At 63.4% G+C, this 113,752-nt stretch carries 105 protein-coding genes and 3 pseudogenes (2 of these 108 running past the window's edge); 51 read left to right on the top strand and 57 right to left on the bottom strand.

The features are described 5' to 3' along the window. From ASE60_RS18525 to ASE60_RS18465, 14 genes and pseudogenes are all read right to left on the bottom strand, one after another. Positions 1-490, bottom strand: the 5' portion of a protein-coding gene (locus tag ASE60_RS18525; RefSeq protein ID WP_057251994.1) for a phosphatase PAP2 family protein. Its footprint begins 200 nt before the window's first position; the window shows 490 of its 690 coding nt (coding positions 1-490); it begins with the start codon at positions 488-490; the stop codon falls past the left edge of the window. A gap of 194 nt (positions 491-684) precedes the next feature. After that, positions 685-915, bottom strand: a complete 231-nt coding sequence (locus ASE60_RS35745; protein ID WP_280137717.1) for an isocitrate/isopropylmalate family dehydrogenase — start codon at positions 913-915, stop codon at positions 685-687. Positions 916-918: 3 nt separating this feature from the next. Next, a pseudogene (gene leuB, locus ASE60_RS18520) lies at positions 919-1,698 on the bottom strand (3-isopropylmalate dehydrogenase); the annotation flags it as partial. Next, positions 1,697-2,329: pseudogene (locus tag ASE60_RS33905) on the bottom strand (isocitrate/isopropylmalate family dehydrogenase); the annotation flags it as partial. The pseudogenes leuB and ASE60_RS33905, both read right to left, overlap by 2 nt. A 76-nt stretch (positions 2,330-2,405) precedes the next feature. Then, a complete protein-coding gene (locus tag ASE60_RS18510; protein ID WP_057251992.1) occupies positions 2,406-2,633 on the bottom strand; it encodes a hypothetical protein in 228 nt (75 codons plus the stop codon). Beyond that, positions 2,630-4,021 carry an amidase gene (locus tag ASE60_RS18505; protein ID WP_057251991.1) on the bottom strand — a complete coding sequence of 464 codons (1,392 nt, stop codon included), beginning with the start codon at positions 4,019-4,021 and terminating at the stop codon, positions 2,630-2,632. The genes ASE60_RS18510 and ASE60_RS18505 overlap by 4 nt, the downstream gene beginning before the upstream one ends. 93 nt (positions 4,022-4,114) lie before the next feature. After that, on the bottom strand, positions 4,115-5,089 hold the full coding sequence (locus ASE60_RS18500; RefSeq protein WP_057251990.1) for an oligopeptide/dipeptide ABC transporter ATP-binding protein: 975 nt from the start codon (positions 5,087-5,089) through the stop codon (positions 4,115-4,117). Further along, positions 5,086-6,102, bottom strand: coding sequence for an ABC transporter ATP-binding protein (locus ASE60_RS18495; protein ID WP_057251989.1), 1,017 nt, complete (start codon positions 6,100-6,102; stop codon positions 5,086-5,088). Before ASE60_RS18495 ends, ASE60_RS18500 begins: the two co-directional genes overlap by 4 nt. Next, positions 6,099-6,959, bottom strand: a complete 861-nt coding sequence (locus tag ASE60_RS18490) for an ABC transporter permease (protein WP_057251988.1) — start codon at positions 6,957-6,959, stop codon at positions 6,099-6,101. The genes ASE60_RS18495 and ASE60_RS18490 overlap by 4 nt, the downstream gene beginning before the upstream one ends. Next, a complete protein-coding gene (locus tag ASE60_RS18485; RefSeq protein ID WP_057251987.1) occupies positions 6,959-7,909 on the bottom strand; it encodes an ABC transporter permease in 951 nt (316 codons plus the stop codon). The genes ASE60_RS18490 and ASE60_RS18485 overlap by 1 nt, the downstream gene beginning before the upstream one ends. Positions 7,910-8,007: 98 nt before the next feature. Continuing rightward, positions 8,008-9,483: an ABC transporter substrate-binding protein gene (locus ASE60_RS18480; protein WP_057251986.1), complete on the bottom strand. Its 1,476-nt coding sequence runs from the start codon at positions 9,481-9,483 to the stop codon at positions 8,008-8,010. Between the two features lie 56 nt (positions 9,484-9,539). Beyond that, positions 9,540-10,286: an SDR family oxidoreductase gene (locus ASE60_RS18475; protein WP_057251985.1), complete on the bottom strand. Its 747-nt coding sequence runs from the start codon at positions 10,284-10,286 to the stop codon at positions 9,540-9,542. Between the two features lie 85 nt (positions 10,287-10,371). Continuing rightward, entirely contained in the window at positions 10,372-11,811 is a 1,440-nt protein-coding gene (locus ASE60_RS18470; protein WP_113479262.1) for an aldehyde dehydrogenase family protein, read from the bottom strand. A 1-nt stretch (position 11,812) separates the two neighbouring features. Further along, positions 11,813-12,496, bottom strand: a complete 684-nt coding sequence (locus tag ASE60_RS18465; RefSeq protein ID WP_057251983.1) for a GntR family transcriptional regulator — start codon at positions 12,494-12,496, stop codon at positions 11,813-11,815. A gap of 175 nt (positions 12,497-12,671) precedes the next feature. Between ASE60_RS18465 and ASE60_RS18460 the strand changes: the two genes are divergently transcribed. The 4 genes from ASE60_RS18460 to ASE60_RS18450 all read left to right on the top strand — a co-directional run bounded on the left by ASE60_RS18460 (position 12,672) and on the right by ASE60_RS18450 (position 14,967). Continuing rightward, positions 12,672-13,355 carry an autotransporter outer membrane beta-barrel domain-containing protein gene (locus ASE60_RS18460; protein ID WP_309140378.1) on the top strand — a complete coding sequence of 228 codons (684 nt, stop codon included), beginning with the start codon at positions 12,672-12,674 and terminating at the stop codon, positions 13,353-13,355. 20 nt (positions 13,356-13,375) lie between these two features. Further along, on the top strand, positions 13,376-13,537 hold the full coding sequence (locus tag ASE60_RS35740) for an autotransporter outer membrane beta-barrel domain-containing protein (protein ID WP_244495656.1): 162 nt from the start codon (positions 13,376-13,378) through the stop codon (positions 13,535-13,537). A gap of 147 nt (positions 13,538-13,684) precedes the next feature. Further along, positions 13,685-14,443, top strand: a complete 759-nt coding sequence (locus tag ASE60_RS18455; protein ID WP_113132932.1) for a DUF599 family protein — start codon at positions 13,685-13,687, stop codon at positions 14,441-14,443. A gap of 143 nt (positions 14,444-14,586) precedes the next feature. Further along, the gene (locus ASE60_RS18450; RefSeq protein ID WP_057251981.1) at positions 14,587-14,967 is read left to right on the top strand and encodes a DUF427 domain-containing protein; all 381 of its coding nucleotides are present in this window, start codon (positions 14,587-14,589) and stop codon (positions 14,965-14,967) included. A 112-nt stretch (positions 14,968-15,079) separates the two neighbouring features. Here the strand turns inward: ASE60_RS18450 and ASE60_RS18445 are convergent, their stop codons facing one another. Next, positions 15,080-15,991: a LysR family transcriptional regulator gene (locus ASE60_RS18445; protein WP_057251980.1), complete on the bottom strand. Its 912-nt coding sequence runs from the start codon at positions 15,989-15,991 to the stop codon at positions 15,080-15,082. A 91-nt stretch (positions 15,992-16,082) separates the two neighbouring features. Between ASE60_RS18445 and ASE60_RS18440 the strand changes: the two genes are divergently transcribed. Next, on the top strand, positions 16,083-17,042 hold the full coding sequence (locus tag ASE60_RS18440; protein ID WP_057251979.1) for an MBL fold metallo-hydrolase: 960 nt from the start codon (positions 16,083-16,085) through the stop codon (positions 17,040-17,042). Here the strand turns inward: ASE60_RS18440 and ASE60_RS18435 are convergent. Continuing rightward, on the bottom strand, positions 17,030-17,401 hold the full coding sequence (locus ASE60_RS18435; RefSeq protein WP_057251978.1) for a hypothetical protein: 372 nt from the start codon (positions 17,399-17,401) through the stop codon (positions 17,030-17,032). The genes ASE60_RS18440 and ASE60_RS18435 overlap by 13 nt on opposite strands. Before the next feature lie 179 nt (positions 17,402-17,580). Then, positions 17,581-18,150 (bottom strand): XRE family transcriptional regulator, encoded by a 570-nt coding sequence (locus ASE60_RS18430; protein ID WP_057251977.1) that lies wholly within the window; start codon positions 18,148-18,150, stop codon positions 17,581-17,583. Between the two features lie 186 nt (positions 18,151-18,336). Between ASE60_RS18430 and ASE60_RS18425 the strand changes: the two genes are divergently transcribed. Continuing rightward, a complete protein-coding gene (locus tag ASE60_RS18425; RefSeq protein ID WP_057251976.1) occupies positions 18,337-19,470 on the top strand; it encodes an aminotransferase in 1,134 nt (377 codons plus the stop codon). A 20-nt stretch (positions 19,471-19,490) separates the two neighbouring features. Here ASE60_RS18425 and ASE60_RS18420 read toward each other — a convergent pair whose 3' ends face one another. After that, complete coding sequence (locus ASE60_RS18420; protein ID WP_057251975.1) at positions 19,491-20,216, bottom strand: glutathione S-transferase; 726 nt, start codon at positions 20,214-20,216, stop codon at positions 19,491-19,493. Positions 20,217-20,374: 158 nt separating this feature from the next. Between ASE60_RS18420 and ASE60_RS18415 the strand changes: the two genes are divergently transcribed. The 6 genes from ASE60_RS18415 to ASE60_RS18390 all read left to right on the top strand — a co-directional run bounded on the left by ASE60_RS18415 (position 20,375) and on the right by ASE60_RS18390 (position 26,133). Further along, positions 20,375-21,376 carry a LacI family DNA-binding transcriptional regulator gene (locus ASE60_RS18415; RefSeq protein ID WP_057252120.1) on the top strand — a complete coding sequence of 334 codons (1,002 nt, stop codon included), beginning with the start codon at positions 20,375-20,377 and terminating at the stop codon, positions 21,374-21,376. Positions 21,377-21,526: 150 nt separating this feature from the next. Continuing rightward, the gene (locus tag ASE60_RS18410) at positions 21,527-22,561 is read left to right on the top strand and encodes a sterol desaturase family protein (RefSeq protein WP_057251974.1); all 1,035 of its coding nucleotides are present in this window, start codon (positions 21,527-21,529) and stop codon (positions 22,559-22,561) included. An 8-nt stretch (positions 22,562-22,569) separates the two neighbouring features. After that, positions 22,570-22,881 (top strand): MocE family 2Fe-2S type ferredoxin, encoded by a 312-nt coding sequence (locus ASE60_RS18405; RefSeq protein ID WP_057252119.1) that lies wholly within the window; start codon positions 22,570-22,572, stop codon positions 22,879-22,881. A gap of 100 nt (positions 22,882-22,981) precedes the next feature. Then, complete coding sequence (locus ASE60_RS18400) at positions 22,982-23,926, top strand: substrate-binding domain-containing protein (RefSeq protein WP_057251973.1); 945 nt, start codon at positions 22,982-22,984, stop codon at positions 23,924-23,926. A gap of 120 nt (positions 23,927-24,046) precedes the next feature. Continuing rightward, positions 24,047-25,252: an FAD-dependent oxidoreductase gene (locus ASE60_RS18395; RefSeq protein WP_057251972.1), complete on the top strand. Its 1,206-nt coding sequence runs from the start codon at positions 24,047-24,049 to the stop codon at positions 25,250-25,252. Beyond that, positions 25,252-26,133, top strand: coding sequence for a sugar phosphate isomerase/epimerase (locus ASE60_RS18390; RefSeq protein ID WP_113511394.1), 882 nt, complete (start codon positions 25,252-25,254; stop codon positions 26,131-26,133). The genes ASE60_RS18395 and ASE60_RS18390 overlap by 1 nt, the downstream gene beginning before the upstream one ends. Here the strand turns inward: ASE60_RS18390 and ASE60_RS18385 are convergent. Beyond that, positions 26,126-27,067, bottom strand: a complete 942-nt coding sequence (locus ASE60_RS18385) for a LysR family transcriptional regulator (RefSeq protein ID WP_057251970.1) — start codon at positions 27,065-27,067, stop codon at positions 26,126-26,128. The genes ASE60_RS18390 and ASE60_RS18385 overlap by 8 nt on opposite strands. 150 nt (positions 27,068-27,217) lie before the next feature. Between ASE60_RS18385 and ASE60_RS18380 the strand changes: the two genes are divergently transcribed. The 9 genes from ASE60_RS18380 to pcaD all read left to right on the top strand — a co-directional run bounded on the left by ASE60_RS18380 (position 27,218) and on the right by pcaD (position 35,818). Further along, on the top strand, positions 27,218-28,399 hold the full coding sequence (locus ASE60_RS18380) for a muconate/chloromuconate family cycloisomerase (RefSeq protein WP_057251969.1): 1,182 nt from the start codon (positions 27,218-27,220) through the stop codon (positions 28,397-28,399). Positions 28,400-28,409: 10 nt separating this feature from the next. Continuing rightward, the gene (gene catC / locus ASE60_RS18375; protein WP_057251968.1) at positions 28,410-28,700 is read left to right on the top strand and encodes a muconolactone Delta-isomerase; all 291 of its coding nucleotides are present in this window, start codon (positions 28,410-28,412) and stop codon (positions 28,698-28,700) included. A gap of 73 nt (positions 28,701-28,773) precedes the next feature. Beyond that, positions 28,774-29,712, top strand: a complete 939-nt coding sequence (catA, locus tag ASE60_RS18370) for a catechol 1,2-dioxygenase (protein WP_057251967.1) — start codon at positions 28,774-28,776, stop codon at positions 29,710-29,712. A gap of 96 nt (positions 29,713-29,808) precedes the next feature. Continuing rightward, complete coding sequence (locus ASE60_RS18365) at positions 29,809-31,167, top strand: Rieske 2Fe-2S domain-containing protein (RefSeq protein WP_057251966.1); 1,359 nt, start codon at positions 29,809-29,811, stop codon at positions 31,165-31,167. Next, complete coding sequence (gene benB, locus ASE60_RS18360; protein ID WP_057251965.1) at positions 31,164-31,652, top strand: benzoate 1,2-dioxygenase small subunit; 489 nt, start codon at positions 31,164-31,166, stop codon at positions 31,650-31,652. The genes ASE60_RS18365 and benB overlap by 4 nt, the downstream gene beginning before the upstream one ends. Before the next feature lie 39 nt (positions 31,653-31,691). Beyond that, entirely contained in the window at positions 31,692-32,714 is a 1,023-nt protein-coding gene (benC, locus tag ASE60_RS18355) for a benzoate 1,2-dioxygenase electron transfer component BenC (RefSeq protein ID WP_057251964.1), read from the top strand. Continuing rightward, positions 32,711-33,499, top strand: a complete 789-nt coding sequence (gene benD, locus ASE60_RS18350) for a benzoate diol dehydrogenase BenD (protein ID WP_057251963.1) — start codon at positions 32,711-32,713, stop codon at positions 33,497-33,499. Before benC ends, benD begins: the two co-directional genes overlap by 4 nt. Positions 33,500-33,538: 39 nt before the next feature. Further along, positions 33,539-34,873: an MFS transporter gene (locus ASE60_RS18345; RefSeq protein WP_082615914.1), complete on the top strand. Its 1,335-nt coding sequence runs from the start codon at positions 33,539-33,541 to the stop codon at positions 34,871-34,873. A 159-nt stretch (positions 34,874-35,032) separates the two neighbouring features. Beyond that, on the top strand, positions 35,033-35,818 hold the full coding sequence (gene pcaD / locus ASE60_RS18340) for a 3-oxoadipate enol-lactonase (RefSeq protein ID WP_057252118.1): 786 nt from the start codon (positions 35,033-35,035) through the stop codon (positions 35,816-35,818). 42 nt (positions 35,819-35,860) lie between these two features. Here pcaD and ASE60_RS18335 read toward each other — a convergent pair whose 3' ends face one another. Together ASE60_RS18335 and ASE60_RS18330 are read right to left on the bottom strand one after the other, a co-directional pair. Further along, a complete protein-coding gene (locus tag ASE60_RS18335) occupies positions 35,861-36,265 on the bottom strand; it encodes a cupin domain-containing protein (protein WP_057251961.1) in 405 nt (134 codons plus the stop codon). Positions 36,266-36,517: 252 nt separating this feature from the next. Further along, complete coding sequence (locus tag ASE60_RS18330; protein ID WP_057251960.1) at positions 36,518-37,576, bottom strand: alpha/beta fold hydrolase; 1,059 nt, start codon at positions 37,574-37,576, stop codon at positions 36,518-36,520. A 156-nt stretch (positions 37,577-37,732) separates the two neighbouring features. Here ASE60_RS18330 and ASE60_RS18325 point away from each other — a divergent pair, with 156 nt between their 5' ends. Then, complete coding sequence (locus ASE60_RS18325; RefSeq protein WP_309140374.1) at positions 37,733-38,782, top strand: AraC family transcriptional regulator; 1,050 nt, start codon at positions 37,733-37,735, stop codon at positions 38,780-38,782. Positions 38,783-38,855: 73 nt separating this feature from the next. Here ASE60_RS18325 and ASE60_RS18320 read toward each other — a convergent pair. The 3 genes and pseudogenes from ASE60_RS18320 to ASE60_RS18310 form a co-directional block, all read right to left on the bottom strand. After that, positions 38,856-40,007 (bottom strand): annotated as a pseudogene (locus tag ASE60_RS18320) (Do family serine endopeptidase); the annotation flags it as partial. Between the two features lie 197 nt (positions 40,008-40,204). Beyond that, positions 40,205-40,651, bottom strand: coding sequence for a hypothetical protein (locus ASE60_RS18315; RefSeq protein ID WP_057251958.1), 447 nt, complete (start codon positions 40,649-40,651; stop codon positions 40,205-40,207). A 298-nt stretch (positions 40,652-40,949) separates the two neighbouring features. Then, entirely contained in the window at positions 40,950-42,095 is a 1,146-nt protein-coding gene (locus ASE60_RS18310; protein ID WP_244495655.1) for a citrate synthase, read from the bottom strand. A 60-nt stretch (positions 42,096-42,155) separates the two neighbouring features. On the opposite strand from ASE60_RS18310, the gene ASE60_RS18305 reads away from it, so the two are divergent. Then, entirely contained in the window at positions 42,156-43,247 is a 1,092-nt protein-coding gene (locus ASE60_RS18305) for a citrate synthase/methylcitrate synthase (RefSeq protein ID WP_057252115.1), read from the top strand. A gap of 121 nt (positions 43,248-43,368) precedes the next feature. Then, entirely contained in the window at positions 43,369-43,623 is a 255-nt protein-coding gene (locus tag ASE60_RS18300) for a cupin domain-containing protein (protein WP_057251957.1), read from the top strand. A gap of 94 nt (positions 43,624-43,717) precedes the next feature. Here the strand turns inward: ASE60_RS18300 and minE are convergent, their stop codons facing one another. The 3 genes from minE to minC form a co-directional block, all read right to left on the bottom strand. Continuing rightward, the gene (minE, locus tag ASE60_RS18295; protein ID WP_057251956.1) at positions 43,718-43,978 is read right to left on the bottom strand and encodes a cell division topological specificity factor MinE; all 261 of its coding nucleotides are present in this window, start codon (positions 43,976-43,978) and stop codon (positions 43,718-43,720) included. Beyond that, positions 43,975-44,790, bottom strand: a complete 816-nt coding sequence (minD, locus tag ASE60_RS18290; protein WP_057251955.1) for a septum site-determining protein MinD — start codon at positions 44,788-44,790, stop codon at positions 43,975-43,977. Before minD ends, minE begins: the two co-directional genes overlap by 4 nt. A gap of 114 nt (positions 44,791-44,904) precedes the next feature. Continuing rightward, positions 44,905-45,651 (bottom strand): septum site-determining protein MinC, encoded by a 747-nt coding sequence (gene minC, locus ASE60_RS18285; protein ID WP_057251954.1) that lies wholly within the window; start codon positions 45,649-45,651, stop codon positions 44,905-44,907. A 329-nt stretch (positions 45,652-45,980) separates the two neighbouring features. Here minC and ASE60_RS18280 point away from each other — a divergent pair, with 329 nt between their 5' ends. The 4 genes from ASE60_RS18280 (at position 45,981) to ASE60_RS18260 (ending at position 50,213) form a co-directional block, all read left to right on the top strand. Then, positions 45,981-46,166: a hypothetical protein gene (locus ASE60_RS18280; RefSeq protein WP_057252114.1), complete on the top strand. Its 186-nt coding sequence runs from the start codon at positions 45,981-45,983 to the stop codon at positions 46,164-46,166. Positions 46,167-46,854: 688 nt separating this feature from the next. Next, positions 46,855-47,259 (top strand): DUF1236 domain-containing protein, encoded by a 405-nt coding sequence (locus tag ASE60_RS18270; protein WP_057252113.1) that lies wholly within the window; start codon positions 46,855-46,857, stop codon positions 47,257-47,259. 199 nt (positions 47,260-47,458) lie between these two features. After that, positions 47,459-47,848 (top strand): cupin domain-containing protein, encoded by a 390-nt coding sequence (locus ASE60_RS18265; protein WP_057251952.1) that lies wholly within the window; start codon positions 47,459-47,461, stop codon positions 47,846-47,848. Between the two features lie 310 nt (positions 47,849-48,158). After that, positions 48,159-50,213: a calcium-binding protein gene (locus tag ASE60_RS18260; protein WP_057251951.1), complete on the top strand. Its 2,055-nt coding sequence runs from the start codon at positions 48,159-48,161 to the stop codon at positions 50,211-50,213. Between the two features lie 15 nt (positions 50,214-50,228). On the opposite strand, the gene ASE60_RS18255 is transcribed toward ASE60_RS18260, so the two are convergent. From ASE60_RS18255 to ASE60_RS18245, 3 genes are read right to left on the bottom strand one after another with little or no spacing between them, the layout of a single operon-like run. Further along, positions 50,229-50,951: an ABC transporter ATP-binding protein gene (locus tag ASE60_RS18255; protein ID WP_057251950.1), complete on the bottom strand. Its 723-nt coding sequence runs from the start codon at positions 50,949-50,951 to the stop codon at positions 50,229-50,231. Beyond that, positions 50,948-52,189 carry an ABC transporter permease gene (locus ASE60_RS18250; RefSeq protein ID WP_057251949.1) on the bottom strand — a complete coding sequence of 414 codons (1,242 nt, stop codon included), beginning with the start codon at positions 52,187-52,189 and terminating at the stop codon, positions 50,948-50,950. The genes ASE60_RS18255 and ASE60_RS18250 overlap by 4 nt, the downstream gene beginning before the upstream one ends. 7 nt (positions 52,190-52,196) lie before the next feature. After that, on the bottom strand, positions 52,197-53,207 hold the full coding sequence (locus tag ASE60_RS18245) for an efflux RND transporter periplasmic adaptor subunit (protein ID WP_057251948.1): 1,011 nt from the start codon (positions 53,205-53,207) through the stop codon (positions 52,197-52,199). Between the two features lie 144 nt (positions 53,208-53,351). Between ASE60_RS18245 and ASE60_RS18240 the strand changes: the two genes are divergently transcribed. After that, on the top strand, positions 53,352-54,038 hold the full coding sequence (locus ASE60_RS18240) for a TetR/AcrR family transcriptional regulator (protein ID WP_057251947.1): 687 nt from the start codon (positions 53,352-53,354) through the stop codon (positions 54,036-54,038). 30 nt (positions 54,039-54,068) lie between these two features. Here the strand turns inward: ASE60_RS18240 and ASE60_RS18235 are convergent, their stop codons facing one another. After that, positions 54,069-54,893: an IclR family transcriptional regulator gene (locus ASE60_RS18235; protein ID WP_057251946.1), complete on the bottom strand. Its 825-nt coding sequence runs from the start codon at positions 54,891-54,893 to the stop codon at positions 54,069-54,071. Positions 54,894-55,228: 335 nt separating this feature from the next. Between ASE60_RS18235 and ASE60_RS18230 the strand changes: the two genes are divergently transcribed. Genes ASE60_RS18230 through ASE60_RS18200 form a run of 7 tightly spaced genes read left to right on the top strand, consistent with a single transcriptional unit; the run spans position 55,229 to position 61,887 of the window. Next, the gene (locus tag ASE60_RS18230; RefSeq protein ID WP_057251945.1) at positions 55,229-56,287 is read left to right on the top strand and encodes an ABC transporter ATP-binding protein; all 1,059 of its coding nucleotides are present in this window, start codon (positions 55,229-55,231) and stop codon (positions 56,285-56,287) included. Further along, positions 56,287-57,159: an ABC transporter permease gene (locus ASE60_RS18225; protein ID WP_057251944.1), complete on the top strand. Its 873-nt coding sequence runs from the start codon at positions 56,287-56,289 to the stop codon at positions 57,157-57,159. Before ASE60_RS18230 ends, ASE60_RS18225 begins: the two co-directional genes overlap by 1 nt. Positions 57,160-57,163: 4 nt before the next feature. After that, complete coding sequence (locus ASE60_RS18220; RefSeq protein ID WP_057251943.1) at positions 57,164-57,958, top strand: ABC transporter permease; 795 nt, start codon at positions 57,164-57,166, stop codon at positions 57,956-57,958. Between the two features lie 6 nt (positions 57,959-57,964). Further along, positions 57,965-58,279, top strand: coding sequence for a (2Fe-2S)-binding protein (locus tag ASE60_RS18215; protein WP_057251942.1), 315 nt, complete (start codon positions 57,965-57,967; stop codon positions 58,277-58,279). Next, positions 58,272-59,675, top strand: a complete 1,404-nt coding sequence (locus ASE60_RS18210; RefSeq protein ID WP_057251941.1) for an FAD/NAD(P)-binding oxidoreductase — start codon at positions 58,272-58,274, stop codon at positions 59,673-59,675. Before ASE60_RS18215 ends, ASE60_RS18210 begins: the two co-directional genes overlap by 8 nt. Further along, a complete protein-coding gene (locus ASE60_RS18205) occupies positions 59,672-60,814 on the top strand; it encodes an FAD-dependent oxidoreductase (protein WP_057251940.1) in 1,143 nt (380 codons plus the stop codon). The genes ASE60_RS18210 and ASE60_RS18205 overlap by 4 nt, the downstream gene beginning before the upstream one ends. Positions 60,815-60,831: 17 nt before the next feature. Then, the gene (locus tag ASE60_RS18200) at positions 60,832-61,887 is read left to right on the top strand and encodes an ABC transporter substrate-binding protein (RefSeq protein WP_057251939.1); all 1,056 of its coding nucleotides are present in this window, start codon (positions 60,832-60,834) and stop codon (positions 61,885-61,887) included. 81 nt (positions 61,888-61,968) lie between these two features. On the opposite strand, the gene ASE60_RS18195 is transcribed toward ASE60_RS18200, so the two are convergent. Further along, positions 61,969-63,705, bottom strand: coding sequence for a penicillin-binding protein 2 (locus ASE60_RS18195; protein ID WP_082615913.1), 1,737 nt, complete (start codon positions 63,703-63,705; stop codon positions 61,969-61,971). Between the two features lies 1 nt (position 63,706). Next, a complete protein-coding gene (locus tag ASE60_RS18190; RefSeq protein WP_057251938.1) occupies positions 63,707-66,160 on the bottom strand; it encodes a penicillin-binding protein 1A in 2,454 nt (817 codons plus the stop codon). 411 nt (positions 66,161-66,571) lie between these two features. Here ASE60_RS18190 and ASE60_RS18185 point away from each other — a divergent pair, with 411 nt between their 5' ends. Beyond that, entirely contained in the window at positions 66,572-67,495 is a 924-nt protein-coding gene (locus tag ASE60_RS18185; protein WP_057251937.1) for a LysR family transcriptional regulator, read from the top strand. 191 nt (positions 67,496-67,686) lie between these two features. On the opposite strand, the gene ASE60_RS18180 is transcribed toward ASE60_RS18185, so the two are convergent. From ASE60_RS18180 to ASE60_RS18125, 12 genes are all read right to left on the bottom strand, one after another. Continuing rightward, positions 67,687-69,231, bottom strand: a complete 1,545-nt coding sequence (locus ASE60_RS18180) for a SpoVR family protein (RefSeq protein WP_057251936.1) — start codon at positions 69,229-69,231, stop codon at positions 67,687-67,689. A gap of 12 nt (positions 69,232-69,243) precedes the next feature. After that, positions 69,244-70,563: a YeaH/YhbH family protein gene (locus ASE60_RS18175; RefSeq protein ID WP_057251935.1), complete on the bottom strand. Its 1,320-nt coding sequence runs from the start codon at positions 70,561-70,563 to the stop codon at positions 69,244-69,246. 25 nt (positions 70,564-70,588) lie between these two features. Beyond that, positions 70,589-72,538, bottom strand: a complete 1,950-nt coding sequence (locus tag ASE60_RS18170) for a PrkA family serine protein kinase (RefSeq protein ID WP_034798403.1) — start codon at positions 72,536-72,538, stop codon at positions 70,589-70,591. Between the two features lie 269 nt (positions 72,539-72,807). Then, on the bottom strand, positions 72,808-73,719 hold the full coding sequence (locus ASE60_RS18165; RefSeq protein WP_057251934.1) for a CocE/NonD family hydrolase: 912 nt from the start codon (positions 73,717-73,719) through the stop codon (positions 72,808-72,810). Positions 73,720-73,728: 9 nt separating this feature from the next. Next, positions 73,729-74,487 (bottom strand): 2-dehydro-3-deoxy-D-gluconate 5-dehydrogenase KduD, encoded by a 759-nt coding sequence (gene kduD / locus ASE60_RS18160; RefSeq protein WP_057251933.1) that lies wholly within the window; start codon positions 74,485-74,487, stop codon positions 73,729-73,731. Further along, the gene (ugpC, locus tag ASE60_RS18155) at positions 74,471-75,556 is read right to left on the bottom strand and encodes a sn-glycerol-3-phosphate ABC transporter ATP-binding protein UgpC (protein WP_057251932.1); all 1,086 of its coding nucleotides are present in this window, start codon (positions 75,554-75,556) and stop codon (positions 74,471-74,473) included. Before ugpC ends, kduD begins: the two co-directional genes overlap by 17 nt. A 10-nt stretch (positions 75,557-75,566) precedes the next feature. Next, the gene (locus tag ASE60_RS18150; RefSeq protein WP_057251931.1) at positions 75,567-76,619 is read right to left on the bottom strand and encodes a carbohydrate ABC transporter permease; all 1,053 of its coding nucleotides are present in this window, start codon (positions 76,617-76,619) and stop codon (positions 75,567-75,569) included. Beyond that, the gene (locus ASE60_RS18145; RefSeq protein WP_057251930.1) at positions 76,616-77,644 is read right to left on the bottom strand and encodes a sugar ABC transporter permease; all 1,029 of its coding nucleotides are present in this window, start codon (positions 77,642-77,644) and stop codon (positions 76,616-76,618) included. The genes ASE60_RS18150 and ASE60_RS18145 overlap by 4 nt, the downstream gene beginning before the upstream one ends. Positions 77,645-77,841: 197 nt before the next feature. Beyond that, positions 77,842-79,110 carry an ABC transporter substrate-binding protein gene (locus ASE60_RS18140; protein ID WP_057251929.1) on the bottom strand — a complete coding sequence of 423 codons (1,269 nt, stop codon included), beginning with the start codon at positions 79,108-79,110 and terminating at the stop codon, positions 77,842-77,844. An 89-nt stretch (positions 79,111-79,199) separates the two neighbouring features. Further along, positions 79,200-81,686, bottom strand: a complete 2,487-nt coding sequence (locus tag ASE60_RS18135) for a hypothetical protein (protein WP_057251928.1) — start codon at positions 81,684-81,686, stop codon at positions 79,200-79,202. Next, positions 81,683-82,519, bottom strand: coding sequence for a 5-dehydro-4-deoxy-D-glucuronate isomerase (gene kduI / locus ASE60_RS18130; RefSeq protein WP_057251927.1), 837 nt, complete (start codon positions 82,517-82,519; stop codon positions 81,683-81,685). Before kduI ends, ASE60_RS18135 begins: the two co-directional genes overlap by 4 nt. Continuing rightward, a complete protein-coding gene (locus ASE60_RS18125) occupies positions 82,516-83,616 on the bottom strand; it encodes a glycoside hydrolase family 88 protein (RefSeq protein ID WP_057251926.1) in 1,101 nt (366 codons plus the stop codon). Before ASE60_RS18125 ends, kduI begins: the two co-directional genes overlap by 4 nt. Before the next feature lie 117 nt (positions 83,617-83,733). Between ASE60_RS18125 and ASE60_RS18120 the strand changes: the two genes are divergently transcribed. Further along, positions 83,734-84,786: a LacI family DNA-binding transcriptional regulator gene (locus ASE60_RS18120; protein WP_057251925.1), complete on the top strand. Its 1,053-nt coding sequence runs from the start codon at positions 83,734-83,736 to the stop codon at positions 84,784-84,786. 16 nt (positions 84,787-84,802) lie between these two features. On the opposite strand, the gene ASE60_RS18115 is transcribed toward ASE60_RS18120, so the two are convergent. The 8 genes from ASE60_RS18115 to ASE60_RS18080 all read right to left on the bottom strand — a co-directional run bounded on the left by ASE60_RS18115 (position 84,803) and on the right by ASE60_RS18080 (position 93,436). After that, positions 84,803-86,494 carry an aconitase X gene (locus ASE60_RS18115; RefSeq protein WP_057251924.1) on the bottom strand — a complete coding sequence of 564 codons (1,692 nt, stop codon included), beginning with the start codon at positions 86,492-86,494 and terminating at the stop codon, positions 84,803-84,805. Continuing rightward, a complete protein-coding gene (locus tag ASE60_RS18110; RefSeq protein WP_057251923.1) occupies positions 86,491-87,492 on the bottom strand; it encodes a 4-hydroxyproline epimerase in 1,002 nt (333 codons plus the stop codon). Before ASE60_RS18110 ends, ASE60_RS18115 begins: the two co-directional genes overlap by 4 nt. 13 nt (positions 87,493-87,505) lie before the next feature. Then, on the bottom strand, positions 87,506-88,753 hold the full coding sequence (locus tag ASE60_RS18105; RefSeq protein ID WP_057251922.1) for an FAD-binding oxidoreductase: 1,248 nt from the start codon (positions 88,751-88,753) through the stop codon (positions 87,506-87,508). Between the two features lie 7 nt (positions 88,754-88,760). Next, positions 88,761-89,483, bottom strand: a complete 723-nt coding sequence (locus ASE60_RS18100; protein WP_034798411.1) for an amino acid ABC transporter ATP-binding protein — start codon at positions 89,481-89,483, stop codon at positions 88,761-88,763. Further along, positions 89,476-90,126: an amino acid ABC transporter permease gene (locus ASE60_RS18095; RefSeq protein WP_034798414.1), complete on the bottom strand. Its 651-nt coding sequence runs from the start codon at positions 90,124-90,126 to the stop codon at positions 89,476-89,478. Before ASE60_RS18095 ends, ASE60_RS18100 begins: the two co-directional genes overlap by 8 nt. Positions 90,127-90,139: 13 nt before the next feature. Then, positions 90,140-90,805: an amino acid ABC transporter permease gene (locus tag ASE60_RS18090; RefSeq protein WP_057251921.1), complete on the bottom strand. Its 666-nt coding sequence runs from the start codon at positions 90,803-90,805 to the stop codon at positions 90,140-90,142. A 71-nt stretch (positions 90,806-90,876) separates the two neighbouring features. Then, entirely contained in the window at positions 90,877-91,683 is an 807-nt protein-coding gene (locus ASE60_RS18085; RefSeq protein WP_057251920.1) for a transporter substrate-binding domain-containing protein, read from the bottom strand. A gap of 235 nt (positions 91,684-91,918) precedes the next feature. After that, a complete protein-coding gene (locus ASE60_RS18080) occupies positions 91,919-93,436 on the bottom strand; it encodes an aldehyde dehydrogenase (NADP(+)) (protein WP_057251919.1) in 1,518 nt (505 codons plus the stop codon). A gap of 155 nt (positions 93,437-93,591) precedes the next feature. Here ASE60_RS18080 and ASE60_RS18075 point away from each other — a divergent pair, with 155 nt between their 5' ends. Further along, positions 93,592-94,629 carry an Ldh family oxidoreductase gene (locus ASE60_RS18075; RefSeq protein ID WP_057251918.1) on the top strand — a complete coding sequence of 346 codons (1,038 nt, stop codon included), beginning with the start codon at positions 93,592-93,594 and terminating at the stop codon, positions 94,627-94,629. A 109-nt stretch (positions 94,630-94,738) separates the two neighbouring features. Here the strand turns inward: ASE60_RS18075 and ASE60_RS18070 are convergent, their stop codons facing one another. Both ASE60_RS18070 and ASE60_RS18065 read right to left on the bottom strand, forming a co-directional pair. Then, positions 94,739-95,701 (bottom strand): dihydrodipicolinate synthase family protein, encoded by a 963-nt coding sequence (locus tag ASE60_RS18070; protein ID WP_057251917.1) that lies wholly within the window; start codon positions 95,699-95,701, stop codon positions 94,739-94,741. A 113-nt stretch (positions 95,702-95,814) separates the two neighbouring features. Further along, positions 95,815-96,525, bottom strand: a complete 711-nt coding sequence (locus tag ASE60_RS18065; protein ID WP_057252112.1) for a GntR family transcriptional regulator — start codon at positions 96,523-96,525, stop codon at positions 95,815-95,817. A gap of 335 nt (positions 96,526-96,860) precedes the next feature. Between ASE60_RS18065 and ASE60_RS33900 the strand changes: the two genes are divergently transcribed. From ASE60_RS33900 to ASE60_RS18040, 6 genes are all read left to right on the top strand, one after another. Next, entirely contained in the window at positions 96,861-97,007 is a 147-nt protein-coding gene (locus tag ASE60_RS33900; RefSeq protein ID WP_064817045.1) for a DUF1127 domain-containing protein, read from the top strand. Between the two features lie 203 nt (positions 97,008-97,210). Further along, entirely contained in the window at positions 97,211-97,726 is a 516-nt protein-coding gene (locus tag ASE60_RS18060; protein ID WP_057251916.1) for an EVE domain-containing protein, read from the top strand. Between the two features lie 123 nt (positions 97,727-97,849). Continuing rightward, on the top strand, positions 97,850-98,731 hold the full coding sequence (locus tag ASE60_RS18055; protein WP_244495654.1) for an AraC family transcriptional regulator: 882 nt from the start codon (positions 97,850-97,852) through the stop codon (positions 98,729-98,731). 147 nt (positions 98,732-98,878) lie between these two features. Further along, on the top strand, positions 98,879-99,487 hold the full coding sequence (locus ASE60_RS18050; protein ID WP_057251914.1) for a 2Fe-2S iron-sulfur cluster-binding protein: 609 nt from the start codon (positions 98,879-98,881) through the stop codon (positions 99,485-99,487). Positions 99,488-99,489: 2 nt separating this feature from the next. Next, complete coding sequence (locus ASE60_RS18045) at positions 99,490-100,467, top strand: xanthine dehydrogenase family protein subunit M (RefSeq protein ID WP_057251913.1); 978 nt, start codon at positions 99,490-99,492, stop codon at positions 100,465-100,467. Continuing rightward, entirely contained in the window at positions 100,464-102,683 is a 2,220-nt protein-coding gene (locus tag ASE60_RS18040; RefSeq protein ID WP_057251912.1) for a xanthine dehydrogenase family protein molybdopterin-binding subunit, read from the top strand. Before ASE60_RS18045 ends, ASE60_RS18040 begins: the two co-directional genes overlap by 4 nt. Before the next feature lie 64 nt (positions 102,684-102,747). Here the strand turns inward: ASE60_RS18040 and ASE60_RS18035 are convergent, their stop codons facing one another. After that, positions 102,748-103,683 (bottom strand): AraC family transcriptional regulator, encoded by a 936-nt coding sequence (locus ASE60_RS18035; RefSeq protein ID WP_057251911.1) that lies wholly within the window; start codon positions 103,681-103,683, stop codon positions 102,748-102,750. Between the two features lie 190 nt (positions 103,684-103,873). Here ASE60_RS18035 and ASE60_RS18030 point away from each other — a divergent pair, with 190 nt between their 5' ends. The 6 genes from ASE60_RS18030 (at position 103,874) to ASE60_RS18005 (ending at position 112,826) form a co-directional block, all read left to right on the top strand. Then, positions 103,874-105,340: an alpha-glucosidase/alpha-galactosidase gene (locus tag ASE60_RS18030; RefSeq protein WP_057251910.1), complete on the top strand. Its 1,467-nt coding sequence runs from the start codon at positions 103,874-103,876 to the stop codon at positions 105,338-105,340. Between the two features lie 113 nt (positions 105,341-105,453). Beyond that, entirely contained in the window at positions 105,454-107,538 is a 2,085-nt protein-coding gene (locus tag ASE60_RS18025) for an ABC transporter substrate-binding protein (protein ID WP_057251909.1), read from the top strand. Positions 107,539-107,608: 70 nt separating this feature from the next. Next, positions 107,609-108,619 carry an ABC transporter permease gene (locus ASE60_RS18020; RefSeq protein WP_057251908.1) on the top strand — a complete coding sequence of 337 codons (1,011 nt, stop codon included), beginning with the start codon at positions 107,609-107,611 and terminating at the stop codon, positions 108,617-108,619. Next, positions 108,616-109,743, top strand: a complete 1,128-nt coding sequence (locus ASE60_RS18015) for an ABC transporter permease (RefSeq protein WP_057251907.1) — start codon at positions 108,616-108,618, stop codon at positions 109,741-109,743. Before ASE60_RS18020 ends, ASE60_RS18015 begins: the two co-directional genes overlap by 4 nt. A 12-nt stretch (positions 109,744-109,755) precedes the next feature. Continuing rightward, positions 109,756-111,429 (top strand): ABC transporter ATP-binding protein, encoded by a 1,674-nt coding sequence (locus ASE60_RS18010; RefSeq protein ID WP_057251906.1) that lies wholly within the window; start codon positions 109,756-109,758, stop codon positions 111,427-111,429. 23 nt (positions 111,430-111,452) lie between these two features. Beyond that, positions 111,453-112,826 carry an alpha-glucosidase/alpha-galactosidase gene (locus tag ASE60_RS18005; protein ID WP_057251905.1) on the top strand — a complete coding sequence of 458 codons (1,374 nt, stop codon included), beginning with the start codon at positions 111,453-111,455 and terminating at the stop codon, positions 112,824-112,826. A gap of 167 nt (positions 112,827-112,993) precedes the next feature. Here ASE60_RS18005 and ASE60_RS18000 read toward each other — a convergent pair whose 3' ends face one another. Continuing rightward, on the bottom strand, positions 112,994-113,752 hold the 3' portion of the coding sequence (locus tag ASE60_RS18000; RefSeq protein WP_057251904.1) for a HAMP domain-containing sensor histidine kinase. 612 nt of this gene lie beyond the right edge of the window; only the last 759 of its 1,371 coding nucleotides appear in the window; its start codon lies beyond the right edge, outside the window — the gene reads right to left on this strand; the stop codon is at positions 112,994-112,996.

The following is a 113,752-nucleotide window of genomic DNA, read 5'->3' as shown; positions in this document are numbered from 1 at the left end:
GTGGCCTCAGCTTCGGCATCAGCATGGCGAAGACACCGAAGAAGGCGCCGGCCGCGGTCGAATGGCCGGAGGGGAAACTTTCGTACAGACCGCTGTTGGCAAACGGCGTCAGGCTGTAGGCGCCGAGCTCGGTGAAGAGTTCCGGCCGGGCCCGGCCGACGATAATTTTCAGTGTGTGGACCAGCGCGCTGGCTGTGCCGATCGTCAGGAGGAAATAGGCCGCAAGATCGCGGGCGGCACTTGCCCTGCGCTGAAGCGGCCCCTGGTTTGCCGCGCGACGCAGGATGAACGTCGCTGCCAGGAGCCCAGCTGAAAGGTAGATCATCCAGGCGAACGTCCCGAAGTCCGTGATCATCCGATTGAAATCGACGATGCTTTCCGGCAGCGCCTGCGCGCTTTGCGACAGATATGGATCCAATGGAATGAGTGCGAGCACGAGGACGAAAGTAGTCAGTGCAATCCATCCGGTGGTCGCAAGTGGTCCGTTCATGAATCTCCGTCCTGCCGCCGCGTCGCATGTCTGCGCCGCGTTCGTTCTTCTCATGGCGTCTAGTTCCCCGATGTGTCGGTTCTTTCGGCAAATTCAAGGCCGTGCGACGCAAAACACCTCCGGATGCGCTCCGGAGGTGTCTGTTCTTGCCTGCAGGTCGGCGTCAGATCACGCCGACTGGAATCGTTGGTGGCTCAGGCCGACAGYGCCTTGAACGCGGCGAGGATGGCGTCGCCCATTTCSGTCGTGCCGACCTTCTTCGCACCCTCGGCCATGATGTCGCCGGTGCGGATGCCCTGGTCGAGCACGGCGGCGATCGCCTTCTCCAGATTGTCGGCTTCCCTCACCAGGTTGAAGGAATAACGCAGGCACATGGCAAAGGAGGCGATCATCGCGATCGGGTTGGCGATGCCCTTGCCGGCAATGGTCGTGCCGACCTTCTTCGCACCCTCGGCCATGATGTCGCCGGTGCGGATGCCCTGGTCGAGCACGGCGGCGATCGCCTTCTCCAGATTGTCGGCTTCCGTCACCAGGTTGAAGGAATAACGCAGGCACATGGCAAAGGAGGCGATCATCGCGATCGGGTTGGCGATGCCCTTGCCGGCAATGTCGGGGGCCGAGCCATGCACCGGCTCGTAGAGCGCCTTGCGCTTGCCGGTCACCGCATCCGGGGCACCGAGCGAGGCCGACGGCAGCATGCCGAGCGAGCCGGTCAGCATSGCSGCSACGTCCGACAGCATGTCGCCGAACAGGTTGTCGGTGACGATGACGTCGAACTGCTTGGGCTGGCGCACCAGCTGCATGCCGCCGGCATCGGCCAGCATGTGCTCGAGCTGAACGTCAGAATATTTCGCCTTGTGCGTCTCGGTCACCACCTGGTTCCACAAGACGCCCGACTTCATGACGTTGCGCTTTTCCATCGAGCAGACGCGGTTGGACCGCGTGCGGGCCAGTTCGAAGGCGACGCCGGCGATGCGTTCGATCTCGTAGGTGTCGTAGACCTGGGTGTCGATGCCGCGCTTCTGGCCGTTGCCGAGATCGATGATCTCCTTCGGCTCGCCGAAATAGACGCCGCCGGTCAGTTCGCGCACGATCAGGATGTCGAGACCTTCGACCAGCTCGGGCTTCAGCGACGAGGCGGCGGCCAGTGCCGGATAGCAGATCGCCGGGCGCAGGTTGGCGAACAGTTCGAGATCCTTGCGCAGCCTTGTGCGTCTCGGTCACCACCTGGTTCCACAAGACGCCCGACTTCATGACGTTGCGCTTTTCCATCGAGCAGACGCGGTTGGACCGCGTGCGGGCCAGYTCGAAGGCGACGCCGGCGATGCGCTCGATCTCGTAGGTGTCGTAGACCTGGGTGTCGATGCCGCGCTTCTGGCCGTTGCCGAGATCGATGATCTSCTTCGGCTCGCCGAAATAGACGCCGCCGGTCAGTTCGCGCACGATCAGGATGTCGAGACCTTCGACCAGCTCGGGCTTCAGCGACGAGGCGGCGGCCAGTGCCGGATAGCAGATCGCCGGGCGCAGGTTGGCGAACAGTTCGAGATCCTTGCGCAGGCGCAGCAGGCCGGCTTCCGGACGCACCTCGTAGGGCACCGCATCCCACTTCGGGCCACCGACGGCGCCAAACAGCACCGCATCGGCGGCCAGCGCCTTCTTCATGTCCGCTTCCGAGATCGCCTGGCCATGGGCATCATAGGCCGAACCGCCGACCAGGCCCTCGTCGGTGACGAAACCGGCTCCAAGCTCGGCATTCATGTAGGCGATGATTTTGCGGACTTCCGCCATGGCTTCCGGGCCGATGCCGTCGCCGGGAAGGATGAAAAGTTTGCGGGCCATTTTCGGCACTCCTGTGTTTAGTCAGATGTCGAGCGGCAGGGCCGCGTTAATGATGAGGATGCGGGCGAGGTCCGGGCTAAGTCGCCGGTTTCGTGCCTTCGATCTGTCCGATGCGCTCGCGCAGCGTGTTCGTTACGGCGTGCGAGGCCGAGGACACGGCGATTTCGAGGTTAGCCTTGCCGCCGTCCACCTCGACTGCAAGCTTCGAAACGCTGACGCCAAGCCGGCGAACGATATCGAGTAGCCGGGAGACGATGTTTTCCAGATCGCCGCTTTCGACGGTGTAACGCATGGTGTCGGTCATGCTGCCACCTTCGGCCAGGGACGCTGCTCAGGACGTATGGTTTCGTAAGCACGGGCAAGGCGCAGCACGCCGATATCGTCGAAGGACTGGCCGATGATCTGCAGCCCGATCGGCAGGCCGCCAGCGGTATAGCCACAGTTGATCGAGATCGCCGGGTGTCCACCCATGTTGACCGCGACGGTGAAGGCGATGTGTTCGAATGGTTTCTGTGGGTCGTTGACCGGCGAGGCCCATTCGGCTGGATAGGATGCTGTCGGCGCGGTCGGCGACAGGATGAAATCGAAGCCGGTGAGTGCGGCGTGCAGCGCATTGCGCATGGCCTCGATCTGGGCGAAGCCGGTATAGACCTCGCGGCCCGAGAAACTCTCCGCCGTTTTGATCCAGTCGAAGATGTAGGGCAGGATTTGCGCCTGTTTTTCCGGCGAAAGGCGTGACACGTCTTCCCAGCCGCGTGCGCGCCAGAAGCGGTCGAGACCGTCGATCATCTCGCGGGTGAGGAACGGGCCGACCGGTTCGATGATTGCACCGGCATCGGCGAAAAGCTTGGCCGCTCGGCTGACGGCCTGTTGCGTTTCTTCGCTGACCGATTGGCCAAAGCCGGCGTCAAGCCAGAGACCGATCTTCAGGCCCTTCACGTCACGATCGAGATCCAACCAGGGGATATCGGCATAGGGCAGGGCCATCGTGTCGCGGGCATCCGGCTTCGACAGCACCGACATGTAGAGCGCGGTATCGGCGACCGTTCGGGTCATCGGCCCGGCGACACGGCCGATGAAAGGCGGATTGATCGGGACGCGGCCCGCCGAAGGCTTCAGCCCGACGACGCCGCACCAGCCGGCCGGCAGCCGGACCGAGCCGCCGATGTCCGTGCCGATGTGAAGGGGACCATAGCCGGCGGCGGCTGCCGCGCCGGCGCCGGCGCTCGATCCGCCCGGATTGGCCGAAAGGTCCCACGGATTGCGGGCAAGCTTGTGAAAGCTGGAAAGTCCTGAAGAAAGCATGCCGTAGTCGGGCATGGTCGTCTTGGCAAGAAGAATGCCGCCCGCTTCGCGGGTGCGGGCGGCCGGCGGCGCGTCAGCGGCGGCTGGAGTGAGCGACACGGCGGCGCAACCGAGCGGCACGGCCGTTCCCTTCGTCGCGATATTCTCCTTGATCGTCACCGGCACGCCATCGATCGCGCCGAGCGGTTCACCCTTCGCCCAGCGTTCTTCCGATGCCTTTGCTGCTTTGCGCGCTTCGGCTGGGTCATAGGCCCAGAGCGCATTCAGCTTCGGTTCCGAGGCGTCGATGCGGGTGATGACAGCCTCGGTGACCTCGACGGGAGAGAGCTTTTTCGAGCGGTATGCCTCGACAAGGGAGACGGCGGAGAAATCGGCGAGTTCGGACATGGCGTATATTCCTGCGATATGCGCAGTTCCGTGGAACTGCAGAGCTTGGGGCTCTAGAGCGCCGTGCGTTCATATGAACGCACAAAGGACGCTCTAGGCAAAATGACAGCGGGCGGACCAGGCCGGCGTTACCGGCTTGGCCACGGGCGTGCGGGTCAGGCAGATCTCCTGCCTCATGGGACAGACGGCGGCATAGGCGCAGCCGGCTGCGGTCGTTGCGGTATGGACGGGCGTCTGCGGGGGGCCGTCGGACCGCACGCCCTTGCGCCGCCCGGAGAAGGGTTTCGGCACGGCGGCGACCAGCGCCTGGGTATAGGGATGGCGCGGGTTGTCGAAGACTTCGTTCGTCGGCCCTTCCTCGACGATCCGGCCGAGATGCATGACGGCGACCCGGTCGGTGATGGCGCGGACCACGCCGAGATCATGGCTGATGAACAGGTAGGAAAGGCCGAGCTTTTCCTGCAGGTCCATCATCAGGTTCAGCACCTGCGCCTGGATCGACACGTCAAGCGCCGAAACCGGCTCGTCGGCGACGATCAACGCCGGCCGCGTGATCAGCGCGCGGGCAATGGCGATGCGCTGGCGCTGGCCGCCGGAGAATTCGTGCGGGTATTTGTCGGCCGATGCGAGCGGCAGCCCAACCGCCTCCAGCACCTCGGCGATGCGCCGGTTGCGCTCGGCGGTGCCGGTCCCGCGTTCCAGCGAGACGATCGGCTCGGAAATGATCGTGCGGACCGTATGGCGCGGATCGAGCGAGCCGTAGGGATCCTGGAAGATCGCCTGGAATCCCTTGCGTGCCTCGCGCAAGCCCGCCCGGTCGAGCGCGTAGATGTTCGTGCCGGCGATATTGACCTCGCCCGATTGCGGTCGCTCCAGTCCCATCACCGAGCGCACCAGCGTCGATTTGCCGGAGCCGCTTTCGCCGACGATGCCAAGGCTCTGGCCGGCGGCGAGTTCGATGCTGACGCCATGGAGCACGCGCAGGCGGCTGTGTTTCGAGAAGATCGACGGGCGTGGCAGATCGTATTCGCGCACCAGATCGGTGGTCTTGAGAATGGTCTCGCTCACGGTGCCACCATCCTTTCGCGGGGATGAAAGCAGGCCGCGCGATGCTGCACATTTCCATCGGTATTGATCAGGTCCAGCGTCGGGATCGCGCGGCGGCAATCCGGCTGCGCGAAGGAACAGCGCTCGGCGAAGGAACAGTAGGCTGGCCGGCCAAAGGGATCAGGCACGATGCCGGGGATGGCGTTCAGCCGCGGCCGCCCTTCGCCCGCGCGACGTGGCGCGAGTGCTGCGCCATGCGGCGAGGCGGCAAAGAGGCCGCGGGCATAGGGATGCGCCATGCGGGCGAAGACGTCGTCCGTACGCCCGGTCTCGATGATGCGGCCTGCATACATGACGGCGATGCGGTCGGTCATTTCGGAGACGACGCCGAGATCGTGGGTGATCAGCATCAGCGCGGTGCCGGTGTCTTCGATGAGTTCGTCGAGCAGGTCGAGGATCTGCGCCTGCACCGTCACGTCGAGCGCGGTCGTCGGCTCGTCGGCAATCAAAAGGTCCGGCTCGCAGGCAATCGCCATGGCGATCATCACGCGCTGCCTCTGGCCGCCCGAGAGCTGGTGCGGGTAGAGATCCAGATCGAAGCGCGGCGCAGGCAGGCCGACCCGGTCGAGAAGCGCGCGCGCCTTCGTTTCGGCATCGGCTTTGGGTTCGCCGAGATGCAGCCGCCGTCCCTCTGCGATTTGTGCGCCGATCGACTTCACCGGGTTCAGCGCCGTCATCGGCTCCTGAAAAATCATCGCGACGCGTCGGCCGCGATAGCCGCAATACTCGGCCTCGGCCAAGCCAGCGAGATTGCGGCCGTCGAACAAAAGCTCGCCGCGCACCCGCATGCGCTGCGGCAACAGGCCCATCACGGCGAGTGCGGTCATCGACTTGCCGCTGCCGGATTCGCCGACGATGCCGAGGCGCTCGCCGCGGTTGAGTTCGAGATCGATGTCGCAGACGATATCGACCTGGCTCTTGCCCGCCGAGAGTTCGACCGACATGCCGGCCATGTGAAGCAAGGGTTTCGTCATCGTTGCCGCCTCACGCGCGGGTCGAGAATGTCGCGCAGACCGTCGCCAAGCAGGTTGAGGCCGAGCACCGCGAAAGTGATCGCCAGGCCCGGGAAGATTGCAAGCCACGGCGCCTGGTAGATGAAGGTCTGGGCGTCGTTCAGCATCTTGCCCCAGCTCGGCATCGGCGGTTGCGTGCCGAGGCCGACATAGGAAAGCCCGGCCTCGGCGACGATCGCCAACGCGAACTGGATCGTCACCTGCACCAGCAGCACGTGGTTGATGTTGGGCAGAATGTGCAAAAGCGTGATCGCCACGTCGCCGCGGCCGGCGCAGCGCGCCGCCTGCACATATTCGCGCTTCCACAGGCCCATCGAGGCACCGCGGGTGACGCGGGCAAAGACGGGGATGTTGAAGATGCCGATCGCGATCATCGCGTTGGTTGCGCCAGGCCCAAAGATGGCGGTGATGATCACGGCAGTCAGAAGCGCGGGGAAGGCGAAAGCAAGGTCGCTCATGCGCATGACCAGACCATCGACCCAGCCGCCACGTGCGGCAGCCCAGGCGCCGAGTGGCACACCGATGCCGGCGCCGACCAAGACGGCGACGATCGAAACTGAGATCGAATTGCGGGCGCCGACCATGATCATCGACAGGATGTCGCGACCGAAATTGTCGGTGCCGAACCAATGGGCAAGGCTCGGTCCCTGCAGCTTGTCGCGGAAGTTCATCGCGGTCGGCGAATAGGGCGTCCAGGCAAAGGAGACGAGCGCCATGGCCACGAGGATCAGGGTGACGGTGGCACCGATCGTCAGGCTGCGGCTGCCGATGAGCTTGGAGATCACGCCGGGTTCAGAAGTGGCTGCGGACGTGGACATCAGTGGCCTCCCCGCGAAAGCCGCGGATCCAGATAGCCGTAGACCAGATCGACGAGGAAATTGATGGTGATGACGGAGGCCGCAAGCAGCGTCACCAGCGTCTGCACCGTCACGAGATCGCGCTGGGCGATCGCCTGGAAGACGAGGCGGCCGACGCCCGGCAGGTTGAAGACGTTTTCGATGATGATCGTGCCGGCGAGCAGAAAGGAAAACTGCAGGCCGATGATGGTGACGACCGGGATCAGCGCGTTTGGCACCGCGTGTTTCCATAGGGCGCCCGAACGGCTCAGCCCCTTGGCGCGCGCCGTGCGGATGAAATCCTCGCCGAGCGTTTCGATGACCGCGGAGCGGGTCACGCGTGCGAGAATGGCGGCAAGCGGCAGGCCGAGCGCGAAGGCCGGAAGGATCAGTGAATGCAAGCCGTTCCAGAAACCGCCTTCCCAGCCGGCAAAACCTGAAGCCGGGAACCAGGCGAGCTTCAGCGCGAAGAGCAGGATGAAGAGCAGCGCCAGCCAGAAATTCGGGATCGCGACGCCGACCTGGGCGATGCCCATGACGACGGTGTCGCCGGTCTTGCCGCGATTGGCGGCGGCATAGACGCCGATGGCGATGGCGACGACGACGGAGATCGCCATGGAGAGCAGGGCCAGCGGCAGCGTCACGAGGATGCGGGGCCCGAGCAGTTCGCGGATCGGCACCGAATAGGTGAGGCTCGTGCCGAAATCGCCGACGACGAAACCGCCGATCCAGTGGAGGTAGCGGATCCAGATCGGCTGATCGAGGCCGAGCTGCCGGTGCAGCGCCGCGATCGCGTCGGCGTCGGCATTCATGCCGAGCATCAGCACGGCGGGGTCGCCGGGCAGCACCTGCATCAGCAGAAAGACGATGACTGAAGCGGCAAGCGTCGTCAGAATGAGCGACACGAGGCGACCGCCGATAAAGGAAATCACATCAACCTCCCGGAAAGAGCGAGCGTTGACCGGCGCCGGGTGTGCCGGTCAACGCGTGATCTGCCTCCGCCCCTCGTCAAAGGGGCGGATGCCAATCCTCAGTTTTCCCAATAGGTCTGGGTCTGGTCGTCGGCCGGAACCGGCATGTTCTTCCAGAGACCCTTCACCTTCTTGTTCCAGACGCCGATCTTCGGCAACGCGTAGAGGAAGACGTTCGGCTCGTCGGCCGCCAGCTTGCGCTGGAGCTGGCCTGCGAGGTCCAGCTGCTCGGCTTCGGTCGAAGCGAGCGTGAAGGACTTGTAGAGCGCCTTGTACTCGGGGTTCTGGTAGTTGAAGTAGTACTTGTCGCGCGCATAGATATCGAGGTCGCGGGCCTCGGCATGGGCGATGATCGTCGCGTCGAAGTCCGAGTTCTTGAACACCTGGTCGAGCCACTGCGCGAATTCGATCGGCACGAGGTTCACCTTGACGCCGACTTCGCTCAGCATCGCCGCGATGATCTCGCCGCCACGCCGGGCATAGGCCGGCGGCGGCAGCATGATGGTGATCTCAAGGCCTTGGACTCCCGCTTCTTGCAACAGCTGCTGCGCCTTGCCGGGGTCATAGGGGTAGGTTTCGTTGAGATCGACATAGCCGGGTTCGACAGGCGAATAGTGCGAACCGATCGTCGTTCCGAAGCCCGAATAGGTGCCCTCGACCAGTGCCCTGCGGTCGATCGCGTGGGCAAGCGCCTGGCGGACCCGCACGTCGTCGAAGGGTTTGCGCGCATTGTTGAGCGCGAGCACCACCTTGCCCGATGTGCTGCCGACCTCGACCTGCAGGTTCGGATCGCTCTGGAACTGGCTGACCAGTTCTGCGGCCTGGAACATCGGGAAGGCATCGACATTGCCGGCGAGAACGGCGGCAGCGGCAGCCGAGGGATCGCTGATGAACTTGAAGGTCACTTCGCTGAGCTTGGCCGGTTCACCCCAATAGTCGGCGTTCTTTTCGAGCACCACCTTGTCGCCCTTCGCCCACTCCTTGAATTTGAACGGGCCGGTGCCGACAGGCTTGGTCTTGTTGTCCGCCGCCGCCGCCGGCGCGATCATGACCGCATCGCCCCAGGCCATGTTGAAGAGGAAATTGGAGGCCGGGCGCTTCAGCGTCACGACCGCCGTCGCCGGGTCCGGGCATTCGGTCTTTTCGATCGGCTCGAACAGGCCTTTCTGCGCGTTGGTCGAATCGGCCCCGACCGCGCGTTCATAGGAGAACTTGACGACCGAGCAGTCGAACGGCGTGCCGTCGTGGAACTTGACGCCCTGGCGAAGCTTGAAGCTGTAGGTCTTCTGGTCGTCGGAGACCGTCCAGCTCTCGGCGAGCAGCGGCTTGACGCTGCCATCCTCGACAACACGCACGAGACCTTCGAAAAGGTTGCCGTAGGTGATGTAGCGGATCGGTGCGGCGGCACCGGCGGTCGGGTCGAGGCCCGGCGGCTCCAGCACCTGGCCGACGGTGATCGTATCCTTGGCCATCGCCGTCGTCAGCGACGCGGCGATGAAGCATGAGGCAAGTGCCCATTTCGTCAAATTCAGCATAGTTCCCCCGCTTTGCGGTTTCGTTGTTTATGGTCCCAGTAGTCAGATCGAAGCAATCAGATCGATCGGCCGCCGTCGACGTCGAGCGCGACGCCAGTGATCATCGATGCCTGCGGCGAGGCGACGAAGGCGGCGGCTTCGGCGAGATCCTCGGGCTTCAACAGGCGCCCGAGCGGAATGGAGTCGCGGAACTTCTTGCGGATTTCCTCGGTGTCCTCGCCCATGAAGGTCGAAAGCAGCGGCGTTTCGCCGGCGACCGGATTGAGCGCGACGACGCGGATGTTGAACGGCGCGAGCTCGATCGCCAGCGCCTTGGTGGCGGAGACCACCCAGCCCTTGGTCGCATTGTACCAGGCAAGGTTCGGCCGCGGCCGGTTGGCGCCGGTCGACGCGATGTTGACGATCACGCCCGACTTGTTTTCCTTCATGTGCGGCAGCAGCGCCCGCGTCATCAGGTAGACGCCGCGCACGTTGACGCCGAGGATCCGGTCGAACTCATCCGGCTCGACCAGTTCGGCGTTCTGCGGCTTGTGGCCGATGCCGGCATTGTTGATCAGGATATCGACGCGTCCGAATTTCTCGAGGCCTGCAGCAACGGCTGCCTCGACATCCGCTTGTTTGGCAATATCAGCGACCACGGCAAAGGCATTGCCGCCGAGTTCGTTCGCCACGCGCTTGGCGCCCTTGGCATCGCGATCGACGACGATGACCTTGGCGCCGCCTTCGATGAAGCGCTTCGCAATGCCCTCACCGAAGCCGGAGCCCGCGCCGGTGATAAGAGCGACTTTACCTTCCAGTGACATTTTGTTGTTCCTCCCGAGGGGACTTAGATCAAGGGTTAGAGCGGGATGCGGGCGGAAAACCGCGCACACTTTTCCTCATCCGGCTCTAGCCGTGGTAGACAGAAATGGTTTTCATGCTGGCAAACCCGTAGAGGGCCTCAAAGCCCTTCTCGCGGCCATGGCCGGATTTCTTGACGCCGCCGAAAGGCAGCTCGACGCCACCGCCGGCGCCGTAATTGTTGATGAAGACCTGGCCGGCGTGAACGGCACGCGCCATCCGCAACTGCCTACCGCCGTCATTGGTCCAGACGCCGCAGACGAGGCCATAGGCGGTGCCGTTGGCGAGCCGGATGGCTTCGTCCTCGCCGTCGAACGGCATGATCACCTGCACCGGGCCGAAGATTTCTTCCTGTACCGTGCGATGGTCGTGCGGCACGTCGCGCAAAAGCGTCGGCGCGACATAGGCGCCCTCGGTGGGCGCATCGGCAACGATCTCGCCGTGCGCCGCCACTTTCAGGCCATCCTTTGCGGCATCGGCGAGGAAGCCTTCGATGATGGCCTTTTGCCGCTGCGAGACGACCGGGCCGACGGAGAGATCGGCGCCCGCCGGGCCGACCTTCAGCGCGCGGTACCGTTCGCTCATGCGCGCGACAACCTCCTCGTAGACGGCTCGTTCCACGAGGATGCGCGAGGAGGCCGAGCAGGTCTGGCCGGCATTCTGGATGCCGGCGTTCACCAGGAAGGGAACGGCGCGATCGAGGTCCGCATCGGCGAAGACGATCTGGGCCGACTTGCCGCCGAGTTCCAGCGTCACCGGCACCGCGTTCTTCGCGGCTGCCGCCTGCACCATTTCGCCTGTCCGGACCGAACCGGTAAAGGAGATGTGGTTGACGTCAGGATGTTCGGAAAGCGCGGCGCCTGCCTCCGAGCCGAAACCGGTGACGATGTTGAGCGCGCCCGACGGCAAGCCTTCTTCTTCGGCGATGCGGGCAAATTCGAGGATCGTCAGGCACGCCTCTTCGGCCGGCTTGACCACGGCCGCGTTGCCCATGGCAAGTGCTGCACCGAGGCTGCGGCCGAGGATCTGCATCGGGTAGTTCCAGGGAATGATGTGGCCCGTCACCCCATGCGGCTCATAGACCGTCAGAACGGTGAAACCGTTCTGATACGGGATGGTATCGCCGTGCACCTTGTCGGCGGCGCCGCCGTAGAATTCAAGGTAACGGGCAAGCGCCACGACGTCGGCGCGCGCCTGCGTCACGGGTTTGCCGACATCGCGCGCCTCGAGCTCGGTCAGAAGATCGATGTTGCGCAGCACTGCAGCCGATATCCGGGTCAATACCCGGCCGCGCTCGGTCGGCGTCATCCGACCCCAGTCACCGGAGAGAGCCGCGCGCGCGGAGCGCACTGCGAGGTCGATGTCGTCCCGGGTCCCCCGGGCGATGCGCGCGAACTCCTGGCCGTTTGAGGGATCCCGGACAGTGATGAATTCGCCGCCCGCTGCGTCCTGCCAGTTGTTCGAGATGAAATTGCCGTAGGTCTTCACGTCATGCCTCTTTGTCAGTCTCGCGCGCCTCAAGGAGCGCTTTCAATCTCGTTGCCGTCGCGTTGATATGGGCGCGTGCCAGCTTCTCGGCCTCGTCGAGGTTTCGTGCCGCGATCGCCTCGACGATCAGCCCGTGCTCGGCGACCGCGGTGCTCGCGCGTTCGCTGGACAGCGAAAAGGCGGGCGCAAAGACCTGCGAGGTCATACGCAGAAGCGGTCCGAGCGGTGCGAGCGATGTGTTGCGCGAGGCGGCGACGATCGCCTCGTGAAAGATCACGTTGGACTGGGTGTAGGCGGCGGGATCCCAGTTCTCGACAGTCTTGCGCTGGCGCTCCACCTGCTTTGCCAGATCCTTGATCTCGGCGGTGGTGGCGCGCTCGGCGGCGTTGCGGGCAGCCACGCCGTCCATCGCTTCGCGCACGGCATAGGCGTCCAGAAGCTTCGGCAGGTCTGCGGTTGCGACCCTGACACCGCTGCCCGGCTTGTTGACCACCAGCCCGTCGCGCTCGAGCACCCGCAAGGCTTCGCGCAGCGGCGTACGGCTGATTCCGAATTCGGCGGCGATCCGCTCCTGGCGCAGCGTCGCGCCCGGCGCATAGACGCCGGCATAGATGCGTTCGCGAAGTGCCTGAGCTACTTCGTCAAGAAGGCGCGATTGGCTTCGCCATTCGAAGGATTGGTTCATCGATCCCTCCCAAGATCGAGGCAAATTGTATCCAGGATACAGAAGATGTCAATCGGCGGCCCGCGCGAGTTCCGCTCTGTGCAAGTACTTCCGCTCTCCCGCACGCCCGACTGGCCGCCGGCCGGGTCCTAGCCGTCAAAGCGATCGCAAGACGAGGTGACCGTTTGCCGAATATCTGGCGCTTTCGACCCTTGGCACCTTCCATGAACGGCGTGGCGAACAATCGCTGCTCGACAGGGTGGGCACCCTGACGGCAAGCTGGGGCCATGTCTTCGGCCAAAAGACGGAACTGGACTGGAAGGGAACTGTCGATCCCAGCTTCGACGGCAATATCCTAGGCTTTCAGATCGGCCAGGATCTCTTCGGTTGGGAGTCGGCGCAAGGCCATCACGACCGCGTCGGCGTATTCTTCAGCCACGCGCGTGCCGATGGCGACATCGCCGGGCAGGCGGTCGGCTGGAACAATCTGCATGTCGGCGAGATCGACGTCAGGGCAAACAGCTTTGGTGGCTACTGGACCCATATCGGTCCCGGCGGCTGGTATCTCGACGCAATTCTGATGGGCAGCTGGTTTGACGGCGACGCCCGGTCGGTCGGCGGCAGCGGTGTCGAGGTCGATGGTACCGGCATCACGGCCTCGCTCGAAGGCGGTTATCCGATCGCACTCGGGGAAAACTGGACGCTGGAGCCGCAGGCGCAGATCATCTGGCAGCATCTGACGCTTGACGATCAGCGCGATGCGTTCTCGACCGTCAAGTTCGACAGCGACGACGCGGTGACCGGACGGTTGAGCTTCCGCCTGCAAGGCGAAGTGATTGCCGAGACGTCTGGCACAGTTTCGACGCTGATCAGCGCCTGACCTTCGGCGCGGACCCGATCGTGACAGAGGGGGGCGGAACGGCGCTGGAACTTGGCGGCGGTCTTGTCGCAAAGCTGTCGGAGACCACAAGCCTCTATGTGAAGGCTGACTACACCACCAATCTCGGTGGGGAAAAGATCGACGTGCTCGAAGGTAATATCGGCCTGGGGGTGAAATGGTAACCAGCCCTCGATCGGTGTGACCCAGCACATCCGCCGCCCTCAAACTTAGACCAGTGCGGATGGTTCGATCGCGCCACCGCTCGCGAGCGCGTTGACGTGCCCTTCCTACCTGTTTCAATTAGCAGCGGGTATGGTGGGAGGCTGGCCGTGCAGATACTGGATTGGATTGCGATTATCCTGTTCCTCGTAACCTGGGTGGGATTGGAGCCGATGATGGCGCTTGGCTGGCCGCGCCGGACAGACAGCCTGATGCTCGACATGGTGCGTATCAGGCGGGCCTGGATGCGCGAGGTCCTGACACGGGATACCAATTTCATCGGCGATGCCGCCATCCTCGGTCACACGATCAACTCAGCCTCGTTTTTCGGTTCGGCCAATCTCATCGTCATCGTCGCCATGAGCAGTGCGCTTTTCATCCAGCCGACGGCAGGTCTTCAGGCGGGGATCATTTCGATGTTCGCGCCGATCGAACCGCTGTGGCTATTCCAGTGCAAGGTGCTGCTCGTCATGGCGACATTGCTGCGGGGGCTTTCCGAATTCATCTGGGCGGTCCGGCAGATCAACTACTGCCTTGCGGCGATCGGAGCCAGTCCGTCGCGGGACGAAGCCCGAGACATCGCCGCATGGACCCACGCCTTGTCGCTGATGATCAATCCGGCACTTCGCTCATTCAGCCAGGGCGTTCGCTCCTACTACTTCACCGTTGCCGCGGCCCTCTGGTTCTTGGGCCCGATTGCGTTTCTCGTCGCCATCATCGGCTCGGTGGGACTTCTCGTCTGGAGACACAGCTGGTCGGATACGGCAAAGGGCGTGATGGAGGTGCGCAAGCTGCTGGATGAGAGCAATCCGCCTGCCGCCGAGGCAGAGCCTGCCGCAGCGATCAGTTCGCCGGTGGCGAATATCTGAAGACGAACCGCGGCGCCCGCGGAAAAAGCCGCCCTGTTCGCCCGTCCTTGGTCAGGCGTCGCAGGCGCTTTTGGCGTGAGCGGTTGGAATTCGACAGTAAGTCTACCATCTAGACATCAGCAACGTTTCAGAGGCGGTCGCTCATGTCAGACAAACCGATCAAGATTCCCGGCCCCGATCATCCGATCACAGTCGAGAGAAATCCGGCGCGTGTCGTCGTCACCCTCGGTGGGCGCGTTATCGCCGACACCCGCGATGCGCTGACTTTGCGCGAGGCATCCTACCCGGCGGTGCAGTACATTCCGCGCAAGGATGCCGACATGTCGTTGCTGGCGCGCACGGATCATTCGTCCCACTGCCCATACAAGGGCGATGCTTCCTATTTCAGCATCCCATCCGGCGGAGAGCGGTCGAGGAACGCCGTCTGGACCTATGAAAGCCCGCATGCGGCGGTGGCCGCCATCAAAGATCGGTTGGCATTCTATCCCGACAAGGTGGATTCGATCGAAGAGATCCAGCCCTAAAGCGCGTCGCGATCTTTCAGATTCGCTCCTTGCGCTTTAAGTTCTTGATATTTCGCATGTCGTTGTCGCAAAATCGCAGCGCACTTTTGCGCGACAGGCTTTGGCCGCGAGGTCACTCGCTCCGGACCCGGAACGTTTCGCGCACCGCCCTCAGGAATTCTGCCACTTTCGGCAGATCACCCAGCTGCTGATGGTAGAGATAGTAGAGGTGTGTGGCTGGTCCGGACCATTCGGCAAGGACCGGAACGAGCCGCCCGGTGGTGACACCATCGGCGGCGAGCGCGTCGCTCAGCATACCGATGCCGAGACCCTCGGCGATCAGGCGCTCTCCGATCGCCGGATCGTCGACGACGATCGAGGGTGGGCGCTCAAGCGTGAAATGCCGGTTGCCGTCGGAGAGCACCCAGTGGGCCAGCTCCCGCCGCATGCGGGTCCGGTGCGCCACCAGCGCGACATGCATCAGGTCCTCGGGTGACGAGAGGGATAACCCGTCGCAGTAGGCCGGGGCGGCATAGAGCCGCTGTTCGATTGTTCCGATCTTTCGGTAGATCATCTCGCTGTCGACCGGCTCGCCCATTCTCAGCGCCACATCGACGCTTTCTCCGATCAGATCGACATTGTTGTGTGCCGTCTGCAGATCGACCTGAACCTCCGGGCAAAGCTCCGCATAGCGCTTCAGGATCGGCGGCAGGAAGGTGCGGGCAAAGGCGACGGATGTGGCGACCCGCAGTCGCCCGCGGGCGGCGCCATCGGCGGGCCGGAAACCCGCAATGCCGCGATCGATGAGCTCTACGGCCCCGCCGATCGACTCGAGCAGGTGCTTGCCCGCCTCGGTCAGGGAGACCCGGCGCGTGGAGCGCAGCAGCAGCGCGACGCCAAGCGCGGTTTCAAGCTCAGCCAAGCGCCGGCTAACCGTGCTTGGCGGAAGGTGCAGGCGAAGTGCTGCGGCTGAGAAACTCTCGGTGCGGGCGACCTCGAGGAAGATCCTGAGGTTATTGAGATCGGGAGACTGGGGGGATTTCATGCGTTTCCGGAACAATCACTTCCATGATCGCAGGATAATCGACGGAGAGTTGAATTGATAGCTTCGTCGCATCCAATCGAAGGAGCCGATCATGACCACTCGCAGACAAGCCCTTGGCCTTCTCGCCGCCACGGCCCTGTTGCCGCTCGCACCGCGGTTTGCCTTTTCCGCCGCGCCGTTCTCGACCGTCGCCAATGCCGGTTACTACCGCTTTCGTTTCGGAAAGTTTGAAGTCACCGCGCTTTCGGACGGCACGCTGGCACTGCCCATGGCGAAGATCTATCAGAACGAGCCCGAGGGCGAACTGCAGCGCAGGCTCGACGAGGCCTTCCTCGGCAAGGAGCCGCATTTGTCGATCAACGCCTATCTGGTAAACGACGGCGAGCGCCTGGCGCTGATCGATGCGGGGTCGGGCACATTACTCGGCGCCGCTGCCGGCAAGCTCATCCGCCATCTCACGGCCTCCGGCTACCGGCCCGACCAGGTCGACGCCGTTGTTTTGACCCACGTGCATGCCGATCACTCCGGCGGCCTTACCGTCGACGGCAAGCCCCAGTTTCCGAATGCCGAAATCCATCTCGCCGACCGCGAGTATCGTTACTGGATCGAGCGCGAGGGCGTGACGACGATGACGGAGGCGCAGAAGACCGACTTCCAGCGCGCCCATGACGCTGTGGCTCCCTATATCGCCGCCGGAAAAGTAAAGCGTTTCGCCGACAATGCGGACGTGTTGCCGAACCTCGGATCGATCCTGCGAGCGGGGCATACGCCCGGACATTCCTCGATCGTGCTCCAAGCCGATGACGGCCAGCGTCTGGTCTTCTGGGGTGACGTGATCCATGGCGACCACGTCCAGTTCGACGCTCCCGACGTCTTCGTCAGCTTCGACGTCGATGGAACAGCGGCGGCCGCGACCCGTGCGGTGGCACTGGCAGATGCAGCCGATGGCCGCTACCTCGTCGCCGGCGCTCACCTGCCGTTCCCCGGTGTCGGCCACGTGGCCCAGGACGAGACGCTCTATCGCTTCATCCCCTGGAACTACGTCGAATAGCGAGGGTTTCGAAGCCGGATCACTTGTAGGCGTAGGCGTCGATGGTTTCTCTGCGCCCGCGCAGACGCACGCCGTTGTGGCGCACCCACCTGTCTGATCCGGCTTCGTCGATCTTTCCTGCCGCGAAGGCTTCCGCCGAAACGACGATCGATGCGCCGAGGTGGCGGGATTCGGCCTGCAGCCGCTGGCCGACCCCAGCGCCCGACGATGATCGAGAGCGCCAGCATCAAGGCGGCGATCGCCAGCGAGAAGGCGAGCCGCGCATTGGCGGCGAAGCGTTCGGCCTCACGCTCGGTATCGAACAGGACACGGCCGTCCTGGCTCATCCAGCCGTCCGGTGGTTCGACTTTCAGAAGCATGCAGATCCCCGTCGCTCACTCGCCGAGTGCCGGGCATCCTTCCATTCGGGTCTGCGCGTATCAAGCGCGCGCCGGACCGAGCTTCCGCGATTGGTGAGCCGGTGCCTTCACGTTGTCGTGTGGAGCGGTGTCCAGGCTCTTGCCCGCCGGGCTGTGTCTGTTAGGCGGCTACCGGTGAGTTAGGAAATGACGTTGCGGACGAACCGCACGACTTCGCCACCGTCATTGATGTAGGCATAGGCCTGGGCGGAGCTATAGACCGCGAAGGTACCGCTGGCGTATCGCTTGCGCACGCCAGCGACCTCAAGCGTCAAGGTGCCTTCCGTTACGAACAGCATTTCGTGCCACCCTTGCGGGTCGGGCTCGGCGTCATAGCGCTCGCCTGGGGCGAGCGACCAGAGCCACATCTGGGCTTCGGACGTAGCAGGGGCAGAAGCGAGCAGCCGCGCTTCGCTCTCTGCCTGTTGGCCGCGCCAGGTCACAGCGTCGATGTTGTCGCGGGATTGGCGAGACGGGTCCCTGACGAGATCGACGAAGCCGACATTCATCGCAGCCGCCAGCTTGTCGAGGCTGGAGAGGCTGATGTTGGCGTCAGCGCCTTCGACTGCGACGATCATGCGGCGGCTGATGCCGGAGGCTTTGGCGAGTGCCGTCTGGCTCAGTCCCGCCGCCATGCGGATGCGCCGGAGATTGTCCGCGACATGGGTCAGCACGTCGGATCGATCTTGACTGTGCAATATATTGCTCATATCGTTCTTCTATACGGATCGACCATCAACGGCCAGCCATTTCTGGTGCCTCCGACCGCGACGGAGGCCACATGCGCAGCTGTGCCAACAGGAAGGGCTTCATGTCACAGCAAGCGACAATTCTCAACGTCGCCGACAGGTCCGGCTTACTCGCAGCCATAGCCCAACATTCGAAAGGTCACTGACATGAAAATCCGCGACTTCGGCGTCGAAATCTGGATGAACCGCTACGAGAACCATTGCGAATGGAATCTCGCCGAGACCTGCGTTGAATCGCTGACCGTGGCGGAATTGTTGGAAATGGCGGGCAAGACGGACACGATCCTTGCCGAACTGCTGCCGCTGAAGCTGACCTATGGCGCCATCGAGGGTTCCGAACGGCTGCGCGGGCAGATCGCAAGCCTCTATGCGAAACAGGCGATCGAAAACGTCGTCACCACGCATGGTGCGATCGGCGCCAATGCACTGGTGCATGAGACTCTCGTCGAACCGGGCGACCGGGTGATTTCGGTGCTGCCGACCTACCAGCAGCACTATTCGATCCCGGAAAGCTATGGCGCCGATACGCAGATCCTGAAACTGACGGAGGAGACCGGTTTCCTGCCTGATCTCGAGCAGTTGCAGCGGCTCGCTATCCCCGGCACGAAGCTGATCGCCATCAACAATCCGAACAACCCGACCGGCGCGCTGATGGATTGCGGCTACCTCGAAAAGATCGTCGGTATCGCGCGCGGCTGCGGCGCATGGATCCTCTGCGACGAGGTTTATCGCGGCACGGATCAAGAGGGCGACGGTTTGACGGCATCGATCGCAGACCTCTACGAAAAGGGCGTCAGCACCGGCGGCATGTCGAAGACGTTTTCTCTCGCCGGCCTGCGGCTCGGCTGGATCGTCGCGCCACCCGAACTGATCCATGCCGTTTCGATCCACCGCGATTACAACACGATCAGCGTCGGCATGCTGGACGATCACTTCGCGGCAATGGCGCTGGAAAACCGCCACAAGATCTTGGCGCGCAGCCGGAGCATTACCCGCACCAACCTCGCGGTGCTGTCGGACTGGGTCGACAGCGAACCGCGGATCTCCTGGGTCAAGCCGCATTCGGGCACCACGGCACTACTGAAATACGATCTGCCGATGACCTCCGAAGCATTCTGCCTCGGATTGTTAGAGCGCACCGGGGTGATGCTGACGCCTGGCAGCGCAATGGATATGGAGGGCTATCTCAGGATCGGCTACGCCAACAGCGAAAGCATTCTTCGCGAGGGTCTGCAGCGCCTGTCCGGGTTTCTTCGCGAGCAACAGTCTGCCGCCGCGTAAGGAGCAGGCGGGATTGTCCTTCAGGGCTCGATATCCAGCTCAGGGTAGCGGCGGAAGATACCGTTCTCGTTGAAAGCCAGGCGTCGCGGCGACGCGAGATAGGCGGCGATGTTCGGCCTCGCTTTCACCGAAGCGTGCAGCTTCAAAAGCTCGGAGTATTGCCGCTCGTAATGGCGCATCGCCTTCGGGAAGGCATAGCGAAGCCCTTCGATCACCTGGAATAGCGAGAGATCGATATAGGTTGCGCCGTCGCCGACGGCGTGGCCGCTGCCATCGGGGTTTTGTTCAAGCACCCGTTCGAAGTAGCCGAGAAACTTGGGGAGGCGGTTGGTGACGAATTCGATCGCCCGGTCCTTCGCCTCCACCTTCTGCTCCTCGTAGTATTTCGAGGTTGCGATCGGGTGGTGGGTGTCGTGCACCTCGGCAATGAAGTCGGTGATGGTGAGTTGCAGACCGTTGGCGAACCAGCGCAGCGCCTCCTCCTTGGGCGCGAGCCCGAGCCTCGGGCCGAGGTAAAAAAGGATGTTGGCCACATGCGAAATGATCTGGTCGCCATCCCTCAAGAACGGAGGCGCAAAAGGGATGCGTGGCTCGGCAGTGTTTTCCATCAGCTTCATCATTTCGCCAGTGCCGCGGCCCCGTTCGCGCGTAACGTCGACGTAATCGGCGCCTGCGTCTTCGAGCGCAAGGCGCACGAATTCGCCCCGGCCCTGAATGCCGTCCCAGTAGTACAACTCATAGGTCATGGAAGCCCTCTGCCGATCTCGAATACCCGGTTGATATAGGCCATCGGCGGTTTAGGGCGAGGGCAACACAGCAATTGCAAGGCGCGCTCTGTCGAACTGGCCGCGACACATGCTATGGCGCTGTGGAGACGCATCTGAAATCCGGCGAGGATGCCAGGGTGAGCAAGCCGAACTATCGCGACATTGCAGAGTTGGCGGGTGTCGGAACGGCCACGGTCGAGCGGGTGCTCAACGGACGTGGCGGCGTTCGCCCCGAACTGGTCGAGAGGGTGGTTGTTGCGGCGCGCACGCTGAACTATCCGCGCACGCTGCCCGACACCCATCGCGGTCTTTTGCGCATCGACGTGCTGATGGTCCGCCCCGAAACGACCTTCTATCGCCGGCTCTCCAAAGCGTTCGAAAGGATCGCGGAGACGCTCGATCCGCTTGTCGTGGTGCAACGCAGCTTCACCGAGGAGATGAAGCCGGACGAGATTGCCAGGCGGATTCTTGCGACCGAGGTCCCGCGCGCTGGCCTGATCCTTGCCGTGCCCAACAGTCCGCTGATCAGCGCCGCGGTCGAGACCGTCGTTTCGCGCGGGGTGCCGGTAATCCATGTCGTTACACGGGCGTCCGAGAAGCAGGGCGAATTCGTCGGCATCGACAACTACGCGGCCGGACGAACGGCGGCACTCTTCATCGCCCGCATGGCGCGCAGGAGCGGCCCTGTTGTTGCCCTCTGCCACCCGATCTATCAGGTCCATCGCGATCGCCTCAGCGGCTTTTCAGACTATTTCCAGGAGCATCCGGGCGAGCGCCGGTTCGAGTGGCTGGGCTTCACCCGCGACGAGGAGCACTACGGCGCCGAAGCGCTGCGATCGGCGCTCGAGATGTATCCAGAAATGGCCGGGCTCTACAATGCCGGCGGCGCGAACGCCGCTCTGATCGATGTTCTTCGCCGGCATCCGCGCGGCATGGAGATTTTCTTCGTAGGCCATGAGTTGACCGATTATACGCGCAAGGCTCTCGGCGACGGCATCATGGACGTCGTGCTCGATCAGGCGCCCGAGGCGCAGGCCCGCCGCGCCCTTGACCTTGTGCTGCGCCGGATCGGCCTTTCAGAGCTGGAACCGGACAAGGCGCCTATTCGCTTCATCACCATCACCGCCGAGAGCCTTTGATCTGATTTGATCAAACAAGGCTTCGCCGTTCAGAACGCCTCCTGCTAGATTTTTATCAAGAAGGAGAGCGCGGTCCCGAGCGAACCGGAAGGCGCTCTCCTTCATCGGAATTTGTGCGGAACGCCCGCGATCCGCCGGGAGGAGAGCGTTATGGACGACTTGAAGTATGGAACGCGCAACAAGCGAGGCGACTGGGCACCGAACCAGCCGATCGAAACGGCGCCGCTGTTTGCCTTTCCGCCCAAACTGCTGGCGCTCCTGAAGTGGCTGCCGCACTATTTCTTTCCGTGGAACGCGATCTTCGCCGCTTCGGCCGTCGCCTACTGGGCCTGGGTAATCCCGCCGATCGAGACGATGCAGACTTTGAGCATCGGCTGGATCGCATGGCTCTACGTTGTGAACGCGGTCTGCGTCTTCCTCTTCTACGGCGCCTTCGAACTGCACCTCTACGTGCTGAAACGGCAGGAAAACCGCTTCAAGTACAATGGCAAATTCCCGGCCGAGCAGAAGAGCAAGGCTTTCTGGTTCGAGAGCCAGAACCTCGACAACATCCTGCGCACCTTTCTCTCAGGCGTGACGATCTGGACCGCCGTCGAGGTCGCCATGCTCTGGGCCTATGCCAATGGCTATGCGCCTTGGCTGAGCTTCGCGGAAAATCCCTGGACGCTCGCTTTCGTCGCGCTCGTCGTGCCTGTGATCCACGAGTTCCACTTCTTCTGCGTCCACCGGCTCATCCACACGCCGCTGCTCTACAAGTGGGTGCATTCGGTCCACCACAATTCGGTGAACCCGTCGCCATGGTCCTCGCTGTCGATGCATCCGGTCGAGCACCTGCTCTATTTCGGCACCGCCTTCTACCACCTGGTGCTGCCGTCGAACCCGATCCTGATGCTCTACCAACTTCACTATGCGGGCTTCGGCGCCATTCCCGGCCATGTCGGCTTCGACAAGGTCGAGGTCGGCGAAGAGACACTCGTCGATAGCCACGCCTATGCGCATTACCTGCACCACAAGTATTTCGAGGTGAATTATGGCGACGCCCTGATCCCGCTCGATCGCTGGTTCGGCACCTGGCACGACGGCTCCAAAGAAGGCGAGGCGCGGATGCAGGAGCGCTACCGCAAGCGCAAGGAAAAACTCGCAGCCCGCAAGGCGCGCAACACGATCGGGGAGGCAGCAGAATGAGCAACGTGATCACCTGGGTACCAGCCTGCAAACTGGATGACATCGAGCAGGAAGGGGCGATCCGCTTCGACCACGCCGGCCGCACCTACGCGGTCTACCGCGGGCCGGATGACAGCGTCTATTGCACCGCCGGTCTCTGCACCCATGAGGCGATCCATCTCGCCGATGGGCTGGTCATGGACTTCGAAGTGGAATGTCCCAAGCATTCCGGCGCCTTCGACTACCGCACCGGCGAAGCCCTTAGGCTTCCCGCCTGCGAGAACCTGAAGACCTATCCCGCCGAAATCGTCGACGGCGAGGTTCGGGTGGCCCTCGATTAGGGCCCGCGCTTACCGCGCGCTCGAACCACTCGAGCATTGATCGGGTCCGTGGGACCCCCGGAATGCACTCGGGTGATCCGGCACCCATTGGGAGGAAATCATGAAATCCATGTACCTGGCGGCTGCTCTTGCCGCCTTGATGGGAAGTGCTGCCTCGGCGGAGACGATCGGTGTCTCGATGCAGAGCTTCGACAACAACTTCCAGACGCTCCTGCGTGAAGGCATCAGCGCCAGAGCATCGGAAACCGGAGGCGTCAATGTCCAGATTGAGGACGCCCAGACCGACGTCTCCAAGCAGCTCAACCAGGTAAACAACTTCATCGCGTCGGGCGTCGACGCGATCATCACCACGCTCGCCGACACCTCCGCCGCTCCAGGGATAAGCGAGGCGGCAGAGAAGGCAGGCATCCCGCTCGTCTATCTCAACCTCCAGCCGGACAATGTCGCCCAGTTGCCGGTAAAGCAGGCCTATGTCGGAAGCCGGGAAACGGACTCCGGCAAGCTGGGCGCCGAGGCCGCCTGTTCGCTGCTCAAGGAAAAGGGCAAGGCCGGTAACGCGCAGGTCTATATCCTGATGGGCGATCTCGCCCACCAGGCCTCGCGGGACCGCACCTTGTCGTTCAAGGAGACGCTGGCTGCCGGCGACTGCAAGGGCGCCACCATCGCCGACGAGCAGTCCGCCGCTTGGACGCGCACCAACGCGATGGACCTTACCACCAACTGGATCACGGCCGGGCGCCCGATCGACGTGGTTTTTGCCAACAACGACGAAATGGCGATCGGCGCCATACAGGCGCTCAAAGCCGCCGGCGTGTCGATGGACGACGTGATCGTCGTCGGCATCGATGCGACGCAGGATGGTCTCGCCGCTATGGCCGCGGGCGATCTCGATGCGACGGTGTTCCAGAATGCCAAGGGCCAGTCGGCGAGCGCGCTCGATGCTGCCGTCGCGCTGGCGCGCGGCACGGCCGTCGAACGCGAAGTGATGGTTCCCTTCGAGCTCGTCACGCCCAAGAACATGGCCGACTACGCGACTCGCAACTGATCCTCCCGGCCGGCGCATTTCTCCTGCCTGCGCCGGCCACCTTTCCTGAGCGGGATGAGGAACAGTGCGTGCGGTTTTCCGCCCGCATCCCGCTCCAACTTATGATCTTTGGAGCAAGCCATGAATGGCATCGTCATCATCGGCGCCGGGGAATCCGGCACCCGCGCGGCCTTTGCGCTGCGTGAATCGGGCTTTACCGGCAGCGTCACGCTGGTCGGCACGGAACCGCATCTGCCCTATGAGCGCCCGCCACTGTCGAAGCCGCTCAACGGCGCGGTGCAGATGAAGCCGATCTGCGGCGCCGAGGCGCTCCAGGCTGCCGGCATCGACTACCTCCAGGGCGTATCGGCCCTGAGCCTCGATCCGGATACCCGGTCTGTCGCTTTCAGCGACGGGCGGACGCTTACATACGACAAGCTGCTGCTTGCGACCGGCGCTCGCCCGAGGCGGCTGACATGCCCTGGGGCTGAGCGCGCGCTCGACTTTCGCACCTATGCGGATGCGGCGACAATCTTCTCCAGCGCCGACCCGGGAAAAAGTATCTCCATCATCGGTGGTGGTCTGATCGGCATGGAGCTCGCGGCCGTTCTGCGCGGCAAAGGCATAACCGTCAGCGTTATCGAGATGGCGGCTAAGCCGCTCGGACGCGCGGTTCCACCGCGCTTTGCCGCCAAGCTCCATGCGCGGCATCAGGATGAAGGCGTTGCGTTTCATCTCGGTCAGGGGATGGCCGCGATCACCGACGATGCCGTTCTCCTCGCCGATGGCAGCGCGGTGCCTGCCGATATCGTCGTCGCGGCGATCGGCGTTCTGCCAGATGTGGCGCTCGCCGAGGCGGCGGGCCTTGCCACCGGAAACGGCGTCCTGACGGACAGTTTTCTTCGCACCAGTGACCCGAACATCTTTGCGGCCGGTGACTGCGCCGCGGTGGCGCAGCCGGGCGGCGGGTACATTCGCTTCGAGAGCTGGCGCAATGCGCGCAGCCAGGCGGAGACCGCGGCCCGCAACATGGTCGGCGGAAAGGAAGCTTTTGGCGCAATCCCCTGGTTCTGGACCGACCAGTACGATCTCGGTCTGCAGGTCGCGGGCCTGCCGCAGCCGGAGCATCAGAGCGTGATCCGCCAACTCGACGGCGGCGAGCTGGAGTTCTACCTGGACGATGGGCGCCTCCTTGCCGCGGCGGGCCTCGGTTCCTGCAATAGCGTCGCCAGGGACATCAAGCTCGCCGAGATGCTGATTGCCGCCGGTATCAATCCAGACCCCGCAGCGCTTGCTGATCCCGGCGTGAACCTGAAGGCGCTTCTGAAGAACGCGCGGGCGGCCTGATGCAGAAGTTGCTTGTCTTTCAGTCGCTCTGGGCGATGGAGCGCCGGCATGCGGACGGCTGCGAACGCGGTCTCGAGGAAAACATCGCTGTTATCGTCGAGGCCGGGTTCGACGGCATCAGCGCGCATTACACCAACCGTGATGACGTCGTCCGCCTCAACGAAGTGATCCGCGGCACCGGATTGAAGATCGAGGGAGTCTGTTTTCCCCGGAGCGTCGAGGACCTGCGCCCGACCCTGGAACTGGCGAGCGAATTTCCTGTCAGCCACATCGACCTGCAGGCGGACGTCCGCCCGCGCCGGGTGGAAGATTGCCTGCCGCTTCTGGACGGATGGATGCGGCTCGCCGAAAGGGCGGGTGTCCCCGTCTATGTCGAAACCCATCGCCACCGGATCACCAGCGACCTCTTGTTCACGCTGGACCTGCTGGACCGGCGCCCCGATTTGCCGCTGCTCGCCGATCTCTCGCACTATCTGGTCGGCCGCGAGTTTGCCTTTCCGGTCGAAGAGGAAAGCCACGCCCAGGTCCGGCGCATCCTCCACAACGCCCAGGCCTTCCACGGCCGCGTCGGCTCGTGCCAGCAGATCCAGATCGAGATGTCCTTTCCGCAGCATCGCCCCTGGGTCGATCTCTTCCGCGACTGGTGGGCCTACGGCTTTCGCCACTGGCGATCCCGTGCCGCCGACGATGCCGAACTGGTCATGACCTGCGAGCTCGGCCCCAGACCCTATGCGATCACCGACAGGGACGGCCACGACACGACGGACCGGTGGGCGGAGGCGCTTTTGCTTCGGCAGTTGGTGCTGGATGTGTGGGCTGAGAGCGCAGACCCTTCGGGCAACCGAACGCATGGCGCGTGCGTGCCGGACCCCGTCATTTAACGAAGGAGGGCCGGAATGGCAGATTGTGCTCGAGGCCAAGCCAAGGCGGGTTTTCCGCATACATCTCTTCGATCAACTGCTTGATCAGCTCAATGTGGCGTGAATTGTCGCCGACCCGGTGATTGAGGATGACAGGAGAGGTCGCGCGTTCCCCCTCGATCATGCGGTAGTGGACGTCTGACCGCACCTGACGCGCCGAGGAGGGGACGATGCACAGACCGGCTTCCGAGGCGACGAGGCCAAGGGCACTCTGGATCTCCCGCACTTCATGCACCTCGGCAGGGCGCACATCGTGGGCATGAAGCAGGCTCAGCACATGGTCGGCATAGCTCGGCCGCGGCTCCTTCGGATAGACGATCAGCTTCTGGCCGGCGAGCGCATTCAAGGGCAAGGGCGACGTGTCTTCGGCTAGCGGCGTGCCCTCGGGTATCGCCACGGCGAGGCGCTCTTCGCGCATGAGGATGCCGACGACATTGGGATCGCTGTGGTGAAGCCGGCCGAAGCCGACATCGATTCGGCCCTCCTTGAGCGCGGCGATCTGCTGCACCGACACCATCTCCAATAGCCGGATATCGAGTTCCGGCGCATTCTGCCTCAGCTTGCGCACGAGTGTCGGCAGCCCGCCATAGAGCGTGGAGGCGACGAAGCCGATGGACAGGACGCGGTTCTGGTTGAGACCGACGCGGCGCGTGGCCTCAACCATCTGCTCGACTCTCCCCAAAATCTGCAGCGACTGCTCGTAGAACAACCGGCCCGCCTCCGTCAGCCGGACCGGACGGCTCGCGCGGATGATCAGCGGCACGCCCAGCTCTTCCTCCAGAAGCTGGATCTGCCGGCTCAAGGGTGGCTGGGCGATATGCAGCTGCTCGGCGGCGCGGGTGAAGTTGCGCTCACGGGCGACGGCGACGAAGTAGCGAAGCTGGCGCAGATCCATATTCAGGCCCTCATTTTCCTACCATTGCGGTATGTTGCAGTGCGGTAACCGCATGAATCTGCGAAATCTCTATCGCACTATACCATGAAGGTATCATAGAGAACCTATTTGGTGTTGGACGCCACCCAGTGCGCGGCGCACAGTCACGCCATGAACACGACCCTTGCACCCATCTCTCCGACTGCAGCCTTCGTCTCCGTCGTCGAACGGGTCGAAACGATACTGGTCGATCTGCCGACGATCCGGCCGCACAAGCTCTCAGTCGCGACCATGACCGGCCAAACGTTGATGCTGGTGAAGGTCCATTGCAGCGACGGCACCGTCGGGATCGGCGAAGGCACGACGATCGGCGGTCTCGCCTATGGTGGCGAGAGCCCCGAAAGCATGAAGCTGGCGATCGATACCTATTTCGCGCCTGTCATGATCGGCGAGGACGTGACCCGCGTGAAGGCGCTAATGGCGCGCATCGGCAAAGCGGTGAAGGAAAACCGTTTCGCCAAGAGCGCGGTCGAAACGGCGCTGCTCGACGCCCACGGCAAGCGTCTCGGCCTGTCGGTCGGCGAACTCCTGGGCGGAGCGCTGCGCAAGCGGCTGCCGGTCGCCTGGACGCTCGCTTCCGGTGACACCGCCATGGACATTGCCGAGGCCGAAAAGATGCTCGACCTTCGCCGCCACCGGATCTTCAAGCTGAAGATCGGCGCGAAGCCGTTGAAGGACGATATCGCCCATGTGGCGGCGATCAAGCAGGCGCTGGGCGACCGCGGTGCGGTGCGCGTCGACGTCAACATGGCCTGGAGCGAATTCGAGGCGTCCTACGGCATGGCGGCGCTCGCCGATGCCGGTTGCGAACTGGTAGAACAGCCTGTCGCGTCGACGGCAGCGCTCAACCGACTGGTCCGCCGCTTCCCGGTGGCGCTGATGGCGGACGAGTCCCTTACCGGGCCTGAATCGGCCTTCGAGATTGCCAAGACCAAGGGCGCTGACGTCTTCGCGGTCAAGATCGAGCAGAGCGGCGGGTTGTTCAATGCGCAGCGCGTGGCGGCGATCGCCGATACCGCCGGCATCGAGCTCTACGGTGGCACGATGCTCGAAGGCGCTGTCGGCACGGTGGCCTCCGCCCATGTGTTTTCGACCTTTGCCAATCTGCAGTGGGGCACCGAGCTTTTCGGTCCGCTGCTCCTGACGGAGGAAATCCTGGCAACGCCCCTCGACTACAGCGACTTCGAACTGACGGTGCCGGATGGGCCGGGTTTGGGCGTCGAACTCGACGAAGACCGGTTGAAGTTCTTTGCGCGCGAAGGGCTGCGCAAGACCATCAGTGTTGCGAAGTGAGGATCGGCTGATGCTGTTTCACGTCAGAATGGATGTTCGCATTCCCCATGACCTGCCCGCTGAAGAGGCGGCCCAGATTCTCGCGCGAGAGAAGGCCTATTCACAGGCGCTGCAGCAGAGCGGCAAGTGGCGGCATATCTGGCGGATCGCCGGCCAGTACGCCAACTACAGCGTCTTTGACGTCACGGACAATGCCGAGCTGCACGAGATCCTCTCGGGTCTGCCGCTGTTCAAATTCATGGACATCGAGGTGACGCCGCTGCTTCGGCATCCGTCGTCAGTCCGGGAGGATGACACCTGAGATTTCGTTCGGCCGCCGCCGGGAGGTTGGCAGGCGGCACCCGCTTTCAAACTATCCAAGTGGAGGATTTATCATGAGCGTGAAGATTTTCGACAAGCCGGAGACGCAAGGTTTCCTGAAGGTTCTGAGCGGCCTCGACAAGGACGGCGGCAGCCCGCGCGTCAAAGAGATCGTGCACCGGCTGATGTCGGACCTGTTCAAGGCGATCGACGATCTCGACATCACCCCGGACGAATACTGGACCGGCATTGCCTGGCTAAACGAAATCGGTGCTGCCGGCCAGGCCGGCCTGATCTCGCCCGGCCTCGGCCTCGACCACTTCCTCGACGAACGTCTCGACGCTATCGACGAGGAGCTCGGCATCAAGAATCCGACACCGCGCACCATCGAAGGGCCGCTTTATGTCGCCGGCGCACCGGCATCGGAAGGCTTCGCCCGTCTTGATGACGGCCGGGACACCAACGGTCACCCGCTGATCATGCACGGCACCGTCTATGATTCCGCCGGCCAACCGCTGAAAGGTGCGACGGTCGAAGTCTGGCACTGTGATACCCGCGGCTTCTATTCGCATTTCGACCCGACCGGTGTGCAGGCGCCGTTCAATATGCGCCGCACGATCGTCACCGACGCCAAGGGCCGTTACAAGTTTCAGAGCATTGTGCCGCACGGCTACGGCGTGCCGCCGGGCAGCCCGACCGAACAGCTGCTTTCGGCGCTCGGGCGTCACGGCCAGCGCCCGGCGCATATTCACTTCTTCATCAGCGCCGACGGTCATCGCAAGCTGACGACCCAGATCAACATAGCCGGCGATCCGTTGGTCAACGACGACTTCGCCTATGCGACCCGCGACGGCCTGGTGCCCGATGTTACCGAGCGGACCGACGAGGCAAGCATCAAGGCGAACGGTCTCTCCGGCCCCTTCGCCGAGATCGAATTCGACATTCATCTCACCTCATTGGTGAATGGCGTCGACAACCAGATCAACGAGCAGCGCAGGCGCGCCGCCGCCTGATCATTGTTGCGGCGGCCGACTGAGCCGCCGCCCCCACACCGACATTGTTGCAATAGCCGAACCGAGCACGGATCAGCCGTTTGCGGGAGAAGAACCATGTCTGCAGTTATCGACAAAACCCAGGCCCTCGACGATCTGCTCGCCACCGCAGTCGAGGACGATCATGAGACCGGGATGTTCCGGTGCCGCCGCGATATCTTCACCAACGAAGACCTCTTCGAGCTGGAGATGAAGCACATCTTCGAGAGCAATTGGGTCTACCTCGCCCACGAGAGCCAGATCCCCGAGAACAACGACTATTACACCACCTATATCGGCCGCCAGCCTGTCGTCGTCACCCGCGACAAATCAGGCGAACTGCACGCGGTCATCAATGCCTGCGCCCATCGCGGCGCGATGCTCTGCCGGCGCAAGCATGGCAACAAGGGCAGCTTCACCTGTCCTTTCCACGGCTGGACTTTTTCCAACACCGGCAAACTCCTGAAGGTGAAGGACGAGAAGACCACGCAATATCCGCCGCAATTTGCGAAAGATGGCTCGCACGACCTGAAGCGCGTCGCTCGTTTCGAGAGCTATCGCGGCTTCCTCTTCGGTAGCCTGAATCCTGATGTCTCGTCGCTCGAGGATTATCTCGGCGAGACCAAGGTCATCATCGACCAGATTGTCGACCAGGCGCCCGACGGGCTCGAAGTGCTGCGCGGCAATTCCTCCTACATCTACGATGGGAACTGGAAGCTGCAGATGGAAAACGGTTGCGACGGCTATCACGTCAGCTCCGTGCACTGGAACTATGCCGCGACCATGGGCCGCCGCCACGAGGAGGGCACCAAGGCGGTCGACGCGAGCAGCTGGAGCCGCTCGATTGCCGGCGTCTACGGCTTCGACAACGGCCATATTCTGCTCTGGACCAACACCATGAACCCCGAGGTCCGGCCGGTCTTCCACGCCCGTGAGGAGATCAAGGCGCGCGTCGGCGAAGTGAAGGCGGATCTCATCGTCAACCAGACGCGTAACCTCTGCCTCTATCCGAACGTGTTCCTGATGGACCAGTTCAGCACGCAGATCCGCGTCACCCGTCCAATCAGCGTCGACAAGACCGAGATCAGCATCTTCTGTTTCGCGCCGAAGGGCGAAAGTGCTGAAGACCGGACTCTGCGCATCCGCCAATACGAGGATTTCTTCAACGTCTCGGGCATGGGCACTGCCGACGATCTCGAAGAATTCCGCGCCTGCCAGCAGGGCTATGCCGGCATCACCGCGCTCTGGAACGACCTGTCACGCGGGGCGCCGCTCTGGATTGACGGTCCGGACGACAATGCCAAGCGCATGGGCCTCGAACCGTTGCTCTCGGGCGAGCGCAGCGAAGACGAAGGCCTGTTCGTCCGCCAGCACGAATATTGGGCGAAGGTGATGCGCGCAGCACTTGCCTCCGAGACGAAGGGAGCGGTCGCATGAGGATCTCCTACGACACCGCCTGCGCCTTCCTCTACCGCGAAGCGCGCCTGCTCGACGACCGCGAATGGGACGAATGGCTGACCTGCTATGCGCCCGACGTCACCTACTGGATGCCGGCCTGGGACGATGACGATCAGCTGACCGAAGATCCGCAGTCTGAGATCTCGCTGATCTTCTATCCGAGCCGCGACGGCCTGGAGGATCGCGTCTTCCGCATCAAGACCGAACGCTCGGGCGCCTCCACGCCAGAGCCGCGCACCAGCCACAACGTCACCAATGTCGAGTTGCTGGCCGACCGTGGCGAGGAAGTGGATGTCCGCTACAACTTCCACACGCTCAACCACCGCTACAAGGTCACCGACCACTTCTTCGGCACCATGTTTGTGACGTTGCGCAAAAGCGGCGAAGAGCTCGTGATTTCACAAAAGAAGATCGTGCTGAAGAACGACTACATCCGCCAGGTCATCGACGTTTACCACATCTGATGACCGCCGCCTGACGACAAGGGATTGGGAGGAGCAACCATGGCCAGCTACAGGATCGCTTTGAATTTCGAGGATGGCGTCACCCGTTTCGTCGAATGTAGGGACGACGAGAAGGTGCTCGACGCCGCCTTCCGCAACAAGATCAACCTGCCGATGGACTGTTCCGACGGTGTCTGCGGCACCTGCAAGTGCCGCGCCGAAAGCGGTGCCTATGACCTCGGCGACGACTTCATCGACGATGCGCTGACATCGGACGAGGCTGAAAGCGGTCTGGTGCTGACCTGCCAGATGAAGCCGTCGAGCGATTGTGTCATCGCGGTGCCGACGACCTCGGCCGCCTGCAAGACCGGGCAGCAGAAGTTCGCGGCAACGGTTGCGCGGGTCACCCCGCACAATGATGCGGCGATCGTGCTGGAGCTGGACGTGGACGCAGCACCCGCCTTTCTGCCGGGGCAATACGTCAATATCGATGTGCCCGGCAGCGGCCAGAGTCGCTCCTATTCCTTCTCCTCGGCTCCGGGTGAACAGCGTCTCGGCTTCCTGATCAAGAAGATCCCCGGCGGCCTGATGAGCAGCTGGCTGGAGCGCGCGGAAATCGGGACGAAACTCGAGCTGACAGGGCCGCTCGGCAGCTTCTATCTGAGAGAAGTCCAACGCCCCCTGCTGCTGCTAGCCGGCGGCACCGGTCTTGCGCCATTCCTGTCGATGCTCGAAGTGCTGGCCCAGGCCAACGCGCAGCAGAAGATCCACCTGATCTACGGCGTCACCCGAGACCTGGATCTCGTGCTTGTCGATGAGATCGAGGCCCATGCCAAACGGCTTGCCAATTTCACCTGCAGCACAGTCGTGGCAGACGCTGCCTCCAGCCATCCGCGCAAGGGCTGGGTCACCCAGCACATGCCGGAAGAGCTGCTCAATGGCGGCGACGTCGACGTCTATCTCTGCGGTCCGCCGCCGATGGTCGACGCCGTGCGCAAGCACCTCGACGACACCGGTATCGTGCCCAACAGTTTCCACTACGAGAAGTTCACGCCGAACGTCTTGGCGAAGGAGGCGGCATGAGCGCGGCCCGTTTTGAAGGGCGCTTTGCCGGCAAGGTGCTCGTGGTCACAGGTGCCGCTCAGGGCATCGGCCGCGCTGTGGCGCTGCGTGCTGCGGCTGAAGGCGGCAAGGTGCTGTTCGTCGACCGCGCCGACTTCGTCACAGAGGTGGCGGCGGAGGCCGGGGGCGATCGGGCGGCAGCCTACAACACCGATCTCGAGACCCACGAGGGCGCCGCTGCGGCGATGTGCTTTGCCGCCGAACGCTTCGGCGGCATCGACATCCTGATCAACAATGTCGGCGGGGCGATCCGCATGCGGCCCTTCGCCGAATTCGAACCATCGCAGATCGATGCGGAAATCCGCCGCTCGCTGATGCCGACGCTCTATTGCTGTCATGCCGTCTTGCCGCATCTCTTTGCGCGCGGCGCCGGCACCATCGTCAACGTGTCCTCGAATGCGACGCGCGGCATTCAGCGCGTGCCCTATTCCGCGGCGAAAGGCGGTGTCAACGCCATCACCCAGTCGCTGGCGATGGAACTTGCCGAGCGCAACATCCGCGTCGTCGCGACCGCGCCGGGTGGGACGGAGGCGCCGCCACGCCGTGTCCCGCGCAATGCCGCGGGCGACAGCGACGCCGAGAGGGCCTGGATGGGCGACGTCGTCGCCCAGGTAAAGCAGTCGAGCTTCATGAAGCGCTACGGCAGCATCGAAGAGCAGGCGGCACCCATTCTGTTCCTGGCCTCCGACGAGGCCTCCTACATCACCGGCAGCGTGCTGCCGGTCGCCGGCGGCGATCTCGGCTGACGGCTCTCTATCTGAAACGCGCAACGACCTGGGGAGGAGATGATGCGCTCTATCGATGTGAATGAGGCAATAGACGGGAGCCCCCTTGGGGGCTTCCAGTGGATGGTGGTTGCGCTCTCAGCGCTGCTGCTGATTGTCGACGGTTATGACGTCTTCGTCGCCGGCACCGTGCTGCCGACGCTGATCGCCGAATGGGGACTGAGCAAGCCGCAGGCCGGCGCGCTGCAGGCCTGGGCACTGTTCGGCATGATGTTCGGGGCGCTGATCTTCGGCCCGCTCGCCGACCGGATCGGCCGTAAGAAGGGCATCGCCATCAGCTTCGTGCTGTTCACGGTCTCGACCTTGCTGACGGGGCTTGCCGGTTCGCCCGAACAGTTCAAGATCTTCCGGTTTTTCGCCGGTCTCGGCTGCGGCGGCTTGATGCCGAATGCCGTGGCACTGATGAACGAATACGCGCCGAAGCGTCTGCGCGGCACCCTGGTGGCGCTGATGTTCTCCGGCTATTCGGTCGGCGGCATGGTGGCGGCCGGCCTCGGCATCGGCCTCATCCCATCCTATGGCTGGAAGCCGATGTTCTTTATCGCCGCGGTGCCGTTGCTTCTGTTGCCGGTGGTCCTCTGGAAGCTGCCGGAATCGCTCGGTTTCCTCATCCGTCAGGGCAAGCAGGACGAAGCGAAGCGGATCTATCAGAAGATCGATCCCGGCGTGCGTATCGGTGCGGCCGACAGGCTGGTCTTCGCCGAAACGAAGGGCGCCTCGGCGTCGGTCCTGGAACTCTTCCGCCATCAGCGCACCCTGCGCACGATCATGCTGTGGGTCGCGTTCTTCTGCTGCCTGCTGCTCGTCTACCTGCTGTCGTCCTGGCTGCCGAAGGTGCTGCAGGAAGCCGGCTATGCGGAGAAGGCAAGCCTGCTCAGCCTCTTCTCGCTGAATTTCGGTGGTATGGTCGGCGCCATTGCCGGCGGCTGGCTCGGCGACCGGTTCGGCCTGCCGAAGGTGGTGGTCGGATTCTTCGTCGCGGCAGCCCTGTCGATCGCGCTGATCGGCTTCAATCCGCCGGCGACCCTCCTGTTCCTCATGGTGTTCGTCGCCGGCGCCACCACGATCGGCACGCAGATCCTGCTCTATGCCAGCGTGGCGCAGCTCTATAACCTCTCGGTCCGCTCTACCGGATTGGGCTGGGCCTCGGGCGTCGGTCGCATCGGCGCCATCGTCGGCCCGACGCTTGGCGGCGTGCTCCTGGCGCAGGAGTTTCCGCTGCAGCAGAACTTCGCGATCTTCGCCATCCCGGCTGCGATCTCGGCGCTCGCCATGCTGGTCTTTGCGATCAGCAACGCCCGCCGCGACGAGGTCGTGCAACTGGCGACGGCTTAACGAACGGCGATGGCGGCCGGACCATGAAGGCATCCGGCCGCCATCCCTTTGCGCGTGCGAGACTCGTGCCGCAGCGCGTATGCCTATGAGGCGCAGCGTCGCGCCAACAACCATGAAGCCGCCTTCGCTGGCGGCTTCCCTGATTGGAGTGCCGGTTTCATGGCCTATCTCGACCTACCCAGCCATCGGCTTCATTACCGCATCGACGGCGACCTAAGCGGCAACGCACCCTGGCTGCTCTTCTGCAATTCTCTCGGCACCGATCTCACCATGTGGGATGCCCAGATCGGGGAGCTTTCGCCGCATTTCCGCGTGCTGCGCTACGATCGCAAGGGCCATGGTCGTTCCTCGGCGCCGCCACCGCCCTATACGCTCGCTGATCTCGGCCATGACGTGCTGGCTCTTCTGGATGCGCTGGAGATCGAACGGACGCATTTCTGCGGCCTGTCGATCGGCGGCCTGACCGGGCAATGGCTCGGCGTGCACGCCGGCAAGCGCCTGGACAGGATCGTGCTCTGCGCGACGGCGGCGCGCATCGGCACGCCCGAGGGCTGGGCCGCGCGCATCGACAGCGTCAGGGCGGACGGCCTTGCGGCTTTGACCGCTTCCACAGCCGAACGCTGGTTCAGCCCGGAATTCGCAGCCAGCCATCGTGAAGCCGTCGGTCGCGTCCTCGAGAGCTTCGGCACCACCGCGACCGATGGCTATATCGGCGGCTGCACAGCGCTGGCGGGTGCGGATTTGCGAGAAGAAATCGTCAAGATCGCCAATCCCGTGCTCGCCATTTCCGGCGACGGGGATCCGGTTTGTCCGCCATCCGACCTCGAAAACATCGCCGCCCGCGTGCAGCAGGGGCGGCATCTGTCATTGCCCGGTCGCCATATCGTCAACATCGAGTCCGCGCCGGCATTCAACGCGGCGCTGCTCGAATTCCTTCACGCTTGAAGGCGGATTCACCAGCAGCGCCGCGCAGCCCATCAACGTGCCTCACTTGACTGGAACCACGAGCGGCGCGTCCTTGGTGACGATGTAGGTCGCGAGTTCCGACGCCTTGGCGGTGCCGACGTTCTTGGCCACATGGGCAACGCCAGCCGGAATGAACAGCGCCTGGCCTGCCTGAAGCGTCACCGGTGCCCGGTCCTCGAGTTGGTATTCCAGCGAACCCTCAAGCACATAGGCGATTTCTTCGCCGGGATGGGAATGCTTGATCGAGGTGGTTCCCGGGTCGATATCGACGCGGACCTGCACAGCCTCGTGTCCGGGCACGCTGATCTCGTTCTTGATCAGGTCCGTGCGCTGAATGCCCTGCATCTGCTGAGCCTCAGCCATGCGAAGCGTCGTTACGCTGCCGGCGATCAGCAGGGCGGCGGCAATGAGGCGGTGCGTTTTCATGGGGTTCTCCGTCATAGCGTTGATCGAGTGGGCGTCGTTGGAAGCATCCTGATTTCAACGGAGGTGTGTATTGGCGGTGTGTCGGCCGGGCGCGCTTTTTGTAAGCCAATGTATTTCGCGGTTGGTCTCGATGAATCCACTTGCGGTGTCGAGGTACCGTTTCTGGAAGAAGGGACGGCAAAGCGCGGTCCTGCTTGGCCGGGCGGCGATCCTGGGTGCGCATCGCCGCCAGCCTCGCGATCTCGCCAATCGCTATTCGCCAAGGCTCTGCTGCAAGGCTTCGCGCGCCAGCTTGATGATATCGGCATGGATGTCGGCGCGGGGGCGCTCGGTCGGCTCGCAGATGGGGTCGACTTCGCCGAAGGATTTCAGCGCTTCGGCGGCGCCGTCCTTGCATTCCGGCAGGAAGCTGAAGTGGTCGGCCCCGGCAACTGCGGCATAGGAGCCCTTTGGCGTCAGTGCCGCCAAAGGTTTGGAGGCGACGGCCAGGGGGATGGTCTCGGCGCTGCCGAGGTTGATGAAGTGCATCGGTATCTCGATCTTCTTCAGGCTTTTTTCGCTATAGGCCTGGGCGAGACCCGGATCGACCAGTACTGCCGCTTTGATGCGCCGGTCGAGATTCGATTGTTCGAAGCGGGCTTTGTCGATGGTGCGAAGATCGAGCTTCTCGACTGCGACCGGCGTGTCGTCGACATAGCCCTTGCCGCCGGAAAACCAGGCGCAATCCCATTTCCTGTAGCTGTCGCAATAGCGGACATAGGCATCGAGATCGGCGCGGGCGCCTGACATCTCCATGGCGGTCGAGCCTCCGAGGGAAAAACCGAGGACTGCGATCCGGTCGGCGTCGATAGCCTTGTTCCATTCACCGGTGCCGGTGAGCTTGTCGATGACGGCGGAAAGATCGGCCGTGCGCTCCCAGAGCTTCGGCGTGTTGGCGGGCGTCGAATCGCCGCTGGTCGTGCCGGGATGGTTGGGGCCGGCGACGATGAAGCCGGCCTCTGCGAGCGCGGTCGCCAGCCAGCTCATCGCTTGAACGCGGCCTCCGGAGCCGTGCGAAACGACGACCAGGGGGAACGGCCCCGGGAGGGAAGGAGCGTTTCGTGCGGCCTCTGTTCCCTTAAAGATCCGGTTGTCACCGACAAGGGTGGTTTCGCCGCCGGCCGCGGCCGGATACCAGACGGTAACAGAGAGATCTCGTCCCCGTTCGGAAGCCGGAACGCTGATTTCGCGCACGCCGACATCATTGGCATGCGAGGGGGTGGCAACGGCCAGGATGAAGACGGCGGCGGGCAAGAACTGGAAGAGGCGCATGGGCATCTCGCTTTGTTGAAAAAGACGGACGATCGTCGCTGGCGCCACGCCTCCCCGCGTCCTTGATCGCGATTCAGGTCGTCCCGAATCGCGATCTGAGCCATGACTTGCCAGGTTATCTGCCCGCCAAAGGACTCGCTCTTGATCTTTCTGCCGTTGCCGTTCGTCGTCGCCTTGCTATTGCTGATCCTGCTGGTTGTCATGCTGCGCGGCGACGAGTCCGCGAAGCGCAATCGGGCTTTTCTCGCCTTGGTGGCGCTCTGTGCCCTCCAGTCGGTGGTCGTCGGCCTCCGCTGGGGCTACGACGTTGCGGCCTTGCGATTTGCTCTGCCGGTGCTCGCAAGCTGTGTTCCGCCGCTGGTGCTCGCGAGTTTCCACAGCCTGATCCGCAGCGAGGAGCGAAACGTTCCGGGCGCTAGCTGGATTCACGCGATGCCGGCCATCGGCATCCTCATGCTCGTGCAGCTCGCGCCGAGTTACATCGACTTCGCCCTGATCGTCGAATATGTCGGATATGCGCTGGCGCTGTTGAACCTTGCCCGCACCGGCACGGATGCATTGGACGAAGCACGTTTCGAAGGCGCCGTTGCGGCGCACCGCGCTTTGGTCATTGCCGCGGTCTCGCTCTGTGTCTCGGCCCTTTTCGATCTTGTGATCATTCTGGACTTTGAATGGACCAAGGGGGCGAATATCGGCCTCATCGTCAGCAACGGGAATATGCTGGGATTGCTCTTCATCGGGCTGACCGCCATGGTCGCGGACCGTGCGCGCGCGCTTCCGGTAGCCAGCACGGTCATCGATGAAGATCCAGTTTCAGTGCCGCAGGACCGGGAGATCCTGGACCGGGTCGATCAACTACTGGTCAGCCAGAAACTGGCCCGCGACGAAAACTTGACGCTGTCGCGCCTGGCACGGCGCGCGGGCCTTCCAGCCCGGCAGATATCGACCGCCGTCAATCGGCTGGCCGGCAAGAACGTCTCGCAGTACATCAACGATTTTCGAATTGCCGAAGCCTGCCGTCTGCTGCGTGAGACCGACATGTCGGTGACCTCGGCGATGCTCGAATCCGGTTTTCAGACGAAGTCGAATTTCAATCGCGAATTCCGGCGGGTAACATCGTTCAGTCCCGGATCCTGGAGGGAGCAAAACCGGGAAGAAAAGCCTGGCCAAGAGGGCGGGGCGATCAACGCCAGAGGCTATCGCTGACAATTGCGCCCGGCCGCCGTGCGGCCGGACAGGTACGCCTCGCGGCGGCCGATAGCTACTGTTGATCCCCCGTGTTGCGGCCGACGGTGATCGAGAGATCCCTGGTCTTGCCGGTCCGCCAGACGCTCAAGCTCTTCGAGGTGCCGGGCGAGAGGTCGGCGACCATGCGCGAGAGATCGCGTGGCGACTTGATCGGGCTGCCGCCGAGGGCGGTGACGATGTCGCCAGCCTTGAGGCCTGCCCTGGCGGCGGGTGTTCCATCATTGACGCCGGCGATGAGCGCGCCTTCTGCCTGACGGAGGCCGATCGCATCGGCGATGTCAGCGGTCACCGGTTGAATTTCGACGCCGATGAAGCCGTGCTGGATCGAGCCGTCCTTCATCAACTCGGCGACGACTTTCTGCGCCTGATCCGAGGGAATGGCGAAACCGACGCCGACACTGCCGCCGTTCGGCGAATAGATGGCGGTGTTGATGCCGACCACCCGACCCGCAGCATCGACCAGCGGTCCGCCGGAATTGCCGCGATTGATTGGCGCGTCGATCTGGATGAAGTCGTCATAGGGACCGCTGTGCAGATCGCGTCCACGTGCCGAGACGATGCCGGCGGTCACCGTCGTGCCGATGCCGAACGGGTTGCCGATCGCAAGCACCTGGTCGCCGACCCGCAAGGTGTCGGAATCGCCCCAGGCAACGGTGGCAAGCGGCTTTGCGGGCTTGATCTTCAGTACGGCGAGATCGTTCTTCGGGTCGGCACCGACAAGCTTGGCGGGCACTTGCGTGCCGTCGTCAAGGGTCACCGTGATGCTCGACGCCTTGTCGATGACGTGGTTGTTGGTGACGATGTAGCCATCCGCGGCCACGACGAAGCCGGAGCCGAGCGCTTCGGCCCGTTGCGCGGGGCGCTGTTGCGGGGCCCGGTCCGGCAGCGGAATGCCCTGGTCGCGGAAGAACTGGCGGAACTGCTCGTCGAAGGGCGAGTTTTCGCCGAGTTGCGAGGTTTCGTCGTTACCAGCGTTGTCGGCCTTGATTACGGTGGTAATCGTGACCGCCGACACGATCGGAGCGAAGGAGGCGCCGGAGGCAAGCGGCACCGCAACGGCCGGGCCGGTTCCGGCGGCCGCAGCCGCGTCATGGCCAGCAAAGGCTGCCATGGACAAAGGCGCGACGATGACGGCTGCGCCGAGGAGCGCGGCAGCACGGTGCCTCATGAGAATGTTTGACATGATCTTGTTCCTTTCGCTGCCAGGTCGCCGAGAGATCTCAGGCGTGCGCCCGTTCGGAGGCGAACACGGCTCATTGCTTCGGTCAGCTTCGTGTAAGGGGGCTTGTGTTGGTTGCCGAGGGACCGGGCTCAGGGAGCGAGCCCGGCGCCGTCGGTGGCGCCCACCCGGAAGCCGGGTGGGCCGCATCTGCCTGTCGATCACGCCATCCGGGCGATATCCCGGTCGAGGTGGCGAACTTCGTTCTGCAACCGCGCATAGGATTGCGTGGGCAGCATGCCGTTGTGGGCGGCGGCGGTCTTGACCGCCTGGGCGCGCACTGCACCGTCCTCGCGTTCAAGCTTCCTGTAGTTTGCCGCAGTCAGCGTGCCCTGTTCGCGGTCGGCATTGATCCGGTGGTTGTCGACCCGGAGTTCATGCAGGACGCGGTCTAGGCGCGACGATGCCATGTGAACCGGTGCGCGGTAGACCTGCATGGCCGGGGCCGTCATGTCATCCTGGGTGAAAATGCCCTGGTAGTAATCGCCCGTGTAGGCGCCCTTGTCACTGTCGCGACCGAAGTCGTGGTGATCGGCCGCAAAGGCACCGCCGGCGAAAACGACGAGGGCGAGGGTTGCGATGGTGGTGGTCTTGAGGGGCGAGCGCATATCTGCATCTCCTTCAACGCGGGAAGCGGGAGGAGCTTCCCTGCGAGGCCGTCTCCTATTGTCGCGTCGCGGCCGAAGCGGTCGCCGGCAATATTCAGCCTCGGTTCGAAGGTAATACTCCGATGCGGGTTAGTCATGTTAATATAATGTAATATTTCTCTGACTTTTCTTCGAAGTTCAAATTATTAATTTTATGTAATAAACGCTGTCCGCGCTTTCTCCTGGAAACTATTCTACTCGCCCATGCCTCGGAAAGGGGTTTGCGGGCCCCGTGTTTGCGTGAGCGTCGGAGAAATAGCTAGGAGCCGGCGTAGTGCGCCCGAGGGCGGATAAGTTCGCCGCTCTCGACCTGTTCCATCGCATGAGCAAGCCAGCCGACGGTGCGCGCAAGCGCGAAAATGACGAGCGGCGCATCGTCAGGCAGCGCGTAGGCTGCTGCGAGGGCGGCCAGCGAAAAGTCGAGATTGGCGGGTTCGCCGAGCAACTCCTCGCCGGCTTCGGCTAAGGTGGTGTAGAGCGCCGGCACCTCGAAGCTTGCCATGATCGCCTTGGCGCGCGGATCGCCATCGGGATAGAGCCGGTGGCCAAAGGCCCTGACCACGCCCTCGGAGGAAAGCATTCCCCGGATCGCTTCGCGCACGCCGCTCGCCGCCGCCTGTTCGGCCAGCCGCGTGACGCTGAGCCAGGCGCCGCCGTGTCGAGGCCCGGTGAGAGTGGCAAGCCCCGATAGCGTGGCGGCGGAAAGCGCCGCGCCGGAGGAAGCTGTGACCCGGGCCGCGAAGGCCGAAACGTTGAGCTCGTGCTCCGCGGTCAGCACCAGGCATTTGCGGATCGGCTCCGCCGCCTCCGGCCGTCCCCAGCCCAGCGCCAGCCGCCGGTGCAGCGGCATTTGCTCTGGCGATGGCGCCATCTCCGTCGCGACGCTTGCAAGCACGTCGGCGGCTTCAGCCTTCAATATCGCCGGGCGGCGGCCGAGCGCCGGCAGGTCGCTTTCGATCCGTGCAGCCAGGCGCGCGAACGTTGCCGCCAGGCGCGATTGGCTGCCGCCATGATCGCCGGCGGGAACGGTCACTGGCTCGGATGCTTGCCAAAGCAGCGCCGCGACCTGCTCCAGCGTCGCGTCGCCGGAGAGTTCGACCGCATCGCGGCCGCGATAGAATAGCCGTCCGCCGGCAATATTGGAGATCGTCGTCTGCAGAACCGGCTCACCCCAGCGGATCGCTTCGGCGGCGACGACCGCCGCCTGCCGCCGCCCGGCATGGCGTTCGGCCAGCCGATGCACGTCGTCGGCCTGATAGAGGCTGCGGCGCGGGTCGGAAGGGTCGGGTTTGGCGCGAATGCGCCCGCGGCTGACATTGGCATAGAGCGTCTGCCGCTTGCTGCCGAGCCGGGCGAGTGCCTCTTCGGCGGTGATCCAGAGCGTCTTCATGTTGATCGATTGCATCAAGATTGACGTCAATAGATCTAGGCCGGATCATCCAAGGCGTAAAGGAGAAACTTGATGATGAAGAACGGACTTGAAGACGTCGTCGCCGCCGAAACGCAGCTCTCCCATGTCAACGGTGAGGCCGGCGAATTGATCATCCGCGGCGTCTCGCTCGATCATCTGGTCGGGCACGCGCGCTATGAAGATGTCGTCGCCCTGTTGTTCGGCGGACTGCTGGGGCCCACGCCGGATCGGGCCGAGCTTGCGAAGCGCCTCGGGCAAAAGCGGGTGGAGGTCTTCGCTCACGTCCCCGCCATCGACGATGTGTTGCTGGAACTGCCGCCAGTCGACATCATGCGTGCGTTGATCGCCCGGCTTCCGGATGGAGACGATCTCGATACGGCACTGCGCTTGCTGGCCGCCCCGGCGGTCTTCCTGCCGGCGGCGTTGCGCCTGAAGAAGGGTGAAACCCCGGTCGCGCCGACGCCGGCGCTTTCCCACTCCGCCGATATTCTCGCAATGCTTGGTGCAAGCGTGCCGAGCAAGGAAGGAGTGGCGGCGCTCGATGCCTATCTGGTGACGATTTCGGATCACGGTCTCAACGCTTCGACCTTCGCGTCGCGTGTGGTCGCGTCCACCAAAGCCGGCCTCACATCTTCGGTTCTTGCTGCGATCAGCGCGCTCAAGGGGCCGCTTCATGGCGGTGCGCCGGGACCGGTGCTCGACATGCTGGATGCGATCGGGACGCCGGAGAACGCGCGAGTCTGGCTCTCGGAGGCGCTCGACCACGGCGAACGGCTGATGGGTTTTGGCCATCGCGTCTATCGCGTCCGCGATCCCCGCGCCGACGCGCTGAAAGGCGCACTGAAGCAGCTGAGCGCCGCCGACCCGGCAAACCGCGATCGGATTCAACTGGCCGAAGCGGTCGAGCAATCGGCGCTTGCCATCCTGAAGGTGCGCAAACCGGACCGTCCGCTCGACGTCAATGTGGAGTTCTACACGGCGCTTCTGCTCGACGCTTTGAAGTTCCCGCGGGAAGCCTTCACCGGCGTGTTCGCGATCGGCCGAACCGTCGGCTGGATCGCCCACGCACGCGAACAGGCGTTGGAAGGCCGCCTTATCCGGCCGCGTTCGCTCTATGTCGGGCCGCTGCCGCAGCAGGCGGCCTGAGCGCCGGCACTCCATTGTGAGGTCTATGCCACCCGCGTATTTCGCAGGTGCTTTTGAAAGAACATCTTCAGGTCGCGGAAGTCGTTGAAGCCGAGGACGGTCGCAAAGCGAGCGACCGTCGTTGGCGAACGAACAGGCGAGCGCGATCGAACGGGCGCTGCCGAAAGCGACGAGGTCCGGCTTTGCCAGTGCTATCAGATGCCTCTACGTCGTCTCGGGCACATTGAACATCCATGTGCCGGAAGCGGAAGGCCAGGTCTGGTTCGAGCTCAATCCGCGCGACGGCTTCTACATTCCGGCGGGCTTCGATCACCAGTACTACAACATGTCGGAAGACAAGGCGGAGTTCGTTTTCGGCGTGGCGCCGGACTTCTGACCTTCCACGAAAAAGCCGGACAACATCTGTCGATATTGTCCGGCTAAAGGTATCCGGAGACGCTTTGACGTCATCTGGAACGAATGGGCGACCGTCAGGCCGCCTTCTTCGCGTCAAAGGGGATCTCGATATCGACCGCGAGCGTCGAAACCTGCGCGCCGCGTTCCATCGTCACCTTGACCTTTTCGTCGTCGATCTGCATGTGCTTGGAGATCGCCTTCAGAATTTCGTCGCGCAGCTTGGTGACGAGATCCGAATCGCCTGCGGATGCGCGCTCATGCGCCAGCAGGACCTGCAGCCGTTCGCGGGCGGCCGGTGCTGACTGGGAGCGGGAGAAGAAACCGAACAGATTCATGCCGCCTTCCTTCCGAAAATCTTGCCGAGGAAGCTGCGCTTTTCACCGGGAATGGTGATTGGCAGGGTTTCGCCCTTCAGCCGGCGCGCTGCGTCGAAATAGGCCAGCGCCGGCGCTGAGCGGTTGTCTGCCAGCGTGACCGGCGAGCCGACGTTGGATGCACGAAGCACGTCTGCGCTCTCCGGGATGATGCCCATCAGCGGGATCGACAGGATTTCGAGCACGTCGTCGACCTTCAGCATGTCGCCGCGCTCGGCGCGAAGCGGGTCGTAGCGGGTGAGCAGCAGGTGCTTTTCCATCCGCTCGCCGTTTTCGGCCTTCAACGTCTTGGAATCGAGCAGGCCGATGATGCGGTCGGAATCGCGCACCGAGGAGACTTCCGGATTGGTCACGACGATGGCGATATCGGCGTGGCGCATGGCGAGCGTCGCGCCGCGTTCGATGCCGGCAGGGCTGTCGCAGATCACCCAGTCGAAGGCGTTCTGCAGGGCGGCGATGACCTTCTCGACCCCTTCCGGCGTCAGATTGTCCTTGTCGCGGGTCTGCGAGGCCGGCAGCAGGTAAAGCGTTTCGACCCGCTTGTCGCGGATCAGCGCCTGCGAAAGCTTGGCCTCGCCCTGGATCACATTGACCAGGTCATAGACCACGCGCCGTTCCGCGCCCATGACGAGATCGAGATTGCGCAGACCGACATCGAAGTCGACGACCACGACCTTGTCGCCGTTCTGCGCAAGCGCAGCACCCAATGCGGCGCTGGACGTCGTCTTGCCGACGCCGCCTTTGCCCGATGTAACTACGACTACCTTGCCCATTCATCTCTCCAAGTATTTAAACTACGCCTTCGCCTTACGTCACGATGGTTCTGGATCGACCCAGAACCCTAAGCGGGATGCGAGCGGTGTCCGCCCGGCCATCCCCATCCCGCTCTAGCCGAGCGTTCCCGCCTTGAGCGCTTCGCCGTCGAGCCAGATTTGAACGGACTTGCCGCGCAGATGCTGCTCCATGTCGTCGGCGGTCTTGTAAAAGCCGTCGATCGCAATCAGTTCCGCTTCGAGCTTGCGGCAGAAAATCCGTGCCGAAACATTGCCGGTGGTGCCGGCCATCGCCCGGCCGCGCAGCGCGCCGTAGATGTGGATCGACCCGCCGGCGACGACTTCGGCGCCAGAAGCGACCGAGCCGATGATCGTCACGTCGCCTTCCGGGAAGAACAGCGACTGTCCGGAGCGCACCGGCTGGGTCACGACGATCGAGGGTGTTGCCTTGGCGGCAAGCGGCTCGGCCGTGATGACGGCTTCCGTTTCTGCTCCTGGCACCTCGGCCTTTTCTGCCTGCTCCGCCATCTTCGCTTCGTAGTCGGCTGCCGGGCGCCCGTCGTTCATCGCCGGCGGCAGATCGGCGCCGAGCAGCGACTGTCGCGCGCCTTCGATGCCCATGATTCGGACATTGCGTTTGCCGAGCTGATCGACGAGCTCGCGCAGTTGCGAGCGATCGATTTCGAGGCCATTGACGTCGAGCACGACGGGCCGCCGGAGGAAGAAACCGGCGGAGCGGGAAGCCAGATCGTCGAGCCGAGTGAGCCAATCCTCGAGGGGCAGCTCGGGGGTCAGCGCTAGCGCAAGGAAGGAGCGCCCCTTGAGGCGGATCGGCCGGGATTCGGTTAACACATCGTTCATCTTGGTAAATTTTCCGTTGCCTCGGTGTATCGAAGAAATGGTTAACAAATGGTTAATTCAGCAGTGCGAAGGTTAATGAGGCGGGTCCCGCGGCGGGCCTTCCGGCACTGAAAAACAAGGTAAATTGGTCGTCGGAACAAACCGATCTTTTGGCCATTGTCGCCTTGGCGATGGCGGATTTGACCGTCTGCTGCCCGCTGACGAGAGGGTGATTCATCGATCCCTTTGCATGCGATTCGCCCGGCCTCGCGAAGGGAGTTGACATTGGAGTGCTAAAATAAGAACATAACGTGAACAAATGGAGGTTTCCCATGAGCCGGACAGAAACCATGACCCATACGGAAGAAGTGATCGAACGCGCCATGGCTGCCGTTGCAGCCGCCCGGAAGAAGCGGGAACGCGAAGCCGAGTGGCGGAAGCGGACCTTCGGACGCATCGACATGACGCCGCCCCTGCCGCGGCTGAAGCGCGGCGGCGTGCAGCTTTCGCTGCGGCTCGACGGTTCGGCACGGTGATAGACATAACGACTACGCGGGACCGGTGGGCCGATACCTGGGCGCCTAGCGTAGCTCCAACGGGGGCAATCCGCCCGAAAGCCGCCGATGCCCGCGTGCGGTGATGAGCGGATCGAGACGAAGCTTCGAGAGGACTGACCATGAGGCATCGTCGAAGCATCGACCTGATGCCGCGCGAAAATGCTGCCGACTACGGCTCGACCCTGGAGCTGCTACCGGAATGGTATGTGCTCGTGGCGAAGTGCGGGAAGTGCCGGCATCAAGGGCGAATTGACCGTCGGGTGATAGCCAGCACCTACGGATGGGGCATCCACCTCAATTCCATCGGCCGAACACTCAAATGCTCGCGCTGCGGAAACAGGGAGGGGAACAAACTGCTCCTTGGCAAGTTGCCCCGCGACTAGCGCGGCAGATCGTGTGCCGTGTGGCAGAAACCCGCTGCTCACGGGTCAGTCGGCGGTTTCAAAATGGAACCATGCGAACCGGGCGTTTCTATAGAATATGGTCGCGATTATAAAGTATCTAATTGCTCTTTGTCGGAATATGTAAGGCATCGTCCGTGCTTGTTTTGATTGTGCAGGCGACTGTTAACGGAAGTTATCAAGCGTGATCCGAAAACAAGAAGGTAATATTGGAACAATTTATTATCCCTTTCGTTGAGTTTGTGATCGAACGAAAGGATGAGATCATGAAGAAGCTTGTAATCACGGCGGCTGTTGCTGCTCTACTGGCAGGCTCCGCCTTTGCTCAGGACGCCAACAAGCAAGCCGGTACGGCTGCAGGCATGGCCGGTGGTGCGGCAGCGGGTGCTGTCGTCGGCGGCCCGATCGGTGCCGGCGTCGGCGCCGTTGTGGGTGGCGCGCTCGGTGCAGCGCTGACGCCTCCGCCGCCGGAAGTGGTCACCTATGTCGAGCAGCAGCCGGCTCCACCGTCTGTCGTCATTCAGGAACGGATCGTGGTCGGTAAGCCCATCCCGTCGGCTGTCGTCCTGACGCCGATTCCGCAAAACCCGCGTTACGCCTATGCGGTCGTCAACGACCAGCGGGTGATCGTGGAACCGCAGTCGAGAACGGTGGTCCGGGTCATCAACTGACCGAGCCCAATAGTCTCTCCTCTGGGGCGGCGCTCAAGCGCCGCCTTTTTGTTGTTTCCCGTCCGGCTGTCGTCGCAGCCGCGCTCGCTTCTCTGAAAGCGGATGGATCTATGATCAGCAACACCGCACCATCGTACCGATGCAGCAGTGCTGCTAAACTCGCAGCGACAAACGCCATGATCGACTAGTGGAGGCCGGCATGGAAGTGATCGTGCATGAGAACTGGCCCGTTGAGCTATGGCGCCCCGGCGTCGAAACGCGGATGGTGATCTCCGCGGTGAGCGGCGCCTCGCAATTGTGCCTGTTCGAGCAATGGGTGGCGCCCGGCGCGGGCGCTCCGACGCATCATCATCCCGTTGAGGAAATCCTGACGGTGATCGCCGGCAAGGCCGAGATGTGGATCGAAGAGGAGCGCATCATCGTCTTGCCCGGCCGGTCTCTTATCGTGCCGCCGCTCCGCCGCCATGGCTTCACCAATATCGGCAGCGAGACGCTCCAGCTTCAAGCCATCCTTGCGGCAGCAAGCTTCGAGGCCCGGTTCGACGGTTCGGTCGAAAGCGTCAGACGCTGGTGCGGCGAGGTCGACTAGGCCGCCGGCTCCCTGGACCTAAAAGATCCCTCCTGCACCCGATGACGTCCCGGTGCATCCGTTTGCCCGGCTTCGTCTTCCGGGTATAGTTTAAAAGCCCCTCAGCACAATTTCCGACCGCAGCTTTTTCCAGATCTCGTCAAACTCGGCGAATGCCTCGGGATATCTAATATATATTTCAAATTAAATTGCCTATATTCGGAAAGTTTATTCGATATTGCTTTGCGCCATCCCTGTAATACATTCCATAATCGGGATGTATATTCGAGTCTTTGAACATATTCTTAAGTCGATCGAAGAGGATAGCGATATGGCGAAGATCGTAGGCTCGTCTGCGGGCGACGTTTTGAAGGGCACCGAGGAAAGCGACCGCATCTGGGGCCTCTTCGGCTTCGATACGATCGATGGCGGCGGCGGTGACGATTTTGTCGACGGCGGGGCGCATGACGACATGTTGACGAGTTCGAGCGGCTACGACCGGATCGACGGCGGCGACGGCAGTGACCAGATCGTTCTCACCGGGACCGGCGGTGCCGTTACCGGCGGCAGGGGTTTTGACGGTCTCGTCGTCGACTTCTCGCAAAGCGCCGAGCGGATGGTCTTCAACGGTGCCGGCGGCCATGGCTATGTCGGGGATCCGAGCGCTGTCAGCCGGCATGTCTTCTTCCACGATATCGAGTGGCTGCGCCTTCTTGCCGGCAGCGGCGACGACCGGATCACGGGGACCGCCGCGGCCGACCGGATCTCGACCGGAGCCGGCATCGACGTCGTCAATGCGGGCGCGGGAAATGACGTCATCACCAATACGGGCGGACACGACCGTCTCGATGGCGGCGATGGAAACGACCGCTTCGTTCTCGTCGGGGCGGGCAGCACCATTCTTGGTGGTGCCGGAGACGATACGCTGGTCGTCGATCTTTCGGGATCGACTGCTCCGGTCGTGTTCAACCTGGCGAATGGTCACGGCATTATCGGAGACGGGACGCAGACGGAGCGGCACCTCTTCGTCCAGCATCAGGATGTCGAGCGGGTTGTGCTGATGACGGGACGCGGAAGCGACCGTGTTACGGGTAGCGCCCTTGACGACGTCATCGAGACTGCCGGCGGCAACGATGTCGTCGAAGCCGGCGCGGGCGACGACAGGATCACCGACGGGCTCGGTGCCAACCGTCTTTTTGGCGGCGACGGCAGTGATGGGATCATCTCCACATTCTACTCCGCCGAGATCGACGGCGGTGCGGGCCAGGACTGGCTCTATATCAGCGAGATGGAGCGCACGAGCGATCTGACTATCGATTTCGCTGCTGGCAAGGCTTCAACCGGCACAGTGCTGCGCGGATTTGAGGAAGTGAGTCTCGCGCTCGGCAGCGGCAACGACCGGGTCAGCGCGGGTGATCTCAACTCTCTCGGGGTCGATGCCGGTGCCGGAAACGACCATCTCGAAGGCGGCGCCGGGCGTGACCGGTTCGATGGCGAGGACGGAAACGACTATATCGATGCGGGCGCCGGAGACGACATGATCGAGACGGGCGCTGGCGACGACGTGGCTTTTGGCGGGGACGGCCGGGATACGCTCGCCAATGATGGCGGCAGCGACGTGCTCGACGGCGGCGCTGGCGATGATTGGCTGCAGGACACCTTTCCCGGCAGCGGCACGCTTGGCGTCGCGTCTATCCTGCGCGGCGGTGCGGGTAACGACACGATCAATGCCCGTTACCTCGGTGAGGCCGATGGCGGCGACGGGCGGGATCTGTTGTACCTCAACTATGGCGGCTTGCCTGAAGCGACGGTTTTCGATGCGGCGCGCGGCATAACGCATACCGGACTGACCTTCGCCAATGTCGAATATTTCAACGTCACGTCCGGGCGCTACGACGACGTGCTGCGCGGCGCCGAAGACAACGACACCTTCTATTCGTCGAGCGGCAACGATATCCTCGACGGGCGCGGCGGAGATGACACGCTGAGCGGCGCCTCGGAAAACGACCAGCTCTTCGGCGGTGAAGGTGCGGATATCCTCGACGGCGGTTCGCAAAATGACCTCTTGAGCGGCGGCAATGGCACCGATCGGCTGACGGGTGGCAGCGGCGCCGACACGTTTCTCTGGTCGTCGGAAACCTCCGGCGAGGCCGGTCTCGATCGCGTCCTTGATTTCAACGGCAGGCTGGGCGATCGGATCGCCTTTTCCGAGGACGCCCAGGACGCCACCGGCATTCACAGCTATGCCGATTTTCTCGCTGCCGCGCACGATACGGCCGACGGCGTGTTCGTCGCCTTCAACGGTTCCGATGCCGAGGGCATTCTGATCGAGGACGTCTCGCTTTCGGTTCTCACGGAAAGCGATGTCGTCTTCGGCCTCGGTTGAGGTTTTCGCGGGGCGTCAGGTTTGCGGCGACTCGTTTTCGCCTGAGACCGCGGCCCTGTCCGCCTCCGTGGTCAGGCGCCCATCGATCAACTGAAGGCGCCGGTCCATGCGCGAGGCCATGTCGAGGTCGTGGGTGACTGCGACCACCGTCTTTCCCCGCTCGCGCACCAGCGTTTCCAGGATCCTGAAGACCTGTTCGGAGCTCTGGCTGTCGAGGCTGCCGGTCGGCTCGTCCGCAAGGATCAGCGGCGGATCGTTGGCCAGTGCGCGGGCCACGGCCACGCGCTGGCGCTGGCCGCCCGAAAGCTGGTCTGGCCGTTTGTCGATATGATCGGCAAGGCCGAGTGCTGCAAGCAGATCGCTCGCCCTTTGGCGCATCTCGTTCCGGCCAAGGCGACCGAGCCTGCGCATGGGGATCTCGACATTCTCGCGGGCAGTGAATTCCGGCAGCAGGAAATGGAACTGGAAGACGAAGCCGATGTTGGCAAGCCGCGTGGCGGCCCTTTCGTCCTCGTCCATCCGGGCCGTGTCGCGGCCGCGGATGCTGAGCGTGCCGCCGGTCGGCCGGTCGAGCAGGCCGAGCAGGTAGAGGAGCGATGACTTGCCCGAGCCTGAAGGGCCGGTGACTGCGACGAACTCCTGCTCTCCGATAACAAGAGAGATGTCCTTCACCAGGGTGACCGGCACCGTCTCCCTGAGGATGCGCGTCAGATCCCTTGTTTCGATCAGCGTGCTCATGTCGCGCCCCTGATGATGTCGACGGGATTGGCGCGGGCCGCCCGCCTTGCCGGCAGATAGCCGGCGACGGCGGCCGATCCGAGCGCGAAGGCGGCGGCGATCAGATAGTGCAGCATGCTCCAGGCGATCGGTAGCCGGGTCATCTCCTGGCCGGTCGCGGATATCTCGAAGCGGACGAGCGAGAGCGCGTAGACCATCGCGAAGCCGAGCGTCCAGCCGAGCAGCGTGCCGGCTGTGGCAATCGCCACACCTTCGATCACGAACAGGATGCGCATGTCTGCCTCGGTGAAGCCGAGCGACTTCATGATGGCGATGTCGCGCGCCTTTTCGTGCGTGATCGTCGAGATGATGTTGAAGATACCGAAGCCTGCGACCAGCATGATCGCCGCAACGACCGTGTACATGATGACGTTGCGCACGACGAGCGCCTCGAGGATCGACTCGTTCGCATCCTGCCAGGCGACCGCCTTGTAGCCGAGTTCCGCCTCGATGCGGCGCGCCACCGTGGGCGCCGCGTTCGGATCGTCGAGCTTGATGTTGATCTCGTTGATCGCGTTCGGCCGGGCCGAGAGGATCTGCGCGTTCTTCTGCAGCACATAGGCTTCGCCCTCGTCGCGCGCCGTCGTGCCAGTGTGGAAGAGACCGACGATCTTGAAGCGGCGGCTGAGCCCCTCCGAAGAGACGGCGGTGAGCGTATCGCCGAGCTTGGCGCCGAGCCGGGAGGCCATGGTATCGCCGACCACCACATTGTTGCCACCGGCGGCAAGTGCGGCGAAGCTGCCGGCCTTGAAGTCTCCGATGATCGGCGAGACGCCGGGTTCCGCCTGCGGATCGATGCCGATGACGGCAGCACCGACCTCCTGGCCGGAATAGCGAATGACGCCTTGTGCCTTGAGGGTGGCGGCAAAGCGGCCCGGGATCCAGCCATCGAGCCAGGAGAGTGCTGCGGTGGGGTTGATGATGCCGCGCCGATCGTCGCGTGGCCTGAGGCCGGAAATGGCCGCTGCGTCGAACAGGTCTTCTGCCGGTTGCCGCCGCGCCGTCCGCTGCTCGTCGGTCACCTGGACATGCGGCATGGTGTCGACGAGCTGGCGGACGAAATCGTCCTGGCCGCCCTGCATCAAAGCCGCCATGGCGATGGAGAACCCAACGCCGACCGCAACGCCCAGCATCGCGACGATCGTCTGCCGGCCGCGGCCGGAGATGTGGGTCAGTGCAAGGTCGAGGATGAGGCGCATGGCGAGCTCATGTTCCTGGCACAGGCGTGACCTTGACGCGCGTGCCATCGGCAAGGTCGGTCGGGAAGGGGGAGACGACGCGCGCGCCATCTTCCAGACCGGAGAGAACCTCGACGCCGTCGGCGCCACGTATGCCCGTTTTCAATTCGCGGATCCTGGCATGATTGCCGTCGATCACCGCAGCCTTTGTCCCCTCAAGCGCCACGGTCGGGAGGATCAAGGCACCATGCGACACCCGCACGACGATGTTGACGTCGGTCGACATGCCGATCCGAAGCGGCGTGCCGTCGGGCAGGCGGAAGCGGACGCGATAGGTCTTCGTCACCGGGTCGCCCTTGGGGGTGATGCTGTCGACCGTCGCCTCGAGTTTCTGGTTGGGGAAGGCATCCGATCGCAACAACGCGCGCTGACCGACTTCGACGCGCGGAATATCCTCTTCGTTGACGTCGGCCGTGACGATCAGCGGTTTCGGTTCCCCGACCCAGAAGAGTACCGTGCCGAGATCCGCGACTTCGCCGATCTCGCCGTCCTGCCGGAGCACCTGGCCGGCGCTCGGCGCGCGCAGCACATAGGTCGCGAGCCGCGCCTGACGGCCGGCGACAAGCGCCTCGAGCTGGCCGAGTTCGCTGCGTGCCCGGTCGACTTCCTGTTCGCTGATCGTGCTGCGTTCGGAGAGCGCCAATTTGCGCCGGTACTCCTCCTGCGCCAGCGTCAGCCGTGCCTGGAGTTCGCCGAGTGCTGCCCGTGCCTCGGTGTCGTCGAGGCGGGCGAGCACATCGCCCTTGGCGACACGTTCACCTTCGCAATTGCATTGTTCGACGATCCGTTCGGCAACCGTCGGTGTGACTTTCGCCCAGGTGCGCGGTTCCACGACGCCATCCGCATAGATGATCTCCGCCGCGTCGCCGCGCTTTGGCGCAATGATGGACACGGGAACCGGGCGAAACAGATACCAGGAAACCGCCGCGCCGATGGCGACGATAATCGCCCCTCCGATTGCAAAACGAGCCAGCTGCACGAGACGCTCCTTGAATGCTTCCAGTCCGTTCTGTATAAATAGACCGACGGTCGGTTTGTTTCAAGGATGCGTGTTACCCTTGCCATCCGGAGCGTCGTGGACCGCGCTGTGAACCCGTGCTAAGCCGCTGTTCTGGGAGTGCTTATGGTCAGAACGAAAAAATCGCCGGAAGTCCGATCGAACGAGCTGATCGATTGTGCCGAGCGGCTGTTCTTCCAGCACGGCTACGAGAACACAACGGTCAACGACGTCATCCGTGAGGCGAACGTCTCGAAGGGCGCCTTCTATCACTACTTCGTCTCCAAGGAGGCGCTGCTGGAGGCCGTCGCGACCCGGATGGCGCGGCGAAACCTAGAGGAACTCCAGCCGCTCGTCGAAGACCCGTCGCTCGACGCCGTCGGGCAGTTGAACGCGCTTTTCGCCGGCTCGCGGCGGACGAAGATCGACATGGCGCCGCAGTTGAAGAACACCTTCAACGCGCTTTTCAAGCCCGAAAACGTTGCTCTCTATCACCGCATTGATGAGGCCCTGCTGGCGGTGAGCATACCCCTGGTCGCCGAGATGCTGCGGCGCGGGCATGAGGAGGGGACGCTCGATGCGCCCGATCCGGAAGCCGCAGCCTTGATGCTGCTGCAACTGCGCGTGAGCGTCGCAAAGGTGATGTACAAGGCGCTGCAACGTTACGAGGCCGGCGATCTCGATGGCGCCGCGGCGATGCTCGATGGCTGGATGCGAACCTACGGCACCGCGATCGAGCGCTTCCTGAAGCTTCCGGATGGCTCGATCGAGGTGACCGAGCCGGGCTTCGCCCGCGCCTTCCTGGAGGCGTGAGCTGTCGCTGCGCTGCGACGTGTGCGTCTCTCAGCTCTTCTGCGCGGCACGCAAGGCGGAGGCCGGATAGCGCAGTGTCGGGTCGAAGGGGTTGAGCTTGCTGCTGATGGCGTGCGCCTCGGCCTTCAAGAGATCGGTGATGGTGCCGCTTCGCGTTTCCGTCAGGCGCGATGCCAGCGTGCCGATGCTTAAGGAAGCAACTGCGATGCCGTTGCGGTCGAGCACCGGCACGCCGAGACCGGCCATGCCCTCGATCATCTCGAAGTTCATCTGCGCGGCACCGATCCGCCTGACCTCCTCGATCTTGATGCGCAGGTCCACCTCGTCGATCGCGGCCCGGTCCATGATGCGCGGCATGTTGAACTTGATGATCGCTTCCCGCTCCTCCTCCGGCAGGTGGGCGAGAATGGCGATGCTGCCTTGGCCGATGCCGAGCGGCACCTTGCCGCCGATGTCGCCGGTAAAGGAGCGGATCGGGAAAGGGCCTTCGACCCGGTCGAGGCAGATCGCGTCGAAATTGCTGCGCACCAGCAGGAAGACGGTGTCGTTGAAGGTGGCCGAGAGCCTGAGAAGCGATGGGCGGGCGATGTCGAGAATGCCTTCGCGCCTTCGCGCCTGCGACGCGATCGAGAAGAACTCCAACGACAGACGATAGGATTTTCCTTCCGGCATCTGCTCGACGAGCCCTTCGGCGATCAGGCTCTTCAGCAGCCGGTGCGCCGACGGCTGGGTGAGATTCAGCCTGCGCGCGAGATCGATCACCCGCACACCCTCCGTCGCGTTCTCCGCGAGATCTTTCAGGATGTGGATCGCCTTGGAAAGGCTGGAGCTTCCTGCATTCTCTGATTCCGACATACGCGCAAATCTTTCAAAATTCACATGATGGGATTCCGTATATCGGATTTTTCTAACAAAATATTCCGAAATAGAAAATTGCATTTGTGTTTTTCGTCAATTTCCTGGAGTTAATTCACAAGCCTTTCCTAAGGGATGGATGCGCCACAACGTGGATAGCCGGGAGGCTATCCCGATCGCGAAATCGCGCCTTTGTCGTCGCGGTTGCGTCCGGCGGAAATCGCATCGCCTGAGATGAGGTTTGATGGTTGACGACGTGTCGTCGCCGCCGGGATCGCCGACAAGAAAAACGGGGCAGGCGATCCCTGGGGGCAGCGACCCACGGGAGAGTGAGCATGAGTTTCCTGAACCTCGAGAAGGTCTCCAAGTTCTATGGATCGGTTGCGGCCGTTCACGATTTCGATCTGGCGGTCGAAAAGGGCGAGTTCATCTCGCTGCTCGGCCCGTCCGGTTGCGGCAAGACGACGACCCTGCAGATGATCACCGGGCTCGTGCGGCCCTCCGCCGGCACCATCACCATGGGCGGGCGCGACATCACCCACCTGCCGCCGCCGCAGCGCGAACTCGGCGTCGTTTTCCAGAGCTACGCGCTTTTCCCGCACATGACCGTCGCCCAGAACGTCTCCTTCGGCTTGGAGATGCGCAAGGTCGCAAAGGCGGACCGCGACAAACGCATCAAGGAAATCCTTGCGCTCGTTCACCTCTCGGCCCTTGCCGATCGCTACCCGCGTGAGATGTCCGGCGGTCAGCGCCAGCGTGTCGCGATCGCCCGTGCGCTCGTCATCAATCCGCCGGTGCTCTTGCTCGACGAGCCGCTTTCGAACCTCGACGCGCAGCTTCGCGAAGAGATGCAGTTCGAACTGCGCCGCATCCAGCAGACCGTCGGCATCACCACGATCATGGTGACCCATGACCAGGCGGAAGCGTTGTCGATCAGCGACCGCGTCGTGGTCATGGAAAAGGGGCGCATCACCCAGGTCGACACGCCCTATGAACTCTACGAGCATCCGCGCAACGACTTCATCTCGTCCTTCGTCGGCAAGTCCAATTTTCTCCGCGCGACCGCGGCCTTCAACGGCAAGGGCGCGTCGATCAGCATCGACAACACGCCGATCCGCTTCAACACCGATCGCCGTGAACCGGACGGCAAGGTCTCGGTCTTCATCCGTCCGGAAAAGCTGCGGCTGACGGAACCGACTGAAGGCCAGATCCAGGGCAAGGTGACGATGCGCTATTTCATGGGCAGCCAATGGCTGGTCAGCGCCGAGACCCCCGCAGGCGTTCTTGCCGTTGCGGTTCCCAATCTCGGCGCGCCGCCGCCGATGGAAGGTGAAACCGTTGGGCTCGCCTGGCAGAACGCCGATTGTCGTGTGCTGGCCGGAGCGGCGAACTGATGAGCGCCGCGACTTCCGCCATCAAGCCGCGCCTGCTCGCGCCGCTGGCGCTCTCAGGGCCGACGACCTTGTTCTTCATTGGGCTCGTCCTCTTGCCGCTGCTGCTGACCGTCATTCTCTCGTTCAACAGCTACGACTATACCGCCGGCATAAAGAGCGACTTCACCTTCGCCAATTACCTGACGGTGCTGCAGGACGAGTATTATCTTTCGACCTTCTGGCGCACGCTGCGGCTGGCGCTGTTGACAACCGTCATCACCGTGCTGATCGGCGTGCCGGAGGCCTATGTTCTCTCGAACATGCGCAAGCCCTGGCGGTCGATATTCCTCCTGGTGATCATCGGTCCGCTGCTCGTTTCCGTGGTGGTGCGCACCTTCGGCTGGAGCATGCTGCTCGGCAAGAACGGCTTCGTGAACAGCGCACTCGCCATCGTCGGCCTCGACCCGGTCCAGCTTCTCTACACCGAGACGGCGATCGTCATCGGCCTCGTGCACATCATGCTGCCGTTCATGGTGATCCCGGTCTGGACGGTTCTGCAGAAACTCGACCCGACGGTCGAGGCGGCAGCGCTCACCCTCGGCGCCTCGCGCTTCACCGCCCTTCGCCGCATCGTCTTCCCGCAGGCGGCACTCGGCATCCTCTCGGGCAGCCTGATCGTCTTTGCGCTGTCGGCAAGTTCCTTTGCCATCCCGGGCCTGCTTGGCGGCCGGCGGCTGAAAATGGCGGCGACGCTCGTCTACGACGAGTTCCTGATCGAGCTCAACTGGCCGCTCGGCGCGACCATCGCGATCATCGTCCTCGTCGCCAATCTCGTGATCATGCTTGCCTATAACCGCCTCATCGAGCGGCAGGCGAAGCGCAAGCTGGGTTGAAGCCATGCAGAGAAACGGACCCATTGCTCTTGTTTTCCACAGCCTCGTCGTCGTCTTCATGCTGGCGCCGATGGTGGTCGTCTGCCTGGTCGCCTTTACGCCGGAGAACACGCTGACGATGCCCTGGAACGGGCTTTCGCTGCGCTGGTTCGAGGCGGTCTTCCATCACGCCGATTTCATGTCGTCCTTCGGCAACAGCGTCCGGCTGGCGCTGCTTTCGGCGACCATCTCCACCGTGTTTGCAGTGCCGGCGGCGCTGGCAATCACCCGCTACGAGTTCCGCGGCCGCGAGGCGCTGAACGCGCTGTTCCTGTCGCCGCTGATCATCCCGCACCTGGTTCTCGGCGTTGCCTTCCTGCGTCTCTTCTCGCTGATGGGCATGGGCGGATCCTTCGGCTGGCTGGTCGCTACCCATGCGATCGTCGTCACCCCCTATACGTTGCGGCTGATCCTCGCGTCGCTGACCAGCATGGACCGCAATGCCGAGAATGCGGCGCGCACGCTGGGTGCCGCCGAATGGACGGTGTTTCGCCGGATCACCATGCCGCTCATGCTGCCGGGCATCAGCGGCGGCTGGCTGCTGGCCTTCATCAACAGCTTCGATGAACTGACCATGTCGATCTTCGTGACATCGCCGTCGACGGTCACCTTGCCGGTGCGCATGTACATGTATGCCAGCGAATCCATCGACCCGATGATGGCGGCGGTTTCGACGCTGATGATCGCGCTTGCCACCGTCACCATGATCATTCTCGATCGCCTGTTCGGTCTCGACCGGCTGCTGGTGGGCAAGGGCTGAGATCCGATGTCGATGCATGCACAATTCCGGCGGCGCTACCGCCTGGACGAGACACCTGTGCCCTTCACGCTGAATGGCGTGCTCGAAACCGGTCGCCGCGGCGACACGGTGCTGACGGCGATCCTCTCCGTCAGTGGCCGTCTGCGTCAGAGCGAATTCACCGGCGAGGACCGGGCCGGTTTCTGCCTGATCGGCGCCTGCCAGGATTGCTACGTGATGTTGGCGAATGGCAGCCGCGTCAGGGCCTGCAGCACGGCGCTGCTGCCGGGCATGGCCTTCATCACCGATCTCGACGCCATGGCGGGGGCCGCTCATGAGTGAGCCGTTGCAGCCGGTTATCGTCGGTGCAGGCCCCGCTGGCATTCGTGCTGCCGAGCGCCTCGTCCGCGCCGGCCTCAGGCCGATCGTGCTCGACGAAGGCCAGCGCGCCGGCGGGCAGATCTATCGCCGCCCGCTGATCGAGGACGGACGATCCTACCGGAGCCGCTATGGTTCGGAAGCCGGCAAAGCACAAAGGCTGCATGAGACCTTCGAGGCGCTGCTGCCCGAAATTGACTACCAGCCCGAAACGCTCGTCTGGAATATCTCCGCCCCCAAGCGCGGCAATCAGCTCGATATTCTTTCATCAGGCGTTCATAGGCAGATCGGCTTTTCGCAACTGATCCTTTGCACCGGCGCGACCGATCGCGTGCTGCCGTTCCCAGGGTGGACGACGCCAGGTGTCTATACGCTTGGCGCCTCGCAGACAGTGCTGAAGGCGCAAGGGTGCACGATCGGCGACCGCGTCGTCTTCATGGGGTCCGGGCCGCTGCTCTATCTCGTTGCCTGGCAATACATGAAGGCCGGCGCGCGCGTCGAAGCCGTTCTCGATACCGCACCCGTCACATCGAAGCGGCACCTGCTGTCGCTTGCCGTGCACGCGCCACGCATCGTCGCGCTCGGTCTCTTCTACGGGCTGCAGCTCCAGCTCGCCGGCGTGAGGATCCGTTGTGGCGTGCGGCCCGAGGCGGTTCTCGGCAAGGGCCAAGTCGAGGGTCTGCGTTTCCGCCGGCGGACGCTCAAGGGCGATGTCGTCGAGACGATTGCCTGCGACGCGCTCGCCTACGGCTTCGCGCTCCGGCCGGAAACCCAGCTTGCCGATCTTGCCGGCTGCCGCTTCCGCTTCAACGAGCGCGACCGCGTCTGGCTGCCGGAGCGCGACACCATGGGGCGCACGAGCCGGCCGGACGTCTATGTCGCCGGCGACGGCAGCGGCATTGCCGGTGCGGATGCAGCGGAAATCTCTGGCGAGCTCGCGGCTGCCGCCCTGCTTCAGGACATGGGTCAAAGGTCGGCGGATACGACCCGCCTGATGGAGGCACGTGACGCGATCCTTCGCCAGCGCGACATCCTCGAACGCGCCTTTCCCTTCCCGGACGACTGGATCGAGACCGTACCGGATGAGACGATGCTCTGCCGTTGCGAGGAGATCACCATCGCCGAAGGGCGCCGCGCCATCGCGAATGGGTCCGTCACCGAGATCAATCGACTGAAGGCGTTGAGCCGCGTTGGCATGGGCCGTTGCCAGGGGCGGATGTGCTCTGCTGCTGCGGCCGAGCTCCTGAGCGCCGCATGCGGCACCTCTGCCGGCGCGGTCGGCCGTCTGCGCGCCCAGGCGCCGGTCAAGCCGATCCCGCTCGGTTTCGGCGCTAGTGCCGGAACGGAGACCCGCTCATGAGCCGGCGCGTCTCCGTCGACGTCGCGATCATCGGCGGCGGGCTGGTCGGCAGCTCCGCAGCGCTTGCCATGCGCAAGGCCGGGCTCTCCGTTACGCTGCTCGACAAAGGCCATTGCGGCGCCCAGGCGAGCGGGGTGAACTTTGGCGGCGTACGCCGGCAGGGCCGCCCTCCGGAGCAATTGCCGCTTTCGCAGCGGTCGCACCGCATCTGGCCGCAGCTGAAGGCGATCATCGGCATCGATGCCGAATATGTCCGCTCCGGGCACCTCAAGCTTGCCCGCACGGAGAAGGATTTCGCCAAGCTCGAGGCCTATGCCGAGACAACAAGGGATTACGGTCTCGGGCTTGAGCTCGTCGCCGGAGCAGCGCTGACTGAGCGGTATCCCTGGCTCTCGGCGAAGGCGGTCGGCGCGTCCCTCTGCCCTGAGGACGGCCATGCCAATCCGCGTCTGGTCGCGCCTGCGTTTGCGCGGGCAGCCGAGCGGGCAGGTGTCACCGTATTGGAGCAGACGCCCGTGCGCGAGGTTACTGCGACGGGCAACGGCTTTGTCATCCTTGCCGGTGACGGCATCGAGATCCGCTGCCGGCAACTGGTCAACAGCGCGGGCGCCTGGTCCGATCGCTTTGCCGCCCAATTCGGCGAGGTGGTGCCGCTGACGCGGATCTATCCGTCGATGGTGGTCACTGAACCGTTGCCGTTGTGTCTGCCTGTCAGCATGGGCGAGCAGGGCGGCAGCTTCTATGGCCGGCAGGTGGCCCGTGGCAATTACGTCATGGGCGGCGGCCGCGGCCTGCCACTGGGCGATCCGGACTATTCGCGCCCGTCGGTGACTGCTGCTTCCTCGGTCATGCAGCGCGCCATCGCGCTCTTTCCGCATCTGGCGCACGCCCAGGTCATCCGTTTCTGGTCCGGAACCGAGGCCGAGATGCCCGACGGCAACCCGGTGATCGGCCCGAGCGAAACGACATCAGGCCTCTTCCACGCCTTCGGCTTCTGCGGCGCTGGGTTCCAGACCGCGCCCGCCGTCGGCGAGGTGCTCGCAGAGCTCGTCACCGAGGGCCGCAGCACCACGCCCATCGACGCCTTTTCCATTGGCCGCTTCCGCAAGGTGGCGGTCGAAACTGCAGCCTTGTTGTAAACAGAAAGGGGAATACCATGATCGACCAACGGCTTACCAAAACCACGGCCCTCGCATTGCTGGCCTTTGTCCTGCAGCAGAACGCTGCGTCGGCGGAAACCAAGACGCTCTATATAGGCATGAACGGCGGCAACTTCGAGCGTGCCTATACCGAACACGTGCTGCCGCCCTTCGAGAAGGCGAACGACGTCAAGGTCGTCGTCGTGCCCGGCACCTCCGCCGATATTCTGGCAAAGGCGACGGCCGCCAAAGACAATCCGCAGATGCATGTCATGCTGCTCGACGACGGCGTTATGGTGCGCGCGATCGGCGGCGGCCTCTGCCAGAAAATCACCGCCGATCCGGTGCTCGACCAGATCCAGCCGGCCGCGCGCCTCAAGGACGACATGGCGATCGGCGTCGACATGGGCATGACCGGGCTTGCCTACAATAAGAAGCTCTTCGATGAGAAGGGTTGGCCGGCGCCGACGTCGTGGATGGACATGGCCGATCCGAAGTTCGAAAACGCCGTCGTGTTCCAGTCCGCCTCCGCCTCCAGCTTCGGCCTGCACGCCTTCCTGATGTTCAACCGCATCCAGGGCGGCAATGAGACCAACGTCGAGCCCGGCTTCGAGAAGTTCTCCGATACGATCGGCAAGAACGTCATCGAGTTCATTCCGAGCTCGGCCAAGATCTCGGAGATGGTGCAGACCGGCGAGGCGGCGATCTTCCCGTTGACGCCGACGGCCGTCAACAACCTGAAGGACAAGGGCATTCCGGTCGAATATGCCCAGCCCAAGGAAGGCTCGGTCGTGCTTGCCGTCACCGAATGCGTGATCGCCAACAACAGCGAGCCGGAACTCAGCCAGAAGCTCGCCCACTATCTGCTTTCGGCCGAGGCGCAGAGCCTGGCGCTCGACAACGGCAACATCATCCCATCGAACATCAATGCCAAGGCGGGTACGGATGCGGCGAACGCGAAGCTTTCGACCTTCAAGACCAACATGGAGACCGCCAAGGTCCTCGACTGGGATGCAATTAACCAGAACCGGCAGGAATGGAACAAGCGCTGGAACCGCATGATCGAAAGGTAAGTATTAGCTAACCTTTGTTCGCGCATGCACACGCCCTCGTGGAAGTCACGGGGGCGTTGCTGCGTTCAGGCAAGCCGCGCGTCAGAGCGCGCCGTCGATGGGACGGCTGTTACGTTCGCCCTTGCTCGCCGAAGACGGAAAGAGCTGTGAGCCAAAGGTCCCCTGGCTACTGATGTCTGGAAAGCTGACATCGGCGATCTCGAAATCGGGCATCAGCGCAAGCATCGGCAGGATGCGCTCGAAGACCGCACCGCCGAGCGGTGTTGCGTTCCAGCCCGAGGTGCGGAAACCATAGGTTTCCGGCAGGCCCTTCGGCTCATCGAGCAAGGTGAGCAGGAGATAACGCGGGTTATCCACCGGGACGATGCCCATGAAGGACGTGATGTTGAGTTCCTTGGAGTAACGGCCGCCGACGACCTTCTCGGCCGTGCCGGTCTTGCCGCCGATGAAATAGCCTTTGACCTCGGCCCGTTTCGCCGAGCCGGTCTTGGCATTGAGCCGCAGCAGATAACGCAGCGCCTCGCCGGTCTCCGGCTTGATCAGGTCGCGGGCCAGCAGGCGATTTTCGAGCGGTGCGCCCTTGATCAGCGTCGGCCTTATGAGACGGCCGCCATTGACGAGCGCCGCAACTGCGATACTCGCCTGCAGCGGCGTGACGGCGATACCGTGACCGTAGGAGGCGGTTGCCGTATCGATCTCGCCCCAACGCCGCGGCAATTGCGGATGGGCGCTTTCCGGCAGTTCGGTCGTCAGCCGCGACATCTGCCCGAACCGCGTCAGGAACGTCCGCAGATTTTCCGGACCAACGGCAATCGCCATCTTCGCCATCGAAATATTGGAAGAGTAGATGAAGGCTTCGGGCAGCGTCAGCGGCCGATACTGGCCGCGATAGTCGTTGATGCGGAAACGGCCGAAGGCGAGCGGCCTGCTCGCGTCGATGACGGAGCGAAGGGTGAACTGGCCCGAGTCGAGCGCCATCGCCGTCGTCAGCGCCTTGAAGGTCGAGCCCATCTCGAAGGTGGCGGCGGCGATGCGGTTGATGCGATCGGGCTTCAGCGCATCGACAGGCAGATTCGGGTCGAAATCGGGATAGGAAACGAGCGCCAGGATCTCGCCATTGGTGACATCAAGCACCAGCCCGGCGCCCGCCTTGGCGCTGAACTTGGCGATCGCCTTGCGCAGCTCGGTCTCGAGCGCGTGCTGGATGCGGATGTCGAGCGTGACACTCACCGGCTCGAGATTGCGGTGGGAGAGATCCATGCCGCTTTGGCGCAGGACCTCCAGACCCTGTCCCTCGATCCATCTCTCGATACCGGCAATGCCGATATTGTCGATGTCGACGGTGCCGAGCACATGGGCGGCGAGCGATCCGTTGGGATAAAAGCGCTGCTTCTCGCGCTGGAAGCCGATAGCGGGAATGCCGGCGTTCCAGACGGCCTGTTCCTCCGCCGGCGTTACCTGACGCTTGATCCAGGCAAAGGCTGCGCCGCTCTTCAGCCGTCGGTAGAGATCGCGCCCGTCGATGTCAGGGAAGATCGCGGTCAGCTTCTCGACGGCCTCGTCGACATCGACGATCAGCCGTGGTTCGGCATAAAGCCCGGAACTCGGCACATCGATCGCCAGCAGATTGCCGTTCCGGTCGAGGATCGACGGGCGGCCAAGGCTCGGCGGCGGCGGTATGTAGCCGGTCCGCTCATAGTCCGCGACGCCAAGCTGGACGAGGCGCGCGAGCATGAGGCCGAAGACCAGCGCGAAGGCGCCGATGACAAAGAGGAGCCGGCCACGACGATCCGGGCGGGACTGAACCTGACGTACCATATCAATAGAGCCCGTTGCCGTTGGTGAGCAGCTTTTCACGCAGTTCCGGGGAGAGGTCTGGGTCGGCGGTGGCCGACGTGCTCGCCGTTTCGAAACCGTCGATGACGGCGCACCCGCTCATGCAGGGGGCCGTCCCTGGCTTGAAGGATTCGACAATGGCCCCGGGCGTGCCCTCGGGCACAGGCTGGCCGCTCTTCCTGTCGATCGCCTCCAGCATCATGCCTGGTGGCGCGTGGAAATCGGCCGCCGGACGCCCTTGAAGGGCTATCTTCATGAAATCGATGAAGATGGGTGCGGCGAGACCGCCGCCGGTTTCACCATAGCCCATCGGCTTCGGCGTGTCGTAGCCAAGGAAAACGCCGGTGACGATGTTCGGGGTGAAGCCGACGAACCAGACGTCCTTTTCGTCATTGGTGGTTCCGGTCTTGCCGGCGATCGGCACGCCGAGCGAGCCGACATTCCTGGCGGTGCCGCGCTCCACGACACCGCGCAGCATCGAGGTCACCTGATAGGCGGTCATCGGGTCGAGCACATAGTCGCGATCGTCGACCGGCACAGGCTCTTCCTGGCCGGTCCAGTCGGCGCCGTTGCAATCGTCGCAGCGGCGCTGGTCGTGGCGAAAGATCGTGCGGCCGTAGCGATCCTGGATGCGGTCGACCATCGAGGGCGTGACCGCCTTGCCGCCATTGGCGATGACCGCATAAGCGGAGACCAGCCGCAACAGCGTCGTCTCGCCGGCGCCGAGCGACATCGGCAGATAGGGTTTGAGCTCGTCATAGATGCCGAAGCGCTTGCCGTAATCTGCCACGAGATCCATGCCGAGATGCCGGGCGAGACGCACGGTCATCAGGTTGCGACTGTTTTCCAGCCCGACGCGCAAGGTGGAAGGACCGCTGAAGCGCCCGTCGTAGTTCTTCGGCTTCCATGTCCTGCCGGCACCGTCGGCAAGGGCGATCGGCGCATCCATCACCAGCGTCGTCGGCGCATAGCCGTTGTCGAGAGCGGCGGCATAGACGAAGGGCTTGAAGGATGAGCCGGGCTGGCGATAGGCCTGCGTCGCGCGGTTGAATTCCGACTGTACGTAGGAAAAGCCGCCGGCGACTGCGAGCACGCGACCGGTGTTCGGATCCATGGAAACGAGAGCGCCCTGAACGAGCGGCGGCTGCCGCAGGACATAGCCGTCCTCCTGCTTCTCCACATAGACGACATCGCCGGGCGTCAGAACGCCATCGATGCCTGCGGCACAGTTGTGCTTTCCCTTGGCCGAGCGGCAGAGCGCCCAGGTGGCGCCTTTCCGGTCAAGGCCTATGGTCTCTGCCGGGGTGATCCCGTTTGACGCCGTGGACTCCGGGCGGAGACCGATTTCCGCGTCGGCCTTCCCGGCGGCGAGCACCACGCCCAGCCGCCATTCCGGCACGTCGGAAAGCGGCCGGAGCTTGGCGAGCGCCGAAGGCCAGTCCTTGATCGAGGATATTCTGGCGATCGGGCCGCGGTAGCCTTTCGCCTGGTCATAGGCGACGAGGCCCTTGCGTAACGCTTTCATCGCAGCTTCCTGCAGCCGCGGATCGAGCGTGGTGCGCACCGAAAAGCCGGCGGTGTAGAGTGCAGCCTCGCCATACTGGGTGTTGAGCTGGCGGCGGACTTCTTCGGTGAAGTAGTCGGCAGCGGCGACGGCGGGCGATGGCGTGCGCCGATCGACGCCGAGAGGAGCTGCCGCCGCCTGGGCAGCCGCCGCTGCGTCGACAAAGCCGTTCTGGCGCATCTGGTCGATGACCCAGTTGCGGCGGCCCATTGCGCGCTCCGCCTGGCGATCGGGATTGTAATTGTTGGGCGCCTTCGGGAGGGCGGCGAGGAAGGCGGCCTCAGAAACCGAGAGCTCGCTCACCGGCTTGTCGAAATAGGTGAGCGCCGCCTGTGCCACGCCATAGGCGCCGCGCCCGAGATAGATGTCGTTGAGATAGAGTTCGAGAATACGGTCCTTGGAATAGGTCTGGTCGATCCGCAGCGAAAGGATCGCTTCGCGCAGCTTCCGCTCCACCGTCCGGTCGGAAGACAGGAGAAAATTCTTGGCGATCTGCTGCGTGATCGTCGAGCCGCCGATCATGCGACGGCCGGAACCGTAATTGGCGAGATTGGACAGAAGTGCCGTGCCGATGCTCGCAACGTCGATCCCGGGATGGGCGTAGAAATTCTTGTCCTCGGCCGAAAGGAATGCCTGGCGGATGCGGGCGGGGATCGCGCCGATCGGCAGGAACAGCCGGCGTTCGCGCGCGAGTTCTCCGACCATCGTGCCGTCGCCGGCATAGAGGCGGGTGGTGACTGCCGGTTCCCAGTTCGCGAGCGTGCGGTGATCGGGCAGGTGTCGCGTCAACGCTGCGACGACCGTGGCCGCCGCGAGTGCGACGACGGTTACGAGATTGAGGGATGTACCAAGCAGGTTTGCGATGAACTTCATAAGGGCGGAACGGACCTTTGGGATAATAGATAGCCTGGCCGGCACGGATGTCCGTGCGGCTCGCGGCCTGTCTTGGAACGGCATTTGGCTTCGCCGGCATGCGTGATGTCGGCTGCGGAGACGATGCGAGCGGGCGCTATGGCGACTGCATGTCTCCTTAAATCGACATCGATTTGAGGACGAAGACATGCAGTTCTACAGCGACCTTTGCGCGTCTGCTAAGACGCGCGGCGCTGTAGGCGAAACGGCGCATGGGATCGATCCCCGTAAGCAGCGCAATCGGCCGCACCTTCCTGAGCTGATGCTGCCGAGCTACAGCCGCGTCAGCCGATGGAGTTCACCGTAAAGGGATTGTGCCGGAGCAACAAACCACGTTTATTTGCGAGACCCATTAGATGAGTTAGGGCATACATGGTCAGGCCATATCTTCCGCTCAATGCGCTGCGCGCCTTCGAGGCATCGGCGCGGCATTTGAGCTTCACCCGCGCGGCGATCGAACTCTGTGTAACGCAGGCTGCGGTGAGCCACCAGGTCAAACTGCTCGAAAGCCGGCTGAACGTCACCCTGTTCAAGCGATTGCCGCGCGGACTGATGATCACGGCTGAGGGCGAGGCGTTGTTGCCGGTCTTGCGGGATTCTTTCGATCGGATGGCGGATATGCTTGAGCGCTTCGAGGCCGGCCACATTCGCGAAGTGCTGATGATCGGCGCCGTCGGCACCTTTGCCGTCGGCTGGCTGTTGCCGCGGCTTGCCGACTTCCAGGCCAAATACCCGTTCATCGATGTCCGCCTTTCGACCAACAACAACCGGGTCGACATGGCCGCGGAAGGCCTGGATTTCGCCATCCGCTTCGGCGGCGGCTCCTGGCATAATATCGAGGCGACGCGGCTCTTCGAGGCGCCGCTTTCCGTGCTCTGCATTCCCGAGATCGCCGATCGGCTGAAGACGCCCGCCGATCTCCTGAACGAAACGCTGCTCAGGTCCTACCGGGCCGACGAATGGGTGAACTGGTTCGAAGCGGCCGGCATTGCCTATCCGGCGCCGCTGCTGAAGGGCATCGTCTTCGATAGTTCGCTGGCGATGATGGAGGCTGCAGCCCAGGGGATTGGCGTGGCACTCGCGCCCCCACTGATGTTCTCGCGGTTGCTGTCGAACGGCACGATCCGACAGCCTTTCGACGTCCACACCTCGATGGGTAGCTACTGGCTGACGCGGCTGAAATCACGTCCGGTCACGCCGGCGATGCAGGCGTTCAGCGAATGGCTGGCTGCTGCGGCGGCTCAGCAGGCAGCGGCCTTGCCACCGCCTCCGGCACAGGAAGCGCTCGCCGGCTGAAACGGAAGATCCTTTCCTTGAGGAGTAGACTCGGGGTTCCGCCTCGCGGCGCAGCGCGCACGTGCTTGATGCAGCCATAAGGCCAAATAATTCTAATGTCTGCCCTGAATTCTTGTGATGCCCGTTTGTGCCCAACCAAGGCGCCGCCCTTGCCGGCATTAACGGGAAGAGGCAGCCCGCTCGCGTCTTGCTCAGCCATCCTTTGCCGTCGAATATTCATACACTGTGCGGCCGGTTTGCGGGTCGACGCCGGCGAGGCTGACTTCGTAGCCCCAGAGGTGGCGCACATGACGCAATGTCGCGTTACGGCTGCCCTCTTCGAGCACGATGCCGCTCTTGATGTTGTGCTGCAATCGAAGGTGCCGGTCCCCCAGCAGATCGACGTCCATCACCTGAATATCAGGCTGGTTGGCGGCGACGTCGTAGCTGTTGGAAAGCGCCGAGCGAACGGCCGAATAGCCGCGTTCGTTGTGGATCGACGCGACCTCGACAAAACGCTCGGAAGCGCGGTCCGCGAGGTGGAACAGCCGGAATTTGCGCATCACGGCCGGGCTCAGATACTGCAGAATGAAGGATTCGTCGCGGTGGTTGGCCCAGGCATCGCGCAGCGTCTCCATCCAGTCACCGTTGCCGGCAAAGGACGGAAACCAGTCGCGGTCCTCGGCCGTCGGCTCGGTGGCGATCCGCTGGATGTCCTGCATCATTGCAAAGCCGAGCGCATAGGGGTTGATGCCGGGATAGCGCCGGTCGTCGAAATCCGGCTGGAAGACGACGTTGGAGTGGCTCTGCAAGAGTTCCAGCATGTGGCCCTCGCCAATCCGGCCCTGGTCGTAGAGCCGGTTGATGATGGTGTAGTGGACGAAGGTCGCGCAGCCCTCGTTCATCACCTTCGTCTGCCGCTGCGGGTAGAAATATTGCGCGATGACCCGAACGATCCGGAGCAATTCCCGCTGCCACGGCTCCAGGATCAGGCTGTGTTTCTCGAGAAAATAGAGCAGGTTCTCTTCCGGCAGGTTGAGCACCTTCTTGCGCTCGGAAGCGTCTCGCTCGGCTTCGGCCGGGTCGTGGCTCTCGGCCGTCTGCGGCAGCGTTCGCCAGAGATCGCTATAGGTCTGTTCCTCATATTCCAGCCGTTCCCGCGCCCGTTCCCGAACCTTTTCGGAGGAGAGCCGCGGCGGCCGGCGATAGCGGAAGACGCCCTGGTCCATCAGCGCATGGGCCGAATCGAGGATCGCCTCGACGGCGGCGGTGCCGTGCCGCTCCTCGCATTTGGTCACGTACTTCTTGGCGAAATCCATGTAGCTCAGGATCGCGCCGGCATCGGTCCACTGGCGGAAGAGGTAGTTGTTCTTGAAAAAATGATTGTGGCCGAACGCGGCATGCGCCGTGACCAGCGCCTGCATCGCCATCGTGTTTTCTTCCATGAGATAGGTAATGCAGGGATTGGAATTGATCACCAGCTCATAGGCGAGGCCGCGGTGCCCCTTGCGATAGTGGTGCTCCTCATAGGCGAAGCGCTTGCCGAAGGACCAATGCTGGTACATGAGCGGCATGCCGACCGAGGAATAGGCGTCGAGCATCTGCTCGGAGGTGATGATCTCCAGCTGGTTCGGGTAGACGCTGAGGCCCATTTCCTCAAGCGCGACTTGCTCGATCGCGTCATAGGCACGCGAAAGGGTCGTGAAGTTCCAGTCCGAGCCCTGGAACAGGAGGCCTGAAGTCGCACGTCGAGCCATCCGGTCGTCCCCTCATTTCCGGGTGCGTGTGGCCGGCTGCCGGGCAAAGAGCCTGCGGAAGACCGGGTAGATATCGGCGGGCTTGGCGATGCGCGTCATCTGGAAATTCGACTTCTCGCCATCCACCGTGCGATAGGCGCGCCAGAGCGCGGTGCCGTTGTCCGTCGATCCGAAGATTTCCGTCTCTCGCTCGTCGATGATCTCGACATAGGCGTAGTACTGGCAGAGCTTCGTCAGCTTCTCCCGGAGCAGCGCTGCGCAATGCTCGCTGTCGCCGATGATGTTGTCGCCGTCGGAGGCCTGCGCGGCATAGATGTTCCAGATCTGCGAGGGGTAGCGGTCCTCGATGATCCTGATCATCTCCTCGAGCGCGGTCGAGACGATCGTGCCGCCGCTCTGGGTGCTGTAGAAGAACGTCTCCTCGTCGACCTCGCGGGCCTCGTCCGTGTGGCGGATGAAGACGATGTCGATCCGTTCGTAGCGCCGCTTCAGGAACAGGTGCAGAAGCACGAAGAAGCGCTTGGCGAGATCCTTTTCGCGTTCGCCCATGGAGGCCGAGACATCCATCAGGCAGAACATCACCGCATTGGCGTTCGGCAGCGGCTGCTGTTCGAAGCGGTTGAAGCGGATGTCGACCGGGTCGACATAGGGAATGCGCCGCCGCTTGCGCTCGATCCTCTCCAGTTCGCTGCGAAGCTCGCTGAGCCTCTGGCGGTCCTTCGGTGAAATCTCCGGCGCCGCCTCCAGCCGCGCGATCTCCTCGGAAAGGACGGTCAGTTCCTTTTCCTTGGGCCGATGCAGCGCCATGCGCCGGCCGAAGCTGTTGCGCATCGTCCGCCCGACATTGATGTTGGTCGGCGTGCCGGCGGTGGCAAAGCCTGCGCGACGCGGTTTGAACGTCACAGTTTCCTTGAGGCTGAGCTTGACCATGTCGGGCAATTCCAGATCCTCAAAGAAGAGATCCAGCACCTCTTCGCGCGACAGGATGAACTGGAAGTCGTCTTCGCTTTCTCCGGTCCCGGGGCGGCCCTTGCCGCCTCCACCCCCACCCGCTTCCGGCTTCGGCAGGCGGTCGCCGGCCGAAAACTGCTTGTTGCCGGGAAGCACATAGTTACGTTCGCCGCTCCCGCGGGCCGGCTGGAATGTCGGCTCACTGGCACCGTCGGTCGGCATCGGTACGCCGTGCGCAGCATCGACGTCGATGATCCTGTCGGATTTGACTTGTTCCTTGATGACCCGCTTGAGTTCCTCGCGGGCCCGTTTCAGAAAACGCTGTCGGTTGCCGAGGCTCTTATCCTTCGGATTGAGCCGCCGGTCGATGAAATTCGGCATATACCAATCCCCTGCTTCGGCATCGTCAGCCCGCCTTGTTGACCCGCATGTACCAATCGACCAGCCGCCGGACCTGACGCTCGGTATAGCCGCGTTCGGTCATGCGCTGGACGAATTCGGCATGCTGCTTCTCGGAGGCGCTGTCCTTCTTCGAGCCGAAGCTGATGACCGGCAGCAGGTCTTCGACCTGGCCGAACATGCGCTTCTCGATCACGTCGCGAAGCTTCTCGTAGCTCGTCCAGGAGGGGTTGCGCCCATGGTTCTTGGCGCGGGCGCGCAGGGTGAACTTTACAACCTCGTTGCGGAAGTCCTTGGGGTTGGCAATGCCGGCCGGCTTTTCGATCTGCGACAGCTCGCTGTCGAGGATCTCCCGGTTGAGGATCTGCCCAGTGTCGGGATCCTTGAAGTCCTGGTCTTCCAGCCAGGCGTCGGCATAGGCGATGTAACGGTCGAAGAGGTTCTGACCGTATTCGCTGTAGGATTCGAGATAGGCCTTCTGGATTTCGTGGCCGATGAATTCGGCGTAGCGCGAGGCAAGCTCGGACTTGATGAAATCGAGATAGCTCGCCTCGGTCTCCTTCGGGAACTGTTCGCGGCGGATCGCCTGTTCCAGGATATACATGAGGTGCACGGGATCGGCCGCGACCTCCTTGGTGTCGTAGTTGAAGGTCTCGGACAACACCTTGAAGGCAAAGCGGGTGCTGATGCCGGTCATACCCTCGTCGACGCCGGCGGCGTCGCGATATTCCTGAACGGACTTCGCCTTGGGATCGGTGTCCTTCAGGTTCTCGCCATCATAGACCCGCATCTTGGTATAGAGCGGTGAGTTCTCGTGGCGGGCAAGCCGGGTCGAGACGGTAAAGCGGCTGAGGCTTTCCAGCACTTCCGGCGCGCAGGGGCTCTTGGTGAGCTCGCTTTCGCGCAGCAGCTTCTCGTAGATCTGCCGCTCCTCGGTGACACGCAGGCAGTAGGGCACCTTGACGACCAGGATGCGGTCGAGGAAGGCCTCGTTGTTCTTGTTGTTCTTGAATTGCAGCCATTCCGATTCGTTGGAATGCGCAACGACGATGCCCTGGTAGGGGAACCCTCCGAAGCTTTCAGTGCCGTTGTAGTTGCCTTCCTGGGTCGCCGTCAGCAAGGGATGCAGGACCTTGATCGGTGCCTTGAACATTTCGACGAACTCGAGCAGCCCCTGCGTCGTGCGGTTGAGGCCGCCGCTGTAGGAATAGGCGTCGGGGTCGGCCTGGCTGTAGTTTTCAAGCTGGCGGATGTCCACCTTGCCGACCAGCGAGGAAACGTCCTGGTTGTTCTCGTCGCCGGGTTCTGTCTTCGCGATCGCCACTTGGCGCAGCCGCGATGGCATCAGCTTGACCACACTGAACTTGGAGATATCGCCGTCGACTTCGTCGAGCCGCTTCGTCGCCCAGGGCGAAATCAGACCGGTCAGACGGCGCCTGCCGATCCCGTATTTGTCTTCCAGCAAGTCGGCCATGCGGTCGGGGTGAAAGAGGCCGAGGGGGGATTCGAAGACGGGGCTGACCTTGCCGCCGACTGCCAGCGTGTAGATCGGCTGCAGCTCCATCAGTTTCTTCAGCCGCTCGGCGAGTGACGACTTGCCGCCGCCGACCGGTCCGAGCAGGTAGAGGATCTGTTTGCGCTCCTCGAGCCCCTGGGCAGCGTAGCGGAAGTAACCGACGATCCGCTCGATCGTGTCTTCCATGCCGTAGAAATCGGCGAAGGATGGATAGATCTTGACGGTACGGTTTGAAAAGATGCGGCCGAGACGCTCGTCCGCGCTGGTATCGATCAGGGTTGGATTACCGATGGCAGTGACCATCCGCTCTTGCGCGGTGGCATACATGCTTTTGTCGTCGCGACATGCGAGGAGGTATTCTTGAAGGCTGATTTCTTCTTGCGCTGCACTGGTATAGATCTCCGAGAAGAGATCAAAAACGTCGCATTCGCTCTTTTGCATCATGCTCTCCCGCGGCCGCTGGCTGAGACGGGGATCGCTGCTTATCGGCTCGCTCATTCGAATAAACGGCGTCCCATGCGCAATGTTCCCTCAGAGTACTCGCTTTCTGGTGATTCTCGAAGGGGTTGTTTCGATGAATGAAAAATCGTGACTGCGACATCACAAAATCCTGATCGGACCGGTGGTGGTGGGGCAAGAAGGTCGGCACGATCGACCTTCGCGAAGCCTGAAAGCCGTGCTTGCCGCCCGCGCACGAAGAGTTGGTTTCCTCAACCGCTGACTGGCGTGCCGAGGTGGTGGGAGAGGAAGGCCAGAACCGCCTCCCGCATGGTCAGCGTTTCGACGTGGCCGATGCCGGGCTCTGCAACCAAGAATAAGTTGCGCTCGGCGCCAGCCGCCCGATAGGCGGCGCGCGTTGCGGCATGGGCCCGCTCCACCGCTTGTGGCGGCGTCAGCGGATCGTCGAGCCCCACACAGATCAATTGTGGCCGCGGGGCAACGAGCCCGGCGATTTCGCCAGTCGAGGTCTCCGCGAGCAGACCGGGGATCGTGAGATAATGGCCGTGCAGATCGTGAGCGCCGGTTGCGACGAGCGTGGCGAAATCCGCATAGCAGCAGAGGTGGGCGATTGCCGCGATCCGGGGGTCGAGCGCAGCCAGGAAGTAGGAAAGGGTGGCGCCCATCGAGATCCCGGTCATGCCGATGCGCGCGGGGTCGACGTCGTTACGCATTGAAAGCCAAGTGAGCGCTGCCTGCTGCTCGGAAAGCATCTGGCCGAAAAGGGTTCCGCCATACCAGAGGGCAGCCTTTGTCGCGGCGCTCTCTCTTACGATCGAGCGCTCTCCGAACGTCGGCATGTCGATGCACAGGGTAACGAAGCCGTGCTCCGCGAGAACGGGCCCGGGCGGGCTGAGCAGTGCCGGCCGGCCATCAAGCAGTTCGTTCGCACCGATCTCGTAGCGTCCGCCATGGGCATGGGCGTAGAGGATCGCTGGTCGAGGCCCGTCGTTGACGGGTGGTCGTGTCAGAAAGCCGCGGATTTCAGCGCCGTTGCGAGGTGTGCGAAAGCTCAGCCTCTCGACGATGTAAGAACCACGATCCTCCATCACGCAGACATCCAGGAACAGTTCCGTATCAGCGAGACCGAGAAGCGTGCGCAGGCGCTCGGCGGAGAAGGACATTGGTGGCGCCTAGCGAACGAGCCAGCCGCCATCGACCGGCAGCACCGTTCCGGTGACATAGCCGGAGGCGGGTGCTGCGAAGAAGAGCACGGCGGTCGCGAGATCGTCGGGCGTGCCCCAGCGCCCCATCGGAATGCGGGCGGAGATCTGGGCGTTGCGATCGGGGTCGTTGCGCAGCGCCTCGGTGTTGTCGGTCGCCATGTAGCCCGGGGCGATCGCATTGACGGTAATCCCGCACGGCGCAAGCTCGTTGGCCATCGCCTTGGTGAGGCCGGCGATGCCGTGCTTCGAGGCGGCATAGGCCGGCACGCGAATGCCGCCCTGGAAGGTCAGCATCGAGGCGACATTGACGATCCGGCCGGCGCGTCCGGTCGAAACCATGTGTCTCGCTGCGGCCTGCGACAGCAGAAAGGCCGCCTTCAGGTTGACGTCGAGCACGCTGTCCCAGTCGTCCTCGGAATAGTCGAGCAGGTCGGCGCGGCGAATGATGCCGGCATTGTTGACGAGGATGTCGATGCCGCCGAGGGCAGCCACGACGTCGCCGATCGCCGACGCCGCGTCGAAAGGCCTGGAGAGATCGACGGTCAGTTCGTGAAAGCGAACACCCGCCTCTCGTACCAGCACTGCCGTCTCCGGCATGGGCGTCGAACCGAGGGCGGCGATATCGGCGCCGGCCCGCGCCAACGCCAGAGCCATGCCCTGGCCGAGGCCGGTACGGGCGCCGGTGACGAGGGCGGTCTTGCCTGTGAGGTCAAACAGCGCGTTCAAGGCGAAGCCCCTTGTCGTTGAAGAGATGTATGGGGGCAGCCGCGAGCGACAGCCTGATTTCCGATCCCGGTGCCAGGTCATGCTGACCGGGGGCGACGACCAGGATCTTCTGGCCGGCGACATCGGCATGCAGCACGGTTTCGGAACCGAGCGCCTCGACGAGGCGGATCTTGGCGGGAATGCCGCTTTCACCGGTATCAAGCGTGATGTGCTGCGGCCGGACGCCGAGCGTGATGGGCGAGCCGGCTGCAGCTGCTGCGTCGGCGATCGGAACCTGCAGCCGGTGGCCGCCCTTCAGCGTTGCGACCGCCGAACCCGTGCCGGCCGCTTCCAGCGTGCCTTCGAGGAAATTCATGTGCGGCGAGCCGATGAAACCGGCGACGAAGCGGTTGGCCGGCTTGTTATAGAGTTCGAGCGGCGTGCCGATCTGCTCGATGCGGCCGGCGCGCAGGACGACGATGCGGTCGGCGAGCGTCATCGCCTCTACCTGGTCGTGTGTCACATAGATCATCGTTGCCGACAGCCGGGCGTGAAGGGCCGCAAGCTCGGCGCGGGTGGAGCCGCGCAGTTCAGCGTCGAGGTTCGACAGCGGCTCGTCGAGCAGGAAGGCAACGGGGCGGCGCACGATCGCGCGGCCGATCGCGACGCGCTGGCGCTGGCCACCCGAAAGCTGCCCGGGCCGGCGCTCGAGATAGGGCTCGATCTCCAGCATGCGCGCGGCTTCCCCAATACGCTCGGCGATCTCCGTCTTCGGCATGCGGGTGTTTTCGAGGCCGAAGGCGAGGTTCTGGCGCACGCTCATATGCGGATAGAGCGCGTAGGACTGGAAGACCATGGCGAGGCCGCGGTCGGCGGCCGGCACGTCGTTGACCACCTTGCCGTCGATCGCGAGTTCTCCGCCGGTCGGCTTTTCCAGCCCGGCGATCATGCGCAGCAGCGTGGACTTGCCGCAGCCGGAGGGGCCGACGAAGACGACGAGCTCGCCGTCCTTGATATCCAGGTTGATGCCATGAAGCACGTCGACGGCGCCGAACGACTTGGTCACATTGGTAAGCTTGATGTGGCCCATGGGTGCCCCCTTATTTCAGTCCGGTGCCGGCAATGCCGGTGGTGATGAAGCGTTGCAGGAAGATGAAGACCAGGACGACCGGGATCATGGTCACGACCGTCATGGCGAGAATGAAATGCCACTGCACGTTCAGCTCGCCGGAATAGATGCTTAAGCCCACCTGCAGCGTATAAAGCTCCTTGCGGGAGAGCACGATCAGCGGCCAGAGGAAGTCGTTCCAACGCCAGACGACGGAGAAGATCGCAAGCACAGCGAGCGCCGGTGCCGTCAGCGGCAGGATGATGCGCCAGTAGATCTGCCACTCCGATGCCTTGTCCATGCGCGCGGCGTCGATCAGCTCGTCGGGGATGGTCAGCATGTATTGGCGCAGGATGAAGACGCCGGTCGGCGTCGCGACCGTCGGCAGGATCACCCCCCAGAGATTGTTGAAGAGGCCAAGCGCCGAGACGATCGAATAGAGCGGCACCATGATCACCGAGAGCGGCACCATCAGGGTGGCGAGGATCAAGAGCATCGCGAAGGTGCGGCCGCGAAACTCGTATTTGCTGAGCGCGAAGGCGGCCATCGAATTGACGATGAGCGTAATCACCGTCGCCGTCACCGTGACGAAAACGGAGTTCCAGAGATAGCGGACGAAATCGAAATGGGTGAAGGGCTCGCTGTAGTTCGAGGTGGCGAAGGACATTGTGCGCACCGGCGTGCGCTCGGCGATGTTGACCTTGACGATCTCGGTCGGCTTCTCCGGCGCGACCATCTGGCTGACGATGCCGATGCGGCGAACCTCGGCGAGCACCTTCTTGCTGCCATCCGGCAGCGTCACCTCGTAGAGATCGAGCGGCTTGTCGTAACCTTCGACGGTCGCCTTCTGCGTTACATAGGGCATGATCGTCGGCGGGAATTCGGCAAGGGCTGCCGGCGACTTGAAGGAGGAGCCGACGAGCCAGACGGCCGGGCCGAACATGATGAAGAGACCGCCGATGAGCCAGACCCAGGTGACGATATCGGTCCAGTGCCAGCCATTGCGGCCGCGACGTCGAAAGATGAATTCGGCAAGACGGCTCATTTTCGGGCTCCCTTCTTCTCGCCTTTGCGGCCAAGGCCGAGCTGGACCAGGGTGAGGACAACCAGCACGGCGCCCATCAGGATCGAGGCGGCTGCGGCAAGGCCGGGATTGCGCAACTGCGTCGCGAAGCCGGTCTCGTAGATGTATTGCGTGATATAGAGTGTGCTGGTGCCTGGGCCCCCGCCGGTCAGCACGTAGATCTCGTCGAAGATCTGCACGGCGCGGATAAGCACGAGCACGATGACGACGAGCAGGTTGGGCATCAGCAGTGGCAAGGTGATGCGCCAGAAGGCGCGCGCCGGACGGGTGCCGTCCATCTCGGCCGCTTCATAGAGATCCTTCGGGATCGCCTGCAGGCCGGCAAGCAGGATCAGCGTGTAGAAGCCCATATGCGCCCAGATCGAAACGCCGACGGTTGCCGCAAAGGACCAGTTGCGATCATTGAGCCAAGTATGCGGCTCGAGGCCGAGGCTGTAGAGGCCGAAATTCAAGAGCCCCTGTCGCTGCAGGATCCACTTCCAGATGAGGCCGACGACCACGGGCGACAGGAGCACCGGGAAGAAGAACACCGCCCGCCAGAAGCTGCGCGCCATCAGGTCGCGGTTGAGGATCAGCGCCGTCACCAGCGAAAACAGGATCATCAGGGTGACCTGCAGCACCACGAACCAGGCAGTGTTGCCGACGGCGGTCCAGAAGGTGTCTTCCGCGCAGCTGTTCGGGTTGGTGTAATTCACGCAATCGAAGAGGCGCGCATATTGGTCGCCGCCTACGAAGCTTCGGTCGGGGAGGAAGAGGGCGGTTCCGCCGGTCATGGAATAGGCGAAGTTGATAAAGAACGGCAGCAGCACGAATATGCCGAAGATCAGCATGTTCGGCAGCAGGAAGAAGGTCGCCATGCCGCCGATGCCGAGCCGGCGCTGCACGAACCGCAGCGGCGCGTCGACGGCGCCCATCAGCAGTCGTACGGGCACCATGACCGCCTCGCCAAGGCGTGAGCCGCCTCCTCTTGGAACATCTGCCTTCATCGTTTGCTACCTCGCCACCGGTCGCGCTTTGTAGCGCAACGATCGTCGCCGGATTGTGATCTGCTGCCCGCAAGAGACGGGCAAGCGCTGCTTGCCGGATGTCAGCATTATGTAAGCTAATGCTTACTGGTGTGTCGGCGGCTGATCCGACGGCATGATACGTCACACCGTCGGAAACCGGGTATCGATCGCCCGGATCAGTTGCCGCTATCTTTCACCTTGGTGGCGATATCGCTATCGATGCGCGTGAACGCTTCGTCGACTGTCATCTCGCCGGCAGCAGCCTGGCTGACACGGGTGACGAGCGCGCCGTAGACGGCGTCGGACCAGAGCCAGCCGGGCAGCTTGCGCGCCTCGTCGGAGAGCGACTTGCTCGCCTCGACGAAGCCGTTGAGCGCCGCCTTTGCCTGGGGGTCGTCGGTCCTGAAGTCGAGCTCCTTGGCAAGCACGCCCTTATGCGCAGGCAGGAACAGGGTGCGCTCGGAGAACTCCTTCACGATCGGTTCGCTCGCGAGATAGTCCATCACCTTGGCCACTTCCTTCGGGTTCTCGGTGTATTTGACCGCCACCAGACCGGCGCCGCCGGTCATGCCGGTGCAGTTTGAGGGACCGCAGGGGCTGCCGGTCGCCACCCAGTCGAAGTTGGTGCCGATCTTCGTCGAGAAGTTCGGAACCTGCCAGGAACCGGAATAGTAGTAGACGAGCTGTCCGTTGATGAAGTCGTCGGCGGCGGCGCGATAGGTGGAGCCGGCGGCCGAAACCCAGACGTCCTTGCTCATCGTGCCGTCGGCAACCCAGCCGACGAAGGTCTTCAGGAAGTTCTTCGAGCCATCATCAAGCGGCGCCGGCTTGCCGTCGGCGCCGATATAGTTGCCGCCATAGGCAAGGTTCGGGCCGCTGAGGCGGTGACCGGAGCGGTCGAGCGCCATCGGGAAGGGAACCTGCTGGTTTTCTGCCACCTGCTTGGCTGCCTTCGCCCAGTCGTCCCAGGTCGCATCCTTGCCGGGGATCGCGACGCCCGCCTGGTCGAACAGCGTCTTGTTAGCAAAGCCGCCGGCAATCGTGATCTGGGTCATGAAACCAGAGATCTGGTTCGATCCGTCGGGGCGCATCCAGTCTGCCTGCCCGCCGAAATTCTCGTCCCAATAGGCGGCGTCGGCGACCAGCGGCCTAAGGTCGAGCCAGTGCTGGCTCTGGGCCTTGAGGTTGGTGACGCGAGCGATGTCGGGGCCGTTGCCGGCTTCGAGCTGCACCGGCAGCTGCTCCTTGACGACGCTGTAGGACACGTTGTCGAGGATCACGTTGATCCCGGGGTTCTCCTTCATGAAGCGGTCGAGCAGGTCCTTCAACACCTCGCCTTCGACGCCATCGGAGTACCACATGATGCGCACGTCGCCGGCCATTGCCGCCGTCGACGTCAGGAGCCCGACGGCGAGCGCCGCGAGCATCTTTCCGGTCTTCTTCATTGTCTTTCTCCTCCACTTATCTAGGCGAGCGTCCTCCCGCTCGTTTGGGGCTTGCGCCGGCTTCCCCGGCCGGCGCGATTCTATTTGCCTTATCTGGCGGCGAGCATGGTTGCCTCACCTGCCACGGTGAAATCCTTGGCGGCGATGGTGCGCCCTTCGGCTTCCGTCGAACCGTCGTTGCGGAAGACGATGCGGCCATAGTCTGGATCGTTGATGACGAAAGCACCGTCGGCAGTTTCCACGACGGAGAGCCCGGCAAACTTCGTTTCCACCCCGGAAAGCTCTTCGGCTTCGCAAACCCGGATGATCCAGCGCGTCTTGTGGCCGGCCTGGCGCAGCTCCGCATTCGCTGACGGGCCATCGGTCACCGGTAACAGTTCGGTTGCGCCGATCAGGGCAACGGCGCCACGGCCGCTGCGCGCAAGTGCCAGCTTTCCCTTGACCCTGCTCTCGTCGAACTCGGCGACCGGGAACCACGCGTGGGTGAAGTCCGGTTGTTCGCTGACGGCCGCAAAGTCGAGTACGGCCAGCCCCCTGTACTGGTGGGCACGAGGGAGGGTGCCGCAACCACCCCAATAGGATGGCCGGCCGTACCCGAACTGAATGGTTTCGCCCGGATGGTTGATCCAGATCGCCGCTTCGGGGCGCTGGCCAAGGCGCAGGTGCAGCACCGTTTCCTGATAGCCCCATTCATTCCAGCGATAATGCGCCGCCGAGCCCATGGCGAAATGGCGGCCTTTGTAATGGTATAGCGCCGCGAAGCGGTTTTCGCCCTGGGCGAAGCGCCACTCCTGATGGGTGGCCTCATCCTCGTGGCAGGCAACGGCGGCAAGTGTTTCCGGAACCACAACGCCGTGGTCACGCAGGCAGACGGCAAGCTGCGGCAGCGCATGCACGCGGCGGCCGTACCAGCCCTTGCCCCAGAGCAGGCGTGCGACGCCGGAAAGCTCGAGCGAGCGACCGGCGCAAAGCGTGTGCTCGTAGGAGCGCCCTTGCGCTGCCGTCACCATGCCGTGATGGGCCGAGCGGGCGATGATCTCGCAGAGACGGACAATGCCCTTCTTGGCGCGGTCGGCGATGTCGGCGTCGGGCGAGAGTGCCGCCAGTGCCGTCAGGCCCTTGAGGTCGATCGGGAAATAGGGCGCGGAGTTGAACTCCGCCATTTCCCAGGCCTCGAAATGATCGAGCCAGGCGCGAACGCGGGCAGCGCCGACGGCGCTTTGCTCGCTGCCCTTGCGGCCCGAGCGACGGAAGGTCGCCTCGGGGAAGAGATGGCCGGCGAGATAGGCCGAAGTGTGGAACAGAAGCGCGTGGTTTTCGGAGAAATACCACTGCACGTCGTTGCCGGGTTCATCCATCCAGTAGCGGAAGCCAAGGATCGCCTGATCGATGCGATCGCGCGTCTTTTCGCCGATATCCTGACCCCATGTGGTGCGCGACCAGATGAGCGGCACCAGCGAGAAGTCGGCGCAGTCGTGGCAGTCCTCGATTGAGGGCAGAATTTCCTCGATCATCGCGTCGGTGTCGGTACCGCCGCGACCGCCGGCAAGCCGGGCGAAGGCGCGGACCGTGTCACGTTCGGAAAAGCCCGAGATCTCGTCGAGCGTCTCGGTAATGCGACGCGCAAGCGTCTCCGACGGTTTGCCCTGGCGGCCGGCGTGGCAGATCTCGACGCCAAGAGAGCGCGACGCAACGAAGCCGCTGGCATCAAGCGTGATGCGGAAATGGCGGAAATCGGCCGGTGTCTCTTCCGATGGTCCGACAACCAGCCTCTTGTCGCCGGCCTTCAGCACGAAGTCGTGGTCGAAGCGCTCGGTTGACATGAAGTCGCCTTCGACCGCGACATTGACCTTGACATCGAGCGGCAGGGCGGCGGCGAAGAGAAGGGTGATGTCGCCCTCGAAATAGGCGGTCCGGTCGAAATGCATGCCGTCGAGTGCGGTCTCGATATCGGCGGCGGCCGCACTCGGGCAGGGAACGGGCAGCGCCACGCGCGCCGTCGGTCCCGAGAGATAGTCGAACTGGAAGAAATAACGCGCATCGCGTTCGGCGAGGTCGTCGAAGAAGATCGTGACTTCGTTGAGGCCGGCTTGAAGCGGCAGTTCGAATTCGGCCTTGGCCTCGAGATTGCGGCTATAGGGCGCCATCCAGCCGACCTCAGTGCCGTTCAGGAAGAGCACCGCGCCGCCGCAGGTGCCCAGGCGAATCTTGGCGGTGCCACCCGTGTCGGTCTCGATCGAGGTGCGGGCCCAGGTTGCAAGCCGTGTCGGCCGGAACCAGAAGCCGGAGAGGTCGAGCCGCGGCGATCCGAAGGGCAGCCACCAGCGGCTGGCCTCGAATGTGCCGCGCACCTGCGGCCGCTTGCCGCGAAACTGTTCGGCAAAAATCGTCCGGCAGGGGTACTCGTGCGGAATGAAGTTCTTGTGCTTGGTCAGGAAGAAGAAGGGGTCCATTTCGCCCTTCATCGGCTGGTCCGGCACGTCGAAACGCTCCTCGGCAATCGTGCCGAGCTGCCAGTAGCCGACGGCCTGCCCCGCAACGAGGCTTTTCTTCAGATGGAAAATAGTATCGCTCATTTCAGCTCAGCCAAGGCTACGGGGGTGACGTCGTTGTATTCCTGGTTCTCGCCGGTCATGCCCCAGACGAAGGCATAGGGGCCGGTGCCGGCGCCCATATGGATCGACCAGGCGGGCGAAAGCACGGCGTCGCCGTTTGCGACGATCAGGTGCCGGGTCTCCTCCGGCTCGCCCATCACGTGGACGATGCGGTCTTCCGGCGCCATGTCGAAGTAGCAATAGGCCTCCATGCGCCGCTCGTGCACATGCGGCGGCATGGTGTTCCAGGCGCTGCCTTCGGCCAGATCGGTAATGCCCATCAGAAGCAGGCAGGAGGGCATGACTTCCGGGTGGATGTACATGACGAGACGGCGTTTGTTCGAGCGCTTGACGTCGCCGAGCTCAAGCGCCTTTGCCTCCGCCCTCTTGATCAGCCGGTGCGGCAGATCGGCACCGGCGGGCACCGAGTTTATGTAGAAGCGGGCCGGGCGGTCGGCGGTCTCGCTTGCAACGACGATTTCCTTGGCACCGCGTCCGACATAGAGCACGTCGCGATTTTCGAGCACGAAGTTCTTACCGTCGACGGTGATCGTCCCGGTGCCGCCGAGATTGGCGATGCCCATCTCGCGCGCCGAAAGCAGATAGGGTGTGCCGATATCAGCGCCCGATCCAAAGGTGACGCTCTTTGTTTTCGGCATGGCGCCGCCGAGGATCAGCCGGTCGACATGGGTGTAGGTGAAGTTCACGGCGTCAGCTGCAAAGAGATCGCTGATCAGGAACTCGCGGCGCAGCCGCGCCGTGTCGTAGCCTTTGATATCCTCGGGGTTGGCCCCGTAGAGAACCTTCATTGTCATGCTGCCTGTCCTTCCGGGCCGACATGCTGCAGGGCTTCGGAGAGGCACAGGATTGCCAGTGCCTGGCCGTAGCCGGTCGGCTGAATTGGGATGTCCTTGTAGAATTGCAGGTCGTGGCCCATGCGTGTGCCGTAGGAGACGTTGAGCACGGTGCCGCTCTCGTCGATGTTGCGCATCACGACTTCAAGCGCGCGCAGACCGGCGGCTCTCCAGGCGGGCGTTCCATAGCCGAGCCGATAGCCCTTGAGCAGGCCGTAGCCGATGCCGGCGGTCGCCGAGATCTCCTCGTACGAAGTCGCGTCGTCGAGCAGCGTGCGCCAGGCGCCGGAAGCGGCCTGCAGCGGCAGCAGTGCCTCGACCTGGGTGACGAGCACGCCGCGCAGGTATTCCTTGACCGGTGCGGCGAGCTCAGCGAGGTCGAAGAAATCGAGCATGCCGGCGGTGATCCAGGCATTGCCGCGGGCCCAGCGGGCGCGGGCGAAATTGTGCCGGCCGTCGAAGGTCCAGCCATGGAACCAGAGGCCCGACTGGGTGTCGGCAAGGTAGCGGGCATGCACGAGAAATTGCCGCGAGGCCTCGTCGACGAGTTCGCGCCGGCCGCTCGCCTGGCCATAGGAGGCGAGGAACAGGGCGACCATATAGAGCGTGTCGTCCCAGAGCTCGTTGTCATTCACCTTGTCGGAGACATGGTGCTCGAATCCGCCTTCCGGCGTCCGGCCCATTTCGCTCATCACCCGGTTTGCCCAGTCGTCGAGCAGCGGCTTCCAGCGGGGATTCCTGGATTTGGCCCAGAGAACCGAGAGGCCGAGCATCGGCGCGGTCGTGTTGACGTTGAGTTCCGGAAGCCCGGCAGCAAGGCGGCCTTCGTACCAGCCTTCGATAAGCTGACGGATGTCCTCGCGGCCGGTAAACAGCCAGAGCTTGATCAGGCCATAGAGGCCAACACCCTGCGGCCATTCCCAGCTGTCGAAGCTGATGTAGTCGCCTGCGGTCCCGTCGAGGTTCGGTTCATCGAACCGGCCGTCATGCTTGAGACCGGTCATGCCGCCGACAAGACGATCGAGACCCGTGCGAATATCGTGGGCGTTGAGGCCCATGGCACTCCTCCTCCTTAAGCCGCTCTTCCCTCGGCCTTCTTGAGAAAGATAAAGGCACGATGTTTTTTCTTGCGCAATATGAAAATTTTTCCCAATATTGTGGCAAGGGAGGATCACATGATCGCAAAACCGCTGCCCGGCAAACGCGGCAAGAAGAGCAAGCGTGTTCGGCTGGAGGACATCGCCGAAGCCTGCGGCGTCTCCTTGAGCACCGCCTCCCGCGCCCTTGCTGGCGAAAAGGGCGTGCGCGCGGAAATCCGCCAGAAGGTGCTGGAAGCGGCCAAGAACGCCAACTACGTGATCCCGACGGCGGTCGCCGGTCAGAAGGTCATCGTGGCGGCGTCCAGTGCTGCGATGATCGACTATGTGCGCAACCAGTTTACGCATTACGTGCTGGAGGGGCTGAAGGAGCGGGCCCAGGCGCTCGATCTCGAAATCGTCACTCGGCCGATTGCGGATAGAAGCGAAGAACTGGCCGTGCTTGCCGAGGCAGAGGAGGACGAGCAGGTCGCCGGTCTGCTGTTTCTCACCATCGACGACGAAGGTATGATTGCCGCGACCCGTGGCTTCGAAAAGCCGGTGGTGCTCTTGAACAGCGACGACCCGTTCATGCGGCTATCGAGCGTCACGCCCTGCAACCGATCGAGCGCGCGGCTTGCGACCGATCACCTGATCGAGCTCGGCCACGAGCGCATCCTGTTCCTGATGCGGCCGGGGCGCCGTACGATCGAACGGCGCTACGAGGGCTGGCGCGACGGGCTGCTCGCGAAAGGCCTGCTCGCAACCGACGACTTGCTCGTCACCGTCGAGGACTGGCTGCCCGAGCTTGCGATACAGGCGCTGACGCAGCGGATTTCGGAGCGGGGGCTGGATTTCACCGCGGTGCTCGCGGCCGGCGACAGCCTTGCCGTCGGCGCCATGCTCGGCATCCAGCAAAAGGGCTTTTCGGTTCCGGGCGATGTCTCGGTCATGGGAATGGACGACCTGCCGCAAGCGGCCTTCCTCAATCCGCCGCTGACGACGATGCACATCCCGATGCGCGAGATCGGCTCGGTAGCGCTCGATCTTCTGCGCGACACGCTGTCGGGCATCCCGGCGCCGCCGCGTCGCGTCGAACTCGCCTGCCATCTGGTGCCGCGGGCCTCGACGGCACCGCCGCGCGGCGCCTAAGCCCGCGGCGAAGTCGCTACGACAGCCAGGCCGGCAGACGTGCCGGGACGCGGCCCGTGAGCGCCGCTTCAACGCAATCGGCGAGGCTGCCGAAGCGGACGGCGCGGCCGGAGAGGCCGGGGCCGTAATGGGCGTACTTTCCGGAATTGGTCATCAGCGCCCGCGTCTTCGTCGGGAACACCGGCTCCGAGATCGAGCACCAGCAGAGATCCGGCAACACCTGGATGCCGCTTGCCTCCAGTCGAGCCAGCAGACCTTCTTCCCGTGCTGCGGCGATCGCGTCTCGTCCGGCGGTCACGATCACGGCGACATCGCCATGCCGCTTGCGACCATCGAAGGCGTCGGCCAGCGCGCGGCATTCCTCGAGCGAGGCGTGCGGGCTGCCGATGGCGACGAGCTCGACCTCGGCTGGTCCCTCGTTGAAATGTGCCCAGGCCTCGGCCATGTCGGCGCGCGTGGTGGCCGTGTGATCGGCATCCTCAGCCGCGGCACCTTCCGCTTCCGGGGTCACACCTTCCACATGCAACATGGGGGCTGCGGATGTCGTGCCGAAGGCGGCGCAGAGCGCCTTCAGGTCGTCGCGCGAGGGCCGTGCGGACGCAAGTCCACGCAACAGCGGGATGCGATCGGGGGCTGCCCGGCCAGCGAGGTAACCGATCAGCGGCCAGAAGGCGTCGTCGATATTCTCAGGCAGGTCCACGTCGATGACGCGTTTTGCCCTGCGCGGCTCGTCGAGATAGACGCCCGAGAGGGGCGCGCGGCCCGTCAGCGCGATGCAGAGGTCGAGAAAATCCGGGTGCTTTGCCGTGCGCGCGCCGAGCACGGTGTTGGCGAAAATGACGGCATTGGATTCCGCCCAGGCAATGGATTCGCCTGATTTCGGTGCGCTGTCGAGCAGATAGGGCGAACAGGTGAAGGTCGGGCGACAGCCCATGCGCACATAGGCGTCGGCAAGCTTAGCCGCCGGGTCGCCGAAACTTTCCGGCACGCCCTGCGCCCGCCAGTTGGCGCGGTCGACCGAGATCGCGTTCATCGTGGTCGGCACGCGAACCTTGGCGCCCATGTTCGCCATCTTTTCGGCGAAGGTGAGGTTGGCGGGGCTCGCATAGATGCAGCCGTCGATATGGCCCTGGACCACGTCGATGAGCTTTTCCGCCCCCTGCTGCGCTGCCATCGCCGAAATGATCCGCATCGCCTGCTGGACCGCAACGCCATCGCGGCCATCGAGCATGGCGCGGTCGGCTTCAGTGAGATCGAGAGCCGCCGTCGCCGGCGGTTCGACCGGGATAATCAGGCCGTCGGCCTCGATCGTGCCAGCGCCGATCCGTGCTGACTTTGCCTGCGAGAGCATCTTGAAGGCGTCGCGGGAAAGCCTGAGCACCGGCAGAGATTTTCCGAACATCTCAGCCGCAATCAGTGCGCCGAGCGTCAACACGTCCTCGGCTTCGCAGAAGACCAATGCGGCAGGCGCCCGGCCCGTGAGCGCCATGTCGAGCAGAACGCCCGAACCGGTACAGGAACCGCGGCTCGACGGCATCATCAGGATGCCGCCGGTGAGACAGATCCCGTGCAGCGGGTGATGCACATCGATCACCACGCCGGTTGCCGGATCGACCCCGCCCCAGAAGCTCAGCGCCTCCTCGGTGGCGATGATGGGGCCATCGGCGGAGCCAGAGAGAATGCAGCGGGCGGAGATCGATTGGGTCATTTTACGACAAATCCATGGGCGAAGGGGTCGCGGTCATCGATGAAGATCGTGTTGATGCCGGTCATGCGGGCCCAGCCGGCGATCGAAGGGATGATGGCGTCGCGGTCGGCAACCTTGGTCGCCGCCTCGACGCGGCCCTTGAACAGCGACCCGATGATCGATTCATGCACGAACTCGTCACCGACCTTCAGCTTGCCCTTGGCGGCAAGCTGCGCCATGCGCGCCGAGGTGCCGGTGCCGCAGGGCGATCGGTCGATCGCCTTTTCGCCGTAGAACACGGCGTTGCGCGCATGCGCCTCGGGCTGGGTTGGCTTGCCGGTCCACTGGATGTGGCTGAGGCCCTGGATCTCGGGGTGTTCCGGATGGACGAACTCGTACTTGGCGTTGAGGGCTGCGCGCAGCTTCGGACTCCAGCCGACGAGCTCGCCGGCGGTATGATCGGCCATGTCGCGGAAGTTCTTCTGCGGCTCGACGATGGCGTAGAAGTTGCCGCCATAGGCGACGTCGACGACGATCTCGCCGAGGCCCTCGACCTCAGCCGTCAGGCCCTCGGCATAGAGGAAGCCCGGCACGTTGGTGAGGCGCACTTCCTCGACGAAGCGGCCTTCCTGGCGATAGGTGATGTCCACCTTGCCGGCCGGCGCGTCGATCGACAGCTTGCCCGGTTCACGCGGGGTGATCAGCCCGTTCTCGATCGCCATGGTGATGGTGCCGATCGTGCCGTGGCCGCACATCGGCAGGCAGCCGGAGGTCTCGATGAAGAGCACCGCGACGTCGCAGTCGGGCCGCGTCGGCGGATAGAGGATCGAGCCGGACATCATGTCGTGGCCGCGCGGCTCGAACATCAGGCCGGTGCGGATCCAGTCGAACTCGCGCAGAAAGTGGGCCCGCTTCTCCAGCATGTTGGCCCCTTCGAGCCGCGGCCCGCCGCCGGAAACGAGCCGGACCGGGTTGCCGCAGGTGTGTCCGTCGATGCAGGAGAAGGTATGGTTGGCCATGGTCGAAGCCCTATCAGAAACGTTGCGCCGAGAAGGATTGGATGTCGATTGCCGGCCGTTGGCCGGTCAGGAGTTCGGCGACGAGACGCGCGGTGCCGGCCGATTGCGTCAGGCCGAGATGGCCGTGGCCGAAGGCGTAGATCACGCGCCCCGTGGCACGGGCGCGGCCGATCGCCGGCAGGCTGTCGGGCAGTGACGGGCGGAAGCCCATCCACTGCACGCCGCCTTCGCTTTTGAAGCCGGGCAGGAATTTCTGCGCCTTCTTCAGCATCGCTTCCGAGCGGCGGAAATTCGGCGGCAGCTTGAGGCCGCCGAGTTCGACGGCGCCGCCGACCCGGATGCCGGTCGAAAGCCGCGTGACGACAAAGCCGTGGCCGCCGAAGGTGACCTGGGTGCGCAGGTCAAAGGCGTCCTGCGGCAGCGTGGTGTTGTATCCGCGCTCGGTTTCGAGCGGGATACGTTCGCCGAGCGTCCGGGCGATCTGATGCGAGAAGGCGCCGGCGGATAGCACAACCTGGTCTGCACGCCGTGTCTTGCCGTTGGACGTCAGTTCCACGCCACCCTCGACCGGCCGCAATGCCGTAACCTCGGCGCGTTCGATGATGCCGCCCTTCGCGCGGAAATGGTCCGCGAGCGCGAGGGTATAGAGCTTCGGATCGGCGATCGAGTACCAGCCGGGCGTGAAGGTGCCATGAGTAAAGCGCGGCGCGAGACCGGGCTGGATCTCGGCCATTTCGGCCGCACCCATATGGCGGAATTCGATGCCGTGCTCGGACCGCGCCTTCCAGCCGGGAAGCGACGCCTTCAGTTCGGCTTCGCTTTCATAGACCTGGAGATTGCCTTCCTTGCGCAGCATCGGCAGGGTGCCGGTTGCGGTGAGGAAGGGTTCTAGCTCCGCCTTGGACAGGTCCATGATCGCGGTCTGCGCCGTCGTCGAATGCGCAACGCGGCCCGGCGAGCAGGCGCGCCAGAAGCGGAACATCCACGGGGCGATCTGCACCGCGTAGGCCGGCGGGACGCTCAAGGGCCCAAGCGGGTCGAGCAGCCACTTCGGCGCCTTTTTGAGGATGCCGGGAGAGGCGAGCGGCAGGATGTCGGTAAAGGCGAAGGCCCCGGCATTGCCGGCAGAGGCACCTGCGGCCGGGCCTTCCCGGTCGAGCACGGTAACGGAAAGTCCCCGTGCCTGGGCGGCGATCGCCGCGGAAAGGCCGACGACGCCGGCGCCGATGACGATGACGTCAGGCTGAGCTGCATCCTTCATGATCGGCTCAGTGCGTCGCTGCCAGGAACTTCTGGAGTTCCGGGTCCTTCGGCGCGCCGAAGAGCGCCTCGGGTGCTGCGATTTCCGCCATCACGCCCTTGTGGAAGAAGGCGACGCGGTCGGAAACTTCGCGGGCAAACTTCATTTCGTGTGTGACGCAGATCATCGTCATGCCTTCGGACGCAAGCATGCGCAGCGTGTCGAGCACTTCGCCGACGAGCTGCGGGTCGAGTGCCGAGGTCACTTCGTCAAACAGCATGTATTCCGGCGACATGGCAAGCGCGCGGGCGATCGCCATGCGCTGCTGCTGGCCGCCCGACATGCGGGTGGGATAGACGCCGAGCTTCTCGCCGAGGCCAACGTGCGTGAGCTGCTTGACGGCGTTCTCCTCAGCCTTTTCCTTGGAGAGGCCGAGCACCTTGCGCGGCGCCAGCATGACGTTTTCAAGTACGGTCAGGTGCGGGAAAGCATTGAACTGCTGGAAGACGATGCCGAGCTTGCTGCGCAGCTTGTTGAGGTTTGTTGATTTCGCGTGGACCTCGGTGCCGTCGACGAGGATGCGGCCGGCATCGATCGGCTCGAGACCGTTGATGCAGGTCAGCAGCGTCGATTTGCCGGAACCGGAGCCGCCAATGATGGTCAGCACCTCGCCCTTGTTGACGGTGAGGTCGATGCCTTTGAGAACCTCCAGCGAGCCGAAGGATTTGCGAACGTTCTGGATCTCAATCATTGGACCACCGTTTTTCAAGGTAACCGCCGAGCCGGGCGATTGGGAAGCTGATGAGGAAGTAGATGGCGCCGCAGATCAGAAGGATCAGCAGCGGCTCCTGCAGACGGGTGACGAGCACCTGCGAGGCGCGCAGCAGCTCGATCAGGCCAAGCCAGAGAACGAGTGCGGAGTCCTTCATGACACCGAGCGTCAGGCCGATCCAGGACGGCAGCGAAACACGGGTCGCAAGCGGCGCCACGATGTAGCGCATGTCCTGCCACCAGGTCATGCCGAGCGAGCGGGCAGCGCGGCGCGTCGTCGGCGGCACGGAGGAGATGCCGCCGCGCACGATCTCCGTGCAGTAGGCGGCCGTGTAGAGCGACAGCACCACGCAGGACGTCGTGAACGGCGCCCAGCCGAGCTTGGCGATCGCCTGGAAGGCGTTGGCAAGCACCAGCTGGATCAGGAGCGGCACCGAGCGGAAGATGTCGAGCACGAAGGTGAGCGGTGCGGCCCAGTAGGGGCCGACCTGGTTGCGCACGACGCCGAAGATGATGCCGAGGACGGTGCCGGCGGTGACCGAGACGGCGGTGACCGCAAGCGTCATCAGGGCGCCTTGCAGCAGGAAGCCGAGATCAGCAAGGGTGAGGGCGGTATTGAACATCTCTCACCTCTCCTTAGTAGCGGAACATGCGCGCGGCGAGCAGACGGGCTGCCAGCGTCACGGCCTTGGCGATCAGGTAGTAGATCACTGCGGCGATCGCGAAGAATTCGAAGGTGCGGAACGAGCGGGCGTTCAGTTCCTGGGTGATGCCCGCAAGGTCGGTGTTCATGCCGACGGTAACTCCGAGCGAGGTCATCAGGATTGCCCAGACCATCTGGTTGGTAACGGGGAGGAAGGCGATGCGCAGCATCTGCGGCAGCACGATGTAGCGGAAGGCCTGCACCGGCGTCATGCCGAGCGAGCGGCCGGCGCGCGTCTGGGTGTCGGGAATGGCCTTGAGGGCGCCGCGGAAGTTTTCCGCGAGATAGCCGGCGTTGTTGAAGGCGATCCCGGCGAGCAGCGCCGTATAGGGGCTCAAGTGGATGCCGAAATTGCCGAGGCCGAAATGGGCCATGTAGATCTGGAACAGCGCCGGCGTGTTACGGGCGATTTCGACCCAAGCGGTGGCAAAACCGCCGAGAATGCGATTGCCGGACAGGCGGCAGGCCGTCAGCGCCAGCGCCAGTGCCAGGCCGATGACCATCGAGAGCAGAGCCACCTGCAAGGTGACCAGCGCTCCATCGAGCATCTGCGGCAGGGCTTTCAGCGCCTGGTTCCAATGGAAGGTATAACTGAACATGTTTCGTCTCGCCTCTTCGGAAACGAATAGCGGCGCGAAGCTACACTTCGCGCCGCCAGATGGACGGCAGATTAGCGGTAAACGCCCTTTGCCGTAAGGTCTGGCAGTTCGCCGCCGACCCACTTTTCATAGAGCTCAGCGTAGCGGCCGGTGCGGACCTGCTGGTTGATGAAAAGGTTGAGGAAGTTGACGAAGCCGTATTCTTCGCGGTTGGTGAAGAGCGCGACGTAGTCGGTGTCGAACGGAGCCTTGCCGACAACGGCGATGCCCGGGAACTTGCCGGTCTTCACGTTGGCCTGCGCAACGGTCGAGGTCGAAACCGTGGCGTCGATCTGGCCCTGGCTCAGAGCGAGGAAGACGTCGGCCTGGGTCTGGTACGGACGGAACTCGCCGGCGCCCCATTCCTTGACCTGTTTTTCAAGCGCGATGGCTTCGAAGGTACCGGCGGTGGCGCCGACGACCTTGCCCTTCATGTCTTCGAAGGACTTGACGCCCGACTTTTCATTGGCGGTCACGGCCATTTCGAAGGCGAAGTAGGGGATCGTCATGCCGACGGTCTTGGCGCGCTCAAGCGTGTCCGAGGTCGAGGCAACGCCGACGTCGACACGGCCCGACATCAGAGCAGGAATACGCTCCGGGAACGGGGTTTCGACGATTTCGGCGGTGACGCCGAGGGCCTTGGCGAGGTCATTGCAGTAGTCGACGTCAAAACCGATCGGATTGTTGTTCTCGTCGCGAGAACCCATCGGCGGGAAGTCGAGCACGACCGCGCAACGCAGCGTTCCCGAGCCGATGACGTCATCCAGCTTGTCGGCATGGGCCTGGCTGGTCAGAGCAGCGGCCGCAACGAGGCCGAGCGCAAGCACCGAAGTCTTCATTATCTCTCTCCCTGAAATGAGTGCCGTTTGACGGCTGGGGCACTATTCCGTTTTAGAGAGCGTAAATCAATAGAAAAATACAATTAGTATACAAAAAGTATATCATCATAACGCAGAACGCACGCAGACATCCCATTTGTTTCGCCAAATGGGATGTCTGCGCAGCGATCTGTCGTGTCTCATACGTGAGAGCGGACTGCGGGCGGCAAGCCGCCCACCCATTTCCTCTTCCGTTTTAGCCCTGGAAATCCTCGGGCAGCAGGGCTTCCGGCATGTTCTGGTAGGCGACCGGCCGCAGGAAGCGGCGGATCGACAGGGTGCCGACGCTGGTCGCGCCGAAGTTGGTCGAGGCCGGATAAGGTCCGCCGTGGACCATGGAATCGACCACCTCGACGCCGGTCGGGAAACCATTGACGAGCACGCGGCCGGCCTTGCGCTCGAGGATCGGGCGCAGACGACGGGCGGTTTCGAGGTCGGCCGTATCCATGTGGATCGTCGTGGTCAGTTGCCCCTGGAATCCACGGGCAAGCTGTTCCATCTCGCCGGTCGAACCGACGCGGACGACGAGGCCGAGCGGACCGAAGACTTCTTCGCCGAGCGCATGGTCGGCGAGGAACTGGTCGCCGGTCGTTTCGAACAGGTTCGGCGAGACCGAGCGGCCTGAGGATTCGGTCACGAGCAGTGGCTTGACGGTATTGCGGCTTTCGAAGTGCGCCTTGCCGTCGTGGTAAGCCTTGGCGATGCCGTCGGTCAGCATCGTCTGCGGCGCCACCTTGCCGAGCGCTTCGACGGCGGCGGCGGTGAAGCGATCGGCGTCAGCGCCTTCAACAACGACGGCGATGCCGGGATTGGTGCAGAACTGGCCGGCGCCCATGGTCAGCGAGCCGGCCCAGCCCTGGCCAAGGCCTTCGGCGCGCGCCTTGAGTGCTTCCGGCAGCAGGAACATCGGGTTGACCGAACCGAGCTCACCGAAGAACGGGATTGGTTCCGGGCGCGCGGCGCAAAGATTGAAGAGCGCACGGCCACCGGCGAGCGAACCGGTGAAGCCGACGGCCTTGATCAGCGGATGCTGCACCAGCGCTTCGCCGACCTGTCGGTTACCGCCTTGGATGAGCGAGAATACGCCCGGATGCACGCCCGTCTTGCGGATCGCGGCTTCAACAGCCTGCGCGACGATTTCGCCGGTTCCGGGATGGGCCGAGTGGCCCTTGACGACCACGGGGCAACCGGCGGCAAGTGCGGCGGCCGTGTCGCCGCCGGCGGTCGAGAAGGCGAGCGGGAAGTTCGAGGCGCCGAAGACGGCGACCGGGCCGATCGGCCGCTGGATGAGGCGGATCTCCGGACGCGGCGCCGGCTGGCGCTCGGGCAGTGCGGCATCGAAGCGGCGGTCGAGATACTCGCCCTTCTCGATGTGGTCCGCGAACAGGCGGAGCTGGCCGGTGGTGCGGCCGCGTTCGCCCTGCAGGCGGGCTTCCGGCAGGCCGGTTTCTTGGGCGCCGATCTCGGTGATCGCCTCGGCACGCGCCTCGATCTCGTCGGCGATCGCGCGCAGGAAGGCGGCGCGCTCGGCGCGGGTCGAATAACCGTAGCTCAGGAATGCTTCTTCCGCGGCTTCAGCCGCACGGTTGACCAGGTCAACGGTGCCGGTGGCAAACTGATGGACCGGTCCGTGAGCGGGTGCGGATGCGAAGGTGCCCGCGCCGTCGAGCCATTCGCCGGCGACAAGGTGTTTTCCTTTGGGGGTGAAGGCCATCTGGCGATCCTTTCTCTCGATCCCGGATTGCCTTTTGTGGCAGAGGGATCATGGCTGAATTGCACTTGTCGGATCTTTGTATACTATATGTATGCAGAACATCAATCGCCTGACTGGCTCATCCGGATCAGGCGCAGCATTTGAGAGGGAGAGAGATGAGCGAAACCAATACCCTGACGATTTCAGCACTTTTCGAGCGCGTCGAGGCGATCTTCCTGAAGGCTGGGCTCAACGGCGTTCAGGCAGGCGCACTTGCTCGCGTGATCGTCGCCGGCGAGCGTGACGCCTGTAAATCGCACGGCATCTACCGCATCGAAGGGGCGCTGCGCACTGTCAAGGCCGGCAAGGTGAAGGCAGATGCCGTGCCCGAGCTCGACGCGCAGGAAGGCTCGGCCATCGTCAAGGTCAATGCCAAGGGCGGTTTCGCCAATCCGGCCTTCGAGCTCGGCCTGCCGGTTCTCGCCGAACGCGCCCGTGCTTTGGGCATCGCCGCGCTGGTCATCAATGATTGCACCCATTTCTCGGCGCTTTGGCCCGAAGTGGAAGGCTTGACCGGCGAAGGGCTGGCGGGCCTCGTCATGTGCCCGAGCTATGCGACGGTTGCGCCGACCGGCGGCAACAAGCCGCTGCTCGGCACCAACCCCTTCGCCTTCGGCTGGCCGCGCGAAAACCAGCCGCCCTACGTCTTCGACTTTGCGACCTCGGTTGCTGCCCGCGGCGAGATCGAGCTGCACCGCCGCGCGGGGAAACCGCTACCCGAGGGCTGGGCGATCGACGCCGAGGGCAACCCGACGACCGATCCGGAAGCAGCCCTTGCCGGCGCCATGCTGCCCTTCGGCGGCCATAAGGGCTCTGCGATCGGCACGATGGTGGAGCTTCTCGCCGGCATCATGATCGGCGACCTCACGAGCCCGGAAGTGCTGGATTATCTCGGCACGACGACCCTTGCGCCCTTCCACGGCGAACTGATCGTCGCCTTCTCGCCGGAGAAGTTTGCAGCCGGAAGGCCCGGTAATCCGTTTGCCCGCGCCGAAGTGCTGTTCGAGGCGATCGTCGGCCAGGGCGCCCGCCTGCCGTCGCAGCGCCGTTTCGCGGCGCGCGCCAAGTCGGAGGCCGAAGGCGTCGTCCTCAACACATCCGAGATCGAGCAGCTGGACCGGCTGCTTGCCCTCGGGATTGACGCCATCGCGTAAGCCGATACTTACGCGAACTGTACTCTCCTCGACACGCCGTCGAGGTCGCCAGACGAAAAAAAGGCCCTCCAACCGGAGGGCCTTTTTCAATTGCGGGCCGATCGAACGATCAGGCCTTGCACTTCTGGACAGCGCCCGGGAGCTTGCTCCATTCGGCGTACCAGCTGTTGAACAGCTTGAACTGGGCTTCGACGTAGCCGCGCTGGCTGTCCGAAAGCACGTCGCTTTCGTTGAAGTGCAGCGTGTATTCGTTGTCGCCCTTCAGCACCATCATGTGCTTGAAGTAGAGAACGAGGTCCGGGCCTTCGTCGAAGGACGAGAGCACGGCGAGCGCCTGTTCCAGTTCCAGTGCGCGCTGGCGGGCGTCGACGTCGCCTTCGGCGGCGGCACGCGACAGGTTGCACATGTGGATGACTTCCTTCGGCAGCACGCAGCCGATGCCGGTGATGGCGCCGGTGGCGCCGCAGTTGACGAAACCGTGGAACACGGCCGTGTCGACGCCGATCATCAGCGAAACGCCATCGTCACGGCTGGTGATGTTTTCGGCCGCATAACGCATGTCGGCAGCGCCGCCGAATTCCTTGAAGCCGACGAGGTTCGGATGTTCGGCGCGCAACGCGAAGAACAGGTCGGCGCGGGTGGCAAAGCCGTAATAGGGGCTGTTGTAGATAACGGCCGGCAGGCTCGGGGCGGCCGAAAGAATGGCCTTGAAGTGGTTCTTCTGGGCGGCGACGACCGAACCACGCGACAGCACGCGCGGGATGACCATCAGGCCCTGGGCGCCAACCTTCTCGGCGTGCGCCGCATGGGCGACGGCCGACGCGGTGTTGACGGCGCCGGTGCCGACGATAACCGGGATGCCGGCCTTGACCAGGCGCTCGACGCCTTCCATGCGCTGCGCATCGGTCAAGAGCGGCCAGTCACCCATCGAGCCGCAATAGACGACGGCGGACATGCCCTGAGCGATCAGCTCCTGGCCCTTGCGCACCAGCGCGTCGAAATCGGGGGTGCGGTCTTCCTTGCAGGGGGTCATCAGCGCCGGGATGACGCCGGTGAAAATCTGAGCCTTCATCTGAAACTCCTCTCGGCTTTGTCTTCGGGGCAACGGCGCACGCGCGCCCTTGCCTTTGATCTAGACAATAGCCGTTTGTATTTTATTTGTCGACAAGAAAAATACAAAGATCTCTAAAGGGCGATATCAAGCTTATTATTGCGGGCAAAGAGCTTCTGTACCTGCTCGACGATCTGCTCGGCATGCGCCTTGCCGAGACGGTCCGCCGTCTCGATGTCGCGCGCCGCAATTGCAGCGATGATCGCCGCGTGCTCGTCGACGAAGCGCTGCGGGAACTGCTCCTCGTAGGACTGGTAGTAGAGGCGCAGGATGCGCCGCCCCTCGTCGAGCAGCCGGCGGAACAGGCTGGTGAAATAGGGATTGCGGCCGGCCTCGGCGATCGCCGCATGGAAAGCGGCATTGGTGGCGATCATCGTCAGCGCGTCGCGCGCCTGGACGGCCGCGGCATAGTCCTCGTGGAAGCCGCGAATGATCGGCAGGTCTTCCGGGCGGTGGTTCTGCGCCGCAAGCCGCGTGGTGACGCGGTACATCAGCACCAGGGCGTCGAAGAACGGGTTCAAGTTGAGGAAGTCGATGTTCGCTACCATCGTCGAGCGGTTGGGCAGCGTGTCGATCAACCCTTCGCCGGCAAGTCGGACCAGCGCCTCGCGGATCGGCGTGCGCGACATCTTCAGTCGCTCGGCAAGCTGCACTTCGTCGATCGGGCTGCCCGGCGGCAGCACCAGGTCGAGGATCTCGTCGCGCAGGAGGTCATAGACCATCTTCACGCCGGAACCGCGCTTGCGTTCGGGGATGGGGCTGTTGTCGGTGTCGATATCGGTCATCTCGGATTCCTTTGTCGACAAAAGAAATACTTGTCTCTGCCGTCGGGATCAACAGCTTCCGTGGCAACGATTGTGCGAGGCTGACATTTCGAATGCACGCAGCTGTTGCTTTTGCCTTCTGTCCGGTAGGGCGCGAACAAGGGAAGATCACAACGCGCGGGCTTTGCGCTTGACCTTGCGGCACGCAAAACGACCCATGCATTTCCCACATGGGAGCGCTGACTTTTGAGCGCTGCAACTTACCAAGGGCCTGAGTTATAAGGTGTTCATCGAAGCGAAACGAGGCGCCACGGACTGGCTGCCAGGCTTCGAAAGCCCATTGAAAGGGGGATCAAATGAACATCGCACGCTCCATCAACAACTGGCGCAAGTATCGTCAGACGGTCACCGAGCTGGGCCGCATGTCGAACCGGGAACTCCGTGACCTCGGCATCGAACGCGCCGACATCGACCGCGTCGCACGCACGGCCTTCGCCCGCTAAGGCGATCTACACAGACTGAAAATTTGCCAAGCGCCTGCATCTCCTGCGGGCGCTTTTGCTTTGTGGCGAACGGTTGCACGCGGGGCAACTGCTCCGCCGAAATCCAGGTTGCCCCGGCACCAATTCCTCGAATTCAATGCTGACAGAATCTGGCAGGGGTCGCGCGTAAAGTGCTCCCATGATCAGAGATCGAGGGATGACCGATGTTGGCGCAGGATGTGTTTCAAGTGGGTGCAGGAAGCCGGCAGGGCGAGCGCAACTTCTGGATCGGCGCGGTTTCCGGCGATGACATGCAGCATGCGCAGGAAGGCGGCTTCTCGCGATTCGGCCACGGCAACGTGCAGCCGTTGACGCGCATGAAGGCGGGCGACGGTTTTATCGGTTATTCACCCAACGCCGCCTTCAGCGGCAGAGCGGGGCTCGCTTGTTTTACGGCCATTGGTGTGGTCAAGGAGCGTCCGCCCCACTTCTTTGCAATGGGTGGAGTCGCGCCGCATCGCGGCGATATCGATTGGGCCGATAGTATGGAGGCTCCCGTCCGTCCGTGGCTCGACAGCCTGGAATTTGCCGAGGGCAATCGAAACTGGGATCAGAAACTTCGTTTCGGTCATTTCGCCATCAGCGAACATGATTTCCGCGTGATCGCGCGCGCCATGCATGCCGACCTTGGTGGCGTTTTCCCAAGGGTAGCCGAATACCGCCGGCAAGCCTGGGCGTGATTGCAGCCCGCGGGTCGAAAACTTGACCCGCGCGCGATATTTTCGCCCGCGGGGAAAGATGTTAGTTCTCCGGGAGATACCGCGTTTCTGGCTATCCACGAGAGACAAGATCGAATGGGCGGAATGGGACTTGCGGATACGGAGGCTCATATCCGTCGCTTGCAGCGGGGGTTTTCCCCGCCGGTCATTCCAGACGTGTTCTCCGGCGATACGCGCCTGGTCGGCCGTTGGCGCAACGAGCCCTTCGAGTACCACCTGCCACCACTGAAGGATCATATTCTCGCGGCGAAGTATGCAGGCGACGGGACTGCTTCGTTGAAGGTTGGTCGTCAGACGATCACCGCCCCGGCGCATGCCGGCACCATCACTTTTGCGCCCAGAGGGCACGAAGGACTTTGGCGCGCGGATGGTGCCGTCGAAGTGTCGAATATCTTTCTGGGGCACCAGCGCCTGCTTGCCTGCGCGGATCAGGTTGGGAATGGTCGTGAGCCCGAGCTTCTCGACCGCGTGAATTTCAGCGATCCCAAACTGTTTACGATCATGTCCTTGATCAACGACGAGATCAGTACCGGTGACGCGGTATCGCACCTGTTCATCGAGCAGCTTCTCGATCTTGTCTGTCTCCAGCTTCTGCGCGGGCACGCCGCAATATCCGTGCCCCTCGCCCCCGGACCACGGGGTGGCCTTTCAGCCTGGCAGATCAAGCGTGTCACCACCTACATGCGTGACAATCTCACCAAGGATATTCGGCTTCAGGAACTGGCGGATCTCGTGAATCTCAGTCGTTTTCATTTCTGTACCGCTTTTCGTGTGGCGACCGGGCACACGCCCTATGTCTGGCTGACACGGCAGCGCATCGCCCACGCCAAGGCGCTGCTTGCGGACCGGACGCTGCGCATCACCGATATAGCTCTTGTCGTCGGCTATGAAACGCAATCGGCTTTCGCGTCGAGCTTTCGCAAGGTGACGGGCCTCACCCCGAGCGAGTTTCGCCGTCGGCTTTGACCTCGGCTGCGGCCGGGCCGGCGCTCCCGTGCGCCGGCGTCCTCGACCGCCGCAACTTTCAAGCAGGATCGAAAGATCGCAACAGTAACGCCGTCGTTCGACGCCTATCTTCTGCACGGTTTGGTGAGGCAGGAGAGTGTTTCCGACATGGTCGAAAATAGATCAGAATCCTATGTGCAAGGTCCGGTGCTGTCGCGCCGGGAAGCGCTTCTGGCAGGTGCCGGAACCGTGGCGCTGGCGGCGCTGCCGTCCCAGTCGACAGCAGCGACAGGTTCTCCGGCGAAGGAGGTAAGCCCCATGACCCTGACCATGACCGTGAACGGCGAACTGCATGTTCTGACCATCGACCCAAGGCAATCGATCCTGGACGTCCTGCGCGAGACGCTCGATCTCACCGGCACCAAGAAAGGGTGCAACCAGGGCGCCTGCGGCGCCTGCACGGTGCTTGTCGACGGCAAGCGCATCGTCTCCTGTCTCACACTGGCATGCATGCATGACGGCGCCAGGATCGAAACGATCGAAGGGCTCGAGAAAGATGGCGTGCTGCATCCGCTCCAGGAAGCCTTCGTGGCGCATGAGGGCCTACAGTGCGGCTTCTGCACGCCGGGGCAGATCATGTCGGGTGTCGGCTGTATCGCTGAAGGCCATGCCGGCTCGACGGACGAGATCCGCTTCTGGATGAGCGGCAACATCTGTCGTTGCGGCGCCTATCCCGGCATCGTCGCGGCTGTTGCCGACGCGGCGGGGAGGGACTGACCATGCTTCCTTTCACGATGGAAAAACCTGAGAGTGCCGAAGCGGCGATTGCGGCGGCCGCCGGCGGCGCGCGCTACATTGCCGGCGGCACCACGCTCGTCGACCTGATGCGCGAAGAGGTCGAGCGCCCGGAACGGCTCGTCGACATCAACGCGCTACCGCTTGGCGGTATCCGCGTTGAGGGCGACGACCTCGTCATCGGCGCGCTGGCTCGCATGTCCGAAGTCGCGGCCGATCGCAACGTCCAACGGCTGCAGCCATTGATCGCCGAAAGCTTGATTGAGGGCGCCTCGCCGCAACTGCGCAACATGGCGTCGATGGGCGGCAACATGCTGCAACGGGTGCGCTGTCCCTATTTCCGCATGCTGGACGCCGGCTGTAACAAGCGCACGCCCGGCTCCGGCTGCGCCGCCATCGACGGATTGAACGCCGGTCACGCGATCCTCGGCACCAGCGAGCACTGCGTTGCGACGCATCCCTCCGACGTCGCCGTCGCACTGGTGGCGCTCGATGCGACGATGCGGGTGCGGGGGCCTGAGGGCGAACGCAGCTTTCCGATCGAAGAACTCTTCCGGCTACCCGGAGATACGCCGCATCTCGAGCACACGTTGCTGCCCGGTGAGCTGATCGTCGAACTGCGTGTGCCCGGAGGGCCGTACAGTCGCCGTGCGCGCTATCTCAAGGTTCGTGACCGCGCCTCCTATGAATTTGCCCTCGTTTCGGCTGCCGCTGCACTTTCGGTCGAAGGCGGCGTGATCCGCGAGGCTCGCCTTGCCGTCGGCGGCGTCGGGACGAGACCCTGGCGCCTGCGCGATTGCGAAGCGGCCCTCGTCGGCAAGCGTTTGGAAAGGCCGGCATTCGAGGCAGCGGCGCATCTGGCAACACAGGGCGCGCGGCCGTTGCAGCACAATCACTTCAAGGTCGAACTCTTGCCGCGGACGATCGTCCGGGCACTCGAAATGGCAGGAGAAGTCGCATGACCGTCAGCACCATTGGAAATCCAATGACCCGCGTCGACGGCCGGGCCAAGGTTACGGGTCGGGCGCGCTATGCCGCCGATTTCAACCAGCCGGGTCAACTCTACGCGGTGATCGTCAGCGCCACCGTCGGTCTTGGCCGCATCACCGGAATTCAGGCTGCCGAGGTCGAGCGCATGCCCGGCGTCGTCGCGCTCATCACACACCGCAATGCGGAGAAGCTGGCCTATCTGCCGCACAAGGCCGGCATCGACCCCGCGACCGGCGAGCGGCTGCACGTGTTGCAGGACGATACCGTGCGCTTCTATGGCCAGCCGGTTGCGCTCGTCGTTGCCGACACGCTCGATCATGCCGAGCGCGCCGCCACAGCACTCCGCGTGACCTATGAGGCGCGGCCGCCGCTCGTCGACCCGATGGATCCGAAGGCGGAGAGCATTGTCCCCGATACACGCGGACGCGTGTCTCCCGACCGGGCGCGCGGCGACGCCGACAAAGCGGTGGCAGGAGCGCCTGTCACCCTCGATGCCACCTATGAGATGGCGCGGGAAAACCACAATCCGATGGAGCCACACGCAACCATCGCCGCCTGGAGCGGCGACCGGCTGACGCTGTGGAGCAAGAGCCAGTATCTCGTCAACGAGCAGGCGGAGATCGCTGCAGTCTTCGGCATGCCGGTCGAAAACATCGAGGTGATCTGTCCCTTTATCGGCGGTGCCTTTGGAACGAGCCTCAGGACATGGCCGCATGTGACGCTGGCGGCACTCGCCGCCCGTCAGGTCGGCAAGCCGGTGAAGCTCGTGCTCACCCGCAAGCAGATGTTCTTCACCACCGGCCACCGGCCGCGCACGCTTCAGCGCGTGGCGCTGGGCGCCACCAACGACGGCAAGCTCACCGGTGTTGTTCACGAAGGCACCGGCGAGACCAGCCGTTACGAGCAGTTCATGGAGGCGCTGACCGCAGTCACGGATTACCTCTATTCGTGCCCGAACGTACGCACCCAGTACCGGCTGACCGAACTCGACACCGGCACACCCAATCACATGCGCGGGCCGGGAGAGGCGAGCGGCATCTTCGCGCTCGAAAGCGCGATGGACGAGCTGTCCTACAAGCTCGGCATCGACCCGATCGAGCTTCGGCGCCGCAACGAGCCCGAGAAGGACGAAGCGGAAAACAAACCGTTCTCGAGCCGCTCGCTGATGCAATGTTACGCGCTCGGTGCCGAGCGTTTCGGCTGGGCCCGGCGCACGCCCGAACCGCGCTCGATGCGTGACGGGCGGCTGCTGATCGGCATGGGCGCGGCCACCGCCACCTACCCGGCGTTCCATGCGCCGGCCAACGCCCGGGTGCGGCTGCTTGCCGACGGCACGGTCGAGGTCGAGGCGGCTGCGAGCGATATGGGGCCGGGGACCTATACGTCCATGACCCAGGTTGCCGCCGAGACGCTTGGGCTGCCACCGGAACGGATCCGCTTCCGGCTCGGCCGGTCAAGCTACCCGCAGACCCCATCGCATGGCGGTTCCTGGACCATGGCTTCGGTCGGGTCGGCCATCCAGGCGGCTTGCATCGAGGCGCAGGCGCAGGTCTCGCGTCTCGCCACGGCCGATTCTGCGTCGCCGCTCTACAATGTTGCGGCCGGGGAACTCGAGTGGAGCGACGGGCGGCTGCGGCGCCGCGGCGAAACGACGGGCATCAGCTATCGCGAGATCGTCGCCAAAGCCGGCGCGCCGATCGAGGCGGACGGTTCGGCCCAGCGCGATCCTGAGGTTGCCGAGCGCTATTCGATGCATTCCTTCGGTGCCGTCTTTGCCGAGGTCGCTGTCGATCCGGATGTCGGCACCATCCGTGTGCGCCGCATCGTCGGCGCCTATGGCATTGGTCGGGTCGTCAATCCGCTTCTCGCCCGCAGCCAGTGCACCGGCGGCATGATCGGCGGCATGGGCATGGCCCTGATGGAACGCACGGTTCTGGATAGCCGTGATGGCCGGCCGGTCAACGCCCATATGGCCGACTATCTCATGCCGGTGAACCTCGACATCCCCGAGCTCGACGCGCATTTCGTCGACGAGGTCGACCCGCACGTCAACGCCCTCGGCGTCAAAGGCCTCGGCGAAATTGCCCTGGTCGGAACGGCACCTGCCATTGCCAATGCGGTGTTCCATGCGACGGGGACGCGGGTTCGCTCGCTGCCGATCCACATCGAGGACGTGTTGACGGCGTAAGATTGCTTCTCTGCGCGGTGGTACCAGCGCTGAAACCCGGTGCCGCCGCGTCTGCGGGGGGGCGTTAGTCCGATGGCGCCCTATCGCCAATGTCCTCGGATGGCTCTTCGACGGAGCCGGCGGCGACGCTGGCATACATGCCGGTCGTGCGGAACTCGGTCGGGCTCAGGCCGAAGGACCGGCGGAAGACCTTGGCGAAGTAGTTGGGGTCTTCGAAGCCTGAGAGGATCGCCACCTCCTTGACCTGCAGGCTCGCCGTCTTTGTCAAAAGCTTCACGGCGCGCTGCAATCGCTTCTGCAAAACATATTCCGCTGGCGCCATGCCTTCGCTGGCGGCAAAGACGCGCGAAAAATGCGCGCGACTCAAGCCCGAGACGCGCGCCAGTTCCTCCACCGGGAGCGGGCTCTGCAGGTTGTTCATGATGTAGTCGACGACGCGGTGCATCGTCCTGTGCTCATGGCTGAACACCGGGTGCGAGCCGAAGACGTCGTCATAAAGCGCCATCGCCGCCTCATAGGCGATCGCGGAAGCGCGTCCGGGCGTCTCGCCGCCGCGGATCAGCCGCAGGCTGCAGTCAGCCAGATGCTCGATCGTTTCCGGCTGCAGCTTCAAAACCGGGCCGGTGACGGCGAGGATCGCGCGATGGACGCGCAAGGCTTCGTCGCCGTTCATCGAGATCCAGAAGAACTCCCAGCGCCCGCCGTCTTCCAGCCAGTAGCGATGATTGTGCGGCACGAGCAAAAGCAGCGTCTCGCCCTCGCGCACCCGATAGGTCCGGTTCTCGTAGCGCAGGTTTCCAGCACCCGCGATCGTGTGCTGCAGCACCGTGAACGGCGTATTGCCGCGCTTCCGCCCGTCCCAGTCATAGGTGGCATTGGTGCGGACTTCATAGCCGGTGCTGGTAGGCATCGTGTGCAGGCTCTGGCGCCCCCGCGGCAGCGAAACCGTTCGCATGATCGGGCCATTATTGATCAAATCGTGCAGCATAAAATTACCCATGAAAGCACAATACCGCTCTGGCGGGGTCGGCGATTATACACATAATGACGGCCAATCGCGCAACAGTCGGCTCTTGTAATCGAATGGAAAGACGGATCCGCGGTCAGGTTGCACAGGCGGCGGGTCAGGATTTTTGAATTAATTTTACCCTTCGCTTGAGAGCGCGCAGTCCAGGAGGAGTGAAAAGGGCATGGCAAGTTTCAAGATCGCCATCATCGGCGCCGGCAGCATCGGCTTCACCAAGAAACTGTTCACCGACATTCTCGCCGTGCCGGAACTGCGCGATATCGAGGTGGCGCTGACAGATCTCAGCGCCCGCAATCTGGAGATGATCAAGGCGATCCTCGACCGGATCGTCGAGGTCAACCGCCTGCCGACGAAGGTGACGGCGACGACCGATCGGCTGAAGGCGCTGGAAGGCGCCCGCTACATCATCAGCTGCGTTCGCGTCGGCGGTCTGGAAGCCTATGCCGACGACATCCGCATTCCGCTGAAATACGGCGTCGACCAATGCGTCGGCGATACGATCTGCGCCGGCGGCATCCTCTACGGCCAGCGCAACATCCCCGTCATTCTCGATTTCTGCAAGGACATCCGCGCGGTCGCAGAACCGGGTGCCAGGTTCCTGAACTATGCCAACCCGATGGCGATGAACACCTGGGCGGCGATCGAATACGGCAAGGTCGACACGGTCGGTCTCTGCCATGGCGTCCAGCACGGCGGCGAGCAGATCGCCGAAATCCTTAACGCCGGCGAGGGTGAACTCGACTACATCTGCTCCGGTATCAACCACCAGACCTGGTTCGTCGACGTCAGGCTCAAGGGCCGCAGAATAGGCAAGGACGAACTCGTCGCCGCCTTCGAGGCGCACCCGGTGTTTTCGCAACAGGAGAAGCTCCGCATCGACGTGTTGAAGCGCTTCGGCGTCTACTCGACCGAGAGCAACGGCCATCTCTCCGAATATCTTCCCTGGTACCGCAAGCGCCCGGAAGAGATCAGCCGATGGATCGACATGTCGGACTGGATCCACGGCGAAACCGGCGGCTATCTCAGGTATTCGACGGAAACCCGCAACTGGTTCGAGACCGAGTTTCCGCAATTCCTGGAAGCCGCCGGAAAACCGCTCGATCACCAGAAGCGCTCGAACGAACATGCGAGCCACATTCTGGAAGCGCTTGAGACGGGGCGTGTCTATCGCGGCCACTTCAACGTCAAGAATTCAGGTGTCATTACCAACTTGCCGGCTGATGCGATCATCGAATCCCCCGGTTTCGTCGACCGCTTCGGCATCAACATGGTCTCGGGCATCACGCTTCCGGAAGCCTGTGCCGCCACCTGCCTTTCCTCCATCAACGTGCAGCGGATGTCGGTGCATGCGGCTGTTACGGGCGATCTCGACCTTTTGAAGCTCGCAATGCTGCACGATCCGCTGGTCGGTGCGATCTGCACGCCGGAGGAGGTCTGGCAGATGGTCGACGAGATGGTGGTCGCTCAAGGCCAGTGGCTGCCGCAATACGCCCACGCCATCGACGGCGCGAAGGAGCGCCTCAGCCGCGCCACGGTCAAGACCCGCGACTGGAACGGTGCCGCGCGGCGCCAGGTGCGTTCGCTCGACGAACTGCGTGCCGAACGGCAGGCGGCCCGCGCCGCCGGCTGACCGATTGCAGCGCATGCCCGCGTGAGGAGACGCGGGCATGCGCTGCCACAACTGCAGACTTTCAAGGAGGAGGCCACGCTTCGGCGCGGCGAAAAGAGGGAGAATCTGAGCCAATGACCAGCCACAGACTGACGAAAATGGCGAGCCTGCTGCTCGTCGGCATCTCGACCTTCGCGCTTAACGCGGCGGCCTCCGATCCATCAGTCGTGCCCGAGCAGCCGCCATTCCCGGCCCAGGGCAAGATCACCTATGTGCCGCGCGACTCGATTGCCGAGTTCAAGGCGCTGCCGGAATACAAGGAGCCGGCCTGGGTCACCGAAAAATACGTCAAGGCCGGCAAGCTGCCGCCGGTTGCCGAGCGCCTGCCGAAGGAGCCGATGGTCTTCAAGACCGGCAACATGCCCGATGGCGTCGGCGTCTATGGCGACACGCTGCGCCACGTGATCGGCGGCCGCCCGGAAGGCTGGAACTACTCGGCCGGCCAGAGCCAGGGCTGGGGCGGCATCGACATCGGCATGTCGGAATGCCTGACCCGCACCGCACCACTCTTCCAGGTGGAAGCGAACGACGTCGAGCCGCTGCCAAACCTTGCCAGGAGCTGGGACTGGTCGGCCGACGGCCACAAGCTGACGATGCATCTCGTCGAGGGTGCGAAATGGTCGGACGGCGACCTCTTCGACGCCGATGACGTGATGTTCTACTGGGACGACAATGTCCTCGACCCGAATGTATCTCCGCTGAACGGCGCGACGCCCGAGACCTTCGGCGTCGGAACGACGCTGAAAAAGATCGACCAATACACCGTCGAGTGGACCTTCAAGGAGGCCTTCCCGCGTCAGCATCTCTATGCCATGGCCTATGGCACCTTCTGCCCCGGCCCGTCGCATATTCTCAAAGCCAAACATCCGAAGTATGCCGGCACGACCTACGACCAGTACAAGAACGCCTTCCCGCCGGAATATATGAACATCCCGGTCATGGGCGCCTGGGTGCCGGTCGCCTACCGCCCCGACGACATCATCGTGCTCCGCCGCAACCCCTACTACTGGAAGGTGGACGAGGCCGGTAACCAGCTGCCCTATGTCAACGAGCTGCACTACAAGCTCTCGACCTGGGCCGACCGCGACGTGCAGGCGATCGCCGGTTCCGCCGATCTTTCCAACCTGGAGCAGCCGGAAAACTTCGTCGAGTCGCTGAAGCGCGCCGCCCAGGACACGGCGCCCGCTCGGCTTGCCTTCGGCCCGCGCCTCATCGGCTACAATCTGCACATGAACTTCTCGGCCAATGGCTGGGGCGAGCCGGACGAGCGGGCTCAGGCCGTGCGCGAACTCAACCGCAACGAGGATTTCCGCAAGGCGGTGACCATGGCGGTCGATCGCAAGAAGCTCGGCGAAGCATTGGTCAAGGGTCCCTTCACCGCGATTTATCCGGGCGGGCTTTCCTCTGGCACCAGCTTCTATGACCGGGAGTCGACCGTCTATTATCCCTTTGACCTCGATGGCGCGAAGGCTCTGATCGAAAAAGCGGGACTCAAGGACACGGACGGCAACGGCTTCGTCAACTTCCCGACCGGAAAGGCCGGCGGTCAAGACGTCGAGATCGTGCTTCTGATCGACAACAGCTACGCGACAGACCGCAACCTCGCCGAAGGCATCATCGGGCAGATGGAAAAGCTCGGCCTTCGGGTCGTGCTGAATTCGCTCGACGGCAAACAGCGCGATGCGACGAACTATGCCGGCCGCTTCGACTGGATGGTTCACCGAAACGGCCCGGAATATGCGTCCGTCGTGCAGAACACGCCGCAGCTTGGCGCAACGGGTCCGCGCACTAGCTGGCATCACCGCGCGCCGGAGGGTGGACAGGTCGATCTGATGCCGTTCGAGCAGGAGCTTGTCGATACCATCAACAAGTTCATCGCCAGCAACGACAATGCAGAGCGTGTCGCACTGATGAAGCAATATCAGAAGATCGCGACAACAAACCTCGATACGATCGGGCTTACCGAATACCCGGGGGCGCTGATTATCAACAAGCGCTTCGCCAACGTTCCGACCGGCGCTCCGATCTTCATGTTCAACTGGGCGGAGGACACGATCATGCGCGAACGCCTCTTCGTGCCCGCGGACAAGCAGGGTGACTTCGAGCTCTTTGCTGAACAGCTTCCGGGCAAGCCCGGCGAGAAGGGCCTCAGCAACTGATGCCACGCAGCTCCTCCGGTCGCAGGCCGGAGGAGCGCTCCCATCACCCCAACCGACAGAAGGAAACGGCATGTTCAGGTTTCTGCTTGTCCGCATCGCCTCTGCCATTCCGGTGCTGCTTGTCCTCAGCGTAGCGACCTTCGCCATCATCCAGGCCCCGCCCGGAGACTATAGCGATTACATCCGCTCGCAGCTGATCAACCAGGGCGGCGCGTCCTACGAGGAAGCGGAAGCCCAGGCCCAGGCCTATCGCAAGGAGCATGGGCTCGATCAGCCGATGGCGGTGCAATACGTCAACTGGATGACCGGCATCCTGACGCGTGGCGATTTCGGCCACAGCCTCTACTACAACAAGCCGGTTGCCGACGTCGTCGGCGAGCGCCTGGCGCGCACGCTGGCGCTGGCGCTGGTCTGCCACATCCTCGCGTCGGTGATCGGCATTTCCTTCGGCATTATCGCCGCCACCCGGCAATATTCCTGGATCGACAGCCTGCTTTCGACGGTTGCCTTTCTCGGCATGACGGTGCCGCGCTTCCTGATGGCGCTGATCATCGTCTATATCCTCGTCTTCCACTTCAATGTCAGCGAAATCAACAGCTTCCACTCGGCCCGCTACGGCGGCGCGCCCTGGTCCTGGGACAAGTTCGTCGACCTCGTCAAACATGTCTGGCCGGTCGTGGCGATCGCCACCTTTGGCGGGCTCGCCTACAATATGCGGGTGATGCGCGGCAATCTGCTCGACACGCTGAACGCGCAATATGTCGAAACCGCCCGGGCGAAGGGCCTCAGTGAAGGGGCCGTGGTCATGCGCCACGCGGTTCCGAACGCCCTGCACCCGCTGATCATGTATCAGGGCGTCGTGTTGCCCTATATGCTGACGGGCGAGATCGAGACCGCGATCATCTTCGCGCTGCCGACCGTCGGTCCGGCCATCGTCGGCTCGATGTGGGTGGGCGACGTTTATGTCACCGCCACCTTCATGCTGGTGCTGTCGGCCACCCTCATCCTCGGCAACATCATCGCCGACATGCTGCTCGCAGCACTTGATCCGCGCGTGCGTCTGGGAGGAGCCCCGGCATGACCGTCGAGATTGAGACAACCCTTCCGCTCGTTGTCGAGCCCAAGCACGAGCAGCACAATGAAAGCTACCAGGCGCTCGTCTGGCGCCGGCTGAAACGCTCCTGGACGGGCATGCTCGGGCTGGTCCTCGTCGGCCTGCTGATCTTCATGGCGGTCTTTGCCGACTTCCTGTCGCCGGTCGATCCGAAGGCAACGGGTGTCGCCTTCGCGCCGCCGCAGGCGATCAGCTTTGCCGACAAGGACGGCAACTTCGTCTTCCCGCCGCGCAGCTACCCGCTGAGCGAGGGCACGGAGCTTGACCCGATCACCTTTCAGCCGATCATCGGCCCCGATTACGACAATCCGCAGATCCTCGGCTTCTTCATCAAGGGCGCGCCCTACCGCCTCTTCGGCCTGATCCCGGCCGAGCGGCATCTCTTTGGCGCGGTCGATGGTTCGCCGGTGCATCTGCTCGGAACCGACAAGTTCGGCCGCGACGTGCTCTCGCGAATTTTGGTCGGATCGCGCATCTCGCTGATGATCGCGCTGATCGTGGTATCGATCGTGACCTTCGTCGGCACCACCGTCGGCATGGCGTCGGGTTACTTTGGTGGCCGCTTCGACGTCTGGACCCAGCGCTTCGTCGAGCTGGTGCTCGCCTTCCCGCAACTGCCGCTCTATCTGGCGCTGACGTCGCTGATCCCGGTGACGGCGCCGACCAATGTCTTCCTCGCCTTCGTCATCATCGTCATGTCGGCGCTCGGCTGGGCGCAGATGTCACGCGAGGTGCGCGGCAAGACGTTGGCACTCGCCCGCATCGACTATGTGCGGGCGGCGATCGGCGTCGGTGCCAGCGACCGGCGCATCATCTTCCAGCACATCCTGCCGAACGTGATGAGCCATGTGATCGTCGCGGTCACGCTGTCGATCCCGCAGGTGGTGCTCTTGGAATCCTTCCTCGGGTTCCTCGGCTTTGCGGTCAAGCCGCCGCTGATTTCCTGGGGACTGATGCTGCAGGACACGTCCACCTATTCCGTCATCGGGTCCTATCCCTGGATCCTGTCGCCCGTCGCCTTCGTGCTTGTCACAGTCTTCGCCTTTAATGCGCTTGGCGACGGTCTGCGCGACGCCATCGATCCCTATTGAGGAGGACGCTTCATGACTGAGACAATCGACGTCCTCGTAGCCGCGCCCGCCGAGCGCAAGGATCTTACCGAACGAAACGGCCGGCCGATCATCGACGCCCGCAATGTCGCTGTTCGTTTCAAGGTCGAACACGGCATGGTGGAGGCGGTGAAGGACGTGTCCTTCCAGCTCTACCGTGGCGAAACCATCGCCATTGTCGGCGAGTCCGGCTCGGGCAAATCGGTGACGGCGCGCAGCGTCATGGGGCTTCTCTCCAAGCGCGCCACCATCGCTCCGCAATCGCGCATCGACTATGACGGCAAGGACGTGTTGAAGTTCTCGCCGCGCGAGCGGCGCGCCTTGCGCGGCAATCGGCTGGCGATGATCTTCCAGGAGCCGATGAGTTCGCTGAACCCGGTCTATACGGTCGGCACGCAGATCATCGAGGCGATCCGGGCGCACCGCAGGATCAGCCGCCGGGCGGCGATGGAGCGGGCACTGGAACTGCTGCGCCACGTGCGGATCCCGGACCCGGAACTGCGGCTCAATCAGTATCCGCACCAGCTTTCTGGCGGCCAGCGCCAGCGGGTGATGATCGCCATGGCGCTCGCCAACGATCCTGATGTGCTCATCGCCGACGAACCGACGACGGCGCTCGACGTCACCGTGCAGGCGCAGATCCTCAACCTGATCCGCGACCTGCAGCGCGAACTCGGCATGGCGGTGATCCTGATCACCCACGACCTGACGGTCGTGCGGCAGTTCTCCGACTACGTCTATGTGATGCAGTATGGCGAGGTGAAGGAGCACAACACGACGGCTGCGCTCTTCGCCAACCCGTTGCATGCCTATACCAAACGGCTGCTGTCTTCGGAGCCGTCGGGTGCCGCCAAGCCGCTGCCCGACAATGCGCCGATCATGCTTGATGGACGGGACGTGAAGGTCTGCTTCACGCTGAAGAAGGGTGGCCTGTTTCGCCCGCAATTCTCCGAGTTCGTCGCCGTCGACAGGCTGAGCCTCAATCTGCGCAAGCATGAGACGCTGGGGCTCGTCGGCGAATCCGGCTCGGGCAAGACGACCTTCGGCCAGGCGCTGATCCGTCTCATCAATGCCGATGGCGGCGAGGTCTTCTTTGACGGTATCCCGATCCACGACAAGGACCGGACCGCGATGCGGCCCTTGCGTTCGCGCATCCAGATCGTCTTTCAGGATCCCTTCGCCTCGCTCAATCCGCGCATGTCGATCGGCCAGATCATCGAGGAGGGGCTCGTCGTCAACGGCATAGGTCAAAACCGCAAGGAGCGGCTCGACCGGGTGGTGGACGCGCTCAGCGCCGCCGGCATGCCGGGCAACATCCTGTCGCGCTTCCCGCATGAGTTTTCCGGCGGCCAGCGCCAGCGCATCGCGATCGCTCGGGCCATTGCGCTCGAGCCGGAATTCATCCTGCTCGACGAGCCGACATCGGCGCTCGATCTCTCCGTCCAGGCCCAGATCATCGAGCTCCTGCGCAAGCTGCAGGACGAGCGGGGCTTGAGCTATCTGTTCATCTCCCATGACCTCAAGGTCGTGCGCGCGCTCTGCCACCGGGTGGTGGTGATGCAGCATGGCAAAATCGTCGAGGAGGGGCCGGTGAGCGAAATCCTTTCCAATCCCAAGACCGCCTACACCGAACGGCTCGTTAAAGCCGCCTTCGATGTGGCAGCATGACCACGAGAAAACAGAGGCAATCCATGACCAGACAACCCAAGATCACCTTCATCGGCGCTGGATCCACCGTCTTCATGAAGAACATCATCGGCGACGTGCTGCAGCGGCCGTCCCTGTCCGCCGCAACGATCGCGCTGATGGACGTCAACCCGCAGCGCCTTGGTGAAAGCGAGATCGTCGCCGGCAAGCTGGTGCGCACGCTCGGCGTCAAAGCCAAGATCGAGACCCATTCCAACCAGCGCAAGGCGCTCGAAGGTGCCGATTTCGTCGTCGTCGCCTTCCAGATTGGTGGTTATGAGCCCTGCACGGTCACCGATTTCGAGGTTCCGAAGAAATACGGCCTGCGCCAGACGATCGCCGACACACTCGGCGTCGGCGGCATCATGCGGGGCTTGCGCACCGTGCCGCATCTCTGGAAGATCTGCGAGGACATGCTCGAGGTCTGCCCCAACGCGATCCTGCTGCAATACGTCAACCCGATGGCGATCAACACCTGGGCGATCGCCGAGAAGTATCCGACGATCCGCCAGGTTGGCCTTTGCCACTCCGTCCAGGGCACGGCCTTCGAACTGGCGCGCGATCTCGATATCCCGGTGTCGGAGATCCGCTACCGCGCCGCAGGCATCAACCACATGGCCTTCTATCTGACGTTCGAACACAAGCAGGCCGACGGCAGCTTCCGCAATCTCTATCCGGATTTGGTGCGTGGCTACCGCGAGGGACGTTTTCCGAAGCCCAGCCACTGGAACCCGCGCTGCCCCAACAAGGTTCGCTATGAGATGCTGACGCGGCTCGGTTACTTTGTCACCGAAAGCTCGGAGCACTTTGCCGAATACACGCCCTATTTCATCAAGGACGGCCGTCCGGATCTGATCGAGAAGTTCGGCATTCCACTCGACGAATATCCGAAGCGTTGCGTCGAACAGATCGAGCGCTGGAAGGGGCAGGCGGCAGCCTTCAAGGAAGCCGAGACGATCGAAGTGGCCGAGAGCCACGAATATGCCTCCTCGATCATGAACTCGGTCTGGACCGGCGAACCCTCGGTGATCTACGGCAACCTCCGCAACAACGGCTGCATCACCTCGCTGCCGGCAAACTGCGCCGCGGAAGTTCCCTGCCTGGTCGACGCATCGGGCATCCAGCCGACCTTCATCGGCGACTTGCCGCCGCAGCTGACGGCGCTGATCCGCACCAACATCAACGTTCAGGAACTGACGGTCCAGGCGCTGGTGACCGAGAACCGTGAGCACCTCTATCATGCCGCGATGATGGACCCGCACACGGCGGCCGAACTCGACCTCGACCAGATCTGGTCGCTCGTCGACGACCTGCTCGTCGCCCATCGCGACTGGATCCCGGAATGGGCGCGAGTTTCGAAAAAGGTCCAGGCGGCTTAGCTCTTTCTCCCGGCTAAGCTGCGATCGAGCCCCGGAACTGCTGTTCCGGGGCTTGTCCTTTCACTACAGCGCCGCGCGTCTTGTCAGACGCGCAAAGGTCGCTGTAGCACTTTGAATTGCTGCATGTTTTTGTCCTTTGATCGGAGACGATTAAAGGAAACATCCAGTTAGGCTTCAACGCCTTGCGAAAGCGGCAGCACAATGCGCATGCAAGCGCCGCCGGACGCCGAGCGGGCGACATCGACGTAACCGCCGTGCAGATGGGCGATTTTCTGCACGAGATTGAGCCCAAGGCCGGCGCCCTTGCCGTCCTTGCGCAGCCGCTGGAACGGCTCGAATATCTTGTCCGTCTCGCTGCGCGGTATTCCGTCGCCGTCGTCGCACACATCGATCGAACCTTGCGAGTCGACCTTAACCGTGATCGTGCCCCGGCGACCGCCATGGTCGATGGCGTTCTGTACGAGATTGGTAAGCGCCCGCTCCAACGATGCTTCGTCCCCCGTCACCATGACAGGGCGTTGATCTGCCTCGAAGGTCATCTCGTAGCCCGCTCCGAAGGCAAGTGGTGCGAGCGCAACGATCACCCGCTCGGCAAGCGCTGCGAGATCGACGGGCCTGAACTCGTCCTTTTGGGCATCGAGACGTTCGAGGTCGAGCAACTGGCCTGCCAGAATTGAAAGGCGCGTCACGTCCTCGTTGAGTCGGGTCTTGTCCGGTCCCGGTGGAAGCGACGCGATACGGGCGCCGAGGATGGCGACCGGTGTGCGCAGTTCATGCGCCGCCTGCGCCAGAAAGCGCTTATGTCTTGTATACCCGTCATCAAGCCGCACCAGCGCATCGTTGACCGCCGTCACCAGCGGCAGGAATTCCGAGGGAACGTCCGCGACCGGCATCTGGATGCCGCGCTGGTCATATTCGATATGCGC

Origin of the sequence: Ensifer sp. Root278 (genome assembly GCF_001429285.1) — a bacterium.
Taxonomy (GTDB): domain Bacteria; phylum Pseudomonadota; class Alphaproteobacteria; order Rhizobiales; family Rhizobiaceae; genus Ensifer.
The sequence above is the reverse complement of the archived record's forward strand: the minus strand, read 5'-3'. Positions and strand labels throughout refer to the sequence as shown.

Bases quoted from the DNA above. Each gene is read 5' to 3' on its own strand.
- ASE60_RS18095 (WP_034798414.1), bottom strand. From the start codon at position 90,126: ATGTTCAATACCGCCCTCACCCTTGCTGATCTCGGCTTCCTGCTGCAA.
- ASE60_RS18085 (WP_057251920.1), bottom strand. From the start codon at position 91,683: ATGAAGACTTCGGTGCTTGCGCTCGGCCTCGTTGCGGCCGCTGCTCTG.
- ASE60_RS18465 (WP_057251983.1), bottom strand. From the start codon at position 12,496: ATGAACCAATCCTTCGAATGGCGAAGCCAATCGCGCCTTCTTGACGAA.
- ASE60_RS18220 (WP_057251943.1), top strand. From the start codon at position 57,164: ATGCAGAGAAACGGACCCATTGCTCTTGTTTTCCACAGCCTCGTCGTC.
- ASE60_RS18265 (WP_057251952.1), top strand. From the start codon at position 47,459: ATGGAAGTGATCGTGCATGAGAACTGGCCCGTTGAGCTATGGCGCCCC.
- ASE60_RS18115 (WP_057251924.1), bottom strand. From the start codon at position 86,494: ATGACCCAATCGATCTCCGCCCGCTGCATTCTCTCTGGCTCCGCCGAT.
- ASE60_RS18090 (WP_057251921.1), bottom strand. From the start codon at position 90,805: ATGTTCAGTTATACCTTCCATTGGAACCAGGCGCTGAAAGCCCTGCCG.
- ASE60_RS18395 (WP_057251972.1), top strand. From the start codon at position 24,047: ATGAATGGCATCGTCATCATCGGCGCCGGGGAATCCGGCACCCGCGCG.
- ASE60_RS18170 (WP_034798403.1), bottom strand. From the start codon at position 72,538: ATGCAAAAGAGCGAATGCGACGTTTTTGATCTCTTCTCGGAGATCTAT.
- ASE60_RS18310 (WP_244495655.1), bottom strand. From the start codon at position 42,095: ATGCAATCGATCAACATGAAGACGCTCTGGATCACCGCCGAAGAGGCA.
- minD (WP_057251955.1), bottom strand. From the start codon at position 44,790: ATGGGCAAGGTAGTCGTAGTTACATCGGGCAAAGGCGGCGTCGGCAAG.
- minE (WP_057251956.1), bottom strand. From the start codon at position 43,978: ATGAATCTGTTCGGTTTCTTCTCCCGCTCCCAGTCAGCACCGGCCGCC.
- ASE60_RS18015 (WP_057251907.1), top strand. From the start codon at position 108,616: ATGACCGTCGAGATTGAGACAACCCTTCCGCTCGTTGTCGAGCCCAAG.
- ASE60_RS18305 (WP_057252115.1), top strand. From the start codon at position 42,156: ATGAAGAACGGACTTGAAGACGTCGTCGCCGCCGAAACGCAGCTCTCC.
- ASE60_RS18490 (WP_057251988.1), bottom strand. From the start codon at position 6,959: ATGTCCACGTCCGCAGCCACTTCTGAACCCGGCGTGATCTCCAAGCTC.
- ASE60_RS18430 (WP_057251977.1), bottom strand. From the start codon at position 18,150: ATGAGCAATATATTGCACAGTCAAGATCGATCCGACGTGCTGACCCAT.
- ASE60_RS18105 (WP_057251922.1), bottom strand. From the start codon at position 88,753: ATGAAGGATGCAGCTCAGCCTGACGTCATCGTCATCGGCGCCGGCGTC.
- ASE60_RS18175 (WP_057251935.1), bottom strand. From the start codon at position 70,563: ATGCCGAATTTCATCGACCGGCGGCTCAATCCGAAGGATAAGAGCCTC.
- ASE60_RS18110 (WP_057251923.1), bottom strand. From the start codon at position 87,492: ATGGCCAACCATACCTTCTCCTGCATCGACGGACACACCTGCGGCAAC.
- ASE60_RS33900 (WP_064817045.1), top strand. From the start codon at position 96,861: ATGAACATCGCACGCTCCATCAACAACTGGCGCAAGTATCGTCAGACG.
- benC (WP_057251964.1), top strand. From the start codon at position 31,692: ATGGCCAGCTACAGGATCGCTTTGAATTTCGAGGATGGCGTCACCCGT.
- ASE60_RS18495 (WP_057251989.1), bottom strand. From the start codon at position 6,102: ATGACGAAACCCTTGCTTCACATGGCCGGCATGTCGGTCGAACTCTCG.
- ASE60_RS18065 (WP_057252112.1), bottom strand. From the start codon at position 96,525: ATGACCGATATCGACACCGACAACAGCCCCATCCCCGAACGCAAGCGC.
- ASE60_RS18215 (WP_057251942.1), top strand. From the start codon at position 57,965: ATGTCGATGCATGCACAATTCCGGCGGCGCTACCGCCTGGACGAGACA.
- ASE60_RS18200 (WP_057251939.1), top strand. From the start codon at position 60,832: ATGATCGACCAACGGCTTACCAAAACCACGGCCCTCGCATTGCTGGCC.
- ASE60_RS18225 (WP_057251944.1), top strand. From the start codon at position 56,287: ATGAGCGCCGCGACTTCCGCCATCAAGCCGCGCCTGCTCGCGCCGCTG.
- ASE60_RS18345 (WP_082615914.1), top strand. From the start codon at position 33,539: ATGATGCGCTCTATCGATGTGAATGAGGCAATAGACGGGAGCCCCCTT.
- ASE60_RS18100 (WP_034798411.1), bottom strand. From the start codon at position 89,483: ATGATTGAGATCCAGAACGTTCGCAAATCCTTCGGCTCGCTGGAGGTT.
- ASE60_RS18070 (WP_057251917.1), bottom strand. From the start codon at position 95,701: ATGAAGGCTCAGATTTTCACCGGCGTCATCCCGGCGCTGATGACCCCC.
- ASE60_RS18410 (WP_057251974.1), top strand. From the start codon at position 21,527: ATGGACGACTTGAAGTATGGAACGCGCAACAAGCGAGGCGACTGGGCA.
- ASE60_RS18385 (WP_057251970.1), bottom strand. From the start codon at position 27,067: ATGGATCTGCGCCAGCTTCGCTACTTCGTCGCCGTCGCCCGTGAGCGC.
- ASE60_RS18040 (WP_057251912.1), top strand. From the start codon at position 100,464: ATGACCGTCAGCACCATTGGAAATCCAATGACCCGCGTCGACGGCCGG.
- ASE60_RS18075 (WP_057251918.1), top strand. From the start codon at position 93,592: ATGAGCGAAACCAATACCCTGACGATTTCAGCACTTTTCGAGCGCGTC.
- ASE60_RS18425 (WP_057251976.1), top strand. From the start codon at position 18,337: ATGAAAATCCGCGACTTCGGCGTCGAAATCTGGATGAACCGCTACGAG.
- ASE60_RS18120 (WP_057251925.1), top strand. From the start codon at position 83,734: ATGATCGCAAAACCGCTGCCCGGCAAACGCGGCAAGAAGAGCAAGCGT.
- ASE60_RS18400 (WP_057251973.1), top strand. From the start codon at position 22,982: ATGAAATCCATGTACCTGGCGGCTGCTCTTGCCGCCTTGATGGGAAGT.
- ASE60_RS18060 (WP_057251916.1), top strand. From the start codon at position 97,211: ATGTTGGCGCAGGATGTGTTTCAAGTGGGTGCAGGAAGCCGGCAGGGC.
- ASE60_RS18035 (WP_057251911.1), bottom strand. From the start codon at position 103,683: ATGGGTAATTTTATGCTGCACGATTTGATCAATAATGGCCCGATCATG.
- ASE60_RS18365 (WP_057251966.1), top strand. From the start codon at position 29,809: ATGTCTGCAGTTATCGACAAAACCCAGGCCCTCGACGATCTGCTCGCC.
- ASE60_RS18055 (WP_244495654.1), top strand. From the start codon at position 97,850: ATGGGACTTGCGGATACGGAGGCTCATATCCGTCGCTTGCAGCGGGGG.
- ASE60_RS18050 (WP_057251914.1), top strand. From the start codon at position 98,879: ATGGTCGAAAATAGATCAGAATCCTATGTGCAAGGTCCGGTGCTGTCG.
- ASE60_RS18135 (WP_057251928.1), bottom strand. From the start codon at position 81,686: ATGAGCGATACTATTTTCCATCTGAAGAAAAGCCTCGTTGCGGGGCAG.
- ASE60_RS18125 (WP_057251926.1), bottom strand. From the start codon at position 83,616: ATGGGCCTCAACGCCCACGATATTCGCACGGGTCTCGATCGTCTTGTC.
- ASE60_RS18480 (WP_057251986.1), bottom strand. From the start codon at position 9,483: ATGCTGAATTTGACGAAATGGGCACTTGCCTCATGCTTCATCGCCGCG.
- ASE60_RS18390 (WP_113511394.1), top strand. From the start codon at position 25,252: ATGCAGAAGTTGCTTGTCTTTCAGTCGCTCTGGGCGATGGAGCGCCGG.
- ASE60_RS18450 (WP_057251981.1), top strand. From the start codon at position 14,587: ATGTCAGACAAACCGATCAAGATTCCCGGCCCCGATCATCCGATCACA.
- ASE60_RS18005 (WP_057251905.1), top strand. From the start codon at position 111,453: ATGACCAGACAACCCAAGATCACCTTCATCGGCGCTGGATCCACCGTC.
- ASE60_RS18445 (WP_057251980.1), bottom strand. From the start codon at position 15,991: ATGAAATCCCCCCAGTCTCCCGATCTCAATAACCTCAGGATCTTCCTC.
- ASE60_RS18335 (WP_057251961.1), bottom strand. From the start codon at position 36,265: ATGAAAACGCACCGCCTCATTGCCGCCGCCCTGCTGATCGCCGGCAGC.
- ASE60_RS18440 (WP_057251979.1), top strand. From the start codon at position 16,083: ATGACCACTCGCAGACAAGCCCTTGGCCTTCTCGCCGCCACGGCCCTG.
- ASE60_RS18210 (WP_057251941.1), top strand. From the start codon at position 58,272: ATGAGTGAGCCGTTGCAGCCGGTTATCGTCGGTGCAGGCCCCGCTGGC.
- ASE60_RS18140 (WP_057251929.1), bottom strand. From the start codon at position 79,110: ATGAAGAAGACCGGAAAGATGCTCGCGGCGCTCGCCGTCGGGCTCCTG.
- catA (WP_057251967.1), top strand. From the start codon at position 28,774: ATGAGCGTGAAGATTTTCGACAAGCCGGAGACGCAAGGTTTCCTGAAG.
- ASE60_RS18030 (WP_057251910.1), top strand. From the start codon at position 103,874: ATGGCAAGTTTCAAGATCGCCATCATCGGCGCCGGCAGCATCGGCTTC.
- benD (WP_057251963.1), top strand. From the start codon at position 32,711: ATGAGCGCGGCCCGTTTTGAAGGGCGCTTTGCCGGCAAGGTGCTCGTG.
- ASE60_RS18270 (WP_057252113.1), top strand. From the start codon at position 46,855: ATGAAGAAGCTTGTAATCACGGCGGCTGTTGCTGCTCTACTGGCAGGC.
- ASE60_RS18435 (WP_057251978.1), bottom strand. From the start codon at position 17,401: ATGCTTCTGAAAGTCGAACCACCGGACGGCTGGATGAGCCAGGACGGC.
- ASE60_RS18025 (WP_057251909.1), top strand. From the start codon at position 105,454: ATGACCAGCCACAGACTGACGAAAATGGCGAGCCTGCTGCTCGTCGGC.
- ASE60_RS18145 (WP_057251930.1), bottom strand. From the start codon at position 77,644: ATGAAGGCAGATGTTCCAAGAGGAGGCGGCTCACGCCTTGGCGAGGCG.
- pcaD (WP_057252118.1), top strand. From the start codon at position 35,033: ATGGCCTATCTCGACCTACCCAGCCATCGGCTTCATTACCGCATCGAC.
- ugpC (WP_057251932.1), bottom strand. From the start codon at position 75,556: ATGGGCCACATCAAGCTTACCAATGTGACCAAGTCGTTCGGCGCCGTC.
- ASE60_RS18235 (WP_057251946.1), bottom strand. From the start codon at position 54,893: ATGTCGGAATCAGAGAATGCAGGAAGCTCCAGCCTTTCCAAGGCGATC.
- catC (WP_057251968.1), top strand. From the start codon at position 28,410: ATGCTGTTTCACGTCAGAATGGATGTTCGCATTCCCCATGACCTGCCC.
- ASE60_RS18020 (WP_057251908.1), top strand. From the start codon at position 107,609: ATGTTCAGGTTTCTGCTTGTCCGCATCGCCTCTGCCATTCCGGTGCTG.
- ASE60_RS18045 (WP_057251913.1), top strand. From the start codon at position 99,490: ATGCTTCCTTTCACGATGGAAAAACCTGAGAGTGCCGAAGCGGCGATT.
- minC (WP_057251954.1), bottom strand. From the start codon at position 45,651: ATGAACGATGTGTTAACCGAATCCCGGCCGATCCGCCTCAAGGGGCGC.
- ASE60_RS18185 (WP_057251937.1), top strand. From the start codon at position 66,572: ATGGTCAGGCCATATCTTCCGCTCAATGCGCTGCGCGCCTTCGAGGCA.
- ASE60_RS18260 (WP_057251951.1), top strand. From the start codon at position 48,159: ATGGCGAAGATCGTAGGCTCGTCTGCGGGCGACGTTTTGAAGGGCACC.
- ASE60_RS18505 (WP_057251991.1), bottom strand. From the start codon at position 4,021: ATGTCCGAACTCGCCGATTTCTCCGCCGTCTCCCTTGTCGAGGCATAC.
- ASE60_RS18380 (WP_057251969.1), top strand. From the start codon at position 27,218: ATGAACACGACCCTTGCACCCATCTCTCCGACTGCAGCCTTCGTCTCC.
- benB (WP_057251965.1), top strand. From the start codon at position 31,164: ATGAGGATCTCCTACGACACCGCCTGCGCCTTCCTCTACCGCGAAGCG.
- ASE60_RS18010 (WP_057251906.1), top strand. From the start codon at position 109,756: ATGACTGAGACAATCGACGTCCTCGTAGCCGCGCCCGCCGAGCGCAAG.
- ASE60_RS18205 (WP_057251940.1), top strand. From the start codon at position 59,672: ATGAGCCGGCGCGTCTCCGTCGACGTCGCGATCATCGGCGGCGGGCTG.
- ASE60_RS18190 (WP_057251938.1), bottom strand. From the start codon at position 66,160: ATGAAGTTCATCGCAAACCTGCTTGGTACATCCCTCAATCTCGTAACC.
- ASE60_RS18315 (WP_057251958.1), bottom strand. From the start codon at position 40,651: ATGCGCTCGCCCCTCAAGACCACCACCATCGCAACCCTCGCCCTCGTC.
- ASE60_RS18475 (WP_057251985.1), bottom strand. From the start codon at position 10,286: ATGTCACTGGAAGGTAAAGTCGCTCTTATCACCGGCGCGGGCTCCGGC.
- ASE60_RS18195 (WP_082615913.1), bottom strand. From the start codon at position 63,705: ATGGTACGTCAGGTTCAGTCCCGCCCGGATCGTCGTGGCCGGCTCCTC.
- ASE60_RS18250 (WP_057251949.1), bottom strand. From the start codon at position 52,189: ATGCGCCTCATCCTCGACCTTGCACTGACCCACATCTCCGGCCGCGGC.
- ASE60_RS18280 (WP_057252114.1), top strand. From the start codon at position 45,981: ATGACCCATACGGAAGAAGTGATCGAACGCGCCATGGCTGCCGTTGCA.
- ASE60_RS18180 (WP_057251936.1), bottom strand. From the start codon at position 69,231: ATGGCTCGACGTGCGACTTCAGGCCTCCTGTTCCAGGGCTCGGACTGG.
- ASE60_RS18165 (WP_057251934.1), bottom strand. From the start codon at position 73,719: ATGTCCTTCTCCGCCGAGCGCCTGCGCACGCTTCTCGGTCTCGCTGAT.
- ASE60_RS18230 (WP_057251945.1), top strand. From the start codon at position 55,229: ATGAGTTTCCTGAACCTCGAGAAGGTCTCCAAGTTCTATGGATCGGTT.
- ASE60_RS18420 (WP_057251975.1), bottom strand. From the start codon at position 20,216: ATGACCTATGAGTTGTACTACTGGGACGGCATTCAGGGCCGGGGCGAA.
- ASE60_RS18255 (WP_057251950.1), bottom strand. From the start codon at position 50,951: ATGAGCACGCTGATCGAAACAAGGGATCTGACGCGCATCCTCAGGGAG.
- ASE60_RS18080 (WP_057251919.1), bottom strand. From the start codon at position 93,436: ATGGCCTTCACCCCCAAAGGAAAACACCTTGTCGCCGGCGAATGGCTC.
- ASE60_RS18510 (WP_057251992.1), bottom strand. From the start codon at position 2,633: ATGACCGACACCATGCGTTACACCGTCGAAAGCGGCGATCTGGAAAAC.
- ASE60_RS18150 (WP_057251931.1), bottom strand. From the start codon at position 76,619: ATGAGCCGTCTTGCCGAATTCATCTTTCGACGTCGCGGCCGCAATGGC.
- ASE60_RS18330 (WP_057251960.1), bottom strand. From the start codon at position 37,576: ATGCGCCTCTTCCAGTTCTTGCCCGCCGCCGTCTTCATCCTGGCCGTT.
- kduI (WP_057251927.1), bottom strand. From the start codon at position 82,519: ATGACAATGAAGGTTCTCTACGGGGCCAACCCCGAGGATATCAAAGGC.
- ASE60_RS18240 (WP_057251947.1), top strand. From the start codon at position 53,352: ATGGTCAGAACGAAAAAATCGCCGGAAGTCCGATCGAACGAGCTGATC.